Below are 112390 nucleotides of genomic sequence, written 5' to 3' on the forward strand. Positions count from 1 at the left end.
GCGGGCCCAGCAGCAGCGGCCCCAGCACGTTGCCGAGCGCGAACGGGAAGATGTAGAGCGCCACGCTGGCCTCGGGCACGGCGTAGAAGCGCGTCAGCACCAGCGCATAGGTGAAGAAGATCGCGTTGTAGAAGAAGGCCTGCGCGATCATCAAGGCGAGCGCGACCACGCTGCGCTGCCGGTAGTGCTGGAGCAGCACGCGCGCCACCTGCCGCATCGGCGGGCTCTCGCGGCGCGCGGCCGTGTAGTCGACGTAACTGCGCGGCGCGGGCAGCGGGCCGTGCTGCGCCGAGACCTCGGCCTCGATCTCGTCGACGATGCGTTTGGCCTCGTCGGCGCGGCCATGCGCGATCAGCCAGCGCGGGCTCTCGGGCACATGGCGCCGCACCAGCAGTATCGCCACCGCGAGCACCGCGCCCAGGCCGAAGCCGGCGCGCCAGCCCCACACCGGGCCGATCACGCGCGTGTCGAGCAGCACCAGGCTCAGCCCGGCACCGAGCGCGGCGCCGATCCAGAAGCTGCCGTTGATCGCGAGGTTGACGCGGCCGCGCACGCGCGCGGGGATCAGCTCGTCGATGGCCGAGTTGATCGCCGCGTACTCGCCGCCGATGCCCAGCCCGGTGACGAAGCGGCACAGCGCGAAGAAGGCGAAGTCGGGAGAGAAGGCCGTGGCCAGCGTGCCGAGCGTGTAGACCACCAGCGTGACCAGGAACAGCTTCTTGCGTCCGAGCCGGTCGGTGAGCCGGCCGAACAGCAGCGCGCCGAGCACGGCGCCGGCCACGTAGATCGAACCCGAGAGGCCGATCTCGCCGGCCGTGAGCCCGAGCGTGTCGGGCCGTTCGAGCACGGCGCCGATCGAGCCCACCAGGGTGACCTCGAGGCCGTCGAGCACCCAGGCCACGCCGAGGGCGATCACCACGCGCCAGTGCCAGCGGGACCAGGGCAGGCGGTCGAGGCGGGCGGGGATGTCGCTGCGCAGCACCGTCATGCGCACGATTATGGGAAGCGCGCCGTGCCTCGCTTTGTAGGACCGGCGCTGCAATGCGCCGGTGCCATGCGCTGCCCGGTCAGGCCGCGACGGCCGCCGATGCCTGCCGGATGCCCATGGCCCCGAGCGTCTCGGCGATGGCGGCGACCGCGCCCGGGATGCCCGCGTCGCCGAAGTGCCCCATGCAGCCCACGCGGAAGGTCTCCACCTGCGTCAGCTTGCCGGGGTAGAGGATGTAGCCCCGCTTCTTGACCTCGTTGTAGAAGGTCTTGAAGTCGTAGCGCGGATCGTCGGGCGCATGGAATGTGACGATGATCGGCGCCTGGATGGCGGGGTCGAGGAAGGCGCGCAGGCCCAGCGCGGCCAGCCCGCTCACCAGCGCCTTGCAGTTGCGCGCATAGCGGCCGCCGCGCGCGGCCAGGCCGCCTTCCTCCACGTACTGCGCGATCGCGGTGTCGAGCGCGGCCACCACGTGGGTGGGCGGCGTGAAGCGCCACTGCGTGGTCTTCTCCATGTAGACCCACTGGTCGTACAGGTCCAGGCTCAGCGAGGGGCTGTGGCCCTCGCATTGTTCGAGCCTGCTGCGCCTGACGATCACGAAGCCCATGCCCGGCACGCCCTCGAGGCACTTGCCCGAAGCCGCGACCACGGCATCGAACGGGGTCTTGCGCGCGTCGATCTCGAGCGCGCCGAAGGAGCTCATGGCATCGACGATCAGGCCGCGCCCGTGCCTGGCCACCACCAGCGCGATCTCGTGCAGCGGGTTGAGCACGCCGGCGCCGGTCTCGCAGTGCACCACCGCGACGTGGGTGATGCCGGGATCGGCCGCGAGCGCGCGGTCCACGTCGGCGGGAGAGATCTGCTTTTCTTCCGTGTAGTCGATGGTGGTCAGCTTGCGGCCCAGCACCTTGCAGATCTTCGCGAGGCGCTGGCAGTAGGCGCCGTTGCTCGGCACCAGCACGTGGCCGTCGCGCGGCACCACGGTGCCGATGGCGGCCTCGACCGAGAAGGTGCCGCTGCCCTGCAGCGGCACGCATTCGTGCGTGCCCGTGCCGTGCACGATCTCCAGCACCTGGCGGCGGATGCGCGCGGTGATCTGGTTGAAGTCGCCGTCCCATGATCCCCAGTCGCGCAGCATCGCCTGGCGCGTGCGCTCGGACGTGGTCAGGGGGCCGGGGGTGAGCAGGATCGGATGCGGGGCTTGACTCATGGTGTCTCCAGGCAGGGAAGGGGAATGAGGAAGGCGGAACAGGCTCTCAGCCGCGGCCCAGGTTGCGCCAGGCCTGCGTGCGCGCGAGCAGCACGCGCGTGAGCAGCGCATAGGCGATGCACACCAGCGTCGAGGTGACCACGATCAGGCTGGCCAGCGCCGCGGCCGGGCCGATGTCGCCGGCGTCGTCCATGTGCATGATCGCGACCGAGGCGAGGATGGTCTCGGGCGTGTAGAGGAAGATGGCGCACGACAGGCTCGCCATCGACACCACGAAGAAGTAGCGCCCGATGTCGAGGATGGCCGGCAGGCACACCGGCACCGTGACGCGCAGGAAGGTCTTGAAGAACGGCACCTTGAGCGAGGCCGAGACGGCCTCGAACTCGTTGTCGATCTGCTTGAGCGCGGTGACGGCCGTGAGGTGGCTCGAGGTGTAGTAGTGCACCACCATCGACACGATCAGGATCGCCATCGTCTGGTAGAGGAAGTTCAGCGGGTTGGCCGGATGGTTGAAGAACATCACGTAGCCCAGGCCCAGCACCAGGCCCGGCACCGCCATCGACAGCACGGCCATCAGGTGCATGCCCTTGCGCATCAGGCCCAGGCCGCGCGTCTTCTCGATCAGGTAGGCGCCCGTGAACACGATCAGCGAGCCGGCCACCGCGGTGGCCATGGCCACCAGCAGGCTGTTGCCGTAGGCCGCGGCCATGTCGCTCTCGACCAGTACGAAGTGGTAGTGCTTGAGCGTGAACGACTGGTCGTAGGGCCACAGCGCGATCAGCGAGGTGTAGACCGCCATGCCGATGGTGGCCAGCAGGAAGGCGCAGACCACGGTGCAGAACAGCGTGAGCAGCGTGTCGGCCACGCGTCGGCGCTTCGGGCTGTAGGGCACCGAGCGCGCCGTGAGCTGCGCCTTGAGCTTGCGCCGCACCACGTAGTCGATCACGAAGGAGACGATCGACGGCAGCAGCAGCAGCATGCCGACCACCGCGCCGATCGAGAAGTTGTGCTGCCCGACCACCTGCTTGAAGACGTCGACCGACAGCACGTTGAAGTTGCCGCCGATCACCTTGGGCGCCCCGAAGTCGCTGACCACGTAGGTGAAGACCACCGTGGCCGCGCTGATCAGGCCGTACTTGCACGAGGGCAGGGTGATGGTCATGAACTGGCGCAACGGCCGCGTGCGCAACGCGGTGGCGGCCTCGTAGAGCCGGCCATCGGCCAGCGACAGGGCAGTGACCAGGATCATCAGCGCATGCGGGAAGGTGTTGTAGACCTCGGCCAGGATGATCCCGGGCGCGCCGTAGATCGACGTGCCGCCCAGCAGGAACTTGAGCGCGCCCTGGTTGCCGAACCATTGCACGAACGAGATCGCCGACAGCAGCGAGGGCGCCAGCAGCGGGATCAGCGCGATGAGCCGGAACACGGCCTTGAGCGGCGCCGGCATGCGGCTGCGCGTGAGCGCGTAGGCGAACACGAAGGCCGTGGGCACCGAGATCGCGACCACCGCGGCCGCGACCCAGACCGAGTTCCAGGCGGCGCGCAGCAGGCTCGGCGTCTGGAAGTAGGTGATGAAGTGGGCCAGGCCGACGAAGCGGCCGTCCTTGTCCTGCACCGCGTGCGCGAGGATGGTGAGCAGCGGCGCGACCAGGAACACGAACAGCATCGCCATCACGACGCACAGCACGGCGCGCGCGATGGTCTCGTCGCGGCTCCAGCGCAGGGCGGGCCGCGTGCTGATGGCCGGCTTGGCGGCGAGCGGGTGGGCCAGCGTGTTCATGGTTGCGGCGCGCGCGCGGCGGAGAAGGCGCGGATGCGGTTGGCGCGCAGCGCGATGTCGACCGTGTGGCCCTCGCGGATGCCGAGGTCGTGCAGTTGGTTGAGCGAGAAGTGCAGCCCGAGCGTCTGGCCGTGCAGCGCGTCGGCCGTCACCTCGGCGATGCACAGGCCGCCGAGGAATTCGACCTTGGTGACCATGGCGCGCAGCCGGTTGGCCGTGTCCTCGCGCAGGTGCTCGACCGCGCGGTCCTCGGGCCGCAGGTAGAGGTTGACCGCCTCGCCGGGCTCGAAGGCGCCGTCGCAGGCATCGCACTGCAGCTCCATGTCGCCGACCTGGAAGCGGTGGTTGCCCAGCGCGACCGAGCGCAGCACGTTGACCTTGCCGACGAAGTCCGCCACGAAGGGCGTGGCCGGCTGCTCGTAGACCTCCATCGGCGTGCCGACCTGCTCGATCACGCCGTGGTTCATGACCACGATGCGGTCGGCCATCGACAGCGCCTCTTCCTGGTCGTGCGTGACCATGATGGTGGTGATGCCGACCTGCTTCTGCAGCCGGCGGATCTCGCCGCGCAGGCGGATGCGCTCGAGCGCGTCGAGCGCCGACAGCGGCTCGTCGAGCAGCAGCAGGCCGGGCCGGGTGGCGAGCGCGCGCGCCAGGGCCACGCGCTGCTGCTGGCCGCCCGAGAGCTGGCTCGGGTACTTGGCGCCCGAGGTCGGCAGGCCGACCAGCTTGAGCAGCTCGTCGACGCGCGCCTTGACCTCGGCGCGCCGGGCGCGGCCGTTGACCAGCCCGTAGCCGATGTTCTCGGCGATCGTGAGGTTGGGGAACAGGGCGTAGGACTGGAACACGATGCCGTAGTCGCGCCGGTCGGGCGGCAGCCACGAGACGTCCTTGCCGTTCTGCAGGATCTGGCCCGAGGTCTGGGTCTCCAGCCCCGCGATGATGCGCAGCAGCGTGGTCTTGCCGCAGCCCGAGGGGCCGAGGAAGCACAGCATCTCGCCGGGGTTGACGCGCAGGTGCACGTCGCGCAGCGCGCTGAAGGTCTCGAAGTCCTTGCGGACCCCGATGACCTCGAGCGCCGCGGCGCCGCTCGCGGGCCGCCGGCCGGCCATGAACGGGGTGTCGGTCATATCCATTGTTCGCACTCGTCGTTGGCGGACGCGCGGGACGCGCCTCCGCGGGTTGAAGAAGGACAGAAAGACAGCGGCCGATCGGACTTTTTCGCGGGACACCGCGGAACCGGCTCCGCCGGGCCGCCGGTGTCGCCCCCGGTAGGGGGTTGGCGAAGCGACACGAAGTGCGCGCAGCCTGGGGGCGAGCCTATTTAGCTTCGGCCTTGCCCTCGTAGCGCTTGCTCCACTCGGCCAGGATGCGTTCGCGGTTCTTGGCGGCCCAGTTCAGGTCGTTCTTCGCGAGCAGCTTCTCGTAGTTGTCGGGAATGCCCTCGAGCTTCGAGACCACGCCGGGGTAGGCCACCACGGCCCACCAGCGCGCGCTGATCTGGTTGGCCTCCTTGCTCGCCATCCAGTCGGCGAAGCGCCTGGCCTGCTCGAGCTTGGTGCTGGTCTTCATGAGGCTGGTGGCCTCGATGTCCCAGCCCAGGCCTTCCTTCGGGAAGATCAGGTCGACCGGCGCGCCCGACTTCTTGACCTGGTGGGCGCGGAACTCGAACGAGATGCCGATCGGGAACTCGCCCGCGCCGGCCTGCTTGCAGGGCTTGGAGCCCGAGTGCACGTACTGCGCGATGTTCTGGTGCAGCGCGTCCATGTACTTCCAGCCCTCGGCATCGCCCCACATCTGCAGCCACGAGGACACGTCGAGGTAGCCGGTGCCGCTGGAGGCCGGGTGCGGCATCGAGATGGCGCCCTTGTAGACCGGCTTGGCCAGGTCCTTCCAGCTCTCGGGCTTGGGCAGGCCGAGCTTCTGGGCCTCGACCCGGTTGAAGCAGATGGTGGCGGCCCAGACGTCCATGCCGACCCAGGCCGGCGGGCGCGCGGCATCGGAGTAGGCCGGGTTCAGTTCCTTGAAGCCCTTGGGCTCGTAGGGCAGCAGCATGCCTTCCTGCTGCAGCAGCGCGAGGCTGCTGGCGGCCAGGCCGGCCACCACGTCGGCCTGCGGATTGGCTTTCTCGGCCAGCAGCTTGGCGGTGACGATGCCGGTGGAGTCGCGCACCCACTTCACCTCGATGTCGGGATTGGCCTTCTCGAAGGCGTCCTTGTAGAGCTTCATGGCATCGGTCTCGAGCGCGGTGTAGACCAGGAGCGAGGTCTTCTGCGCCCAGGCGGCGCCGCTGGCCGCGAGGCCGAGCGCCGCGGCGCACAGGACGGCCGCGAGACGGCGCGAGCTTGGTTTCATCGTCATCTGTTTCTCCTGAGAGGGCTTGCTGTCACGGAAGGGTGAGTGGCGGGCGTCCGGGGCCTGACGGCCGGGATCCGGTGGAGGCAATGTAGATTGCAGACTTAAGACTGTCAATAAAAAATTGTTGACAGTTTTCAATCCGAGGCCGGAGAATGCGTTCCATGGTCACCAGCAATCCCTCCTCCGCCCTCGCGTTCCTCCAGTCCAGCTCGCTGCCGATGCTGATGCAGGAGGAGATCGAGCGATTGATCATGACGGGCGAGCTCCCGGTGGGCAGCCGCATCAACGAGAGCGAGCTCTCGCAGCGCTTCAACACCAGCCGCGGCCCGATCCGCGAAGCGCTGCGTGCGCTGGAGGAGGCGGGCCTGGTGCGCAACGAGAAGAACCGCGGCGTCTTCGTGCGCGAGATCGCGTTCGAGGAGGCCGACGAGATCTACGAACTGCGCGAGGCGCTGGAGGAAATCATCGGCCGCCGCGTGGCGTTGGCGATCAAGCCCGATGCCGTCGAGCGGCTGCGCGCCATGCTCGATGCCATGCGCTCGGCGGCCCAGGCGCAGGACGTGGAGCAGTACGCGCAGCTCAATCTGCAGTTCCACGAGATCCTGCTCGACACCGCGGGCAGCAAGAAGCTGACCGAGACCTACAAGCGCCTCGTGAAGGAGCTGCACCTGTTCCGCATGCGCGCCCTCGACAGCGGGGGCGGCCTGCGGGTCTCGGCCGACGAGCACCGCGACATCGTCGAGGCCATCGCCAGCGGCGACCCCGACATCGCGGGCCGCGCGCTGCGCCAGCACGTCGCGGGCAGCCGCGCCCGCATGCACAAGGCCTTCGGCCGCGCCGGTGCCGAAGCCGCCACCACGAACAACCCACCCCAAAAGGAAGTCTGAAATGACACCGGAGACCCTCGAAGTCAATGCCAGGAGCTACCGCTGGATGGCGCGCCCGATCGTGGTCGTGTGCGTGGACGGCTGCGAGCCGGACTACCTCGACGCGGCCATCGCCGCGGGCGTGGCGCCGTACATCGGGCGCATGCGAAAGGAGGGCGCCGACCTGCTGGCCGACTGCGTCGTGCCGTCCTTCACCAACCCGAACAACCTGTCGATCGTGACCGGCGCGCCGCCCGCGGTGCACGGCATCTGCGGCAACTACTTCTTCGACCGCGAGCTGGGCCAGGAAGTGATGATGAACGACCCCAAGTACCTGCGCGCCGGCACCGTGCTGGCCGCCTTCGCCGACGCGGGCGCCAAGCTGGCCGTGGTCACGGCCAAGGACAAGCTGCGCAAGCTGCTGGGCCACCGCATGAAGGGCATCTGCTTCTCGTCCGAGAAGTCGGACCAGGTGACGATGGAGGAGAACGGCATCGACGACGTGCTCGGCATGGTCGGCATGCCGGTGCCCTCGGTCTACAGCGCCGAGCTCTCCGAGTTCGTGTTCGCGGCCGGCGTGAAGCTGATGGAGTCGCGCCGCCCCGACCTGATGTACCTGTCGACCACCGACTACGTGCAGCACAAGGCCGCGCCCGGCAGCGAACAGGCCAATGCCTTCTACGCGATGATGGACCGCTACCTCGCGCAGCTCGATGCGCTCGGCGCCACCATCGTCCTGACCGCCGACCACGGCATGAACGACAAGCACGGCGCCGACGGCTCGCCCAACGTCATCTACCTGCAGGACGTGCTCGACGGTTGGTACGGCACCGGCACCGCGCGCGTGATCCTGCCGATCACCGATCCCTACGTGGTGCACCACGGCGCGCTCGGCTCCTTCGCCACCGTCTACGCGCCCGACGAGGCCAGCGTGCCGGGCTGGATCGAGCGCATCCGGCAGGTGCCGGGCATGGAATCGGTGCTGTCGCGCAAGGAAGCGGCGCAGCGCTTCGAGCTGCCGCCCGACCGCATCGGCGACATCGTGGTCGTGAGCGAGAAGAACACCGTGATCGGCACCGCGGCCAGCCGCCACGACCTGTCGGCGCTCGAGGTGCCGCTGCGCTCGCACGGCGGCGTGTCGGAGCAGCGCGTGCCGCTGATCTGCAACCGCCCGGTGGCGGGCATCGCCGCCGGCCGCCGGCTGCGCAACTTCGATGCGCTCGACATCGCGCTGAACCACGCCCAGTAACCGACCGCCGGAGCACCCATGAGCCAAGCCACGCTGAAGCCAGGCACCATCCACCGCGAAGCCCTGCGCATCGCCGGCGAGCGCGTCTACCGCGACCGCACGATCGAGGTCACCTATCCCTACACCGGCGAGGTGATCGCCACCGTGCCCAAGGCCACGCTCGACGACGTGCGCAACGCGCTGCGCATCGCGCGCGACTACAAGCCCACGCTCACGCGCTACGAGCGCTACAAGATCCTGATGCGCGCGGGCGAGATCATCGCCTCGCGCCTCGACGAGATCTCGCGCACCATCACGCTCGAATCGGGCCTGTCGCGCAAGGACTCGCTCTACGAGGTGGGCCGCGCCTCCGACGTGCTGCTGTTCGCGGCCAACCAGGCGCTGGTCGACGACAGCCAGGTGTTCTCCTGCGACCTCACGCACCACGGCAAGAGCCGCAAGGTCTACACGCTGCGCGAGCCGCTGCAGGGCGCGATCACGGCCATCACGCCGTTCAACCATCCGCTCAACCAAGTGATCCACAAGGTGGCGCCGGCCATCGCCACCAACAACCGCATCGTGCTCAAGCCCAGCGAGAAGACGCCGCTGGCGGCCTTCCTGCTGGCCGACATCCTCTACGAGGCAGGCCTGCCGCCGCCGATGCTGTCGGTGCTCACGGGCGACCCGCGCGAGATCGCCGACGAGCTGCTGACCAATGCCGACGTCGACCTCGTCACCTTCACCGGCGGCGTGCCGATCGGCAAGTACATCGCGGCCAAGGCGGTCTACAAGCGCCAGATCCTCGAGCTCGGCGGCAACGACCCGATCATCGTGATGGACGATGCCGACATCGAGGAGGCGGCCACGCTCGCGGCCAGCGGCTCGTACAAGAACTCGGGCCAGCGCTGCACCGCGATCAAGCGCATGCTGGTGCACGAATCGGTGGCCGACCAGTTCGTCGAGCTGCTGGTGGCCAAGACCCGCGCATTGAAGTACGGCGACCCGATGGATCCCGACACCGACATGGGCACGGTGATCGACGAGGCCGCCGCGAAGCAGTTCGAGGGCGTGGTCGACGAGGCCATCGCGGCCGGCGCGAAGCTGTTGTACGGCAACGAGCGCCGCGGCGCGCTGTATTCGCCGACGGTGCTCGACCGCGTCGACCCCGGGATGACGGTGGCCAAGCACGAGACCTTCGGACCCGTGTCGCCGGTGATCCGCTTCAAGACCATCGACGAGGCGATCCGCATCTCGAACGGCACGGCCTACGGCCTGTCGTCGTCGATCTGCACCAACCGGCTCGACCACATCACGCGCTTCATCCGCGAGCTCAACGTCGGCAGCGTCAACGTGCGCGAGGTGCCGGGCTACCGGCTCGAACTCACGCCCTTCGGCGGCATCAAGGACTCCGGCCTGGGCTACAAGGAAGGCGTGCTCGAGGCGATGAAGAGCTTCACCAACACCAAGACCTACTCGCTGCCCTGGTAACCATGAGCCTGAGCCTTCCCGACATCGTCGGCCTGTTCGAAACCAAGGGCCATGCCCAGTACGACGGCGAGCCCGTCACCCAGCTCGAGCATGCGCTGCAATCCGCGCACCTGGCCGAGCAGGAGGGGGCGGACAGCGCGCTGATCGCCGCCTCGCTGCTGCACGACCTGGGCCACCTGCTGCACGACTTCGGCGGCACGCCGACGCAGCAGGGGCTCGACGACCTGCACCAGTACCGCTGCCTGCCGTTCCTGCGCGCGCTGTTCGGCCCGGCCACGCTGGAGCCGATCCGGCTGCACGTCGATGCCAAGCGCTTCCTGTGCGCGCGCGAGCCCGGCTACCTCGAGGCGCTGTCGCCCGATTCGCAGCGCAGCCTGCAGCTGCAGGGCGGCGTGTTCGATTCGGCGCAGGCCAGTGCCTTCGAGGCGCTGCCTTACGCGAAGGACGCGGTGCGGCTGCGGCGCTGGGACGACACGGCCAAGTGCGCCGACGCGAAGACGCCGGACCTCGCGCATTACGTGCGGCACCTGGAGGCCGCGTTGAAGCCCACTGCCATCGCCGCATGAGCGCCGCGCCACTGGTCGTGCTGGCGCGCCGGCCGGCCACGCAGGAAGACGTGCCTTTCCTGCTCGCGCTGCGGCAGCGCACGATGAACGGCCACGTGGTGGCTTCGGGCGCCGAGGTCAGCGACGCGCACCACATGGCGCGGCTGATGCACCGCTTCGAATGCGCCGAGGTGCTGCTGCACGAGGGCGAGCCGGTCGGCCTGCTCAAGGTGTCGCGCGATCCGCACGAATGGGTGCTGATCCAGATCCAGCTCACGTCGCGCTATCAGGGCGGCGGCATCGGCACCGGGCTGCTGGCCGAGGTCGTCGCCGAGGCCGAGCGCGCGGGCGTGAACCTCACGCTCAGCGTGCTCAAGGCGAATCCGGCCCGCGCGCTCTATGCGCGCTTCGGCTTCCTCGTCGAGCGCGAGTCCGAGTTTTCCTACGAGATGCGGCGCAAGCCCTGACCCCTTCACGGAGCCGCCATGCGCCCCTTCTGGATCGAACAGGCCCTGTTCCACGACGGCGACCTCGCGCCCGCGCTGCAGGGCGAATGCGAGGCCGACCTCTGCATCGTCGGCGGCGGCTTCACCGGCCTGTGGACCGCGATCCAGGCCAAGCAGCAGGCGCCCGCGCTCGACATCGTCATCCTCGAGAGCGACCTCTGCGGTGCCGGTGCGAGCGGCCGCAACGGCGGCTGCCTGCTCACCTGGTCGGCCAAGTTCCTGACCCTGCGCCGGCTGTTCGGCGAGGACGAGGCGGTGCGCCTGGTCAAGGCCTCGGAAGCGGCGGTGCAGCACATCGCCGACTTCTGCGCCGCCCACGGCATCGACGCCGAACTGCGCCAGGACGGCACGCTCTACACCGCCACCTCGCCGGCCCAGGTCGGCACGCTCGATCCGATGATGCGGGCGCTCGAGGCGCGCGGCATCCATTCCTATCGCACCTTGCCGCCCGAGGAAGTGGCGCGGCGCTCGGGCTCGGCGCGCAACCTCGCGGGCGTGTACTCGCCGATCGCGGCCACCGTGCATCCGGGCAAGCTGGTGCGCGGGCTGCGGCGCGTGGCGCTGGCGATGGGCATCCGCATCCACGAACGCACGCCGATGCTCGATTTCTCCACCGGCCATCCGGTCGTGGTGCGCACGCCGGCCGGCAGCGTGCGCGCGAACAAGCTGGTGCTCGCGATGAATGCCTGGATGGCCAGCCGCTTCGCGCAGTTCGAGCGCACCATCGCGATCGTGTCGAGCGATATGGTGATCACCGAGCGCTGCCCCGAGTTGCTCGCGCGCAGCGGCCTGGTCGATGGTGTGTCGGTGCTCGATTCGCGCACCTTCGTCTATTACTACCGCAGCACCGCCGATGGCCGCCTCATGCTGGGCAAGGGCGGCAACACCTTCGCCTGGGGCGGGCGCATGGCCAAGGTGTTCGACGAGCGCTCGCCCTACGAGGCCGAGCTCACGCAGGCGCTGCGTTCCTTCTTCCCGGCCCTGAGCGAAACGCCGATCACCGCGAGCTGGAACGGCCCGTCCGACCGCTCGGTCACGGGCTTCCCGTTCTTCGGCCGGCTCGATGGCGCGCCGCACATCTACTACGGCTTCGGCTACTCGGGCAACGGCGTCGGGCCGACCTACATGGGCGGGCAGATCCTGTCGTCGCTGGTGCTCGACCAGGACAACGCCTGGACGCGCAGCCCGATCACGAAGGGGCCGCTGGGCTACTTCCCGCCCGAGCCGGTGCGCTACGTGGGATCGATCGTGGTGCGCAATGCGATCCGCCGCAAGGAGCGGGCCGAGGACGAGAACCGCCAGCCGTGGCTGGTGGATCGCATGCTCAGCAAGCTCGCCAACGCAGCGGGCAAGGCCGACAAGGCCTGACCCGCGTTCCGTCGTTCAGGCCGTCTCGGCCAGCGCGTCGCCCAGCGCATTGATCATGCGATCGATCTCCGCCTTCTCCGAAATGAACGGCGGCGCGAGCTGGATGGTGTCGCCGCCGTAGCGCACGTAGAAGCCCTTCTTCCAGCAGTTCATCGCGATCTCGTAGGGGCGGCGCGCCGGTTCGCCGGGCAGCGCGGCGATGGTGAGGCCGGCCGCGAGGCCGAAGTTGCGGATGTCGGTGACGTGCTTGCTGCCCTTGAGGCTGTGCACGGCGTTCTCGAAATGCGGGGCCAGCGCCTTCACGCGCGCGGGCATGTCTTCCTTCTGCAGCACGTCGAGCGCGGCGATGCCGGCGGCGCAGGCCACCGGGTGGGCCGAGTAGGTGTAGCCGTGCGGGAACTCGAGCATGTAGTCGGGGCCGCCCGCGGCCATGAAGGTGTCGTAGATCTCCTTGCTGGCGATCACGGCGCCCAGCGGCTGCGCGCCGTTGGTGATCTGCTTGGCGGCATTCATGATGTCGGGCACCACGCCGAAGGCATCGGCGCCGGTGAGCGTGCCGCAGCGGCCGAAGCCGGTGATGACCTCGTCGAAGATCAGCAGGATGTTGTGCGCGGTGCAGATGTCGCGCAGGCGCTTGAGGTAGCCCTGCGGCGGGATCACCACGCCGGCCGAACCGGCGAAGGGCTCGACGATGACGGCCGCGATGTTCGAGGCGTCGTGCAGCGCGATCAGGTCGAGCAGGCGGTCGGCCAGCTCGGCGCCGTTTTCGGGCATGCCGCGCGTGAAGGCATTGGCCGCGAGCTGGGTGTGGGGCAGGTGGTCGGCCTCGACGCCCTGGCCGAACAGCTTGCGGTTGGCGCCGATGCCGCCGACCGAGATGCCGCCGAAGTTGACGCCGTGGTAGCCCTTCTCGCGGCCGATCAGCCGGGTCTTGCTCGCCTGGCCCTTGGCGCGCCAGTAGGCGCGCGCCATCTTGAGCGAGGTGTCGGCGGCCTCGGAGCCCGAGCCGGTGAAGAAGACGTAGTCGAGACCGGCGGGCGTCAGTTCCTTGAGCCGGTTGGCGAGCTCGAAGGACAGCGGATGGCCGAACTGGAAGGCCGGCGAATAGTCGAGCTTGGCGATCTGGCGGCTCACCGCTTCGGTGATCTCGGGGCGGCCGTGGCCCAGGCCCGAGCACCACAGGCCCGAGAGGCCGTCGAAGATCTTGCGGCCTTCGTGGTCGGTGAAGTAGGCGCCCTTGGCCTCGACGATCAGGCGCGGGTCGGCCTTGAACTGGCGGTTGGCGGTGTAGGGCATCCAGTGCGCCTCGAGCCAGGCGGCATCGGTGCGCGGGGCCGGGTTGGCGAGATCGGGCGTGGCGAGGGTCATGGGTGCGTCCAGGTTGGGTGGGAAAGGTGACGCGCCGATTGTTGGCAAGCCATTCAGTGTGGAGAATGGCGCAATATCAATGTTCACTTGACGATCCATGCAAGTAAAAGAAGGCGCTTCCACGGCCCGCAGCCGTGCCGTGCTGGGCCAGCTCAGCGACATGGACCTGCGCCTGCTCAAGGTGTTCAAGAGCGTGGTCGACTGCGGCGGCATGGCGGCGGCCGAGCTCGAGCTCAACATCGGCACCTCGACCGTGAGCCGCCATGTGAAGGACCTCGAGACCCGGCTCGGCCTGGTGCTGTGCCGGCGCGGCCGGGCCGGCTTCGCCCTCACGGCCGAGGGCCAGCGCGTCTACGACGAGACGCTGCGGCTGCTGGCCTCGGTCGATGCCTTCCGCGGCAGCATCGACGACATCCACAACCGCATGGGAGGCCAGCTCGAGGTGGCGCTGTTCGACAAGACCGCGACCAATCCGCAGGCGCGCATCGGCGAGGCGATCGCGCGTTTTGCCGAAGTGGCGCCCGAGGTCAGCCTGGCGGTGCACGTGGGGTCGATCAACGCGATCGAGCAGGGCGTGCTCGAGGGTCATTTCCAGATCGGCATCATCCCGGCGCACCGCAGCTCGAAGAGCCTGGTCTATGAGGAGCTGTTCGGCGAGACCATGCTGCTGTATTGCGGCCGCGGCCATCCGCTGTTCGAGGCCAGCCATGCGAAGCTCACCTGGCCGAAGCTGCGCGAGCATCATTTCGCGGGCCTGGGCTACCACTCGCCGAACATGGAGCTGAGCCACCGCGCGCAGCTCTCGCGCAAGGCCACGGGCTTCGACCAGGAGGCGATCGCCACGCTCATCCTGTCGGGGCGCTTCCTGGGCTTCCTGCCCGACCACTATGCGCAGGTGTTCGAGCAGCGCGGGCTGATGCGCCCGGTGCTGCCCGAGCGCTTCCATTACGAATGCCGCTTCGTGAGCCTGCTGCGGCGTTCGCCGAAGCCTTCGCGCGCGGTGCTGGCGTTCCAGGCCTGCCTCACGGCGGCGCACCGCGGCAAGTAGGAGACGCGCTCAGCGCTGTGCGTTGGGCACCAGCAGATGCTTGGCGCCGATGTGCGCCTCCATCTCGTGCATGTGCTGCTCGGCGTCGACCATGTGCTCGCTCATCAGCCGGCGCACGGTCTCGGCGTCCTCCTTGCGGTAGGCCGCCAGCAGCTGCGTGTGGTAGTCGACGTTGGCCTCGCCGAAGTGGTGATGGTCGAGCGCCTTCTTGTAGACCACGAGGTCGCGCAGCAGGTCGTTGAGGAAGCGGCACATGAAGGACAGCACCGGGTTGGGGCAGGCCTCGGCCAGGATGGTGTGGAAGGCCAGCTCGGCTTCGCGCTGGATGCGCAGCTCGTCCTCGGAGGTGGGCTCCTTGGTGCACAGGCGCACGTTCTCCTCGAGCCGCTCGAGCAGTTCGGGCGTGAGCCGGCCCACCACGCTGACCGCGAGCTCGGGCTCGAGCGCCTTGCGCAGCTGGTAGATGTGGTGGCCGTCGAGGTGGTGGAAGTGCAGGAAGTTGCGCAGCGGCTCCGACGCATGCTCGACCGACACCTGCTGCAGGTAGGCGCCGCCGCCGGGCCCGGTGCGGATCGAGATCAGGCCGCTGACCTCGAGCGCCTTGAGCGCCTCGCGCACCGTGCTCTTCGAATAGCCGAACAGCTCGATCAGTTCCTTCTCGTTCGGCAGCCGGTCGCCCGGCTGCTTGCGCTCGGCCACGATCCAGCGCTTCACGTCCTCGACGATGACGTCCGAGAGCTTTTGTCGCTTCGGGCGGTGTTGCCCCACTGTCATGCCCACGCTCGATGTCCCTCGGGAGATGCGCGGAATGCGCAACAGCGGGCGATCTTACCCAGCGGTCCTGGGCGCATCGGCGTGGTGCACGCGGGCGGGGCGAGGGGCCCGCGAAGTGGGTGGTTTTTGGGCACGGGGATTGCTAACGGGTTTTTACCAGCATATTAATCCTATTTATCCGCTTAAATTCGCCGCGACCGCGGACGCCCATCTCTCCCCACCCTCACCACGACGGAGTTCCTCTTGCAACGCAGACACCTTCTTCAACTGGCCGCCCTGTCGGCCGCTCCCGCTTCCCTGCTGGCCGGCCGTTCGGCCTTCGCGCAATCGGCCGAGGCGATCCGCTTCGGCTGCCCGGTGCCGATGTCGGGCGCCTTCGCGGCCAACGGCAAGTTCGCCGACCTCGGCATGAAGCTGGCGATCGAGCAGTACGGCAGCGTGCTCAAGCGCCCGCTGGCCTACACGGTGCTCGACACCGAGGGCAAGCCCGCGACCGCGGTGCGCAAGGTGCAGGAAGCCTCGCAGCAGCAGGGCACGAAGTTCTTCGCGGGCGGCATCCTGTCGTCGGAAGCGCTGGCCATGGGCAAGGAGGCCGAGAAGGCCGGCGGCCTGTTCATCACCACCGCGGGCGCCGACGAGATCACCGGCAAGGACTGCAACCCCGCCACCTTCCGCTGGTCGGTGCCCACCTTCGGTGCCATCGAGCAGACGGTGCGCCCACTGGTCGCGCAGATGCCCAAGGCCAAGCGCTGGTACACGATCACGCCGCAGTACGTGTTCGGCGACGGCCTCTTGAGCGCGGCCAAGACCATCTTCCAGGAGAAGGGCATCGAGCACGTGGGCAACAGCTACCACTCGCTCAACGAGAAGGAGTTCAGCGGCTACCTCACCAACGCGATGGCGGCCAAGCCCGACGTGCTGCTGCTGCTGAACTTCGGCGCGCAGTCCTCGGCCGCGCTGCGCCAGGCGGTGAGCTTCGGCATGCACAAGAACATGACGATCCTGATGGCCTGGGCCTCGGGGCTCGAGCAGTTCGACGAGCTCGGCGCCGACCTCTGCGACGGCGTGTACTTCGGCGCGCAGTACTGGCACACGGTGGATGCGCCGCTCAACAAGGAGCTGGTCAAGCGCACCGCCGACAAGCTCAAGATCGTGCCCAACTACAGCCTCGCCGGCTCGTACGTCTGCACCAAGATCCTGATCGACGGCATCGTGAAGGCCGGCACGGTCGACCAGAAGGCCGTGATCGCCGCGCTCGAGGGCATGAAGTTCGACGGGCTCACCGGCGGCGAGGAGATCCGCAAGGCCGACCACCAGGTGGTGAAGGACTACTACCTGCTCAAGGGCAAGGCCAAGTCGAAGATGAAGGACGCGGCGGACTATGTCGACGTGGTGAGTTCGGGCAAGTCCTTCCTGCCCGTCGACAAGACGGGCTGCAAGCTGGCCTGACGCCGCTTCCGTTCGCACACCTTCTCCACCGTTCGCCCTGAGCTTGTCGAAGGGCTGTTCGCGCCTGCGCCAGGCTTCGACAGGCTCAGCCCGAACGGTGGTGGGGAATGCAACCTGCACGGTTGTCGTGCGGGATCGAACGGATCCTGAAAACCGGAACCCCCATGTCCGTCTACCTGCTCCAGACCATCAACGGCATCGGCATCGGCATGCTGTATTTCCTGCTGGCCGTCGGCCTGTCGATCGTGTTCGGCCTGCTGCGCTTCGTGAACTTCGCGCACGGCGCCTTCTACCTGCTGGGCGCCTACCTGTGCTTCCAGGCGCTGCAGTGGGGCCTGAACTTCTGGGCCGCGCTGGTGCTGGTGCCGCTGGCCGTCGGCGCGCTCGGCTGGCTGGCCGAGAAGCTGCTGCTGCGCCGCGTGTACGCGAAGGCGCATGAATTCCACATCCTCGTCACCGTGGGCCTGGCGCTCGCGGTGCAGGAGATCGTGATCGTGTTCTGGGGTCCGCTGGGCAACAGCGTGCCCACGCCCGACCTGCTGCAGGGCGTGGTGATGTGGGGCAGCTTCATCTATCCGAAGTACCGGCTGTTCGTGATCGGCTTCACCGCCGTGCTCGCGGTGCTGCTGTGGTGGGTGCTCGAGGGCACGCGCCTGGGCAGCGCGGTGCGCGCGGGCAGCGAGTCGACCGAGATGGTCTCGCTGCTCGGCATCAACGTGTTCCGCGTCTTCAGCCTGGTGTTCGCGCTCGGCGCGGCCACGGCGGCGCTGGCCGGCGTGCTGGCCGCGCCGATCCGCGGCGCCGAGCCCTTCATGGGCGTGGAGGCGCTCGGCGTGGCCTTCGTGGTGGTGGTGATCGGCGGGCTCGGCAGCTTCGGCGGCGCGCTGGTCGGCGGCCTGCTGATCGGCATCGTGCAGAGCCTGATGAGCACCCTGTGGCCGCCCGGTGCGAGCCTGATGATCTACATCGCGATGGCGGCCGTGCTGCTGCTGCGCCCGCATGGCCTGCTCGGCCGCAGAGGATGAACGCCATGCCCAGAAAAATCACTTTCCTGCTGGCACTGGCCGTCACGCTGGCGCTGCCGTTGTTCATGCGCTCGGGCTCGCTCGCGAGCGAGGTGCTGATCTACGCGCTCGCCGCGCTCGGCTGCAACCTGCTCTTGGGCTACACGGGCCTGCTGTCCTTCGGCCAGGGCATCTTCTTCGGCCTGGGCAGCTACACCATCGCGATCCTGCTCACGCGGCTTTCGCTGCCGATGCCGCTGGCGCTGCTCGCGGCCATCGGCATGGGCGCGCTCGGCGCGGCGCTGGTCGGCTGGGTCGCGATCCGCCAGCGCGGCACCTACTTCGTGATGCTCACGCTGGCCTTCGCGCAGATGTTCTATTTCGTGGCCTACACGGCCTCGGGCCTGACCGGCGGCGACAACGGCCTGCTCGACGTGCCGCGCCCGGCCTTCATGGACACGCCGTGGAAGTACTACGCCTTCGTGGCCGTGATGTTCCTGATCGCCTTCGGCCTGCTGCTGCGCGTGACCGACTCGGTGTTCGGCCGCACGCTGCTGGCGATCCGCGACAACGGCGACCGCGCCGCCGCGGTGGGCTACGACCTGCGGCGCTTCAAGCTGCTGGCCTTCGTGATCTCGGGCGCCGTCACCGGCCTCGCGGGCGGGCTGCACGCCATGATGACCGGCATCGCACCGCTGTCGAACGCCGAGTACCACACGAGCGAGATGATCCTGGTCATCACCGTGATCGGCGGCACCGGCAACCTGTTCGCCTCGGTGCTGGGTTCGGCCTTCTACGTGCTGCTGGCCGACTGGCTCTCCACGCTGTGGCCGCGCTGGCTGCTGCTGTTGGGGCTGCTGCTGATCGGCGTGAGCATCGGCATGCAGCGCGGCCTCTGGGGGCTGGGCGAGAGCGCCTGGCGACGCATCTTCAGGAAGGGCGCGCAAGGCGCAGACGCCACCGCCGCGCAGGGAGAGAAAGCATGAGCGACATCCTCATCGAAGCCGTCGGCGTCACCAAGCACTACGGCAAGTTCGCCGCGCTCGGCGGCGTCGACCTCCAGATCCGCCGCAACACCGTGCACTCGGTGATCGGCCCGAACGGCGCGGGCAAGACCACGCTGTTCCACATGCTCACGGGCACCGGAACCACCACCGGCGGGCGCATCCTGTTCGACGGCTACGACGTGACGCGCGAGCCCGACCACCGCCGCGTGCAGCGCGGCATGGCGCGCTCGTTCCAGGTCACGAGCCTGTTCGGCAGCCTCGCGGTGCGCGAGAACCTGCGCGTGGCGGCGCAGGGCATCGCGCCGCGCCAGGCCATGAACTGCTGGCGCGCGCCGGTCGGCGAGATGGCCTGCAAGGCGATCGTGGACGAGGTGCTGCAGCGCGTGGGCCTCGAGCGCTTCGCCAACGTGCCGGCGGCCGAGCTCTCGCACGGCCAGCAGCGGCGGCTCGAGGTCGGCATGGCGCTGGCCGCGCGGCCGAAGGCGATCTTCCTCGACGAACCGACCTCGGGCATGGGCATCGACGACCTCGACGACATGAAGCAGCTGATCCGCGGCCTGCGCGACCGGCACACCGTGGTGCTGATCGAACACAACATGAACATCGTGATGGACATCTCCGACACCGTGACCGTGATGCAGCTGGGCCGCGTGCTGGCCGAGGGGTTGCCGGGCGACATCCGCGCCGATGCGCGCGTGCGCAGCGCCTACCTCGGCAACATGATCACGGGAGGCAAGGCATGAGCACGGCCCCCATCCTCGAGGTCGAGGGCCTGCACGCGCACTACGGCAAGAGCCACGTGCTGCAGGGCGTGTCGCTGCGCGTGGGCGAGGCCGAACTGGTGACGCTGCTGGGCCGCAACGGCGCGGGCAAGTCGACCACGCTCAAGAGCATCGCGGGCGCGGTCACGCCCACGGCCGGGCGCGTGCGCTTCCAGGGGGCCGACATCGCGGGCCAGCCCGCGCACCGCATCGCCGCGCGCGGCGTCTGCCTGGTGCCCGAGCACCGCGGCATCTTCAAGCTGCTGACGGTCGAGGAGAACCTGCTGCTCGGCCAGCGGCGCGAGTCGCCGTGGCAGCTCGACGACATCTACCGCATCTTTCCGCGCCTGAAGGAGCGGCGCCGCAACGGCGGCGGCCAGCTCTCGGGCGGTGAGCAGCAGATGCTGGCGATCGGCCGTGCGCTGATGAATCACCCGCGCCTCTTGATCCTCGACGAGCCGGTCGAGGGCCTGGCGCCGGTGATCGTGGAGGAGATCGTCGCGCAGCTCCAGACCATCAAGGCCGCGGGCGTCGCGATCCTGCTGGTGGAACAGAACCTCGAGGTCTGCGTGCAGCTCGCCGACCGCCACTACATCGTCGAGCAGGGCCGGATCGTGCACGAGGCCGGCAATGCCGCCTTCATGGCCGACCACGACGTGAAAGACCGCTACCTGGGCGTGGGCCTCGCCTGAGGCGCACTCATCGATTCAAAGAAAACCATGACATCACACACCGAACTGCGTATCGACGGCCAGCGCCTCTGGCGCTCGCTGATGGAACTGGCGCGCCTGGGCGCCACCGAGAAGGGCGGCGTCTGCCGCATCGCGCTGACCGAACTCGACCGCCAGGGCCGCGACCTGTTCGTGCGCTGGGTGCGCGAGGCGGGCTGCGAGGTGCGCGTCGACGCCATCGGCAACATCTTCGCGCGCCGCGCCGGCCGCAACGCCACGCTGCCGCCGGTCACCACCGGCAGCCACATCGACACCCAGCCCACGGGCGGCAAGTTCGACGGCAACTACGGCGTGCTGGCCGGGCTGGAGGTGATCCGCTGCCTCAACGACGCCGGCGTGCAGACCGAGGCGCCGATCGAGGTGGCCGTGTGGACCAACGAGGAGGGCTCGCGCTTCGTGCCCGTGATGATGGGTTCGGGCGTGTTCGCCGATGCCTTCACGCTCGAGCATGCGCTCGCGCAGCGCGACACCGAGGGCGTGAGCGTGGCCGAGGCGCTCGCGGCCATCGGCTACGCGGGCAGCGTGCCGGCTTCGGCGGCTTCGTCGCCGGTTGGCGCCTACTTCGAGGCGCACATCGAGCAGGGGCCGGTGCTCGAGGCGCACGAGCGCGTCATCGGCGTGGTCGAGGGCGCGCTGGGCCAGCGCTGGTACGACGTGGTGCTGCAGGGCATGGAGGCGCATGCCGGTCCCACGCCGATGGAGCTGCGCAAGGACGCGCTGCTCGCGGCCGCCGAGCTGGTGACCGAGGTCAATCGCATCGCGCTGGCCCATGCGCCGCACGGGCGCGGCACGGTCGGCTGGATCGATGCCTATCCCAACTCGCGCAACGTGATCCCGGGCCGGGTGAAGCTCAGCGTGGACCTGCGCGCGGCCGACGACGTGGTGCTGTCGGCGATGGACGCGGCGCTCAAGGCGGCGGTGCAGCGCATCGCGGGCACGTCGAAGGTGGAGGCGACGCTCGAGCAGGTCGTATATTTCCCGCCGCAGCCCTTCACGCCGGCGCTGGTGTCCGCGGTGCGCGAAGCGGCCGAGGCGCAGGGCCTGGGCTGGATGAACGTGATCAGCGGCGCCGGCCACGACGCGGTGTACCTCGCGCGCGTGTGCCCCACGGCGATGATCTTCGTGCCCTGCCGCGACGGCATCAGCCACAACGAGATCGAGGATGCGCAGCCCGATCATCTCGAGGCTGGCTGCAATGTGTTGCTGCAGGCGATGCTTCGCAGCGCCGGGGTGGCCGCATGAAGGTGCTGATCGCGCGTCTCAACCACGAGACCAACACCTTCTCGCCCGTGCCCACGCCGCTCGCGGCCTTCGGGCCCGACGGCCCGACCTTCGGCGCGCAGGCGTACCGCGACAACAAGGGCATGCGCACCGCGATGTCGGCCTTCATCGACCTGGCCGAGGCGGCCGGCGCCGAGCTGGTCACGCCGGTGTCGGCCTCGGCCAATCCGAGCGGGCCGGTCGATGCGCGTGCCTACGACGAGCTCACGCAACGCATCGTCGATGCTGCGTCGGGTTGCGACGCGATCCTGCTCGACCTGCATGGCGCGATGGTGGCCCACAACAGCGCGGACGGCGAAGGCGACCTGCTGCTGCGGCTGCGTGCCGCCGCGCCCGGCGTGCCGATCGGCGTGGCGCTCGACCTGCATGCCAACGTCACGCCCGCGATGGTGGAGAACGCCGACGTGATCGTCGGCTTCAAGACCTATCCGCACGTCGACATGTACGAGACCGGCGAACACGCGGGCCGGCTGCTGCTCGACCTGCTGGCGGGGCGCGGGCGGCCCGCGATGCGCTGGCATTCGCTGCCGCTGATGGCCCACACGCTGCGCAGCGCCTCCTACACCGGCGCGATGCAGCGCGCCATCGACGCCGCGCGCGCGGCCGAGGCCTCGGGCGAATCGCTCGCGGTGTCGATCCTCGCGGGCTTCTCGCTGTCGGACATCGAGGCGCCGTGCATGAGCGTGATCGTGGTCGACGCGCAGTCGGGCGAGCGCGCGCAGGCCACGGCCGACCGCATCGCGGCGCAGATGTGGAACGAGCGCGAGGCCTTCGTCTACGACAGCGAGCCGCTGGCCGACTCGGTCGCGCGCGCGAAGCAGTTGGCCGAAGGCACCGAGCGTCCGGTGCTGCTGCTCGACCATGGCGACAACTGCATGTCGGGCGGCAGCTGCGACACCATGGACGTGCTGCAGGAGGCGCTGGCGCAGGGCCTCGAGGGCATCGGCGTCGGGCCGCTGTGCGATCCCGAGGCGGTGGCTCAGCTGATCGCGGCGGGCGAGGGCGCGAGTGCGACGGTCGCGCTGGGCAACAAGGTCTCGCTGGCCGGCATCGGCCGCGAGAGCGCGCCGGTGCGGCTCACGGGCACGGTGCGCGGCATCTGCGACGGCGAGTACGTCATCACCGGCCCGACCTACACCGGCCAGCGCGCCAGCATGGGCCGCACCGTGCTGTTCGACATCGGCGCCGCGCGCATCGTGGTCACCGAGCGCACGCAGGAGCCGTGGGACATCGGCGTGTTCGCATGCACGGGGCTCGATCCGCGCCGCGAGCGCTTCCTGCTGCTGAAGTCGCGCATGTACTGCCGGCCGGTGTTCGAGCCGCTCGCGGCCGCGCTGGTGGAGTGCGACAGCCGCGGCGTGACCAGTTCGGACTACGGCCTGTTCCCGTTCGGCAAGGTGCGGCGGCCGGTGTTTCCGCTCGACCCGATCTGAAGGCTTTCATGACCTCCCACGTCATGGACCCCAGGCGCCGCTGAAACGACCATTCCTTCACCCCGCAACGTCGCGGGCATCCACAGAAGGAATCGTCGCCATGAACACCGCCGCACACGACCCCGCCGCCATCGCCCAGGGCTACATCGCCGTCTGGAACGAGACCGATCCCGCGCGCCGCGCCGCGCTGCTCGAAGCCGGCTGGTCGGCCGACGCGCAGTACGTCGACCCGATCATGCAGGGCAGCGGCCATGCGCAGATCAGCGCGTTGGTCGGCGCCGTGCACCAGCGCTACCCGGGCTTCCGCTTCAACCTGCTGGGCAAGGCCGACGCGCACGGCGACCACGTGCGCTTCTCGTGGACGCTCGGGCCGAGCGGCGCCGAGGACCTGATCCAGGGCACCGACTTCGTGCGGCTGGACGCGGGCAAGCTGCGCTCGGTGACCGGCTTTCTCGACAAGGTGCCGGTCGGCGCCTGAGTCAGTCCGTGGTGCCGGTGCCGCGCCCGCGCCAGAGCTTGCGGTAGACGGTGGCGCGGCTGATGCCCAGCGCGCGCGCCGCCTCGGCCACGTTGCCGCGGGCATCGGCCACGGCCTTGCGGATCAGCGCGGTTTCCACGTCGCGCAGCCGCGGGCGGGCTTCGGGCGCGGCGGCACTGGCATGGCTGCCGTCGCCGCGCTGGGGCCGCACCTGTACCCGCAGGCCCGACCACAGCGGCACCTCGAGCACGGCGTCGCCGCGCCGCGCGGCATCGAACAGCATGTCGAGCGGCAGCGCGAACAGGTCGTTGCAATGCAGGCCGCCCTGGCTGCGCGCCAGCGGCTGGTGCAGCATTTGCCGCGCCGCAGCATTGGCGCCGGTGACGTTGCCGCCGCCGTCGATGCACAGCAGGCCCTCGGCCGCCTCGCTGGTGGCGCAGCCGGGCCAGGCCAGGCGCAGCAGCATCTCGCAGGGCGCGCGCAGCACCAGCGCGTTCTCGATGCTGCGCGCCGACAGGGTCGCGAGGTGGCGCAGCTCGGGCCGCTCGGCCACCTGTACGCCGGTCAGGTCGAGCATGCCGATGCAGTCGCCCTGGGGACCGAACAGCGGCGCGCCGGCGCAGCTGTAGACGCTGGTGTCGTCGAAGAAATGCTCGCCGCCGTGCAGCCAGACCGATTCCTGCTCGGCCAGCGCGGTGCCGATCGCGCTGGTGCCGATGGCGCGTTCCGACAGGTCGACGCCGATGCGCGCGATGTTGCGCGCGTAGCGGCTGGCGTCGTCGGTGCCGTCGGGCAGCAGGCCCACGTCGACCACGATGCCCTCGGCATCGGTCAGCACGGCGAAATAGCGGGTGTCGGCGATGGCGCGCGACAAGCGTTCGATCACCGGACGCGCGGCCGACACCAGGGCGCGGTTGCGTTCCGCCACCGCGCGCTGGGCGCTGCGGCCCACCGGCTCGAAGCTCACGCGCTGCTGCGGCTGCTGGCCGGCCTCGATGCAGCGCTGCCAGGAGCGGGCGATCCAGGGTTCGATGCGGCTGCCGGGCGGGGCGCGGAGATCGGCGGCATCGCCATGGATCAGGGCCTGTCGGGCCTGGGCGATGGCCAGCGAGCGCTCGGGTGTCGGCAGGGCGTTGGAAGCGAGCATCTGTTTGCGGGGGCGCGTGGGACGCCCGTTTTTAGGACCTGCCGAACGGCAAGTTGTTTCATTTTGAGAATTTCAGGCCCCCGGCGCAAGCGCCGAGGGTTTTGCCTAGGATAGTGCAGGGGGTCGGCATCCAAGATGCCCTCGGGGCCCGCCCATGCCGCCGTGCGGCAGCGAGGTTCGGGCCTGTCAGCCATCACCCTTCACGGAGACAGCCACATGCAGGTAGCCCTCAAGGTCAACGGCCGCTCGGTCACCGTCGACGCGCCACCCAACACCCTCCTCGTGCACGCGATCCGCGAGCACCTCCACCTCACCGGCACCCACGTCGGCTGCGACACCGCCCAGTGCGGCGCCTGCACCGTCCACGTCGACGGCCGGGCCGTCAAGTCGTGCAACATCCTGGCGGCCCAGGTGGCCGGCGCCGAAATCACCACCATCGAGGGCGTGGCCCAGCCCGACGGCACCATGCACCCGATGCAGGCCGCGTTCAAGGAGTGCCACGGCCTGCAATGCGGCTTCTGCACCCCGGGCATGGTCATGAGCGCCATCGACCTGTGCACCCACCACCCGAAGTCGAGCGAATCCGAGATCCGCGAGCTGCTCGACGGCAACCTGTGCCGCTGCACCGGCTACCAGAACATCGTCAAGGCCGTGGTGATGGGCGGCGAGGCCATGGCCTCGGGCAACCCGGTTCCGGTCAAGGCCACGGCCGCGGCCTGAGGAGCACGACATGGGTGCCTCCGACTTCGCGAATCTGCCGCACATCGGCGACGCGCTCCGGCGCAAGGAAGACTACCGGTTCCTGACCGGGGCGGGCAATTACACCGACGACATCACGCTGGCCAACCAGTCGCACGCGGTGTTCGTCCGTTCTCCGCACGCGCATGCGCGTGTCGTCTCGGTCGACATCGCCGACGCGCTCACCATGCCCGGCGTGGTCGGCATCTTCAGCGGCAAGGACATCGAGGGCAAGATGGGCGGGCTGCCCTGCGGCTGGCTGATCAACAACCCCGACGGCACGCCGATGAAGGAGCCGATGCACCCGATCCTCGCGATCAACAAGGTGCGCTACGTCGGCGACCACGTCGCGATGGTGGTGGCCGAGACGGTCGAGCAGGCGAAGAACGCCGCAGAGGCCGTGGTGGTCGAGTACGAGGTGCTGCCCGCGCTGGTCGGCGTGGCCGACGCCGCGAAGAAGGCCGGCGGCGTCACGATCCACGACGAGGCACCCGACAACCAGTGCTACAAGTGGGCGCTGGGCGACAAGGCGGCGGTCGATGCCGCCTTCGCGGGCGCCGCGCATGTCACCCAGCTCGACCTGGTCAACAACCGGCTGATCCCCAACCCGATCGAGCCGCGCGTGGCCATCGGCAGCTACAGCCGCGGCACCGACGACTACACACTCTACGTCTCGAACCAGAACCCGCACGTCGAGCGGCTGCTGATGACGGCCTTCGTGCTGGGCCTGCCCGAGCACAAGGTGCGCGTGATCGCGCCCGACGTGGGCGGCGGCTTCGGCTCGAAGATCTTCCTCTACGCCGAGGACGTGTGCCTGACCTGGGCCGCCAAGCAGCTCAACCGCAACATCAAGTGGACGGCCGAGCGCTCGGAATGCTTCCTGTCGGACGCGCACGGCCGCGACCACGTGAGCCATGCCGAGATGGCGATGGACAAGGACGGCAAGTTCCTCGCGATGCGGGTGCACACCGACGCCAACCTCGGCGCCTACCTGTCGACCTTCTCGACCGCGGTGCCGACCATCCTCTACGCCACCCTGCTCGCGGGCCAGTACACCACGCCGCAGATCTACGTCGAGGTCGATGCCTGGTTCACCAACACGGCACCGGTCGACGCCTACCGCGGCGCCGGCCGGCCCGAGGCCACCTACCTGCTCGAGCGGCTGGTCTCGCGCTGCGCCTGGGAGATGAACCTGGGCCAGGACGAGATCCGCCAGCGCAACTTCATCACCGCCTTCCCGTACCAGACGCCGGTGGCGCTGCAGTACGACACCGGCGATTTCCATGCCTGCATGGACAAGGCGCGCAAGCTGGCCGAGGTCGAGGGCTACGGCCAGCGCAAGTCGGCCAGCGAGGCGGCCGGCAAGCTGCGCGGCATCGGCTACTCGAGCTACATCGAGGCCTGCGGCATCGCGCCGTCGAACATCGCGGGCGCGCTCGGCGCGCGCGCGGGCCTGTTCGAGTGCGGCGAGATCCGCGTCCATCCGACCGGCAGCGTGACCGTGTTCACCGGCTCGCACAGCCATGGCCAGGGCCACGAGACCACCTTCGCGCAGGTGGTGGCGGCGCGCCTGGGCATCGCGGTCGAGGCGGTCGACGTGGTGCACGGCGACACCGGCCGCGTGCCCTTCGGCATGGGCACCTACGGCTCGCGCTCGATCTCGGTCGGCGGCGCGGCCATCATGAAGGCGCTCGACAAGATCGAGGCCAAGGCCAAGAAGATCGCGGCGCACCTGATGGAGGCGAGCGACGCCGACATCGAGTTCGCCAACGGCGAGTTCACGGTCAAGGGCACCGACAAGAAGATCCCGTTCGGCCAGGTGGCGCTGACGGCCTACGTGCCGCACAACTATCCGCTCGACAAGCTCGAGCCGGGCCTGAACGAAACCGCCTTCTACGACCCGACCAACTTCACCTTCCCGGGCGGCACCTACATCTGCGAGGTCGAGATCGACAAGCAGACCGGCGAGGTGCGCGTGGACCGTTTCACCGCGGTCGACGACTTCGGCACCATCATCAATCCGATGATCGTCGAGGGCCAGGTGCACGGCGGGCTGGTGCAGGGCATCGGCCAGGCGCTGCTCGAGAACTGCGTCTACGACAACGAGACCGGCCAGCTGCTCACCGGCAGCTTCATGGACTACGCCATGCCGCGCGCCGCCGAGTTCCCGCAGTTCAAGCTCGACACCGTCTGCACGCCCTGCACTCACAACCCGCTGGGCACCAAGGGCTGCGGCGAGGCGGGCGCGATCGGCTCGCCGCCGGCGGTCATCAACGCCGTGCTCGATGCGCTGGCGCCGCTGGGCGTGAAGGACTTCGACATGCCGGCCTCGTCGAGCCGCGTCTGGGAAGCGATGCAGAAGGGCAGCGGCAGCGCCGCCAGCGACCCGGTGGCGCAGCAGCCCGCGCTGGCCGCCAGCACGCAGGGCCGTCCGGCCGCCTGATCAACCCCTCCATACCAATAAAGAAGGAACCACCCCATGTACGCCTTCACGTTCGAACGGCCCGCGGCCCTGGCCGACGCCGTCAAGCTGGCAGAAGCCGGCGGCAAGCCCCTGGCGGGCGGCCAGACCCTGCTGGCCTCGATGAAGCTGCGCCTGTCGGCGCCCGAACAGCTCGTCGACCTCGGCGGCATCAAGGAACTCACCGGCATCAGGAAGGATGGCGATGCCATCGTCATCGGTGCCATGTCGCGCCACCTCGACGTGGCCAACAACGCCGAGGTGAAGGCCGCCTTCCCGGCGCTGGCCGACCTGGCCTCGCGCATCGGCGACCGGCAGGTGCGCGCGATGGGCACCATCGGCGGCTCGGTGGCCAACAACGATCCGGCCGCCTGCTATCCGAGCGCGGTGCTGGGATCGGGCGCGACCGTGATCACCACCAAGCGCGAGATCGCGGCCGACGATTTCTTCCTGGGCCTGTTCACCACCGCGCTCGAGGACGGCGAGCTGATCACCGCGATCCGCTTCCCGATCCCGAAGCGCGCGGTCTACGAGAAGCTGCGCCAGAAGGCCTCGCATTTCCCGCTGGTCGGCGTGTTCCTCGCGCAGTACGACAGCGGCGTGCGCGTGGCCATCACCGGCGCGGGCAACGGCGTGTTCCGGCACGCGGGGCTCGAGGATGCGCTCAACAAGAGCTTCACCGCGGCCGCGGCGGCCGGCGTGAAGATCGACGCGAGCGAGCTCAACACCGACCTGCACGCCACGGCCGCCTACCGCGCCAACCTGATCAACGTGCTGACGCAGCGCGCGGTGACGAAGGCGCTGGGCTGATCCAGCAGCCGTCGAACACGGGCTGACCGGACGCGAAGAACGCGAAGGTTTCGCGAAGGGCGCAAAAGAACATCCGAAGAAGTTTTTCGGTTTCCCTTTCGCGCCCTTCGCGAAACCTTCGCGTCCTCTGCGTCCGGATGTCCGCTTCCCGGCGTCCTCCCTGCGGCCGTGCATTACCCTAGGCCATGACCTTCGAGACCATCGACTCCCTCACCGACGGCCTGCTGCGCGCCGGCTACTACGCCGACCGCCGGCTCGCGACCGCCGTGTTCCTCGCGCTGAAGCTGCAGCGTCCGCTGCTGCTCGAGGGCGAGCCCGGCGTGGGCAAGACCGAACTCGCGAAGGCGCTGGCCAAGGCGCTGCAGCGCGAGCTGCTGCGGCTGCAGTGCTACGACGGCCTCGAGCAGCGCGAGGCGCTCTACGAGTGGAACTACGCGGCGCAGCTGCTGCACATGCGCGCGGTCGAGGCCTCGGGCGCGGTGCGCGACGTCGAGGCCGAGGTCTACCAGCCGCATTACCTGATCCGCCGCCCGCTGCTGCAGGCGCTGCAGGCGCCGGCCCCGGGCGCGGTGCTGCTGATCGACGAGGTCGACCGCGCCGACGAGCCCTTCGAGGCCTTCCTGCTCGAGTACCTCGGCGAGTACCAGGTCAGCATTCCCGAGCTCGGCACCATCCGCGCCGAGGTGGCGCCGGTCACCATCCTCACGAGCAACCGCACGCGCGAACTCAACGACGCCGTGAAGCGGCGCTGTCTCTACCACTGGCTCGACTATCCCGAGCGCGAACGCGAACTGGCCATCGTGCGTGCCCAGGTGCCGGGCGTGGGCGAGAAGCTGTCGGCGCAGGTGGCCGACTTCGCGGCCCGCCTGCGCAGCGCGCCCTTCGTCAACGCCTTCCAGCGCGCGCCCGGCATTGCCGAGAGCGTGGAGTGGGCGCGCGCGCTGATCGCGCTCGACACGGTCGAGCTCGATCCCGAGGTGGTGTCCGACACCGCCGGCATCCTGTTCAAGCAGCGCGACGACGTGGCGGCGCTGACGCGCGAGCTGGCGAGCGAGCTGCTGAAGCCGGAACCGGAGCAGGCCGGCGCGTGAGATGAGGCCGCGATGCAGCAACTAGGCGACGCCCGCACCGGCAAGCTGGCCGGCAACATCGCCGCCTTCGGCCGGGCGCTGCGTCGCGCGGGCGTGCGCACCGACGCCGCGCGCATCGCGCTGGCCGAGGAGGCCGCCACGCTGGTCGGCGTGGAGCGCAGGATCGACCTCAGCGCCGCGCTCGAGGCCGTGATGGTCAGCCGCGAGCAGGACCGGCTGGTGTTCCGCGAGCTGTTCGACGCCTGGTTCCGCGACCCCGAGCTCGCCAACAAGCTGCTCGCGCAGATGCTGCCGAGCGCGGAAGGCAAGGCCGAGCCCTCGAAGCGCCGGCCGCGCGTGCGCGAGGCGCTGGCCGCGCCGCGCGATCCGCACAAGCCGCCGTTGGCCGTGCTGCCCGACAAGGAGGTCGAGTTCGACGCCGCCATGACCGCGAGCGATCGCCAGCGGCTGCACCATGCCGATTTCAATGCGCTGGGCGCGGCCGAATACCGGCTGGTCGAGCGGCTCGCGCGCGACATCTCGCTGCCGGTGCCGCGGCTGCCGACGCGGCGCCTGCGCCCGGCCGGCGAGAGCGGCCGCCATGCGCGCATGCACTGGCCCGGCGTGCTGCACGAGGCGGCGCGCACCGGCGGCGAGATGCTGCGGCTGCCGCGGCTGGCGCGGTGCGAACAGCCGCTGCCGCTGCTGGTGCTGGTCGACGTCTCGGGCTCGATGGAGCGCTATGCGCGGCTGCTGCTGGCCTTCCTGCACGCGGCCACGCGGCGCGCGGGCCGGCGCGACGTGTTCGCCTTCGGCACCGGGCTGACCGACCTCACGCCGGCCTTCCGGCTGGCCGACACCGACGACATGCTGGCCGCGGCCAGCCTCGCGATCGACGATTTCGCGGGCGGCACGCGGCTCGGCAGCTCGCTGGCCGAGCTGCGCCAGCGCCACGCGCGCCGGCTGACCGGCCGCCGCACGCTGGTGCTGGTGATCAGCGACGGGCTCGACACCGGCGAGCCGGCCCAGCTCGCGCAGGAGTTGCAGTGGCTGAAACGCCATTCGCGCCGGCTGCTGTGGCTCAACCCGCTGCTGCGCTTCGAGGGCTACGCCCCTTTGGCGCGTGGGGCCGGCGTGCTGCACCGCCATGCGGACGCGATGCTCGCGGTTCACAATCTCAGCGCACTCGAACAGCTGGCCGCGAGTCTCGCGGCGCTGATGCGGTCGGGACGCTAGCGTTCTCCCGGCCGCGACGGGACAGGATCACAAGAAGGAAAGACCACCATGGAAATGCTTGGTAACCGCCGGCTCGCCATCACCCAGCAACAGGCCTGGGAGGCGCTCAACGACCCGGAAACGCTCAAGAAGTGCATTCCCGGCTGCGACAAGTTCGAGCTGACGGGCGAGAACACCTACAGCGTGGGCCTCGCGGTCAAGATCGGCCCGGTGTCGGCCAAGTTCAGCGGCAAGGTGATGCTCTCGGACATCGTCGCGCCCGACGGCTACAAGCTCACCTTCGAAGGGCAGGGCGGCGTGGCCGGCTTTGCCAAGGGCTCGTCGAGCGTGACCTTGCGGCCACTGGCCGATGCCGCACCGGCGGCGGCGCCCGTGGACGCCCCCGTGGCCGAGGGTGCGGAGAGCGCGCCCGCCGCCGCCCCGGTCGGCTGCGAGCTCGACTACACCGTGCAGGCCCAGGTCGGCGGCAAGATCGCCCAGCTCGGCCAGCGCCTGATCGACGGCGCGGCCAAGTCCACGGCCGACGATTTCTTCAAGCGCTTCGAAGCCGAAATGCAAAGCCGCTACGGCCCGCCGCCGGCCGCCGCGCCCGAGAATGCGGAAGCGCCGGCCGAGAAGACCGGCGCGGTGGCCGGCTTCATGAAGAAGATCGGCCTCGGCAAGAAATCGGACAAGGACGCCGAGCCCGGCACGGGCGGCGATTCCTCCAGCGGCGGCTGAGACGGCCGCCAGGCTCCGGCTCCCACGAAAGAAGACGCGATGGAAAACCTCGACGTGATGGTGCTGCGCACGCTGCGCGACTGGCGGCGTGCCGGCAAGCGCGCGCTGCTGACCACGGTGGTGCGCACCTGGGGCTCGTCGCCGCGGCCCGTGGGCTCGATCATGGCGCTGGCCGAAGACGGCGCGGTGGTCGGGTCGGTCTCGGGCGGCTGCATCGAGGACGACCTGATCGCGCGCTACAGCCATGCCCACGGCCAGGCCGAGGAGGTGCCGCTGGGCGCGCCGCCCGCGCTGGTGAAGTACGGCATCACGGCCGACGAGGCGCACCGCTTCGGCCTGCCCTGCGGCGGCACGCTCGAGCTGCTGCTCGAGTACGCGCCCGACGCGGGGGCGCTCGACACGCTGGTGTCGCAGCTCGAGCAGGGCCGGCTGATGCGGCGCACCGTCGAGTTGGCCACGGGCGTGGTGCGGCTCGAGGAAGCGAAGGCGCCCGACGAACTCACGGTCAACGACACCGAGCTCGCCAACACCTTCGGCCCCGAGTACCGCATGCTGCTGATCGGCGCCGGCCAGCTCGCCGAGTACCTCGCGACCATGGCCAAGTTCAGCGGCTTCGCGGTCACCTTGTGCGATCCGCGCGCCGAGTACCGCACCGCCTGGTCGCTGCCGGGCGTGCAGATCACCACCGAGATGCCCGACGACGCGGTGCTGGCCTTCCGGCCCGACCGCCGCAGCTGCGTGGTGGCGCTCACGCACGACCCCAAGCTCGACGACCTCGCGCTGCTCGAGGCGCTGCAGAGCGACGCCTTCTACGTCGGCGCCATCGGTTCGCGCCGCAATGCCGATGCGCGGCGCGACCGCATGATCGAGCACTTCGACCAGACCGCCGAATCGCTGGCGCGGCTGCGCGGTCCGATCGGCATCTACATCGGCAGCAAGACGCCGCCCGAGATCGCGGTCAGCGTGATGGCGGAGATCCTCGCGGTGAAGAACGCCGTGCCGCTGCCGCGCGAGATGGAAGTGGCGCGCGCCAAGGAACGGCTGCTGCCGGCCTGAGCCGCTGCGTTCTACTCGACCCCGAGCAGGTCGTAGATGCGCCGCACGTAGAGGCCGAACTCGGCGCTGGTCTTGATGTGCAGCGTGCGCGGCGCGGGCAGCTCGATCGGAAAGAAGTCGGCCATGCGCGCCGGCCCCGCGGTGAGCACCGCGCAGTGCGAGCCGAGGAACACCGCCTCCTGGATGCTGTGCGTGACCACCACGAAGGTGGTGCGGCTGCGTTCCCAGATCCGCAGCATCTCGAGGTTCATCTTCTCGCGCGTGAGCGCGTCGAGCGCGCCGAAGGGCTCGTCCATCAGCACCAGCTTCGGTTCGTGGATCAGCGCGCGCGCGATCGCGGCGCGCTGCTGCATGCCGCCCGAGAGCTCGTAGGGCCGCTTGTCGGCGAAGCCCGCGAGGCCGACCATCTCGAGCAGTTCGTGCGCGCGTTGCGTCGCGGCCTTGCGGTCGAGGCCGAGGATGTCGGCCGGCAGCAGCACGTTCTCGAGGATGGTGCGCCACTTCAGCAGCAGCGGCTGCTGGAACACCATGCCCACGTCGCGGCCCGGCTCGAAGGCCTGGCCGCCGCCGATCTCCAGCGTGCCGCCGTCGTGGCCGTGCAGGCCCGCGAGGATCTTCAGCAGCGTCGACTTGCCGCAGCCCGAGGGGCCGACCAGCGACACCATGTCGCCCGCATGGATGTCCATCGTGACGTCGGAGACCGCGAGGAACTCCTGGTCGCGGCGGCGATAGACCTTGCGCAGGCCGCGCATGCGGATCAGCGGCACTTCGACCTCCGCTCGGGCCTCCTTGCGAACGGCGGCCTCGGTCATGCGAGCCACCGTGCGAGGTTGTCGCGCACGAAGGCATCGTCGGCGAGGTCGCCGTGCGCGGCGTACACGCGGTCGATCTCCGCCGACTGGCCCGCGCCCAGCCCCTCGGCCGGGTCGAGGCACCAGATGCCCTCGAGCAGGCCCTGGCGCCGCAGCACCTCGTGGCAGCCCGCGATGCAGCCGTGGAAGTTGTTCGCCACGTCGAAGAAGGCGGCGTTGCAGTCGGTCACGCGCGCGTCGAGCGCGAGCAGCTCGGGGCCCAGCGTGCCCTGGCCGGCCGCCAGCTCGGCCTGGATGCGTGCGAGCAGCTGCACCGCGCCCGCGGTCCAGACCGACCAGTGGCCCAGCAGCCCGCCGCGAAAACGCACCTGCACCGGCGCGCCGTCGCGCATGGCCGCGAAGGGCAGGGCGAGGTCGAGCACGATGTGGTCGTCGTTGCCGGTGTAGAGGAACACGCGCTCCTCGGCGCGCGCCTCGACCACGCCGCGCACCACGTCGATGGTGCGGTAGCGGTTGAAGGGCGCGACCTTGATCGCGAGCACGTTCGGGATCGAGGCGAAGCGGCGCCAGAAGTCGCTCGACAGCACCGGGCCGCCGACCACGGTCTGCAGGTAGAAGCCGATCAGCGGGATCTCTTGCGCGACCGCCTCGCAGTGGGCGATCAGCGCGTCTTCCGAGGCGTCGGCCAGCGCGGCCAGGCTCAGCAGGCCCGCGTGGTAGCCGAGCGAGACGGCGGTGCGCGCCTCGGCGCTCGCCTGCGAGGTCGGGCCGCAGAGGCCGGCGATCATCGCCATCGGCTGGTCGCTCCAGGCCAGGCGGTCGGCCATGGCGGCCTCGAGCACCTCGGCATAGAGGCCGCGCTCGCGGATCGCGAACTGCGTGGTGTGCACGCCGACCGCGAGCCCGCCCGCGCCGGCATCGACGTAGTAGCGCGTCAGCGCGCGCTGGCGCCGGCGATCGAAGCGGCGCCCGGCATCGAGCGCGAGCGGATGGGCCGGGATCACGGTGCCCTTGGCGAGCAGCGCGAGCACGTCGGCGGGCAGGTCGGAGCGGTTCAATGGCATGTGCGAAGTCCTCAGCCGAACTCGGGGCCGGCAATGGCGTGGATGAACGAGGGATGACCGGCCGACGCCGCCGCACCCGCGGGCGGCAGCGCCATGCGCGCGAAGCCGCGCTGGGGTTCGAAGCCCGCGGCGCGCAGTGCCTGCGCGAGCTGCGCGCGGCCGTCGGGCACGTCGATCAGCACCGGGCCGGCGAGGCCCGCGAGCGCGCGCGGCAGCAGCACGCGGGCATGGGCTTCGTCGGCCGCGAGCAGCGGGCCGATGTGATGGGCGACGCGGCCTTCGCGCACGAGGGCGAAGGCCAGGCCGTCGCGCACGCAGCGGCTGCCGGCGCGCGCGAGCAGGTCGGCGAGCACCCGGGGGCGGGCGAGGCCCAGGGCCTCGGTGTCGAGCGCGGCAAGCGGTGCGGCATCGGGCCGGTCGACCGGCGCCGCATCTGCCGCCTGCGCGAGCGCCTCGCGGCGCCAGCGCGTGAGCCGCCACAGCGGTGCGAAACCGAAGCTCGCATAGAGCGGCTCGCCCTGCGGCGTGGCATCGAGCATCGCGACGCGGCCCTGCGCGCGCACGCGCTCGAGGCAGTGCGCGAACACCGCGCGGCCCAGGCCTTGCCCGCGCGCGGCGGGGGCCACGAGGATCATGCTGATCCAGGCGGCGCCGGGCTGGTTGCGCGGCGCATCGGCCGCGTGCTCCAGCGGCAGCACCGCGCCGCTCGCGACGATCGTTCCTTCACCATCGCGTATCGCATGCACGCTGCCGAGCCGCTCGAACAGCCGCCAGTCCGCCGCGAGCTGGTTCCAGCCGCTGGCCGCGACCAGCGCGTCCAGCTGCGGCAGGTCGCGCGGCGAGAGCGCGTCCAGCGTTTCGACGAGGGCGGTGGCGGGCACGGTGTCTTCCTTCAGTACTTGCCGTCGCGCGATTCGAACTTGGTCGGCTTGCCGTACTGGCGCTGCTCGCGCGCGATCCAGTCGGCGACCCAGCCCACGAGCTGCGACAGCGGCACGCGCGGATAGCCGAACAGGCGCTCGGCCTCGCCGGTGTTCATGAGCCAGGCGGTGGGCGCCTCGCTGCCCGCGATCTGCACCGGCTTGCCGAAGCGGCGGCCGAACTCCTCGGCCAGCCAGCGGATCGAGGTGGTCTCGGGGCCGCTCACGTTGAGCGGCGAGGTCGGCACCGTCGCGGCCGCGAGGCAGCGCAGCGCCTGCGCGTTGGCGTCGCCCTGCCAGATCACGTTGACGTGGCCCATGGTCACGTCCACCGGCTCGCCGCGCCAGACCTTGCCGGCCACGTCGGCCAGCACGCCGTAGCGCAGGTCGATGGCGTAGCTCAGGCGGAACAGCCGGCCCGGCGTGCCGTGGCGCTGCGAGAAGTACTCGAACATGCGCTCGCGGCCCACGCAGGAGTTGGCGTATTCGCCGGGCGGATTGGGCGCCTCGCTCTCGTGCGCGCCCTGGCCGATCACCGGCACGAAGGGATAGACGCAGGCGGTGGAGAAGGCCACGATGCGCGAGCCGCTGAAGTGCTGCGCCACCAGCGCGGGCACGTGCGCGTTCATGGCCCAGGTCAGCGGGTTGTCGGCATCGGCGCCGAACTTGCGCCCGGCCATGAAGACCACGTTGGGCGTGCGCGGCAGCTTCGCGATCGCCTCGGCGTCGAGCAGGTCGCAGGCCAGGGTCTCGATGCCGTGCGCCTCGAGCGCCTCGCGCACGCCGGCCTCGCTGAAGCGCGCCACCGCGATCACGCGCCGGCCCGGCATCGCGTTCTTCGCCAGCCGCGCGAGCGTCGGGCCCATCTTGCCGCCGACGCCGAGCACCATCAGGTCGCCGTCGATGCGCGCCATGTCGCGCAGCAGGTCGCGCGAGGGCGTGGCGAGGTAGTCCTCGAGCGTGGCCTCGGTGTCGAAGCGTTCGGGGAAGGGGAGGTCGTCGAGCACGGGCGTGGTGGTGTTCATTGGATTCGGGCGTCCTGGGTGATGAAGAGGCGCTCCAGCAGCAGCACCAGCAGGTAGAGCAGCACGCCCAGGCCGGTGATGAGGAGCACGGCCATGAAGACCGCGGGGGTGTCGAGCGAGGCCTGCACCTGGATCATCAGGTAGCCCAGGCCGCGCTCCGACGCGATGAACTCGCCCACCACCGCACCCGCGACCGCGAGGATGGTGGCGACCTTCATGCCCGAGAACACGTAGGGCAGCGAGCCCGGCAGCTGGATGTAGCGGAACAGCTGCCAGCGCGAACCCTTGAGCGCGCGCACCAGGTCGAGCAGCTCGGGCTCGGTCTCGTTGAGGCCGCGGATGGTGGTCAGCAGGATCGGGAAGAAGCACAGGCTGAAGGTGATCAGGATGTTCGGTCCGATGCCGTAGCTGAACCACACGATCACCAGCGGGCCCATCGCCACCTTCGGGATCATGTTGAGCGTGACCAGCAGCGGGAAGGCCACCAGCATCAGCCGCCGGCTGGTGACGAACAGCAGCGCGCAGAGGATGCCGAGCACCAGGCCCAGCACGTAGCCGCCGAACACCTCGAGCGCGGTGACGCCGGTGTTCATGAGCCAGGCGTGCTGCGGATTGGCCAGGGTGGCGAGCACCTTCGACGGCGCCGGCAGCACGAAGGGCTGGATCTGGAAGGCGCGCACCGCGAACTCCCACAGCAGCACGGCCGCGACGTGTACCGCGACCACCACGGCCCAACGCTGCCAGGCGGGGCGTTCGCCGGACAGCGGCGCGGAGCTTGCGGTGGGCGGGGAGGCGCCGTCGGATGCCGTCATCTCAATTCCTGTGGAAGGAAACAATGCGGCGGATCATAGGCAGGCTCGACGATCGAGTCAACCAACTAGTTGATAAAAAGCGGCGCGAGGGCCGCGGGCGCTCAGGGCCGCAGCGCGTTGAGCGCGAACTCGATCACGTGGCGCCGGCGCTTGAGCAGCGCGCCGCGCGCGTCGAGCGGCGTGCCGAAGATGGCCGACAGCGTGTGGTTGTTCGAGAAGAAGAAGTAGGAGATGCCGGCGATCGAGATGTAGAGATTGATCGCGTCGAAGTCGGCGCGGAACACGCCCGCGGCCACGCCGCGCTCGAGCGTGGCCTCGAGCATCTCGATGAAGGGCGAGTGCATCTTCTGCAGCCGCTCCGACTCGTGCAGATGCTCGCCGCGGTTGCGGTTCTCGTCGGCCAGCATGGCGATGAACTCGGGATGCTCGGCCAGGTAATCGAAGGAGAAGGCCACCAGCTGCGCCATCGCCTCGCGCGGCTCGAGCGCGCCGAGCTCGAGCTTCTGTTCCTTCTCGCGGATCTCGGCATAGACCGATTCGAGCGCCACCAGGTACAGCCCCTGCTTGCTCTCGAAGTAGTGGTAGACGAGCTGCTTGTTCACGCCCGCGGCGGAGGCGATCTCGTCGACGCGCGCGCCCGCGAAGCCCTTGGCCGCGAACTCGGCGACCGCGGCGGCGATCAGCGCCTGTTTGGCGGCGACGGGGTCGCGCTCGCGGCGCGTGGCGACGGGGGCTGCGGCCGCCGGTGTGGCGGCGGGCGCGGCGGCGGACTTGCGGGAGGTGGCGGAAGGCATGGTCGGATTCTGTCTCCAGGGCGGGAAGGCTTCGATTGCCTGTCAACCAAACAGTTGGTAATATGAATTTCAGGATCTGTTTGTACCTTCTTTTGGAGTGAGCTGCATGAAAAAGCTGTTGTCGGTGGCTGGCGCCGCCGCCGTTCTCGCGCTGCAGGGCCCCGCGGCATTCGCCGCCGATTCCATGAGCCTGATGCTCAACTGGACGCCCACGGCGGACCATGCGCCGCTCTACTACGCCAAGTCCAAGGGCTGGTATTCGGAGGCCGGCATCGACCTCAACATCGAGGCCGGCAAGGGCTCGGCCGTGTCGGCGCAGCGCGTGGGCACGGGCGGCAGCGAGCTCGGCATCTCCGACCTGCCGACCACCATCCAGGCGCGCGGCAAGGGCGCCGACGTGAAGGCGCTGATGGTGATCTACGCCAACAGCCCGCAGGGCTTCTACTGGCTCAAGTCCTCGGGCATCCAGGGGCCGAAGGACTTCGCGGGCCGCAAGATCGGCAACCCGCCGGGCGACGCCGCGCGCCTGATGTGGCCGGCCTTCGCCAAGAAGACCGGGCTCGATCCGGCCAGCGTGAGCTTCGTCAACGTGAGCCCGCAGGCCAAGGTGGCGGCGCTCAAGAGCAAGTCGGTCGACATCATCAGCGACTTCTACAACGAGCACGACCTCAAGGTGCGCGAGTTCGGCGACGACCTCGGCTTCCAGCCCTGGCGCGGCGCGGGCGTGAACGTCTACGGCAACTCGCTGATCGTCAACGGCGCCTACCTCGCGAAGAAGCCCGAGCAGGTGAAGAAGTTCGTCGCCGTCACGCAGCGCGCCTACGAGGCCTGCGTGAAGGACTTCGCGCCCTGCCTGCAGGCGCTGACCGCGAGCGTGAGCGGCCTGTCGCCCGACAACCAGCGCGACCAGTGGGAACGCATCAAGCAGCTGATGCGCGACGACACCACCACCAAGGTGGCGCTCGGCGCCTTCGATGGCGCGCGCGTGAAGGCCGACTACGAGCTGGTCTCGTCGCTGATCGGCATCGAGAAGCCCTACGACCCCGCGCTGCTGTTCAGCAACGACTTCCTCGACAAGAGCGTGCGCATGGCGCCCTGAGCGCCGCGGGCCTTCAGCCCTTGTAGGGCGGGATCGGCCCCTGATCCGAGGGCGCGGGCGGCGGCACGTCGCCGTGCTTCTGCCGTTCGCGGAACAGCGCGGCGCGCATCAGGAAGATGGTGGTGACGGGCGTGGTGAGCGCCACGAACAGCGCGATCAGGGTCGCGTGCAGGAACAGGCTGTGGCTCTGCACCGAGAAGTAGACGATGGTCGCGACCATCATCGACCACACGCCGCCGGTGGCGCCCAGGGTGGGCGCGTGGATGCGGCGGAAGAAGCTCGGCAGCCGCACCAGGCCGAAGGAGCCGATGGCCGCGAAGGCCGCGCCCAGCACCGCGAACACACCGGTGGCGATCTCGGCCCACAGCGGCAGGGGGCCCACGACGAAGTCGCTCATTCGATCACCTCCCCGCGCAGCAGGAATTTGGCCATCGCCGTCGAACTGACGAAGCCGAACAGCGCGATCAGCATCGCGGCGCCGAAGTAGACGTCGCTCGCGTAGACGATGCCCAGCACCAGCATCATCAGCATGCCGTTGATGTAAAGGCAGTCGAGCGCCATCACGCGGTCCTGCGCGGTGGGGCCGATCAGCAGGCGCGCGACGGCGCACAGCATCGCCACCGCGAGCAGGAACAGCGCGAACTTGAGCGACCAGAAGAGGATGGGCGTCATGATTCGAAGATCTCCATCAGCGGACGTTCGTAGCGGCTCTTGATCTGGGCGATGAAGGCCGCCTCGTCGTCGAGGTCGAAGACGTGGATCAGCAGGGTGCTGCGGTCGAAGGCCACCTCGCCCCAGGCGGTGCCGGGCGTGAGGCACATGATCATCGCGAGCACGGCGAGGCCGTTGGGGTCGCGCAAGTCCAGCGGTATGCGCAGGAAGTTCGAATGGATCTGGTCGCTGCGGCGCTTGAGCAGCGCGCGCGCCACCGCGAACACCGACAGCGACATGTCGTAGAGCACGACGCCGGCCAGCCGCAGCGCCACGCCGGGCCGGCGCATGCGCACGGTGGCGGGCCGCAGGCCCTTGGTCAGCAGCGGAACGGCGACGGCCAGCAGCAGGCCCGACACCAGGGTGCTGGCCTCGAGCGACTGGTTGAGCAGCAGCCAGACGACGAGCAGCGCGACCGACAGCGGCGGGGAGGGGATCAGGCGCTTCATGGCGTGCCGGCCTTCGTATCGCCCTTGGGCACCGGGTTCGGCACCTGCCGCGCGCCCATCACCGCCGCGCGGTAGGCGCTCGGCGTGCGCAGGCCCTCGGCGGTGGCCATCGCGTGGCGCAGCACCGGCTCGGACCAGACGGTGAGCGCGATGCAGGCCGCGATCAGCCCGGCCACCGGCAGCACCTCGAGCGCGGGCAGCGAGGGCAGATTGGCATGCGGCTGGGTCCAGAAATGGCGGATGCCGGTGCGCGTCAGCGCGATCAGCGCGAGGAAGCCCGAGGCGATCAGCAGCACGAGGAAGGTCCAGTCGGCGACGGTGAGCGCGGCGCTGCTGCCCATCAGCCCCGAGAGCATCGCGAACTTGCCGACGAAGCCCGACAGCGGCGGCAGGCCCGTGAGCAGCAGGGTGCAGATCATGAAGCTCAGGCCGAGGAAGGCCACGCCGGCCGGGATGGCGCGGCCGTAGAGCGCCTGCGCGTTGTCGTCGAGGTTCACGTCGTCGAGCGCGCGCAGGTCCTCGGCCAGGAAGGGCGCATTGCCCGCGGCCTCGTGCGGCGCCACGCTCATGCCGGCGTTGCGCCAGCGCTCGATCATGTCGATCAAGAGGAAGAAGGCGGCCACCGCGAGCGTGGAGCTCAGCAGGTAGAACAGCGCGCCGGCCCAGACATCGGGCTGGCCCAGCCCGACCGCGGTGAGCAGCGTGCCGGCCGAGATCAGCACGCTGAAGCCCGCGAGGTTCGACAGCCGCTGCGTGCCGACGATGCCGATGGCCGCGACGAACAGGGTGGCGAGGCCGGCGCCGATCAGCACCACCTGGCCGAACTCGGCCGAGGCGCCGGTGTCGGGCGCGAACAGCACGGTCCACAGCCGCAGCACGGTGTAGACGCCGAGCTTGGTGAGCAGCGCGAACACCGCGCCCACCGGCGACACCGCCGCGCTGTAGGCCGGCACCAGCCAGAAGTTGAGCGGCCAGGCCCCGGCCTTGGCGAAGAAGGCGGTGAACAGGATGGCAGCGGCCGCGTGCACCAGGCCGCGGTCGCCGGGCGCGAGCTGGGCGATGCGCAGCCCCAGGTCGGCCATGTTGAGCGTGCCGGTGGCGCCGTACAGCATGGCCGCGCCGATCAGGAACAGCGAGGAAGCGGCGAGGTTGATCGCGATGTAGTGCAGCCCGGCCTGCACCCGCAGCCGGCCCGAGCCGTGCAGCAGCAGGCCGTAGGAGGCGGCCAGCATGACCTCGAAGAACACGAACAGGTTGAACAGGTCGCCGGTGAGGAAGGCGCCGTTCAGGCCCATGAGCTGCAGCTGCAGCAACGGATGGAAGTGCACGCCCGCGCGGTCCCAGCGCGAGGTGGAGTAGATCGAGGCGGCGAAGGCGATCACGCCGGTCAGCGCCACCATCATGGTCGAGAGCCGGTCGGCCACCAGCACGATGCCGAAGGGCGCGCGCCAGTTGCCGGGCAGGTAGACGCCGATCGAGCCCGGGCCGCCGCCGGTGTCGGCCGCGTTGACCCAGCGCAGCAGCGCGAGCGCGGCCATCAGGCCCACCAGGCCCGAGACCACGCTGAGGAAGGACTTGGTGCGGCGGCGCTGCTCGCCCAGGAGCAGCATCAGCGCGGCCGTGAGCATCGGCACCAGGATCGGCACCGCCACCAGGTGCGGCATGCTGATCTCGAGCAACTGGTCGAGCAGGCGGAAGAGCTCGGTCATTCGCGCGCCTCTTCCTGTTCCTGGCGTTCCTCGCCGTCCACGTGGTCGGTGCCGGTCAGGCCGCGCGAGGCCAGCAGCACCACCAGGAACAGCGCGGTCATCGCGAAGCCGATCACGATCGCGGTGAGCACCAGCGCCTGCGGCATCGGGTCGGCCGTGTTGGCCAGCGTGGCCGCGAAGCCGGGGATCAGCACCGGCTCGCTGTCGACCTTGAGCCGGCCCATGCTGAAGATGAAGAGATTGACCGCGTACGAGATCAGGGTCAGGCCCATGATGACCTGGAAGGTGCGCGGACGCAGCAGCAGGTAGACACCCGAGCCGGTCAGCACGCCGATCGCGAGGGCGAGCACGATCTCCATCAGCGCGCTCCCTCCGGCGTGGCGCCGGCCGCCAGCGCATCTGCTTCGGCCTGCGCCTCCTTCTCTGCTTGTTCGTCGGCCCAGCGATGGCTGCGCACCGACTGGTGCGCGAGCGCGGTGAGGATCAGCATGGTGGCACCGAGCACCAGCGCGAACACGCCGATGTCGAAGAACAGGGCGCTGGGCACGTGGATGTCGCCGAGCACCGGCAGGTGCAGGTGGGCGGTGTGCGTGGTCAGGAAGGGGTAGCCGAAGAAGACCGCGCCGCTGCCGGTGCCGAGCGCGAACAGCAGGCCTATGGCGATCCAGCGGCGCGGATAGATGCGCAGGTGCTCTTCCACCCACTCGGTGCCCGAGACGATGAACTGCAGGACCAGCGCCACCGACATCACCAGCCCCGCGACGAAGCCGCCGCCGGGCGCGTTGTGGCCGCGCATGAAGAGATAGACCGCCACCAGCACCGACAGCGGCAGCAGCAGGCGCACCAGCACCGCGGGCACCATCAGGTAGCCCACGGCGGTGTCCTTGGCGCGGCGCGGGTTCAGCAGGTCGCTGCTGCCGTCGTCGGCCTGGGCGCGCTGTTGCGGCGGCAGCGCCATCGATTCGACCGCGGGCCGGAAGCGGCGCAGCAGCGCATAGACGGTGAGCGCCACCACGCCGAGCACGGTGATCTCGCCGAAGGTGTCGAAGCCGCGGAAGTCGACCAGCATCACGTTGACCACGTTGGTGCCGCCGCCCTCGCTGAGCGCGCGCTCGAGGAAGAAGGGCGAGATGCTCTGCGGGAAGGTGCGCGTCATCATGGCCCAGGCCAGCGCCGCCATGCCGCAGCCCGCGACGGTGGCCACCAGCAGGTCGCGGCCGCGCCGGCCCCAGGGGCGCAGCCGCGCGCTCGCGGTCTGCACCGCGTCCTTGCTGCGCATCGGCAGCCAGCGCAGGCCCAGCAGGATCAGCACCGTAGTCACGGCCTCGACCACCAGTTGCGTGAGCGCGAGGTCGGGCGCCGAGAACCAGATGTAGGTGACGCACGAGACCAGGCCCGCGCCCGCGGCCAGCATCAATGCGGCGAGCCGGTGGAACTTGGCCTGCCAGGCGGCGGCCAGTGCGCAGACGCCGCCGATCAGCCAGGTCATGGCGAACATCGGCGAGAAGGGCAGCAGCTCGCGCGTGCCGGCGGCCGCGGGCGTCTGCTTGAGCGCGGCGAAGGCCCCGGCCACGGCCACCACCACGAGCAGCAGCAGCTGGGTCTGCATGCGGCGCGTGCCGAACAGGCGGCGGCTGCGGCGGCCGGCCTCGCTCAGCAGCGCGATCAGGTGCTCGAAGATCACCTGGCCGTCGAAGCGGTGCAGCAGCGGCGTGTGCTCGAGGCCGCCGGCCGCGCGCTGGCGGCGCTGCAGCAGGTAGAGCCCCGCGCCGCCCGCCAGGGCGACGAAGCTCATCAGGAGCGGCAGGTTGAAGCCGTGCCACACGGCCAGGCTGTACTCGGGCAGGATGCCGCCGACCACGGGCGCCGCCGCGGCGGCCAGCATCGGGCCGACCGACCAGGCTGGCGCCACGCCCACCACCAGGCAGATCAGCACCAGCAGCTCGACCGGCACGCGCATCCAGTGCGGCGGCTCGTGCGGCGGCTTGGGCACCTCGTTGCCGCAGGGCGCGCCGAAGAACACGTCGAACACGAAGCGCGCCGAATAGGCCACGCTGAAGATGCCGGCCAGCGTGGCGATCAGCGGCAGGCTGAAGTCGACCCAGGGCGTGGCCTGGATGAACACCGTCTCGGCGAAGAACATCTCCTTCGAGAGGAAGCCGTTGAGCAGCGGCACGCCGGCCATCGAGGCGCTGGCGATGATGGCCAGCGTGCCCGTGATCGGCATCAGCTTCATCAGGCCGCTGAGCTTGCGGATGTCGCGCGTGCCGGTCTCGTGGTCGATGATGCCGGCGGCCATGAACAGCGAGGCCTTGAAGGTCGCGTGGTTCATGACGTGGAACACCGCCGCCACCGCCGCGAGCGGGCTGTTGAGGCCCAGCAGCAGGGTGATGAGGCCGAGGTGCGAGATGGTCGAGTAGGCCAGCAGCGCCTTCAGGTCGCGCTGGAACATCGCGATGAAGCCGCCGAGCAGCAGCGTGATCGCGCCCGCGCCGCCCACCAGCCAGAACCACTGCTCGGTGCCCGAGAGCACGGGCCACAGCCGCGCCATCAGGAACACGCCGAGCTTCACCATGGTGGCCGAGTGCAGGTAGGCCGACACCGGCGTGGGCGCGGCCATGGCGCGCGGCAGCCAGAAATGGAACGGGAACTGCGCGCTCTTGGTGAAGGCGCCCAGCAGGATCAGCACCAGCGCCACCGGGTAGAGCGCGTGGGCGCGGATCACGTCGCCCGAGGCCAGCACCACGTCGAGCTCGTAGCTGCCGACGATGCGGCCCAGCACCAGCACGCCGGCCAGCAGGCACAGCCCGCCCGCGCCGGTGACCGTGAGCGCCATGCGCGCGCCGCGCCGGGCATCGCGCCGGTGGTGCCAGTAGCCGATGAGGAGGAAAGAGAACAGGCTGGTGAGCTCCCAGAACAGCACCATCTGGATCAGGTTGCCCGAGAGCACCACGCCCATCATCGCGCCCATGAACGCGAGGAAGAACGAGAAGAAGCGCGGCACCGGATCGGAGGCCGACATGTAGTAGCGCGCGTAGAGCACCACCAGCGTGCCGATGCCCAGCACCAGCATGCAGAACAGCCAGGCGAAGCCGTCCATGCGGAACACGAGGTTCAGGCCCAGCGCGGGCAGCCATTCGATCTCGTGGCGCAGCACGTTGCCGTTGGCGAGCCGGGGGAACAGCCAGGCCGTCTGCACCGCGCAGCCCAGCGCGACCAGCCCCGCGAGCGTGGACTCCCGGTTGCGCGCGTTCGACGGCATCAAGGCCGCCAGCACGCTGGCAAGGAACGGGAGTGCGACGAGCAGGACGAGGGGCATTGCGGTCGATTCTATCGGCCGCCTCTATGGCGGCCCCTATCTATAACCGCAGGACATAAGGCAGTTTTTGGGCCGGCGATCAGGCCGAGAAGGCCTGCACGGTACGCAGTCCGAGCCAGGTCATGCACAGCGAGCCGCCCAGGTGCAGGGCGATGGTGCCCATGGCGAGCCCGACGCGGCCGGCGGTCAGCATGCCCACCACTTCGGCCGAGAAGCTCGAGAAGGTGGTGAGGGTGCCGAGGAAGCCGGTGATCACCATCAGGCGCCAGGCCGGGTTGATGTCCGGCAGGCCGCTGAACACGCCGATGGCCACGCCGATCAGGTAGCCGCCGATCAGGTTCACCGCCAGCGTGCCCCAGGGCAGGATGCCGCCGGGGTTGAGCCACAGGGCGAAGCCCCAGCGCATGAGGGCGCCGACGCAGGCGGCGAGGCAGATGACGACGACGTTCAGCAGCATGGCGGCGATTATCCGCAGGCCCTGCTACCGCTCCTTGCCCATGACCACGTCGGGCAGGATGGTGACGATGCTCGGGAACAAGGTGATCAGCGCGATGCACAGCACGAGGCAGAAGAAGAAGGGGATCGCCGCCTTGGCGATCACGTTGCTGTCCTTGCCCGTCATGTTTTGCAGCACGAAGAGGTTGAAGCCCACCGGCGGCGTGACCTCGGCGATCTCGACCAGCAGCACGATGAAGATGCCGAACCACACGAGGTCGAAGCCGGCCTTCTGGATCATCGGCAGCACCACCGCGCTGGTCAGCACGATCATCGAGATGCCGTCGAGCGCCGTGCCCAGCACCAGGTAGACCACGACGAGGGCCCCGATCAGCGCGTAGGGCGACAGGTGCATGCTGTCGACCCATTCGGCCAGTTCGCGCGGGATGCCCGTGAAGGCCATGGTCTTCGTGAGGAAGGCCGCACCCGCGAGGATGAACATGATCATGCAGCTGGTGCGCGTGGCACCCATGAGTCCGTCCTTGAAGTTCTTCCAGGTCAGGCTGCGGCCCCAGGCCGCGATCGCGAGCGAACCGAGCACGCCGAAGGCCGCGCATTCGGTGGCCGTGGCCCAGCCTGCCACCAGCACCCAGACGATGAACACGATCAGCAGCGCGCAGGGGATCAGGTTGCCCGAGAGGCGGATTTTCTCCATGAAGGTGGTCGGCGGATCGGCCGGCGGCACCTTGTCGGGATTGCGCAGGCTCCACCAACCGATGTAGCCCGAGAACAGCAGCATCAGCAGGAACCCGGGCAGGAAGCCGGCCAGGAAGATGCGGATGATGGAAGCATCGGCCGCCACGGCATAGACCACCATCGTGATCGAGGGCGGGATCAGGATGCCCAGGGTGCCCGCGGTGGCGAGCGAGCCGATCGCGAGCTTCTCGTTGTAGCCGCGGCGCTTGAGTTCGGGCAGCGCGACCTTGGCGATGGTGGCGCAGGTCGCGGCCGAGGAGCCCGAGACCGAGCCGAACACGCCGCAGCCGAGGATGGTGGTGTGCATCAGCCGGCCCGGCACGCGATTGAGCCAGGGGCGCAGGCCCTCGAACATCTCCTCGCTGAGCTTGGTTCGAAACAGGATCTCGCCCATCCAGATGAACAGCGGCAGCGCCGCGAGCTCCCAGCTCGCATTGCTTTCCCAGAATGCCGAGAACAGGTTCTTGCCCGGCAGCGTGTTGGTGAAGAAGGCCTGGCCGACCCAACCGACGATGGCCAGCGTCATCGCGATCCAGACGCCGCCCGCGAGCAGCAGCAGCATGATCCCGAGCAGCAGGGCGCCCATCCAGAGGTTTTCGAACATCGGGTGTCTTGGGTGTTGTTGTGGGTGTTCGAAGACTCAGACGTCGGAGGAGAAATCGCCCGCGGCGTGGCGTTCTTCTATGGCGCGCTGGTAGCTGGGCTTCTCGCCGCGCAGCACGCCCACGAGCTCGTCGATCATCGCGATCAGCAGCAGCCAGCAGCCGATCACGAAGGTCGATTGCGGAATCCAGATCGGGATCACGACCAGGCCCGTGGCCATCTCGGCGAACTCGTAGCTCTCCCAGGTGAAGCTGGTGGCCCAGTAGGTGAGGTAGGACACCGAGACCGCCGCGATCAGCAGGCAGGTGACGTCGAGCACGCGCCGCGTCTTCGGCGGCACGGCCTCGAGCAGCAGCGTGACGCGCACGAAGTCGCCATGGCGGAACGCATGGGCCATCGCGAAGAAGGCCGCGGCCGCGCACAGCCACGCCACCACGTCGTTGAGCCCGCTCACGTGCCAGTTCATCTGCCGGCCCACGCCGGCCAGGATCATCAGCACGAAGATCAGGAACACGCAGAACGCGCCGAGCGCGCCGGCGCCGTCGTAGAGGCGGTCGAGGAATTTGCGCACGGGCTACTTTTTCTTGTACGCGTCGACGATGGCCTGGCCATCGGGGCCCGCAGCCTTGAGCCAGTCGGCCTGCATGATCCCGCCGACCTGGCGCATGTCGGCATCGAGCTTGGCCGAGGGCTTGTGGATCTTCATGCCGCGTTCGGCGAGCAGGCGCTTGTATTCCTCGTTCTTCTCCTGCGCGACTTTCCAGCCGCGCGTTTCGGCATCGGCCGCGGCCTTGGTGACGGCGGCCTTGGTGGTGGCGTCGAGCGCGTCGAAGGCCTTGGCGTTGACGAGGATCGCGTTCTTCGGGATCCAGGCCTGCGTGTCGTAGAAGTTCTTGATGTGCTCGAAGGTCTTGGTGTCGTAGCCGGTCGAGCCCGAGCTCATGTAGCTTTCGATCACGCCGGTGGCCATGGCCGCGCTGAGCTCGGCCTGCTGGATCTGCACCGGCTGGGCGCCGATCAGCTCGGCGATCTTGGCGGTGGCGGGGCTGTAGGCGCGCCACTTGATGCCGCGCAGGTCGGCCACCGAGCTCACTTCCTTCTTCGAGTAGATGCCCTGCGGCGCCCATGGCACCACGAACAGCACCTTGATGCCCTGTGCGGCCAGCAGCTTCTCCATCGCGGGCTTGGAGGCTTCGTAGAGCTTCTTCGCTTCGGGGTAGGTGGTGGCGAGGAAGGGCACGCCGTCGAGCGCATAGATCGGGTTCTCGTTGGCGAAGTTGGCCAGGAGGATCTCGCCGGCCTGGGCCTGGCCGCTTTGCACCGCGCGCTTGATCTCGGGCGCCTTGAACAGCGAGGCGTTCGCATGCACCGTGACCTTGAGCTTGCCGCCGGTGGCCGCGTCCACGTCCTTCGCGAACTGCGTGATGTTCTCGGTGTGGTAGTTCGTGGCCGGGTAGGCGGTGGGCAGGTCCCACTTGGTTTGCGCGAAGGCCGCGGCGCCGAGAGTGAGGCCTGCGAGGGCCAGGCCGAACTTGTGATTCATGTGCGCGCTCCGGATGTAGTGAAAGCAAAACGAAAGAAAAAGCATACGTGCAAATTCCGGGCCACTTGCTGAGGCCTTTCCCTGCTTGTTGCGCGCTGGCGGCACCGTGCCGGCATGGGTTGACGCGCATGAAAAAGCCGCCCCGAAGGGCGGCTCGTTCGCGGGGCTAGGGCCCCGTCATTCCTTGGCCGCGACCTTCGCGGGCTTGCCGGCCTTTGGCGCGGCGGCCGGTGCGTCGCCAGCCGCGTAGGCCTTGCCGTTGACCGTGAGGCCTTCGGCCGAGAGCTTGGCCGCGGCCTTCTCCTTCACGCCCTTCACGCGCTGCATGAGATCGGCCCAGTCCTTGAACTCGCCCTGCTTGCGCGCGTCGAGGATGCGCTTGGAGAGCGCGGGCCCCACGCCCTTGAGGCCATCGAGATCGGCTTCGCTGCCCTTGTTGACATCGACCGCCGCGAACGATGCGGCAGCGAACAGCAGGGCGGCCGTGGCCACGATTTTCTTGAACATGTTTGAACTCCCTCGTTGATGCTTTTGATGCGCCGACAAGACGTCGGCTTCGGCTCAACGAGGGCTCGGAACAGGGCGTTGACGGCCGCGCGCCAGCGGCCACCATTGTTCAGCAAGGTGATCGAAGGTCTCGCCTCCGAGGCCGATCAGAGCTCTTCGACGCGGCGCGGCGGATAGCTGTCCCAGGCCTGGCAGCCGGGGCAGTGCCAGAAGTACTGGTGCGCCTCGAAGCCGCAGGCCGCGCAGCGGTAGCGCATCAGCGGCCGCGTGGCCTGGTCGAGCGCGCGCTGCACCTGCGGATGGAACTGCTCGTGCTCGAAGCGTTCGCCTGCGAGCCAGCGCGAGGCCGCGACCAGCGAGGGCTGGTGCGCGAGGTGCGCGATGTAGCCGTCGCGCGGCACGGGTGCTTCGCCCTCGGCCTCGGGCGTGGTGCCGGCGGGCGCGCCGCCGAGCGCGATCAGTGCCTCGAGCACGTCGATCGACGGCGATTCGGCATAGCGCCGTTGCAGCAGCGCGAGCGCTTCGGGCTCGCGGTGCGCGGCCACGGCCGCCTGCTGCAGCGCGGCGGCGTACAGCGGCAGCGCGAGCGGCGCGGTGTCGCTCAGCGCCACCAGGGTGTCGAAGGCCGCGCCGGCTTCGCCGCTGCGCAGCTGCAGGGTCGCGGTGTCGATGGCGGGGCGCGGCGCCTGCGGTGCCTGGGCCACGGCCTGCTCGAGCAGCCGGCGCGCGGCCGTGAGGTCGCCCATGCCGACCTGTTCGGCGGCCTGCTCGCACAGGTGGTGCGCGCGGCGCGTGCCGTAGCTGGCCTGGTCGGACTCGTCGAGCTTGCGCGCCACGTCGGCGGCCTGGCTCCATTCGCGCGAGCGTTCGTAGATGGCCAGCAGCGCGAGCCGCGCCTCGTTCTCGTAGCGCGTGCCCTCGAGCTTCTGCAGCGCGGCTTCGGCGCGGTCGAGCAGGCCGGCGCGCAGGAAGTCCTGCGCCAGCGCATGCTGGGCGCGCTCGCGGTCGCTGCGGCTCAGGTCGCCGCGGCCGAGCAGGTGCTCGTGCACGCGCACCGCGCGCTGGTATTCGCCGCGGCGGCGGAACAGGTTGCCGAGCGCGAAGTGCAGCTCCTGCGTGTCGGGGTCGTTCTGCACCGCCTCGATGAAGGCGTCGATGGCCTGGTCCTGCTGCTCGTTGAGCAGGAAGTTGAGGCCGCGGAAGTAGGCCTTGGGGGCCTGGCGGTTCTCGAGCTTGAGCTGGCGGATGTCGAAGCGGGAGGCCAGCCAGCCCAGGACGAAGGCGACGGGCAGGCTGATCAGCAACCAGCTGGGATCAAAGTCCATGTTGGCGTACGGCGGGAAGGTCGGTGGCGGCGATGGTCGGTGCCGGGGCTGCCGCCGGCGCGGCGGCCGGGGCGGAGGAGGCGGCGGCGCTGCCCGCGGTCGTGGCCGGCAGTTGCGCGGCGGCGCTGCGGTGCTTCCACCAGCCCGGCAGCATGCCGAGCGCGCCCACCACGAGGCCGCCCGCGAAGGCGGCCAGCACGACCAGCACCAGCGGCGCGCGCCAGTAGGTGCCGAAGAAGAAATAGACGGTCGCGTCGTGCTGGTTGTTCAGCGCGAAGGCGAAGAGCGTAAAAAAAATGGCTGCCTTGAGCAGCCACAGGAGGTATTTCATGCGCGGTCCCGTTGGCGGGACGATTCTACGGTTGCACCTGCGCCGGACGGTCCGCGCCGATGGAGGGGCCGTTGGCGGCTGGACTCAGGCCTTCGGCGTCGTCTTGATGCCGAGTTCGGCGCTGCGGGCGTCGACCGCCTCGCGCAAGGCCTTGCCGGGCTTGAAGTGCGGCACGCGCTTCTCGGGAATCTGCACGCTCTCGCCCGAGCGCGGGTTGCGGCCGATGCGCGGCGGACGCCGGTTGACCGAGAAGCTGCCGAAGCCGCGGATCTCGATCCGGTGCCCGCGCACCAGGGCATCGCTCATCGCGTCGAGGATGGTCTTGACGGCGTATTCGGCATCCCGGTGGGTGAGTTGCGCAAAGCGCGCTGCGAGTTCTTCGACGAGGTCAGAGCGGGTCATAGGTCAAAGCAAAAAGCAGGGGCGAAAAAAAAGACAGAGAGGCCACCAGGGCCTGCTCTGTCTTCCGGCGACGGCTTACTTGTTGTCGCTGTTGTCGAGCTTGGCGCGCAGCAGGGCGCCCAGGCTCGTCGTGCCCGCGTTTTCGCGTGCCGACTGCTGGCTCAGGTTGGCCATGGCGCCTTGCTCGTCGACCATGTCCTTCTGCTTGATCGACAGCTGGATGTTGCGGGTCTTGCGATCCACGTTCACGACGATGGCGGTGACTTCGTCGCCTTCCTTCAGCACGTTGCGGGCATCTTCGACGCGGTCGCGCGAGATTTCCGAAGCACGGAGGTAGCCGATGATGTCCTCACCCAGGTCGATTTCAGCGCCGCGGGCGTCGACCGTCTTGACCTTGCCGGTCACGATCTGGCCCTTGTCGTTGACCGTGGTGAAGGTGGTGAACGGGTCGCTGTCGAGCTGCTTGATGCCCAGCGAGATGCGCTCGCGGTCGACGTCGACGGCCAGCACGATCGCTTCGACTTCCTGGCCCTTCTTGTAGTTGCGAACGGCGGTTTCGCCGGCTTCGTTCCACGAGAGGTCCGAGAGGTGAACCAGGCCGTCGATGCCGGCAGCCAGACCCACGAACACGCCGAAGTCGGTGATCGACTTGATCGGGCCCTTGACGCGGTCGCCACGCTTCGTGTTCTGAGCGAACTCTTGCCACGGGTTGGCCTTGCACTGCTTCATGCCCAGGCTGATGCGGCGCTTGTCTTCGTCGATTTCCAGGACCATGACTTCGACTTCGTCGCCCAGCGAGACGATCTTGTTCGGAGCGATGTTCTTGTTGGTCCAGTCCATTTCGGAGACGTGCACCAGGCCTTCGATGCCGGGTTCGAGCTCGACGAACGCGCCGTAGTCGGCAATGTTCGTGACCTTGCCGAACAGGCGGGTCGATTGCGGGTAGCGGCGCGAAACGCCCATCCACGGGTCGTCGCCCATTTGCTTGAGACCCAGCGAGACACGGTTCTTCTCGGTGTCGAACTTGAGGATCTTGGCGGTGATTTCCTGGCCGGCCTGAACGACTTCGCTCGGGTGGCGGACGCGGCGCCATGCCATGTCGGTGATGTGCAGCAGGCCGTCGATGCCGCCGAGGTCCACGAACGCACCGTATTCGGTGATGTTCTTGACCACGCCGCGGACAACAGCGCCTTCCTTCAGGGTTTCCATCAGCTTGGCGCGCTCTTCGCCCATGCTGGCTTCGACCACGGCACGGCGCGACAGCACGACGTTGTTGCGCTTGCGGTCGAGCTTGATGACCTTGAATTCGAGGGTCTTGTTCTCGTACGGGGTCAGGTCCTTGATCGGACGCGTGTCGATCAGCGAGCCCGGCAGGAACGCGCGGATGCCGTTGACGAGCACCGTGAGGCCGCCCTTGACCTTGCCGCTGGTGGTGCCGGTGACGAAGTCGCCCGATTCCAGCGCCTTCTCGAGGGCCAGCCACGAAGCGAGACGCTTGGCGGTGTCGCGCGAGAGGATGGTGTCGCCGTAGCCGTTTTCAACGCTGCCGATGGCAACGGAAACGAAATCGCCGGCCTGGACTTCGAGCTCGCCCTTGTCGTTCTTGAACTCTTCGATCGGCACATACGCTTCGGACTTCAGACCGGCGTTGACGACGACGTGGTTGTGTTCGACACGCACGACTTCGGCCGTGATGACCTCGCCGGTGCGCATTTCGGAACGCTTCAGGGACTCTTCGAATAGGTCGGCAAAAGATTCAGACATTTATGGTTCCTTCCGTCAGGCAGGGTTGGCAGGCGCTCTTGCGACATTGCATGCGACTGCGCTGGATCTGGAGACGGCGGTTGGTTGTGGGCGGAAGCCCGGTTGGTTGAACAACCAGAAGGCCGGTGCGCTGTCGCGCGAAGGGAGCCTTCTGGAGCGGTAGGCGCCCCCCGGAACACCCGGTGGGCGCGAGCCTTTCAAGCGGACTCGAAAGGCTGCACTTGTCGCCACCAGTCCAACACCGTGTCGATCGATTGCTCGATCGAGAGCTGGGAGTTGTCGAGGTGGCGCGCGTCCTGCGCCGGCTTCAAAGGGGCGACGCTGCGGGACGAGTCCCGGGCGTCACGCGCCTCCAGATCGGAGCGAAGACTGTCGAGTGTAGTCGAAATACCCTTTGAAATCAACTGCTTATGGCGCCGCTCGGCACGCTGGGCGGCGCTCGCGGTCAGGAACACCTTGAGCGCGGCGTCGGGGAAGATCACCGTGCCCATGTCGCGGCCGTCGGCCACCAGGCCCGGCAGCTGGCGGAAGCGCTGCTGCAGGCCCAGCAGCGCCTCGCGCACGGCCGGCAGCGTGGAGACGCGCGAGGCGTCCATGCCGGCGGCCTCGGAGCGGATCAGCTCGCTGACGTCCTCGCCGTCCAGCAGCACCTTGCCCTCGGTGAACTGCAGCGGCAGGGCGGCGGCCAGCGCGGCGATCTGCGCCTCGTGCGCGGCGTCGGCGCTCAGGCCGGCGCGGCGCATGGCCAGCCCGGTCACGCGGTAGAGCGAGCCCGAATCGAGGTAGTGGTAGCCCAGCAGGCGCGCGACTTCGGAGGCCAGCGTGCCCTTGCCCGAGGCGGTCGGGCCGTCGATGCTGATCACCGGAATGCCGGCGGCTGTGGAGACCGAGAACAGGGTCTCGAAATAGTCGGGGAAGGTCTTGGCGACGCAGTGCGGCTCGAGGATGCGCACCGGCACCCGCGCCGGGTTGAAGGCGGCGAGCGAGAAGCACATGGCGACCCGGTGGTCGTCGTAGGTGCGGATGCTCGCGGGCCGCCAGCCGGCCGGCGCCAGCGGATGCACGCGGATGAAGTCGGGCCCGGCCTCGACCGTGGCGCCGAGCTTGCGCAGCTCGTTGGCCATGGCGTCGATGCGGTCGGTTTCCTTGACGCGCCAGCTCGCGATGTTGCGCAGGGTGCTGGGGCCGTCGGCGTAGAGCGCCATCACGGCCAGCGTCATCGCCGCGTCGGGAATGTGGTTGGCGTCGAGGTCGATGGCCTTGAGCGGCCAGGCGCCGCGGCGCACCGCGAGCCAGTTCGGGCCGCTGTCGATCTCGGCGCCCATCTGGCGCGCGGCGTCGACGAAACGGATGTCGCCCTGGATCGAATCGGCGCCCACGCCCTCGATCCGGATGCCGTCGGCCCCGGAAGCGGCCGCCGCGATGGCGCCCAGCGCGATGAAATAGCTGGCGGACGAGGCGTCTGCCTCGACATGGATGTCGCCCGGCGAGCGGTAGCTGCTGCCGGCGGGAATCGTGAAGCGCTCCCAGCCGTCGCGCCGCACCGCGATGCCGAAGCGCGCCAGCAGGTTCAGCGTGATCTCGATGTAGGGCTTGGAGATCAGCTCGCCGACCACTTCGATCGTGATGTCGCTGGCCGCTGCGAGGGGCAGGGCGAGCAGCAGGGCGGTCAGGAACTGGCTCGAGACGTCGCCGCGCACGCGGATCGGGGCGTCGAGCACCAGCTCGCCATGCGGTACCGGATGGATGCGCAGCGGCGGATAGCCGGGATTGCCGAGGTAGTCGATGCGGCAACCCAGTTGGGTGAGGGCATCGACCAGGTCGCCGATCGGGCGCTCGTGCATGCGCGGCACGCCGCGCAGTTCGAATTCGCCGCCCAGCAGCGACAGCGCCGCGGTCAGCGGCCGCATCGCCGTGCCGGCATTGCCGAGGAACAGCGACAGCAGCTCGGTGTTGCCGATTTCCCGGCCGCCGATGCCGGTGATGCGCACCCGCGTGCCGGCGGGTTCGACGCCGCAGCCCAGCGCGCGCAGCGCATCGAGCATGACGCGGGTGTCGTCCGAGTCGAGCACGTCGTGCAGGGTGGTGGTGCCGCTCGCGAGCGCGGCCAGCAGCAGCACGCGGTTCGAGATGCTCTTGGAGCCGGGCAGCTGCACCGTGCCCGAGGCGCCGGTCAGCGCGGGGAGATCGAGGAAGGCCGAGGCGTACATCTCAGGCGTCCTGCTGCGAATCGTGCGACGACGAGGCGCCGGGCTGCCAGGCGGCTCGCACGCGGCGGGCGCGTTCGATCGACTGCTCCAAGGCCTGCGATTCGCCCTCGGCCATGGCGTTCTCCATCTCGAGCAGCGCGGCGCGGAAGGCGCGCGATTGCGCCAGCACCTGCTCGCGGTTGGCCAGCAGCACGTCGCGCCACATCACGGGGTCGCTCGCGGCGATGCGCGAGAAGTCGCGAAAGCCCGGGCCCGCCAGGCTCAGGAAACGCTCGCCCTGCGGCTGGCCGGCGAGGCCGTTGACATAGGCGAAGGCCAGCAGGTGCGGCAGGTGGCTCACGGCGGCGAAGGTGCTGTCGTGCTCCTCGTGGGTCATGGTGAGCACGTTGGCGCCGATGCCGCTCCAGACCTGCGAGGCACGCTGCACGTTGGAGCGCAGCGTGGACTTGATCGGCGTGAGCACCACGTGGCGGCCGGTGAACAGCGAGGCCTCGGCATGCTCGATGCCCGAGACTTCCTTGCCCGCGATCGGGTGTGCCGGCACGAAGTTGCCGAGCTGGCCCTGCAGGCCGCGGCGCGCGGCCTCGATGACGTCGCCCTTGGTGGAGCCGACGTCCATCACCAGCGCATCGCTGCCGATGCCGTGGCGGATCGCCTTGAAGGTGGCTTCCGAGGCCGCCACCGGCACGGCCAGCAGCACGATGTCGGCGCCCGACACCGCCAGCAGCGCCGAGGGCGCGGCGACGTCGATCACGCCGAGCTGCCGGGCCCGTTCCGTGGTGGAGGGCGACTTGCTGTAACCCACCACCCGTTTCACCAGCTTGGCGCGCTTCAGCGCCAGCGCGAAGGAGCCGCCTATCAGGCCGCAGCCGATCAATCCCAGTTGCTCGAACATGTGCTTGCTTGCGACGGACTCAGGCCTTGACGGGGTAGGCGCCGAGCACCTTGTAGAACGCGCAGAGACCGCGCAGTTCGGCCAGCGCCGCGGCCACGTTGGGCTGCGAGGGATGGCCGTCGAGGTCGATGTAGAAGTAGTACTCCCACTGCCCGGTGCGCGCGGGGCGCGACTCGAAGCGGGTCATCGACACGTTGTTGACCTTCAGCGGCACCAGCAGGTCGTGCACCGCGCCCGGCCGGTTGGGCACCGACACGATCAGGCTGGTGCAGTCGCGGCCCGAGGCGGGCGGCATCGCGAGCGTCTGCGGCAGGCAGATCACCGAGAAGCGGGTGCGGTTGTAGGAGTCGTCCTGGATGGCGTGGGCCACGATGTGCAGCCCGAAGCGCGTGGCGGCGCGTTCGCCGGCCAGCCCCGCGAACGCCGGGTTGGCGGCCGCGAGGCGCGCACCCTCGGCATTGCTCGACACGGCGCGGCGCTCGGCATGCGGCAGGTGCTTGGTCAGCCAGCCCTGGCACTGGGCCAGCGCCTGCGGATGGGCCAGCACGGCCTCGATGCCCTCGAGCGAATTGCTGCTGCGCAGCAGGTGGTGGCGCACCAGCAGGCTGACCTCGCCGACCACGTGGGTGGGCGAGTGCAGGAACAGGTCGAGCGAGCGCGTGACCACGCCCTCGGTCGAGTTCTCGACGCCGACCACGCCGTACTGGGCGCTGCCGGCGGCGGTGGCGTGGAAGACCTCGTCGAAGCTGGCGCAGTAGATCAGGTCGGCGGCGCCGCCGAAGTACTCGATGGCCGCCTGCTCGCAGAAGGTGCCTTCGGGGCCGAGCACCGCCACGCGCTGCGGCGACTCGAGCGCCAGGCAGGCCGACATGATCTCGCGCCAGATGGCGGCCACGTGCAGGTCCTTGAGCGGACCGCCGTTGCCCTTCTGCATCTTGTCGATGACCTGGGCCACCCGGTCGGGGCGGAAGAACGGCGTGCCTTCGCGCTTCTTCACTTCGCCGACCAGCTCCGCCACATGGGCCCGCTCGTTGAGCAGGCGCAGCAGTTGCTGGTCGAGCGAATCGATCTGCACGCGCAGATCGGCGAGGCTTTCGGAATGGTCGGGGGAGGAGGGCTGGGTAGGAGCTGGGGCGGTCATCGGTGAGGTTCGCGCGCGTCTAGGCGTGCGACCGCTCGAATTCTCGCATGTAGCTCACCAGGGCCTGCACGCCTTCCAGGGGCATGGCGTTGTAGAGGCTGGCACGCATGCCGCCCACCGACTTGTGGCCCTTGAGCTGCAGCAGCTCGGCCGCGCGGGCGCCCGACAGGAAGGCCTCGTTGCGGGCCTCGTCGCGCAGGAAGAACGGGATGTTCATGCGCGAGCGGCAGCCCGGGTCGATCTTGTTCAGGTAGAAGGACGACGCATCGATGAAGTCGTACAGCAGCTTCGCCTTGGCGATGTTGCGCTGCTCCATCGCGGCCACGCCGGTTGCGGCGCCTTCGGTCTGCTCGCGCAGCCATTGGAACGTGAGCCCCGCCATGTAGATGCCCCAGGTCGGCGGGGTGTTGTACATGGACTGGTTGTCGGCCACGGTCTTGTAGTTGAACGCGCTGGGGCAGATCTCGAGGGCATGGCCCAGCAGGTCCTCGCGCACGACGACGATCGTGAGCCCGGCCGGGCCGAGGTTCTTCTGCGCACCGCCGAAGGCCAGGCCGACGCGGCTCCAGTCGACGCCGCGCGAGGCGACGTGCGAGGAGAAGTCGATCACCAGCGGCGCCTTGCTGCCGAGGGCGGCGAGGTCGGGCAGCTCGTGGAATTCGATGCCGTTGATGGTCTCGTTGCTGCACAGGTGCACGTACGAGGCATCGCCGGACAGCTGCCAGCTCGCGGGATCGGGCAGGCGCGTGTGCTGGTCGTCGGCGTTGCTCGCGGCCACGCGCGCGCTGCAGTAGCGCTGCGCTTCCTTGTGCGACTTGATGCTCCAGCTGCCGGTGACCACGAAGTCGACCGTGCCGCCGCGCGACAGGTTCAGCGGCACGATCGCGTTCTCGCCGAGGCCGCCGCCCTGCATGAACAGGATCCGGAAGTTGGCGGGCACCGCCAGCAGCGCGCGCAGGTCGGCTTCGGCCTGCGCGTAGATCTCGCCGAACTCCTTGCCGCGATGGCTCATCTCCATCACGCTCATGCCGCTGCCGTGCCAGTCGAGCATTTCGGCGGCGGCGCGTTGCAGCACCGCCTCGGGCATGGCGGCGGGGCCCGCGGAGAAGTTGTAGGGGCGCGGGCCGGCCGGCTTCTGCGGGGCGTTCACGTCACTTCTTGGCGGGAGCCTTGGCCGGTGCCTTGGCGGGTGCGGACGGCGCTTCGGTCGGGGCACCCAGCGCCTTGGCGACGTTGGTGTCGAGCGCCTGCATCTTCGGCTCGATGGAGCTGCGGGTTTCGGCCACCAGCTTTTCCGTCAGCGCGGTCTGCATCTTGGGGTTCAGGTCCTGGTACTTCTTGCTCAGCGGCGAGTTGATCCAGGCCAGCAGCTGCTTGAGTTCGTCTTCGGTGAAGGACTGCTCGAGCAGCGGCGTCAGCGTGGTCGGGGCCAGTTGCACGGCCTTGTCGCGCACGATCGGGTAGGCCTCGTCGTAGTACTTCTTGAGCTCGGCATCGGCGGCCTTGGCGGCGGCTTCGCGCTTGGCTTCGGGCACCTGGGTCTGCAGGTACTGCGAACCGGCCTGCGCGATCGGAGCGCTCGACTGCTCGACCAGACCGCGGGCCAGGGCTTCGATGCCGGGGCGCTGCAGGTCGAGGAACTGCTTGATGAGCGTGGCCTTGTCCTGCGCCAGGGCGCCCATCGAACTGCCAGCCAGGGCGATGGTCAGGAGTGCGAGCTTGATTTGTTTTTTCACTGAGGATTCTCCGTTGAAGATGTGGAAGTGTCGTCTGCGCCGGGCTCGGGTTCGCCATTGGCATCGTTTTCGACGATACGTTGAAGCCCGCTGAGTTTGGCACCTTCGTCGAGCCCGATCAGCGTAACGCCTTGCGTCGCGCGACCCAGTTCACGAATTTCGGCGACTCGGGTGCGCACCAGCACGCCCTTGTCGGTGATGAGCATGATCTCATCGTCCGAATGCACGAGTGTGGCGGCAACGACCTTGCCGTTTCGCTCACTCTGTTGAATCGCGATCATGCCTTTGGTTCCACGGCCGTGGCGCGTGTATTCCGTAATGCTTGTTCGCTTTCCGTAACCATTTTCCGTGGCCGTGAGCACGCTCTGCTGCTCGTCCTCGGCCACCAGCATGGCGATCACGCCCTGGCCTTCCTCGAGCATCATGCCGCGCACGCCGCGCGCGTTGCGGCCCATCGGGCGCACGTCGTTCTCGTCGAAGCGCACCGCCTTGCCGCCGTCGCTGAACAGCATCACGTCGTGCTTGCCGTCGGTGAGGGCGGCGCCGATCAGGTAGTCGCCCGCGTCGAGGTCGACCGCGATGATGCCGGCCTTGCGCGGGTTGTTGAACTCGTCGAGCGTGGTCTTCTTGACCGTGCCCATCGAGGTCGACATGAACACGTACTGGTCGGCCGGGAAGTTGCGCTTCTCGCCCGTGAGCGGCAGCGCGACGTTGATCTTCTCGCCCTCGGCCAGCGGGAACATGTTGACGATCGGGCGGCCGCGCGAGCCGCGCGAGCCCGCCGGCACTTCCCACACCTTGAGCCAGTAGAGCCGGCCGCGGTTCGAGAAGCACAGGATGTAGTCGTGCGTGTTGGCGATGAAGAGCTGGTCGATCCAGTCGTCTTCCTTGGTGGTGGTGGCCTGCTTGCCGCGGCCGCCGCGCTTCTGCGCCCGGTATTCGCCGAGCGGCTGGCTCTTGATGTAGCCGCTGTGCGAGAGCGTCACCACCATGTCGGTGGGGGTGATCAGGTCTTCGGTCGAGAGATCGAAGGCGCTGTGCTCGACGAGGCTGCGGCGCGCGCCCACCTTCGACTGGCCGAACTCCTGCTTGAGGGCGCCGAGTTCGTCGCCGATGATGGTCGAGACGCGTTCGGGCTTGGCCAGGATGTCGAGCAGGTCGTCGATCTCGGCCATGACTTCCTTGTACTCGGCGACGATCTTGTCCTGCTCCAGGCCGGTCAGGCGCTGCAGGCGCATCTGCAGGATTTCCTGGGCCTGCGTCTCGGAGAGGCGGTAGAGGCCGTCGTTGCCCATGCCGAACTCGCGCTCGAGGCCTTCGGGGCGGTAGTCGTCGGCGCTGATCACGCCGCCGTCGGCGCGCGTGCGGGTGAGCATCTCGCGCACCAGCTTGCTGTCCCAGCTGCGCGCCATCAGCTCGGCCTTGGCGACCGGCGGGGTCGGGGCGTTGCGGATGATGGCGATGAAGTCGTCGATGTTCGCCAGCGCCACCGCCAGGCCTTCGAGCACGTGGCCGCGGTCGCGGGCCTTGCGCAGGTTGAAGACCGTGCGGCGCGTCACCACTTCGCGGCGGTGCTGCAGGAAGACCTCGATCAGGTCCTTGAGGTTGCACAGCTTCGGCTGGCCATCGACCAGCGCCACCATGTTGATGCCGAAGGTGTCCTGCAGCTGGGTCTGCTTGTAGAGGTTGTTGAGCACCACCTCGGGCACTTCGCCGCGCTTGAGCTCGATGACGAGGCGCATGCCCGACTTGTCGGACTCGTCCTGGATGTGGCTGATGCCCTCGATCTTCTTCTCGTGGACCAGTTCGGCCATGCGCTCCTGCAGCGTCTTCTTGTTGACCTGGTAGGGGAGCTCGTCGACGATGATCGCCTGGCGCTGGCCGCGGTCGATGTCCTCGAAGTGGCACTTGGCGCGCATCACGACCTTGCCGCGGCCGGTGCGGTAGCCGTCCTTCACGCCGTTGATGCCGTAGATGATGCCGGCCGTGGGGAAATCGGGCGCCGGCACGATCTCCATCAGCTCGTCGATGCTGGCCTGCGGGTTGCGCAGCAGGTGCAGGCAGGCGTCCACCACTTCATTGAGGTTGTGCGGCGGAATATTGGTGGCCATGCCGACCGCAATACCGCCGGAGCCATTGACCAGCAAATTCGGCAGCCGGCTCGGCAGCACGGCCGGTTCCTTTTCGGAGCCGTCGTAATTGTCCTGGAAATCGATCGTTTCCTTGTCGATATCGGCCAGCATTTCATGCGCGATTTTGGCCAGCCGGATTTCCGTATACCGCATTGCGGCCGCGTTGTCGCCATCCACGGACCCGAAGTTGCCCTGGCCGTCGACCAGCATGTGCCGCATCGAGAAGTCCTGGGCCAGCCGCACGATGGTGTCGTAGACCGACTGGTCGCCGTGCGGGTGGTACTTGCCGATCACGTCGCCGACGATACGGGCCGACTTCTTGTACGGCCGGTTCCAGTCGTTGTTGAGCTCGTGCATCGCGTAGAGCACGCGGCGATGCACCGGCTTGAGGCCGTCCCTCGCGTCGGGAAGGGCGCGGCCCACGATCACGCTCATGGCGTAATCGAGATAACTGCGGCGCATTTCCTCTTCGAGACTGATGGGCAGGGTTTCTTTGGCGAAGGACGTCATTGAGCGAGAGGCTGGCGGCAGGAAGGCGAAATTTTACGCTGTGAGGGGTGTCGCACCGCCGCAACACAAGGGCTCTATTCCGCCTCCGTCCTACGCTTCGTGGCCGCCGTGCGGCCTGTTTGCCAAAGACCCTATGGCACAATCGCCTCAACGTTTTGGGTGGTGGTCACTTAAAGCGTCCTTGATTCGCAGCGCGGCTGCGGCTTTTTCCCCAAGAGGAGAACCATGAAGAAACTGAATAAAGTGGCGATGATGTTTGCAGTCGCTGCGCTCGCCACTGCCGCCGGCGCGCAGACCCGTGTCACCGCTGCGAATGGCGGTCCTACGATCGACAACTGGCAAAACGGCACCGGCGAACTGGTTTGGAAGAACGGCACGAACGAACTGTGCTGGCGCGATGCCAACTGGACGCCCGCCACGGCTGCTGCCGGTTGCGACGGTGCTCTGGTTCCCCCGGCTGCTGCAGTTCCCGCAGCTCCTGGCGTTGTTCCCCCGCCCGTCGCTCCGGCTCAACCCCCGGCCGTTGCTGCTTCGAAGGTGACCTTCGCTGCCGACGCATTCTTCGACTTCGACAAGTCGGTGCTGAAGCCTGAAGGCCGCGCGAAGCTGACCGACCTGGTCGAGAAGATCCGTGGCGTGAACCTCGAAGTGATCATCGCCGTCGGCCACACCGACTCGATCGGTTCGGACGCCTACAACCAGCGTCTGTCGGTGCGTCGCGCCGAAGCCGTCAAGGCCTTCCTGGTCTCGAAGGGCATCGAACGCAACCGCGTCTACACCGAAGGCAAGGGCGAGAAGCAGCCTGTGGCTGACAACCGCACCAAGGAAGGCCGCGCCAAGAACCGTCGCGTGGAAATCGAAGTGGTCGGCACCCGCGCCAACTGATAGCTCGATTCCATCGACCATGAAACCCCGCCTCGGCGGGGTTTTTTTATGCCTGAATCAATGCAGGCTGAAAGTTTTCAATGAGGCCCATTCGTCATGGGCCGGTCATCGTCCGTTTCATAATCCGTCATATGACAGAAAACGTGAATGCCGATCCCGCCGAACTCGCCAAATTTTCGGAGCTGGCCCACAAGTGGTGGGATATGGAAGGTGAATTTCGCCCTTTGCACGAAATCAATCCTTTGCGCCTGGAATGGATTGAAGGTATTGCGCCGATTTCCCAGCGGCGTGTCGTGGATATAGGCTGCGGCGGCGGAATTCTTTCGGATTCGATGGCCCGCAAGGGCGCGGACGTGCTCGGTGCCGATCTCGCGGGCAAGGCCCTGAAGGTGGCGCAGTTGCACGCGCTCGAGGCCGGCACGCGCGGCGTGAAGTACCGCGAGGTCAGCGCCGAGGCGCTCGCGGCCGAGCAGCCCGGCAGCTTCGACGTCGTCACCTGCATGGAGATGCTCGAGCACGTGCCGGACCCGGCCTCGGCCATCCAGGCCTGCGCCACGCTGGTCAAGCCCGGCGGCTGGGTCTTCTTCTCGACGATCAACCGCAACCTCAAGTCCTTCATGCTCGCGATCGTCGGCGCCGAGTACGTGATGGGCATGCTGCCGCGCGGCACCCACGAGTACGCGAAGCTGATCCGGCCCAGCGAGCTGGCGGCCTACTGCCGCGCGGCCGGCCTCGACGTGCGGCACACGCGCGGCCTCGAGCACAACCCGATCACGCGGCGCTACTGGCTCAGTGCCGATACCAGCGTCAACTACATGTTCGCCACGCAGAAGCCGGTGGAGGCCCGGGCGTGAAGGGCGTGCCGACCCGCGCCGTGCTGTTCGACCTCGATGGCACGCTGATCGACAGCGCCCCCGACCTGGGCGCCGCGGCGGACCAGATGCGCACCGCCCGGGGACTGGCCTCCTACCCGCTCGAGCGCTACCGCCCCATGGCCGGCGCGGGCGCGCGCGGCATGCTCGGCGTGGCCTTCGGCATCACGCCCGATGCGCCGGAGTTCGATGCGCTGCGCGAGGAGTTCTTCGTGACCTACGAGCGCTGCATGTTCAACACCCAGGCCTTCGATGGCGTTCCGCCGCTGATCGAGGCGCTGATCGCGCGCGGGCTGCGCTGGGGCGTGGTCACGAACAAGTCGAAGCGCTTCACCGAGCCGCTCACGCAGGCGATGCCGCTGTTCGCGAGCGCGGGCGCGGTGGTGAGCGGCGACACCACGCCGCATGCCAAGCCGCATCCCGAGCCGCTGCACGAGGCGGCCCGGCGGCTGGGCATCCCTTCCGAGCATTGCATCTATGTCGGCGACGACGAGCGCGACATCATCGCGGGCCGCGCGGCGGGCATGCGGACCGTAGCCGCAGCCTACGGCTACATGGGCGCGCAGGCCGATGCGACCCGTTGGGAAGCCGATGCCTTGATAACTTCTCCGGGCGAGCTCTTGAAACTGCTGGATAGCGCCTAAAATACGCCCCCTTGGGGCTGCACTGGTTTCGACGCGGGTTCGGAGTCGCAGCGGGGCATGTCGAGCTGAATGCGCTCGTAAAACAGATTCAAACAAACTAACTGCAAACGACGAACGTTTCGCACTCGCTGCTTAATTGCCAGTGAGCCTTGCAACAGCAGGCCGATGGGCTGGGCAAGGGGGTTCTGAGCAATCAGTGCCTCCCGGCTGCAAGGATAATTACATCGGCTGGCTTCGATCCGGGTACCTTGGGTCGGGGCAAGAAAATAGGGTGCTGGCGTCCGGTGTAGCGTGCGACTGCGCGACTCCGGAAGCGAGACTTAAATCAGATCGCTAAACATGTAGAACTGCGCGATGAAGGCTGGCGGACGGGGGTTCAAATCCCCCCAGCTCCACCACATTGTCTAAGGCTGACTCGGACCGATCCGAGCTTGGCGACCCGGGAGGCATTCCCGGGTCGGCCACGGCCAAAACCCACCCTCCATGGATCCGGCACGCGTTTCACCTGCGTGAAGCGCGCGTTCACGCGTCAGAAGAGCTAGAGGGAGAGCGGCAAGGCCGCATGCCTGGCCTCGACGATTTCGAGCCCAGGTGGCCGTCGGCCAGGGGGTTATCGCGCCAGTCGGTCGCCGTCGCTGCCCGGCTTGGGCATCGGGCCGTTCGGCCCGCGTTCGGCGCGGATGGCCGACATGACGGCAACCAGCATCGCCCCGACGGCGACACCGGCCAGGAAGACCGACAGAACGAAGGATGGATCGGAGAGCTGCATGGTGTCAGAACGCCGATTTGTACACCCAAAGGCCGCACCGAGCGCCACTGGCGCGGAAGGTCGCGGCATTGTCTTACATGCGGCCGCCCGGTGGCACGGAGGCCCTCCTGGACAACCCGACCCCGGCTCTTTTTCGCTGTCACGCAGGGCTATATTCGGCGGGCGCCGGCGCGCTCCGATCGCGCGCGTTCCCTCCCTCGCATCTTCCTAAAAAGGGCTGCCCGTGTCCGATTCCCTGACTTCGGTTCTGACGAGCTACTACGACGCGGTGCCCTACGACTCGCACCCGTTCCCGCAGACGGCGGTGGAGCACCTGGAAGCCACGGCATTTCTCTTCGGCCTCGAAACCCCCCCGCCCGCCGGCGCGCGCGTGCTCGAACTGGGCTGCGCAGCGGGCAACAACATCATCCCCTTCGCCGAGCGCCACCCCGGCGCGCGCGCGCTCGGCCTCGACCTGTCGTCGGTGCAGATCGCGCAGGGCGTGAAGGCGATCGAGCGGCTGGGGCTGTCGAACGTCGAGGTGAAGACCTTCAACATCGCCGAGGTCGACGCCTCGCTCGGCCAGTTCGACTACATCGTCTGCCACGGCGTCTACAGCTGGGTGCCGGGGCCGGTGCAGGACGCGATCCTGCGCGTGTGCTCCGAGAACCTCGCGCCGAACGGCGTGGCCTACGTGAGCTACAACGTCTACCCGGGCTGGAAGGCGCGCGAGATCGTGCGCGACGCCATGATCCTGCGCGGCGGCCCGCGCGACACGCCCGAGGAGAAGCTCTCCTATGCCCGCGGCATGATCGAGTTCCTCGCGCAGTCGGCGCGTCCCGACAGCGTGCTCAAGAAGACGCTCGACGAAACCGCGCCGATCGTGCGCGACGGCGCCACCTCGTACCTGCTGCACGAGTTCCTCGAGCCCTGCAACGCGCCTTGCTATTTCAAGGAGTTCGTCGCGCGCGCAGAGGGCCACGGCCTGGCCTACCTGGCCGAGGCCGAGCCCTCGACGATGTTCGTGCAGAACTACGGCACCCAGGTGCGCGACCCGCTGCTGCGCGAATGCGGCGGCAGCCAGGTGCTGATGGAGCAGTACCTCGACTTCCTGGTCAACCGCACCTTCCGCCAGACGCTGCTGGTGAAGCAGGAGCAGGCGCGCAACATCCGCTACCGGCTCGACGCCACGCGCATTCGCGGCCTGCTGTTCGCGGGCGTGTTCCATGGCGAGAACGGCGCGCCGCTCACGCTCGACACGCGCGAGCAGAACTGCACCGCGATCCGCAACGTGACGGTCACCCTGCGCCAGCCGGTGCACAAGGCGGTGGCGCATGTGCTCGACAGCCACTATCCGCTGGCGCTGAGCGCCGACGCGCTGATCGCCTGCGTGCTGCCGCTGCTCGGCCAGCCGCGCGAGGCGGTCGAGCCCGCGGTGATGGCGATGCTCGAGGAGATGCTGATCCTCGGCGCGCTGCGCATCCGCCGCACGCCGGTGCCCTCGGTCGCGCAGGTGCCCGCACGGCCGCAGGCCGCGGCCTCGGTGCGCAACGCGCCGGGCCTGGCACCGGGCCAGGCCCCGTCGGTCACGGTCTGCAACGGCTGGCACGAGACCGTGGCCCTGTCGCTGCTCGAGCGCGCGCTGCTGCCGCTGCTCGACGGCACCCGTTCGCACGAAGCGCTGGTCGAGCACCTCGAGACCGAAGTGCGCGCCGACCGCCTGCGCTTCGTGCGCAACGACGAGCAGATGACCGATCCCGAGGTGCTGAGCGCCTTCGCCCGCGAACAGGTGGCGCTGGCGCTGCGCGACCTGCGGCGCAAGGCACTGCTCGCCGGCTGAACCCTCGCCAGACACACCCAAACTCCGCAACCAACGACATCTCAAAAGGAGACATCCAGATGCATCGACTTCCATCGACCCCGAAACTGCGCGCGGCGATCGCCGCCGCGCTCGCACTGGCCGCCGGCGCTTCGCAGGCCGCGTCGCAGGCGCCGGTCGCGGCCGAACACGGCATGGTGGTGAGCGCCCAGCACCTCGCGTCCAAGGTCGGCGTCGACGTGCTCCAGCGCGGCGGCAATGCCGTCGACGCGGCCGTGGCCGTGGGCTACGCGCTCGCGGTGGTCTATCCGGCCGCGGGCAACCTCGGCGGCGGCGGCTTCATGACGGTGCAGCTGGCCGATGGCCGCAAGACCTTCCTCGACTTCCGCGAGAAGGCGCCGCTGGCCGCCACGGCCAACATGTACCTCGACAAGGACGGCAACGTCATCAAGGGCCTGAGCACCAACGGCCACCTGGCCGTGGGCGTGCCCGGCACGGTGTCGGGCATGGAGTACGCACGCGAGAAGTACGGCACGAAGAAGCGCGCCGAGCTGATCGCGCCGTCGATCCAGCTCGCCGAGAAGGGCTTCGCGCTCGAGCAGGGCGACATCGACATGCTCTGGACCTCGACCGCCGACTTCCAGAAGGACCCGGTGTCCGGCGCGATCTTCCTGAACAAGGGCGAGCCGTTCCAGGTCGGCCAGAAGCTGGTGCAGAAGGACCTGGGCAAGACGCTGCGCGCGATCAGCCAGAACGGCACCGACGGCTTCTACAAGGGCTGGGTGGGCCAGGCCATCGTGGCCTCGAGCCAGGCCGGCAAGGGCATCATCACGCAGGCCGACCTCGACCAGTACAAGACGCGCGAACTGGCGCCGGTCGAGTGCGACTACCGCGGCTACCGCGTGGTGTCGGCACCGCCGCCGAGCTCGGGCGGCGTGATCATCTGCGAGATGCTCAACATCCTCGAGGGCTATCCGCTCAAGGACCTGGGCTTCCGCTCGGCGCAGTCGGTGCACTACCAGATCGAGGCCATGCGCCATGCCTACGTCGACCGCAACAGCTACCTGGGCGACCCCGACTTCGTGAAGAACCCGCTCGATCGCCTGCTCGACAAGGGCTATGCCGAGAAGATCCGCGCCGCCATCGATCCGAAGAAGGCCGGCGTCTCCAAGGACATCAAGCCCGGCGTCGCACCGCACGAGGGCAGCAACACCACCCACTACTCGATCACCGACCAGTGGGGCAACGCGGTCTCGGTCACCTACACGCTCAACGACTGGTTCGGCGCCAAGGTCACGGCCGCCAAGACAGGCGTGCTGCTCAACAACGAGATGGACGACTTCACCTCGAAGGTCGGCGTGCCCAACATGTACGGCCTGGTGCAGGGCGAGGCCAACGCCATCGCCCCGGGCAAGCGCCCGCTGAGCTCGATGAGCCCGACCATCGTGTCCAAGGACGGCAAGCCGGTGTTCGTGGTCGGCACGCCGGGCGGCAGCCGCATCATCACGGCCGTGCTGCACACCATCCTCAACGTGGTCGACTACGGCATGAACGTGCAGGAGGCGGTCGATGCGCCGCGCTTCCACCAGCAATGGCTGCCCGACGTCACCAACGTCGAAACCTTCGCGCTGAGCCCCGACACCCGCAAGATCCTGACCGACATGGGCCACAACCTCGGCGTGCCGCAGCCGGCCAACCACCTGGCGGCGATCATCGTGGGCGCGCCCACGCTGGGCGGCAAGCCGGTGGGCAACAACCGCTTCTACGGCGCCAACGATCCGCGCCGCAACACCGGGCTGGCCGCGGGCTACTGACCGCCACCGGGAAGGCGCCGGACCGGTCCGCGCCTTCTGAGACACTCCAGGGCGGCCGCGTGCGAAGCGCGGCCGCCTTTTCTTTTCGCCATGCAACTGCAAGACATCCTCTATTCCCAGGGCTTCGGCACGCGGCGCGTGTGCGCCGGCCTGGTTCAACAGGGCCTCGTGACCATCGCCGGCGCGGTGGTCGACGATCCCGCCACCGATCTGGACGCGGAGGGCCTGCAGTTCACCGTGCAGGGCACCGCCTGGGCCTACCACGAGAAGGCCTATCTGATGCTGCACAAGCCCGCCGGCACCGAGTGCTCGCAGAAGCCCTCGACCTATCCGAGCATCTACACGCTGCTGCCGTCGCCGCTGCGGCTGCGGCCCAACAAGGGCGCGGTGCAGGGCGTGCAGGCCATCGGCCGGCTCGACCAGGACACCACCGGCCTGCTGCTTTTGACCGACGACGGCCAGTTCATCCACAAGATGGGCTCGCCCAAGCACCACGTGCCCAAGGTCTACGAAGTGACGGCCAAGCACCCGATCGACGACAAGCAGATCGCCCGCCTGCTGGCGGGCGTGGTGCTCGACGACGATCCGAAGCCGGTGCGCGCGGCCGCCTGCAAGTCCGACAGCCCGCTGCACCTGCGGCTCACGCTGACCGAGGGCAAGTATCACCAGGTCAAGCGCATGCTGGCCGCGGTGGGCAACCGCGTCGAGGCGCTGCACCGCTCGCGCATCGGCACCGTGGCGCTGCCCGCGGACCTGGCGCCCGGCCAATGGCGCTGGCTGGCGGCCGACGAGGTCGCCGCTCTGCGCGCGCCTGCGAAATAACTGTCAACTGTCCGCCTTTTCGGCAGCTGGCGGTCAGCCAGCCGTCGGTTCGGATCGTTAACATTCGAAGCCCTTTTCCGGAACTTCCCTTGCGCTTTCTTTCCCGTTCGACCGGCCGCGCCGCGGCCCTGCTGTCCGCCTGCCTGTTCGGCGCGATCGCCTTCATGGCGCCGCTCGCCGCCACCGCGGCCCCCCCGGAACCCCCGCCGATCTTCGTGCTCAACTCGCTCGACGCCAGCGTCAGCGTGATCAACCCGGTCGACTGGACCGAGAAGCAGCGCATTCCGACCGGCAAGGAGCCGCACCACATCTACATGACGCCCGACGAGAAGTCGGTCATCGTGGCGAATTCGGCCGGCGATTCGCTGACCTTCGTGAACCCGCGCACCGCCGAGGTCCAGCGCGTGGTCTACGGGATCATCGACCCCTACCAGCTGCAGTTCTCGCGCGACATGAAGTGGTTCGTGACCGCGGCCAACCGGCTCAACCACGTCGACGTGTACCGCTGGGACGGCAAGGACCTGAAGCTCGCCAAGCGCATCGCCACCGGCAAGACGCCCAGCCATATCTGGATCGACAACACCAGCACCATCGCCTACGTGACGATGCAGGACAGCGACGAGATGATCGCCGTCGACCTGCCGACGCAGACCATCCGCTGGCGCGTGGCCACCGGCCCGATGCCGGCCGACATCTACGGCGTGCACAACGACAAGACGCTGCTCGTGGGCCTGACCGGCAGCGACGGCGTGCAGGTGTTCGACGTGGCGGGCGCGCAGCCGAAGCTGGTGGGCAAGATCCCGACCGGCAAGGGCGCCCACGCCTTCCGCTCGGCCGGCGACGGCAAGAGCGTGTTCGTGAGCAACCGCGTGGCCAACTCCATCAGCCGCATCGACCTCGCCACGCTCAAGGTCACCGACACCTACCCGGTGCCCGGCGGTCCCGACTGCATGGACGTGTCGGCCGACGGCAAGACCCTCTACGTCACCTCGCGCTGGGCCAAGAAGCTCAGCGTGGTCGACCTGGCCAGCGGCAAGGTGGTGCGGCAGGTGAACGTCGGCCGTTCGCCGCACGGCGTCTGGACGCTCGACCATGCGAAACGCATCTAGCCCGCGCCGGCGTGCGGCCGCGGGGCTCGCCGCGCTGCTGGCCGTCGCGGTGGCGATTCCCGCCGGGGCCCAGAGTGCCGCGGCGAGCTGCGAGAAACCCGTCTACCTGACCTTCGACACCGGCCACATGGGCATCGCGCCGCTGGTGGCCGAGGTGCTCAAGCGCCAGCAGGTGCACGTCACCTTCTTTGCCGCCGCCGAGCGCACCCAGACCGACGGCGACAGCCTCGACAACCACTGGGCCGCCTGGTGGAAGGCGAGGGCGGCCGAGGGCCACGAGTTCGGCTCGCACACCTACGACCACGTCTACTGGCGCGCCGACCTCAAGGGCGTGACGCCGAGCTTCCGCGTCAAGCCCTCGGCGGGCGCGCTGGCCGGGCGCGAGTTCACCTGGAGCGCGGCCGAGTACTGCGCCGACATCCGCAAGTCCTCCGAGCGGCTCGAGCTGATCACCGGCAAGAAGCCGCTGCCGCTGTATCGCGCGCCCGGCGGCAAGACCTCGCCCAAGCTGCTGGCCGCCGCGCGCGACTGCGGCTATGCGCACGTGGGCTGGGCGCCCGCGGGCTTCCTCGGCGACGAGCTGCCGAGCGAGAAGTTCAGCAACGAGAAGCTGCTCACGCAGGCGCTCGACACCATCCGCCCCGGCGACATCCTGCTCGCCCACCTGGGCATCTGGTCGCGCAAGGATCCGTGGGCGCCGGCCAACCTCGAGCCGCTGATCGTCGGGCTCAAGGCCAAGGGCTTCTGCTTCCAGACGCTGCGCCAGCATCCCGACTACCGCGCCTGGATCGCATCGCACCCCTGAGGCGGCTTCCGTGATCGACTGGCTGACGGATCTCTTCTCCTCGCTGCAGGGCTGGTTCTTCGAAACCGTCGTGCAGCCCTTCGTCTACGCGATCGGCCTCGGCGGCTGGACCGAGGACGCCTTCGACGCCACCGGCTGGCTGCTGGTCGGCCTGATCCAGATCGTGGTGTTGGTCGCGCTGATCGGCCCGCTGCAACGCTGGCGCGCCGTGGAACCGGTGACCGACCGGCGCGCGATCCGCATCGACGTGCTCTACACGCTGATCCACCGGCTCGGCCTGTTCCGGCTCGCGATGTTCTTCACGCTGCAGCCGGTGTTCGACGACCTCATGGGCAGCCTGCGCGCGGCCGGCTGGGGCACCTTGCACCTCGACGAACTCTGGCCCGGCGTGACCGACGTGCCGGTGATCGCGTTCGCGATCTACCTCGTGGTGCTCGACTTCGTCGGCTACTGGATCCACCGCGGCCAGCACCAGTTCAACTGGTGGTGGGGGCTGCATTCGCTGCACCACTCGCAGCGCCAGATGACCATGTGGAGCGACGACCGCAACCACCTGCTCGACGACATCCTGCACGACACCCTGATCGTGATCGTGGCGCAGCTGATCGGCGTGGCGCCCGGCCAGTTCATCGCCTTCGTCGCCTTCACCCAGCTCAGCGAGAGCCTGCAGCACGCCAACCTGCGCCTGAGCTTCGGCGCCCTCGGCGAGCGGCTGTGGATCAGCCCGCGCTTCCACCGGCTGCACCACAGCATCGGGCTGGGCCACGAGTCGAACGGCAAGAGCACGCTCGGCGGCCACAACTTCGGCGTGCTGCTGCCCTGGTGGGACATGCTGTTCGGGACCGCCAACTTCGAGAACCGCTACGACCCGACCGGCGTGCGCGACCAGGTCGAGCCCGATGCCGCAGGCAAGGTGCGCGACTACGGCCAGGGTTTCTGGGCCCAGCAGTGGCTGGGGCTCAAGCGCATGGTCGGCCGCGGTTGAGCGCGGCGGCTCCGCTCCAGCTGCCTCACCTGCGCGCGGCGTGCGCGCGAACCGGCGAATCGCCCGGCCGCCGGCTCTGGCTTCACGGCCGCGCGGGGCGCGCCGGGTTATCCTCCGGCCCGATGCGCCTGCTCCTCGACTCCTTCTGGCGCGCGGTGGCCTATTGCATGCTGCCGCGCGTGATCGTGCTGTCGCTGGTGCCACTGGGCCTGATGGTGCTGCTGGCCGCCGTCTTCGGCTACTTCTACTGGGACGCCGCGGTCGCCTGGACGCGCGGCGCGCTCGAATCCTGGCCGCTGCTGGCCAGCTTCTGGAGCTGGATCGGGCGGCTGTTCTCGGGCGACGTCACTTCGGTGCTGGCGCCGCTCGCCGTGGTGTTCGCGGCCACGCCGCTGATCGTGGTGCTGTCGCTCCTGATCGTGGCGGGCTTCATGGCGCCGGCGCTCACGCGGCTGGTGGCCGAGCGCCGCTTTCCCTCGCTCGAGCGCAAGAAGGGCGCCTCCTTCTTCGGCAGCGTGGCGCGCTCCATCGGCCTGACCGTGCTGGCGCTGCTCGCGCTGGTGGTGTCGATGCCGCTGTGGCTGATTCCCCCGCTGGTGCTGATCCTGCCGCCATTGATCTGGGGCTGGCTCACCTACCGCGTGATGAGCTTCGACGCGCTGGCCGAGCATGCCAGCGCCGAGGAGCGCGCCACCTTGCTGCGCGCGCACCGGCTGCCGCTGTTGTGCATCGGCGTGCTCTGCGGCTACCTGGGTGCGGCGCCGAGCATCGTCTGGGCCTCGGGCCTGCTGTTCGCGGCCGCCTTCTTCGTGCTGGTGCCGCTCGCGATCTGGATCTACACCCTGGTCTTCGCCTTCTCGGCCCTGTGGTTCGGCCACTACTGCCTCGATGCGCTGGCGCAGCTGCGTGGCCAGCGCGCGGCCGCCGCGGCGGCCGCCATCCCGGGCGACGCCGCCGCCATCGAGGCCGACCAGGCCGTTCTCTCCCAATGGAAATCCCCATGACCCGTGAATTCGGCCTGATCGTCGTCGGCGACGAGATCCTTTCGGGCAAGCGCCTCGACAAGCACATGCCCAAGGTGATCGAGCTGCTCGCGGCGCGCGGCCTGCAGCTCGGCTGGGCCGAATACGTGGGCGACGTGCCCGAGCGCATCACGGCCGCGCTGGCGCGCGCCTTCGCCTCGGGCGACGTCGTCTTCTCGACCGGCGGCATCGGCGCCACGCCCGACGACCACACCCGCCAGTGCGCCGCCAAGGCGCTGGGCGTGCCGCTGGCGCTGCATCCCGAAGCCGAGCTGCTGATCCGCGAGCGCATGCAGGACACGGCGCGCGAGCAGGGCGTGGCCTACGAGCCCGACCGGCCCGACAACATCCACCGGCTCAACATGGGCGTGTTTCCCGAGGGCGCCCGGATCATCGCCAACCCCTACAACAAGATCCCGGGCTTCAGCGTGGGCGACGTCCATTTCGTGCCCGGTTTCCCGGTCATGGCCTGGCCGATGATCGAGTCGGTGCTCGACGCCCGGTATGCCGATCTTTTCGTCCGGACCCGGGTCCTGGAGAAGTCCGTGATCGTTTTCGGTGCCATGGAAGCCACCCTCACGCCCCTGATGCAGGCGATCGAGGAGCGCCATGCGCGCATCAAGGTTTTCAGCCTGCCGAGCGTCGATCACCCCCAGTACGGCCGTCATATCGAGCTCGGCGTCAAGGGCGACCCGGAACTGCTCGACGCGGCCTACGGCCAGCTCATCGAAGGCCTGCACACTTTTAATGCACAACTTGGCCCAGAATTGGTGCGTTGATTTTGATCGCACCAATTTGGTGAATTCGACCGTGTTTCAGGCCGCCAAAGTGCGCGTCGCCGGCCCTTCATCGCAGGCGACAATGGCACAGAAACTGCATCCCGCATCCCTGTATTCCCAACCACCCATCCAACTCAGGAGAAATTGATGGCAAAGACCGTCGCCGACGTCATGAAGCTCGTGAAGGAAAACGAGGTCAAGTTCGTCGACTTCCGTTTCACCGACACCCGCGGTAAAGAACAACACGTGACCGTGCCCGTGTCGCACTTCGATGAAGACAAGTTCAGCTCGGGCCACGCGTTCGACGGCTCGTCCATCGCCGGCTGGAAGGGGATCGAGGCGTCGGACATGCAGCTGATGCCCGACCCGAACACCGCCAACATCGATCCCTTCTTCGAAGAGACCACGATGATCCTGACCTGCGACGTGATCGACCCGACCGACGGCAAGCCGTACGAGCGCGATCCCCGTTCGCTGGCCAAGCGCGCCGAAGCCTACATGAAGGCCTCGGGCCTGGGCGACACGGCCTACTTCGGTCCGGAACCCGAATTCTTCGTGTTCGACGGCGTGCGCTGGAAGAACGACATGTCGGGCTGCTTCGTGAAGATCGATTCCGAAGAAGCCTCGTGGAACACCGACAAGGAATACGAGCACGGCAACAGCGGCCACCGTCCCGCGGTCAAGGGCGGCTACTTCCCGGTTCCCCCGGTCGACAGCTTCCAGGACATGCGTTCGGAAATGTGCCTGGTGCTCGAATCGCTGGGCATCCCGGTCGAAGTGCATCACCATGAAGTGGCCAACGCCGGCCAGATGGAACTCGGCACCAAGTTCAGCACGCTGATCCAGCGCGCTGACTGGGTCCAGCTGCAGAAGTACGTGATCCACAACGTGGCCCACGCCTACGGCAAGACCGCCACCTTCATGCCCAAGCCCATCGTCGGCGACAACGGCTCGGGCATGCACGTGCACCAGTCGGTCTGGAAGGACGGCAAGAACCTGTTCGCCGGCGACGGCTATGCAGGCCTGTCGGACTTCGCGCTGCACTACATCGGCGGCATCATCAAGCACGCCCGTGCCCTGAACGCCATCACGAACCCCGGCACCAACAGCTACAAGCGCCTGGTGCCCGGCTTCGAAGCCCCGGTGAAGCTGGCCTACTCGGCCAAGAACCGCTCGGCCTCGATCCGCATCCCGTTCGTGGCGAACCCGAAGGGCCGCCGCGTCGAAGCGCGCTTCCCCGATCCGCTGATGAACCCGTACCTCGGTTTCGCAGCGCTGCTGATGGCCGGCCTCGACGGCGTGGAAAACAAGATCCACCCGGGCGAAGCCGCGAGCAAGGACCTCTACCATCTGCCGCCGGAAGAAGACGCGCTGATCCCGACCGTCTGCCACAGCCTCGACCAGGCCCTCGAGTACCTCGACAAGGACCGTGCCTTCCTGACCAAGGGCGGCGTGTTCACCGATGCGTACATCGATGCCTACATCGACCTGAAGATGCAGGAAGTCACGCGCTTCCGCATGGCCACGCACCCGGTCGAATTCGACATGTACTACTCGCTCTGATCGCGGTTTCCCGCTCGGAGTAACACGAAAGGACGGCCTCGGCCGTCCTTTTCATTGGGGCCGGAACATCCTGTCATCGGGGGCGTCGAATTGCATGAAAATGCGCCTTTTCGCGCTCTCCCGGGCCCTCGAGGTCCCCAAGATCCCATGAAGACTGCCGCACCACTTCTCCTCCTGGCCGCTTCCCTGTTCGCCCTGCCGGCGCTTGCCCAGGAGCGCGTCTGGCGTTGCGGGAACGAATACACCAACAACGCCACCGTCGCGCAGCAGCGCGGCTGCAAGGTGATGGAGGGCGGCAACGTCACCGTCGTGCAGGGCGCCTCGCGTGCCGCGCTCGGCGGTGCCGCCGCTTCGACCTCCGCGGCCCGCTCGCCGGCCGGCAGCCCGCGCGTCGAGGGTTCCGACCAGCGCGCGCGCGACGGCGAGGCGCGCTCGGTGCTCGAGTCCGAGCTGCGCAAGGCCGAGTCCCGCCAGGCCGAGCTGCAGAAGGAATACAACAACGGTGAGCCCGAGAAGCAGGGCAGCGAAGGCCGCAACTACCAGAAGTACCTCGACCGCGTGGCCGAGATGAAGGCCGAGCTGGCCCGCAACGAAAGCGACATCGCCGGCATCCGCCGCGAGATCAGCCGCCTGCCGGCACCCAAGAACTAACCCGTTCCTGCATCGGCAGGACGAACACCACAGGATTTCCATGGCTTTCGGAAAGAAGGCGGCAAGCGCCAGTCCGCGCTTTCAGGCCTTCGACCTGCTGTCGACCCTGATCGCGGTCGTCAACAGCAAGGGCTCGGTGCTGTTCGCCAATGCCGGCCTCGAAGATGCGCTCGGCACCTCGCGCCGCACGCTCGAGGGCTCGCAGTTCGGCGCCTGCTTCCACGAACCCCAGGTGCTGCGCACCGCCATCGACGGCGCGAGCGCCAACGACTTCGCCACTCTGCGCTACGAGGCCTTCCTGCGCCGCGTCAACCACGAGCTGATGCCGGTGCAGGTCACGCTGGCCAAGGGCGAGAAGGCCGGCGAACTGATCGTCGAGATGCTGCCGCTCGAGCACCAGGTGCGGCAGGACCGCGAGGAGCGGTTGCTCGACCAGGCGCAGGCCAACAAGGAACTGATCCGCAACCTCGCGCACGAGATCAAGAACCCGCTCGGCGGCATCCGCGGCGCCGCGCAGCTGCTGCAGATGGAGGTCGAGTCGCGCGACCTCATCGAATACACCCAGGTCATCATTCACGAGGCCGACCGGCTGCAGACGCTGGTCGACCGGCTGCTGGCGCCGCACCGCCGGCCCCACGTGGTGGGCGACGTCAACATCCACGAGGTCTGCGAGCGCGTGCGCTCGGTGATCCTCGCGGAGTTCCCGCGCGACCTGCACATCGAGCGCGACTTCGACGTCTCGATCCCCGAGTTCCGCGGCGACCGCGAGCAGCTGATCCAGGCCACGCTCAACATCGTCCACAACGCCGCGCAGGCCCTGGCCGAGCGCCGCGCGGCCGGCGATGCGTGCATCACTTTCAAGACCCGGGTCGCGCGTCAGGTGATCTTCAACAAGCAGTGGTATCGATTGGCACTGGAATTGCATGTCATCGACAATGGACCGGGCGTGCCGGACGCGATCAAGGACCGAATCTTCTATCCGCTGGTGTCGGGTAGAGAGGGTGGTACAGGGCTGGGTTTGACGCTCGCACAGACTTTTGTGCAACAGCATCACGGCGTGATCGAGTGCGACAGTGTCCCGGGCCGAACCGATTTCAAGATATTGATTCCGCTGCCCTAGCAGCCACCGGCAACAAGGAGATGCATGAAGCCGATCTGGATAGTTGATGACGACCAATCGATCCGCTTCGTGCTGGAGAAGGCCTTGCTGCGGGAGGACCTTCCTACCCGCAGTTTCACCAACACGCGCGAAGTGCTGGCGGCCCTCGAACAGGCCGCCGAGGACGAGCAGCAGGGCCCGCAGGTCCTGGTGAGCGACATCCGCATGCCCGGCGGTTCCGGGCTCGAGCTGCTCGACAAGATCAAGGCCAAGCACCCGGGCCTGCCGGTCATCATCATGACGGCCTTCTCCGACCTGGACAGCGCCGTCTCGGCGTTCCAGGGCGGCGCCTTCGAATACCTGCCCAAGCCCTTCGACCTGCCGCGCGCGGTCGAGCTGATCCGCCGCGCCGTCGACGAGAGCCAGCGCGAGGAAGTGGCCGAGGAGCGCATGGTCGCCGCGCCCGAGATGCTCGGCCAGGCGCCCGCGATGCAGGACGTGTTCCGCGCCATCGGCCGGCTCTCGCAGAGCAACGTCACCGTGCTGATCACCGGCGAATCGGGCTCGGGCAAGGAGCTCGTGGCGCGCGCGCTGCACAAGCACTCGCCGCGCGCCAACGGCCCCTTCGTCGCCATCAACACCGCCGCCATCCCCAAGGACCTGCTCGAGAGCGAACTCTTCGGCCACGAGCGCGGCGCCTTCACGGGCGCGCAGACCATGCGGCGCGGGCGCTTCGAGCAGGCCGAGGGCGGCACGCTGTTCCTCGACGAAATCGGCGACATGCCCTTCGACCTGCAGACGCGCCTCTTGCGCGTGCTCAGCGACGGCCACTTCTACCGCGTGGGCGGCCACAACTCGGTCAAGGCCAACGTGCGCGTCATTGCGGCCACCCACCAGGACCTCGAGCAGCGCGTGAAGCTCGGCGGCTTCCGCGAAGACCTGTTCCACCGCCTCAACGTCATCCGCCTGCGGCTGCCCGCGCTGCGCGAGCGCGGCGAGGACGTGCCTGCGCTCACGCGCCACTTCCTGCAGCAGAGCGCGCGGCAGCTCGGCGTCGAGCCCAAGCGCATCTCCGATGCGGCGCTCGCCAAGCTCGCGGGCTTCAACTTCCCCGGCAACGTCCGCCAGCTCGAGAACATCTGCCACTGGCTGACCGTGATGGCACCGGCGCAGCTGATCGAGGCCAAGGACCTGCCGCCCGAGGTGCTGGCCTCGGGTGCCGCGCCGCTGCTGGCGCCCGACAGCCATGCGGGCGAGCCCGTGGCGTATGCAACGGCTGCCGTGCCCGTGACGCCGCATGCGTCCACGCCTTTCGCGGGCGCGGTGGCCGACAGTGCCGTGTCGGCACCCGCCGTCGCGGCGCCCGCACCCGCGGACTCCGCCGGCAACTGGGAAAGCGGTCTCGAAGCCGAAGCCCAGGCGCTGCTCGCGGCCGGTCGCACCGATGTGTGGGACGTGTTGTCGCGCCGCTTCGAATCGCGCCTGATCCTCACGGCGCTGTCGAGCACGCGCGGCCGCCGCATCGAGGCCGCGCAGAAGCTCGGCATCGGCCGCAACACCATCACGCGCAAGATCCAGGAACTCGGCATCGAGTGATGCCCGGCGAGCCCGCGGCCTCGGCGCCGCGCGGCTCGTCGTCCTTCCTGTCGAAGACTCAGCGGCTGCGCTGTCCCTGCGTCAGCGAATCGAGCTGGAACTTCCCGCTCTTGTCCCAGAGCCAGGTGTCGATGTAGGTGTGGCCGCCCAGCTTGCCCGGGTTGGGCAGCGGCGAGGCCGCCTTGATCAGCTCCTCGATCATCGGCGGTACCTCGGGCGCATGGCTCGGTATGCGGCTGAAGGTCACGCCCGTGACCTTGCCGTTCGCGTCGATGTCCGTCTCGACCACCACCACCGCATACACCAGCGGCGGGATCTTGCCCTTGTAGATGCGTTGCGCGTACTTCGTGTAGATGTGGCGCGCGCCGATCTTGCGGTAGGCCCGCACCACGGGCGTCTGCGTCGTGATGAGGCGCACCGTGGGCACGTCGGACTTCGCGGGTGGGCCGTCGTCGGGCGCGGTGGTAGTGGTGCCGGGGCTCGCGGGGCCCTCGCCGCCACCGCTCGCGGGCTTCTTGTCGAACACGCCGCAGGCCGCGAGCGACAGTGCCAGCGCGGCCGTGGCCACGGCCTTGGCGATCGCCGCGGCGCGGCGCTTTCCGGCCTCAGCCACCGAGGTCCACGTCGAGCACCACCGGCGCATGGTCGCTGGGCTTTTCCCATTTGCGCGGCACGCGGTCGATCACGCAGCCCTTGACCTGCGGCTTGAGCGCGTCGCTCACCAGCACGTGGTCGATGCGCAGCCCGCGGTTCTTCTGGTAGCCGAGCATGCGGTAGTCCCACCACGAGTAGCTCTTCTCGGGCTGCTCGAACATCCGGAAGCTGTCGGTCAGGCCCAGGCCGAGCAACTGCTTGAAGTGGTCGCGCTCCTCGGTCGTGTGGTGGATGGTTTCCTTCAGGCCCACCGGGTCGAAGCTGTCGCGGTCCTCGGGCGTGATGTTGAAGTCGCCCAGCAGCACCAGGTTCGGATTCGCGGCGAGTTCGGCGCGCAGCCACTCGCGCAGCGCGTCGAGCCACTTCATCTTGTAGGCGAACTTGTCGGAGCCCGGCGCCTGGCCATTCACGAAGTAGCCATTGACCACGCGCACCGGCCCGCGCGGCGTATCGATGGTGGCGGCGATCACGCGCGACTGGTCGTCGGTGAAGCCGCCGATGTTCTTCACCACGTCTCGCACCGGCGCGAGGCTCAGGATCGCGACCCCGTTGTAGGTCTTCTGGCCGAACACCGCCGCGTCATAGCCGGCCGACTTGAGGATCTCGAGCGGGAACTTGTCGTCGCTCATCTTGAGTTCCTGCAGGCACAGCACGTCGACCGGGTTGGCGATCAGCCAGTCGAGCACGTGCTGCAGGCGGGCGGTGAGGGAGTTGACGTTCCAGGTGGCGATCTTCATGGGGTGGGTGAGCTGTCGTTGATCGACAACTGCTGGAGTGTGGGGTGGGCCTCGCGGCCGGCGTGTCCGTGGTTATACCGAAACGCGCGGGCGCCACCGCCCGATCGACTAAGATGAGAACCATTCGTATTCATGAGGCCGCGATCCCCGCACGCCGTTCGGAAGAATGAACGCCGATTCCGCCCTTCACCCGCACCCCCATGCACATGTTCAAGCCCTCTACCGCGGCCACCACGGCTGGCTGCTGGGCTGGCTGCGCGGCAGGCTGGGCAATTCCTTCGATGCCGCGGACCTGGCGCAGGACACCTTCCTTCGCATCCTCACGGCGCCCGACCACACGCCCGAGAAGCAGGGCGACTGGCAGCTGCGCGAGCCGCGTGCCTACCTGACGGTCGTCGCCAAGCGCCTGCTCGCGAACCTGTACCGGCGGCGCTCGCTCGAGCAGGCCTACCTCGATGCGCTGGGCGCGATGCCCGAGCCGCTGGCGCCGTCGCCCGAGCAGCAGGCGATCATTCTCGAAACGCTGCAGGAGATCGACGCGATGCTCGACGGCCTCGCGCCGCCGGTGCGGCAGGCCTTCCTGATGGCGCAGCTCGAAGGGCTGGGCTATGCCGAGATCGCGATGCGGCTGGGCGCGAGCGAGCGCACGGTGAAGCGCTACATGGCCGAGGCGATGGCGCACTGCATCCTGCTGGCGGCATGAGCGCTGCGAGCGCGCAGCGCGTGGTGGTCGACAAGGCCGTCGCCACGCAGGCCGCCCAGGGCTTCCTGCTGCTGCAGTCGGGCGAGGCCACGGCCGCCGACCGCATGCGCTGGACGCAATGGCGCGCGGCCGATCCGGCCCATGAGGACGCCTGGCAACGCGCCGAGCAGGTGAGCCGCAAGTTCGGCCTGCTACCCGGCGCGCTGGCGATGCCCGCGCTGGGGCGCACGGTGCGGGCCGACCGGCGCGCCGCGGTCAAGGCGCTCGCGCTGCTGCTGGCCGCGGTGCCCGCCGGCTGGGTCGCATGGCGCGCCTCGCCGGCACGCGAATGGCTGGCCGACCACCGCACCGCCACCGGCGAGCGGCGCGAAGTGCGGCTGCCCGACGGCACGCGCATCCAGCTCAACACCGCGACGGCCATCGACGTGGCCTACGACGCCACGCTGCGGCGGGTGCGCCTGCGCGCGGGCGAGATCCTGGTCGACACCGCGCCCGACCGCGTGCCCGCCGGCGACCCCGCCTACCGCCCCTTCGTGGTCGAGACCGCGCAGGGCCGGCTGCGCGCGCTGGGCACGCGCTTCGTGGTGCGGCAGCGCGAGGACCGCCGCAGCCACGTGGGCGTGCTCGAGGGCGCGGTCGAGGTCCGGCCCGACGATGCGCAGGGTCTCGCGGTGGTGGTGCGCGCCGGCGAGCAGGCCGGCTTCTCCGCGTCGGCGGTCGATGCGCCGGGCGCGCTGGACCCGGGGGCCGACGACTGGTCGCGCGGCGTGCTGCGCGTGAGGAACATGCGCCTGCACGACTTCCTCGCCGAGCTCGGCCGCTACCGGCCCGGGGTGCTGCATTGCGATCCCGCGGTGGCCGAGCTGCGCGTCTCGGGCGTCTTCCAGTTGCGCGACACCACGCCCGTGCTCGACAGCCTGCCGCAGGCCCTGCCGGTGCGGGTGCTGTCGCGCACGCGCTATTGGGTGACGGTGGCACCGGCCGGCGGCTGAGGGCGCGCGAGCGCGCCGGGCCGGCCGGCGAAAAAAATCCGCCGCGCCGTGTCCCTTTTCTTCTTCTCGCGTGTGAAGCCTTGAGGAACAGCCACTTCACACCTTCTTGCGAGAGATCTCCCCATGGCCCGTCGCCCTCCGTTCTTCTTCGATTCCCGCATCGCGCGCGCGGTGCATGGCGCCTTGCTCGCCATGGCCTGTGCCGCCGGCGGCACCGTAGCCCAGGCCCAAGGCGCCGACGCCGCGGCCCAGGCCGAACAGCCCAGGGCCTACAGCATCGCCGCCGGCCCGCTCGACGACGCGCTCGCCAGCTTCGCCGCCGCCGCGGGCCTGAGCCTCACGATGCCGCCGGCCCTGGTGCAGAACAAGCGATCGCCGGGGCTGCAGGGCAGCCATGGCGTGCGCGAAGCCTTCGCGCGCCTGCTCGCGGGCTCGGGGCTCGAGGCTGCCGGCGGCGCGGGCGGCGCCTATGTGCTGCGCCCGGCCGCGGCCGGCACCGAGAGCGATGCCGCGGGCGCCACGCTCGCGCCGATCACCGTCACGGCGGCCCCGGTGCGCAGCGCCACCAGCGAGGGCACGCGCTCCTACGCCGCGCCGCTGCTGACGATCGGCAAGGGCGAGCAGGCGGCGAAGGACATCCCGCAGTCGGTCAGCGTGCTCACGCGCCAGCGGCTCGACGACCAGGGCCTCGTCGACCTGCGCGATGCGGCCAATGCCGTCACCGGCGTGGTCGGCGTGAAGGGCGTGGGACCGGGCATGGTGCTGTCGTCGCGCGGCTTCCAGATCGACGCCTGGCAGTACGACGGCGTGCCGGTGCCGCGCAACTGGTATTCGCTGGGCAACTGGGCCACCGAGGCGCTGGTGTTCCACGACCGCCTCGAGGTGCTGCGCGGCGCCGCGGGCCTGCTGCAGGGCACGGGCAGCCCGGGCGGCGCCGTCAACCTGGTGCGCAAGCGCGGCCAGTCCGAGAAGACGCTGGTGCTGACCGGCAAGGCGGGCAGCTGGAACCACTACGGCGCGCAGCTCGACGCGGGCGGGCCGCTCAATGCCGAGGGCACGCTGCGCGGGCGCGTGGTGATCGACGAGGACCGCAGCCATTCGTTCACCGATTTCGTCTGGAGCCGCACGCGCTCGCTCTATGGCGCGATCGACTACGACCTGTCGCCGGACACCACCCTCGGCCTGGGCATCAGCCAGATGAAGGGCAGCGGCCGCCCCATGCTGCGCGGCTTCCCGCGCTATCCCGACGGCAGCGACATCGGGCTGCCGCGCTCGGTGTACACGGGCGCCTGGTGGAACCGCCACGACAGCGAGCAGACCACCCTCTATGCCGACCTGGAGCATCGCTTCAACGCGAACTGGAAGCTCAAGGCCTCGGCGCTGCGCATGAACGAGCGCAATGCCTCGCAGCACCAGCGCATGCACGGCAACGTGCAGCCCGACGGCAGCGGGCTGAGCTTCGCCGACTGGGACAACCTGTTCGATTCGAGGAAGGCCGGGCTCGACGTCTATGTGCGCGGCCGCTTCGAGGCACTGTCGCTGGAGCATGACCTGACGGTCGGCGCGAACTATGCCAAGTACACCTCGAAGGACCGCTTCGGCCGCCGCTTCACGAGCGGCGGCAACATCTTCGCGCCCGACCACTACCGGCCGGCGCAGAACTACGAGACCATCCTCGCGGCGGGCGGCATCAGGAGCCACACCGAGTACGACATCAGCCAGTCGGGCCTGTACGGCAGCTGGCGCGTGAAGCTCGCGGAGCCGCTGACGGCGATCCTCGGCGCGCGCGCGAGCTGGTACGACTACCTCTATGCCGACCGCACCCGCGACACCCGCAGCACCGTCAGCACCAACACCAGGATCACGCCCTATGTCGGCCTGGTGTTCGCACTCGACCGGCAGTGGTCGGCCTACGGCAGCGTCACCGAGGTGTTCGAGCCGCAGTCCGAGCGCGCGCTGAACAACGAGCCGCTCAAGCCGATCACCGGCCGCAACTACGAGCTGGGCCTGAAGGGCGAGCTGATGGACGGCCGGCTCAATGCCTCGCTGGCCGTGTTCCGCTACGACCACCGCAACCGCGCCGTGACCGACTACGACAACGGCTATGCCTGCGACGACTGGTACTGCTACAAGTCCTCGGGCAAGGTGCGCAGCGAAGGCTTCGAGGCCGAGCTCAGCGGCGAGATCGCGCCGCGGCTGCAGCTCACGGCCGGCTACACCTACAACACGACCAAGTTCCTCGAGGACCCCGACAACCAGGGCCAGGTCTTCAGCCAGTGGACGCCGCGGCACATGCTGCGCGTGTGGAGCGACTACCGGCTGCCGGGCGCATGGAGCCGGCTCAGCGTGGGCGGCGGCTTCACGGTGCAGAGCAGCACGCTGGGCTACGACCGCTCGTTCAAGGTGCCGGGCTTCATGGTGTGGAGCGCGCGCGTGGCCTACCAGGCGACGCCCGAGTTGAGCCTGGCGCTCAACGTCTACAACGTGTTCGACAAGCGCTACTACATCCCGGCCTTCAACGAGACCAACGGCAACAACAACTACGGCGATCCGCGCAACCTGATGTTCACGGTGAAGTACACGCCCAGGCTCTGAACCGGCGGCGGAGGGCGAGGGCGCAGGCATCCGTCTAAAATGAGAACAATTCTTATTTGTGCGCGGCAGCCCGGCCGCCAACGCCGTTCGCCGTGTCCGCCATTCCCGCCGCCGAAGCCGACTTCCAGCAAGTCCACTCCCTCTACAGCGACCACCACGGCTGGCTCCAGTCGTGGCTGCGCAGGAAGCTCGGCAACTCCTTCGACGCGGCCGACCTGGCGCAGGACACCTTCGCGCGGCTGCTGACCGCGCGCAACCCGGAGGTGATCGCGCAGCCGCGCGCCTACCTCACGAGCGTGGCCAAGAACATCCTGGTGAACTGGTACCAGCGCCAGGCGCTAGAGCGCGCCTACCTCGAGGCGCTGGCCGTGATGCCCGAGCCCGAGGCGCCATCGCCCGAGCAGCGGCTGATCATCCTGCAGACCCTGCACGAGATCGACGCCATGCTCGACAGCCTCAAGCCGGCCGCGCGGCGCGCCTTCCTGCTGTCGCAGATCGAGGGCCTGAAGTACGAGGACATCGCGCGCGAGCTCGGCGTGTCGCTGGTCACGGTCAAGCGCTACATGCAGCAGGGCTTCCGCGGCTGCCTGGCGCTGATGGCGTGAGCGCGCTGCCGTCTTCCACCGCCGACGCGCCATCGGCGGCACTCCCGCCGCGCGTGCTCGACGAGGCCGCCGAGTGGCTGATGCGCCTGCACGACAGCGCCGCGACCGATGCCGACCGCCGCGCCTGCGAGCGCTGGCGCCAGAGCCATCCCGACCATGCCCGCGCCTGGGCGCGCGCCGAGCTGCTGATGAACAAGCTCGGCGGCCTGCCGTCGGCGCTGGCCATGCCGTCGCTCGCGCGCTCCTCGCGCCATGGTGGCCGCCGCGCCGCCATCGGCCGGCTGGCCGCGCTGCTGGCGGTCGTGCCCGCGGGCTGGCTGGTCTGGCGCTTCGCGGGCGAACGCGGCTGGACCGCCGAGCACCGCACCGCCACCGGCGAACGCCGCGAGCTCCAGCTCGCCGACGGCAGCCGCCTCACGCTCGACACCGCGAGCACGGTCGACGTGCGCTTCGACGCCGCGCAGCGCCTGCTCGTGCTGCATGCGGGCGCGATCCTGGTCGCGACCGCACCCGACACCGCCGCGGCGCACCGGCCGTTCCGCGTGCAGGCCGGCGGCGGCACGCTGGAGGCGCTGGGCACGCGCTTCAGCGTGCGCAGGGAGGAAGAGGGCGCGACCGCGGTCGCGGTGTTCGAGGGCGCGGTGCGCGTCACGCCCGAGCGCGGCGCGTCGCGCGTGCTGCCGGCCGGGCAGCAGACCCGCTTCGGCGCCGACGGCATCGAGGCCTTCGCGCCCGCGGACGAGAGCCGCGTGGCGTGGACCCGGGGCATGCTGCTGGCCGACGCGATGCGGCTGGCCGATTTCGCGGCCGAGCTGTCGCGCTACCGGCCCGGCGCGCTGTATTGCGAGGCGGCCGTGGCCGGGCTGCGCATCTCGGGCGCCTTCCCGCTGGACGACACCGACCGCGTGCTGCGCATGCTGGTGTCGACCTATCCGGTGGATGCGCTCACGCGGCTGCGCGGCTACTGGGTCACGCTGGTGGCCAGAAATATTTCCGCCCAGGGGTGAGACTTTTTTTCGTTTCGGCTGGCAAGGAGGGGAAGAACCCACCGCTGCCAACCGAAAGGCCCGTTTCCATGTCCGCATCCCGTCCGTCCGTTCCGCGCGCCAGCGCGGAGCGCCGCTTCCACGCCGCCCTGCGCCACGCGCTGATGGCCTTCGCCCTCGCCGGGCTGGCCGCGCCGCCGGCCCTGGCGGCCGAACCCTCGCCGCTCGATGCCGCGGTGCCCCGGGCCTACGACATTCCCGCCGGCCCGCTGGGCCGCACGCTCGCCAGCTTCGCGGTCGGCAATGGCATCGCGCTGTCCTTCGATCCCGCGCTGACGCAGGGCCGCAGCAGCCCCGCGGTCTCGGGCCGCTACACCGCGCGCGAGGCCATCGAGCGCCTGCTCGCGGGCAGCGGCCTGCAGGTGGTGGCGCGCAGCGACGGCAGCTACACGCTGGGCCGGCGCGAAGCGGGTGCCGATGCCGCCACCGGCGCGCAGACCGGCATCGGCACGCTGGCACCGGTCACCGTCACGGCCGAAGCCGACCGCAGCGGCACCACCGAAGGCACCGGCTCGTACACCACGCGCGCCACCGCCGCGGCCACCGGCCTGGCGCTGTCGCCGCGCGAAACGCCGCAGTCGGTCACCGTGCTCACGCGCCAGCAGATCGAGGACCAGAACCTGCTCTCGCTCGGACAGGCCATGAAGAGCGTCACCGGCGTGTTCGCGGTCAGCTCCGACAGCGACCGCACCGACCTCTACGCGCGCGGCTTCTACATCGACAACTACCAGTACGACGGCGTGCCGACCACGGTCACCACCGACTTCTTCGGCGCCTCCAACAACGACCCGGTGCTGTACGACCGCATCGAGATCGTGCGCGGCGCGACCGGCCTGCTGACCGGCGCCGGCAATCCCTCGGCCTCGGTCAACCTGGTGCGAAAGCATGCCGACAGCAAGGTGTTCACCGGCAGCGCCTCGCTGGCGCTGGGCTCGTGGAACCTGCGCCGCGCCACCGTCGACCTCTCGACCCCGCTGACCGAGGACGGCCGCGTGCGCGCCCGCGTCATCGGCATGACCGAGGACCGCGACTCCTTCCTCGAGCGCTACCACGGCCGCAAGCACGTGCTGTACGGCGTGGTCGATGCCGACCTCACGCCCGCCACCTCGCTGAGCGTGGGCATCGACTCCCAGGCCAGTCGCCCGAACGGGTCGACCTGGGGCGGACTGCCGCTGACCTTCGGCGACGGCGGCCCCGCGAACTGGGCCGCTTCGAAGAGCATCGGCACGCCCTGGACCCACTGGGACGCGACCAACACCACGCTGTTCGCGAACCTCACGCACGCCTTCGGCAACGGCTGGAAGCTCAAGGCCAATGCCTCGCACCGCCAGAGCAAGCAGAACGCCAAGCTGCTCTACCTGTTCGGCGACCTCGACCGCCTCACCGGCACCGGGCTGGGCTCGCTGCCCGGCTACTTCGAGCACGAATTCCGCCAGAACAGCCTCGACCTGCAGGCCACCGGCCCGTTCGAGCTGCTGGGGCGCCGGCACGAGCTGGTGCTGGGCCTGAGCAACACCCAGTCGCGCTACGTGCAGGCCAACCACGTGCGCCTGAGCGCGCTGCCCGAGGTCGGCAATTTCTACCTCTGGAACGGCGGCTATCCCGAGCCGAGCTGGGGCCAGCTCGAGGTGTCGGGCATCGACAAGCTGCGCCAGACCGGCTACTACGGCGCCGCGCGCTTCTCGGTCACCGATTCGCTCAAGTTCATCCTCGGCGCGCGCCAGAACGACTGGCGTGCCACCCGCCTCACGGCCGACGACCGGACCACGCGCCGCCACGAAGTGCTGACGCCCTATGCGGGCCTGGTCTACGACCTGGGCGAGCACTACTCGGTCTACGCGAGCTACACCGACATCTTCCAGCCGCAGAACTACCGCGACACCAGCGGCCGCTACCTCGACCCCGTGACCGGCAAGAGCTACGAGATCGGCCTCAAGGGCGAGCACCTGAACGGCAGGCTGAACAGCTCGTTCGCGCTGTTCCGCTCCGAGCAGGAGAACGTGGCGCAGCGCGACGGCACCCGCCTCGTGCCCGGCTCGACCGATGGCGCCTACTACGGCGCGCGCGGCGTCGTCACCAAGGGCATCGAGCTGCAACTGTCGGGCGAGCTGCCGAGGGCTGGCAGGTCAACGCGGGCATCGCGCGCACGCTCGGGCGCGAGGGCAGCGGCGACCGCATCAACCCCTCGATGCCGACCACGCTGGCCACGCTGTTCACCACCTACCGGCTGCCGGGCCGCTGGCACCAGCTCACGGTCGGCGGCGGCGTCAACTGGCAGAACCGCGTGTACTACCCGTTCAGCGTGGGCGACGTCGACATGCGCTACACGCAGGGCTCGCGCGCCGTCTTCAGCCTGATGGCGCGCTACGCGGTCTCGCCGCAGCTGTCGCTGCAGCTCAACATCGAGAACCTGTTCGACAAGCGCTACAACGTCAACATCGACGGGCAGGCCTTCGCGGGCACGCCGCGCAATGCGGTGGCGACGCTGAACTACAAGTTCTGAGGGCGCGGCGAGGGAGGCGGGGGGCGATCGGACATTCGTCCAATGGCGCGAAAAGGCGCCGCGGCCGACAGTAGCGGCTCCCGTCACTCCCTTGCCAAGACCCTCTCATGAAGCACTTCCAACGCCTCCAACTCGCCGCCGCTGCTCTCGCCGTCGGCCTCTCGTTCTCCGTCACGGCCGCCAGCGCGGCGGGCCCGGCCGCGGCCGCCGCCGCCAACGCATCGCCCAGCGTGGTGCTGGTGCACGGCGCCTTCGCCGATGGCTCCGACTGGGCCAAGGTGATCCCGCTGCTGCAGGCCAAGGGCGTCAACGTCGTCTCGGTGCAGAACCCGCTGACCTCGCTCGAGGACGACGTGGCCGCCGCCAAGCGCGCCATCGATGCCCAGCCCGGCAAGGTGGTGCTGGTCGGCCACTCGTGGGGCGGCACCGTGATCACCGAGGCCGGCGGCAACGACAAGGTCGCCTCGCTGGTCTATGTGGCGGCCTTCGCGCCCGACGCGGGCCAGAACTCGGGCGAGCTCGGCAAGGACTACCCGGCGCCGCCCGGCTTCGCGCACATCGCGGCCGATGCCTCGGGCTTCCTGCGCCTCACGCCCGAGGGCATGAGCAAGCATTTCGCGCAGGACCTGCCGGCCGCCACCACGCGCGTGATGGCCGTGACGCAGGGCCCGATCCAGGCCAAGGCCTTCGAGCAGAAGGTGTCGGCCGCCGCCTGGAAGACCAAGCCCTCGTGGTACATCGTCAGCAGCGCCGACCACATGATCCAGCCCGCGCTGCAGCGCGACATGGCCAAGCGCATCGGCGCGCACGTGACCACGCTGAACACCAGCCACGTGCCGCAGCAGGCGCAGCCCGCGAAGGTGGCCGAGGTGATCCTGGACGCCGTGCGCCAGTCGAAGTAAGGTGCCGGCCGCGTGCCGCGCCGCGTTCGTTCGCGGCCGGCACGCCGTGCCGTCGTCTTCCACCGGATCCTTCGCCTTGCAGCCCACCGCCCACGTTCCGCTCTTCGATGCCATCAAGGCGCTCGCCTTCGTCGGCGACCTCAGCATGGGCCAGCCCATCGACCATTCGGCGCGCGTGGCGTGGATCGCCGCGCGGCTGGCGCAGGCGATGGGCCGGGACGATGCGGCGCAGGGCCACGCGGCCTGCGTCGCGCTGCTGCGCTGGTCGGGCTGCACCGCCAACGCGCCCGAGTTCTCCGACCTGCTCGGCGACGACGTCGGCGGACGCCGCGCGATGCTCGCGACCGCCTCGGCGCGCGAGGCCGCGGCCTTCGCGGGCACGGTCGGCTCGCTGGCCGAGATCCATTGCGAGGTGTCGGGCGAGATCGCGCGCTTCCTCGGCCTGCCCGAGGCGGTCGAGCGGCCGCTGCGCCACATGTTCGAGAACTACGACGGCAGCGGCAAACCGGCGGGCCTGGCCGCGCCGCATATTCCGGAGGCGGTGTACCTGGCCACGCTCGCGGGCGATCTCGAGATCTTCTCGCGCACGCATGGCCTGCAGAGCGCGCTGCGCCAGATCGCCGAGCGCGCCGATGGGCGCTATCCCGCGGCGCTGGTGCAGGTGGCGCGGCAGCACGCCGTCGACTGGCTGCATGCGCTCGACCAGGGCGCCGCGGCCGACCTGCAGGCGCCCGAGGGCGCGCTGCGCGACGCGCTCGCACCGCTCGAGCTGATCGCCGACGTGATCGATCTCAAGATGCCGTGGATGACCGGCTTCTCGCGCCGCGTGGCCGAGGCGGCCGCCGCCTGCGCCGCGGGCCTGGGGCTCGATGCCGCGGCCTGCGAGCAGGTGCGGCGCGCGGCGCTGATCCATGGCATCGGCCGTGCCTCGGTGCCGAACGCGGTCTGGGATTCGCCGAAGCTGCGCAGCGAGGCCGACAAGGAGCGGCTGCGCCTCGTGCCCTACTGGACCGAGCGTGCCGCACGCCGCATCGAGACTTTGCGGGCCGAGGCCGAGATCGCTTCCTTCGTCGACGAGCGGCTCGACGGCTCGGGCTTCTTCCGCGGCGTGAAGGGCGCGGCGATCGGCACGGCCGAGCGCGTGCTGGCCGCGGCGGTGCACTGGGTGCTGTTGCACACGGGCGCGCCGGGCCGGCCCGCGCTGGCGGCCGGGGAGGCGGAAGCGCAACTGCGTCGCGAGGCGGAACAGGGCCGGCTCGACGCGGCCGCCGTCGCTGCATTGACGGGGCGCGAATCGGTGGCTGCGAAGACGCCCGCCGCGCAGGGCGAAGCCAATGCCTTGCTCTCGTCGCGCGAGGTCGAGGTGCTGGGCCGCATCAGCCTCGGCGAGAGCAACAAGGAGGCGGCGCGCACGCTCGGCATCAGCCCGAGCACGGTGCGCGCGCACCTCGAGAACATCTTCCGCAAGCTCGGCTGCACCACGCGCGCGGCCGCGACCCTGAAGGCGATGACGCTCGGTCTGCTCTGAGGCGTCAGCCCGGCTCGGGGCCGGTCTCGGGCGCGTTGCCCGTCATCATCTGGCTCAGCAGCCCGGCGAGCGCCTCGCGCTGGCCGGTGTCGAACATGCGCAGCAGATGCAGCTCGGCGGCGGCGTGCTTGGGCATCGTCTCGTCGGCCAGCCGCATGCCCTTGGCCGTGAGCTTCACCAGCACGCCGCGGCCGTCGTCGGGATGGATCGAGCGCTTGACCAGCCCTTCCTGCTCGAGCCGCTTGAGCAGGTTCGACAACCCGCCCGAGGTGAACAGCAGCGTGCTCTGCAGCCGCGAGGGCGACAGCCGGTAGGGCGCGCCGGCCACGCGCAGGGTCGCGAGCACCGCGTACTCCTGGTACTTGATGCCGAAGGGCTGCAGCACCGCGTTGATGGTGCGCAGCACCACTTCCTCGAGCCGCAGCAGCCGGCCGACCACCGCCTTGCCGCTGCTGTCGATGTCGGGCCGCTCGGTGCGCCACTGCCGGATGCCGCGCTCGACGAGGTCGCCGCCGGTCGCGGGTTGCAAGGCCTCGGGCGCGGGAACCTCGAGCGCTTCGCGCGCCTTGGCACCGCGGGGTCGCGGCGGGCTCTTCGATGCATCGTCCTTGTGCTGCATGGCGTCCTTTCGATGGCGATTTGCGTGCGTGCGCGATGCGTCTTGGTGCATCGCGCGGCAGCGGGTTGGTACCTATCTTAAATGCCTTGCGTTTATCTTTTGCAAAAGATAAAGTGAATCGCATCGCGCTTCGATCCCCTCCAGCCTTCGCTCTCACAGGAGTCGCTTCCATGAAAACCGCGCTCGCACGTTGCCTGTCCCTGGGCTTTGCCTCCTTGCTGATGTCGGGTGCGCTGCACGCCGAGGAGCTGGTGGTCGGCATCTTCGGCGGCTCCTTCGCCGACGACTCGAAGACCTGCCACATCGCCTCGTTCGAGAAGAAGACCGGCGCCAAGGTGGCGCTCAAGCTCGGCAGCTCCTCGCAGTTCGCCGCGGCCATCCGCGCGACCGGCGGCAAATCCGACTTCGACGTGGTCTACATCGACAACTCGCTCGCCGCGCAGCTCAAGAACGAGAAGCTGCTCGAGACCATCGACAAGTCCAGGCTCGCGAATGCCGCCGACATCTCGCCGCGCGCGCTCGACAAGGACGGCCAGTACATCGTGTTCATGACGGGCGCCACCGTCATCGTCTACGACACGAAGCAGATCAAGACCCCGCCCACCTCCTGGGCCGATCTCGCCAAGCCCGAGTACGACGGCCGCCTCGCCATCGGCGACATCAGCGGCACCTCGGGCTCGCAGTTCCTGATGGCGCTCAACCGCATGAAGGGCGGCGAGCTGAGCAACATGGATGCCGGCTTCGCGGCCGTGAAGCCGATCGCCAAGGCCTCGGTCACGCTCTACACGCAGGCCGACCAGATCGTCTCGCTGTTCGAGCGCCAGGAGATCGCCGCCGCAGTCTGGTACCCCGACCGTGCGGGCTCGGCCATCGACAAGGGCCTGCCGCTCGCGATCGTCTATCCGAAGGAGGGCGCGGTCGGCATCCTGCCCGCGCTGGTGATTCCCAAGGGCGCGAAGTCGCCGGCGCTGGCGCTCAAGTACATCGACGAGGTGCTGTCGAAGGAAGGCCAGGCCTGCTTCGCCGAGCGCAAGTACGCGGGCCCGGTCAACACGCAGGTCAAGCTCAGCGACAAGGCCGCGAAGATCGTTCCGTACAAGGAGACCTTCGACAAGCTCTGGCTGCCCGATCCCGAGCAGGTCGCGAAGTCCATGCCCGAGTGGACCCGCCGCTGGCAGCGCGAAGTCGCGCGCTGAGCGCCGCCGTTCCCACGATTCCGTAAGCAGAATGCCCGCACTCACGCTGGAGCGCCTCGAAAAGCGCTACCCCGGACACGTTGCCGCCTCCTCGGTCTCGCTGTCGGTCAACGACGGCGAATTCATCTCGCTGCTCGGCCCCTCGGGCTGCGGCAAGACCACGGTGCTGCGCATGGTGGCGGGCCTGATCGAGCCCACGGGCGGCCGCATCCTGATCGACGGCCGCGACGTCACCGCGCTGCCCACCAACAAGCGCAATATCGGCCTGGTGTTCCAGTCCTATGCGCTGTTCCCGCACATGAGCGTGTTCGAGAACGTCGCCTTCGGCCTGCGCCGCCAGGGCGTGCAGGGCGCGGAGCTCACGCGCCGCGTCGAGCAGGCGCTGGCCAGCGTGCGCCTCTCGGCGCTGGGCGAACGGCTGCCGCGCCAGCTCTCGGGCGGCCAGCAGCAGCGCGTGGCGGTGGCGCGCTCGATCGCGCCGCGCCCGAGCATCCTGCTGTTCGACGAGCCGCTGTCCAACCTCGATGCCGCGCTGCGCGACGAGATGCAGATCGAGCTCAAGCGGCTGCAGCGCGAGGTCGGCATCACCACGCTGTTCGTCACGCACGACCAGAGCGAGGCGATGTCGATGTCCGACCGGGTCTGCGTGCTGGCCCATGGCGTGGTGCAGCAGTTCGACACGCCCGAGGCCATCTACCACCGTCCGGCCACGGGCTTCGTCGCGAGCTTCATGGGCCGGCCCAACCGGCTCGGCGGCAAGTTCGCGCGCGTCGGAGCGGGGGGCGCTACGGTGCAGCTGTGCGACGGCCCGGTGCTCGCCGTGGCCCAGGTCGAGGGCATCGCCGATGGCGCCGCGGTCGACGTGGTCGTGCGCCAGGAGGACATCCGCTTCCTCGGCACGCAGGATTCCTCCGACGCCGCGAGCCTGCCGCGCTACGAAGCCCGCGTCGCGATGCGCTCCTTCGTCGGCTCGCGCGTGCAGTACCTGCTGGCCCTCGGCGGCATCGAGTTGATCGCCGAGGCCGCCACCAACGGCCCGCATGCCGGCCTCGAGGTCGGCGCGCCGGTCGGCGTGGCGATCGATCCGCGCCATGTCTACGTGAACACCGCGGCATGAGATCGCGCCACACCGCCGGCGCCTTGCTGGCCTCGCCCCTGCTGCTGGTGCTGCTGCTGGCCTTCGTCGCGCCGGTGCTGCTGATGGTGCCGCTGAGCCTGCATCCCTACGTGCCCGGCAGCGGCATCGCCAGCGGCTGGACGCTGGCCAACTACACCAGCATCCTCACCGACGAGTACTACCGCGAGGTGGTGCTGCGCACGCTGGTGCTGGGCTTCGGCGTCACCGCGATCTGCCTCGTGCTCGGCTATCCGCTGGCCTACTACATCGCCAACGCCGGCCCGCGCATGCGGCTCGCGCTGACCATGCTCGTGATCTTCCCGATGCTGCTCAACCTGGTGGTGCGCTCCTTCGGCTGGATCGCGCTGCTGGCCAACCGCGGCCTCATCAACAACCTGCTGATCGACGTCGGCCTGATCGAGCGCCCGATCCGCATGATGTTCAACCTGTTCGGCCTGCTGGTCGGCATGTCGCACATCTTCCTGCCGTTCATGGTGCTGATGCTGGTGCCCGCGATCCAGGCGATCCCGAAGGACGTGCAGTCGGCCGCCTACACCCTGGCCGCGAGCCGGCTGCGCGTGTTCTGGTCGATCACGCTGCCGATGAGCGCGCCCGGCATCCTCTCGGGCTCGATCCTAGTGTTCGTGCTGACCATCAGCGCGCTGGTCACGCCGCGCATGCTCGGCGGCGCCACCTACAAGGTGATGGCCACGCTGATCTACGACGACTTCCTGCAGACGCTCGACTGGCCGGCCGGCGCCGCCATGTCCTTCGTGCTGACCGCGCTCACGCTGGCCGTGATCGCGCTGTCGAGCCGCCTGCTCAAGCGCTGGGGAGGCCAGGCATGAGCACCTCGACCGAAACGCAGCGCCAGGGCCTGGGCCTCGCCGCCACCGCCATCGCGGTGGTCGTGTTCCTGCAGATCCCGGTGCTGGTGGTGGTGCTCGCGGCCTTCAGCAAGACCGCCTACCTCACGATCCCGCCCAAGGGCCTGACCCTGCACTGGTTCGAGGTGGTGCTGCGCGATCCCGAATACCTCTCGGCCGCCTGGACCAGCCTCTGGCTCGCCGCCGCCTCGACCGCCGCCGCGCTGGTGCTCGGCCTGATCGCCGCCTATGCGATCCACCGCCGCATGGTGCCGGGCGCGGCCGCGCTGACCTCGCTGTTCATGGCGCCGCTGGTGCTGCCCTCGGTGGTGCTCGGCGTGGCGCTGCTGCAGTACTACACGATGACCGGCCTGCGCGGCAACTCGCTGGGCCTGTGGCTCGCGCACGTGGTCATCACCGTGCCCTACGTGGTGCGCGCCAGCCTCGGCAGCCTGGCGGCGGTCGACGAGTCGCTGGAAGACGCGGCGCGCGTGCTCGGCGCCGACGGCTTCACGAGCTTCCGGCTGGTCACCCTGCCGCTGGTCAAGCCCGGCCTCGTGGCCGGCGGCCTGTTCGCCTTCATCACCTCGCTCGACAACGTGCCGGTGTCGGTGTTCCTGCTCTCCGCGAGCCAGACCACCCTGCCGGTCAAGATCTTCACCTCGGTGGAGCAGGGCGTCGACCCGAGCGTCGCCGCGGTCTCCACCCTGCTGATCGTGGCCACCGGCATCGTGCTGCTGCTGGCCGAACGCTGGACCGGCTTCCACAAGCACGTCTAGACCCTTCTTCCTCTTCTTCCCCAGGACTTCGCGATGCCCACCACGAGCAAAGGCTTCCCGCTCATGCTGACCTTCGACCTCGACGCCGAGACCATGTGGACCGGCCGCGATCCCGCGAACGCGCAGCGGCCGATCCTGATGTCGCAGGGCGCCTACGGCTGGAAGGTCGGCATGCCGCGCATCCTCAAGCTGCTGGAGCGCTACGGCATCCACTCGACCTTCTTCGTGCCGGGCGAGGTGGCCGAGAAGCATCCCGAGCTGATGCGCGAGGTGATCGACCGCGGCCACGAGGTGGCGCACCACAGCTACAGCCACCGCTGGATCGTCGGCCTCACGCCCGAGGAGGAGCGCGAGGAGATGGAGAAGGGCCTCGAGGTGCTGACCCGCCTGACCGGCAGCCGCCCGCGCGGCTGGCGTTCGCCCGCGGCCGAGTTCAGCGCCATCACGCTCGACCTGATCAAGGAGTACGGCTTCGACTACTCCTCGAACTTCTTCGACGACGACTCGCCCTACCTGCTCGAGATCGGCGGCCAGCGCACCGACATCGTCGAGCTGCCGTTCCGCTGGGTGCTCGACGACGCACCCTTCTTCCAGTACTCGATCACGCTGCCGGGCCGCACCTTGCAGGCGCCCTCGGCCGCGCTCGAGGCCTGGAAGAGCGAGTTCGACGTGCTGCATGCCGAGGACCGCATGATGATGGTCGGCATGCATCCGCAGATCATCGGCCAGCCCTCGCGGCTCAAGGTGCTCGAGGGCCTGATCGAGCATGCGCTCGCGCATTCCGACGTGTGGATCGACCGCTGCGACCGCATCTCCGACGACATGCGCCCGCGCCTGCGGGCCGCGGTGGCCGCATGAATGCCGTCGCTGCCAATCCGGCGGCACCGCGCCGGCTGATCGTGAGCGGCGGTGCCAGCGGCATCGGCCTCGCGGTCGCGCGCATGGCGGTGGCGCGCGGCGCGCGCGTGGCGCTGCTCGACCGCGACACGGCCGCGCTCGCCGAAGCCGTGCGCCTGCTCGGCGAGGCGGCGCTGGCGCTCGAATGCGACGTGAGCGACGCGCCGGCCGTGCGCACCGCGGTGGACCGCGCCGCGCAATGGCTGGGCGGCGTCGACGCGCTGGTCAACTCGGCCGGCATCGATGCGCTGAAATCGCTAGCGGCCACCAGCGACGAGGAATGGGCGCGCGTGCTGGCCGTCAACCTCACGGGGCCGATGCTGGTGTGCCGCGCCGCGCTGCCGCACCTGCGCGCGGCCGGTGGCGGCAGCATCGTCAACATCGCCTCGGGTGCCGGCCTGCGGCCGCTGCCCAACCGCACCGCCTACTGCGCGAGCAAGGCCGCGGTCATCATGTTCGGCAAGTCGCTCGCCATCGAGACCGCGGCCGACGGCATCCGCGTCAACGCGGTCTGCCCGGGCGCGATCGATACACCGCTGTTCCGCACCAGCTACGAGAACGCCGACGATCCCGAGCGCGCGCTCGCCGAGATCCGCGAGCGTTACGCACTGGGCCGCATCGCCGCGCCCGAGGAGGTGGCCGAGGCCGTGCTCTACCTCAGCGGCCCGGGCGCCAGCTACATCACCGGCACCGCGCTCGCCGTCGACGGCGGCCGCACCTTCCACTGAAAGGCCCCGCGATGACATTCGATCGGCGCGTGGCGGTGGTCACCGGGGGCGGGCAGGGCATCGGTGCCGCCGCGGTGATGGAGTTCCTGGGGCGGGGCGCGCGCGTCGCGGTGCTCGACCTCGACTGCGCGCCGCTCGACGCGCAACTGGCCGGCGACGGCGTCGCGCCCGGCCTGGCCTCGCGCTGCCTGCGCGTGAGCGGCGACTGCACCGACGCGGCGGTGGTCTCGGCCTTCTTCGATCGCGTGGAATCGGCCTTCGGCCCGGTCGACATCCTCTTCAACAACGTCGGCCAGAGCGCGCGCGAACGCGGCGCGCCCTTCGTCGAGTCGCAGGAGGAGGTCTGGCGCTTCGTGCTCGAGGTCTCGCTGCTCACGGCCATGCGCGCCTCGCGCCGCGTGGCGCCCGGCATGAAGGCGCGCGGCTTCGGCCGCATCGTCAACATGAGCACCGACGCGGCCTTCGTCGGCGACGTGGGCCTGGCCGACTACGCGGCCGCCAAGATGGGCGTGGTGGGCTTCACGCGCTCGCTGGCACGCGAACTCGCGCCGCATGGCGTCACGGTCAATGCCGTGTGCCCCGGTGCGATCCGCACCCGCGCGCACGACCAGCTCAACCCCGAGGTGCTCGCGCGCATCGTGGCCGACACGCCCGCGGGCTTCATCGGAACGCCACGCGACGTGGCCACGGCCGTGACCTTCCTGGCGGGCGACGACGCCCGCTTCATCACCGGCCAGACGCTGCTGATCGACGGCGGCCGCTGGATGCTCTGAGAACTTCGAGGAACGACCATGGATCTGATGGACCACGGCGCCGTGGCGCTGGCCGCGCTGGTGCGGCGCAAGGAGGCCTCGCCGGTGGAGATCGTGCAGGCGGCGCTCGCGCGCATCGAGGCGCGCCGCGAGCTCAACGCCTTCATCACCGTGACCGCCGACCAGGCGCTGGCCGCCGCGCGCCGCGCGGAAGCGGCCGTGATGGCCGGCGAGCCGCTGGGCCCGCTGCATGGCATTCCCTATTCGGTCAAGGACCTGACACTGACGGCGGGCGTGCGCACCACCATGGGCTCGGCGATCCACGAGGACTTCGTGCCCAAGGACGACGCGGTGGCCGTGGCGCGCGCCAAGGCCGCGGGCGCGATCCTGATCGGCAAGACCCTCACGCCCGAGTTCGGCCACAAGCAGGTGCCGACGGCGCCGCTGTTCGGCCGCACGCTGAACCCCATCAACCCGGCCTACACGCCCGGCGCCTCGAGCAGCGGCGCCGCTGCCGCTGTGGCAGCCGGCATGGGACCGCTGGCGCTGGGCACCGACGGCGGCGGCTCGATCCGCATTCCCGCGGCCTGCTGCGGCATCGTCGGCCTCAAGGCCACGCTCGGCGTGGTGCCGCACCTGCAGGCGCCCGACCTCTATTCGGCCAACTCCTTCACCGGGCCGATGGCGCGCGACGTGGCCGACACCCGGCTGCTGTTCGAGGCCATCGCGGGCTTCGACGCGCGCGATCCCTGGGGCGCGGGCAGCGCGCCGACGCGCCGTGCCGCGCCCGTTTCGCTGCGTGGCCTGCGCGTGGCCTGGCTGCCGAGCGCGGGCAACCGCGTCGATCCCGAGGTGGAGGCCATCGCCGGCGCGGCCGTGCGGGCCATGGCGCGCGAGGGCGCTGTCGTCGAGACCGTGCAGCTCGACTTCGTCTCGCTCGAGAAGCATTTCCTGGTCGTGCTGCAGTCGCTGCTGGCCGCGCGCGTGGGCGCCAATCTCGAGCGCTTCGGCAACCGGCTCGATGCCTCGCTGATCGACGCGGTGCAAAAGGGCCGCCTCCACACGGCCGTCGACCTGCACGAGGCCACCTTCGCCAAGACCCGCTGCTTCAATGAGCTGCAGGCGCTGTTCGAACGCTTCGACGTGCTGGTGTCGCCCACGCTGTCGGCGCCGCCGCTGCCCATCGACATGGACGTGAGCGGCGAGATCGAGATCGCCGGCCGGCCCGCGGGCACGGTGCGCGGCGCCTGGTATCCCTACACCTATCCGATGAACCTCTCGGGCCATCCCGCGCTGTCGATGCCCTGCGGCCGCAGCGCCATCGGCTTACCGATCGGGCTGCAGCTCGTGGGCCGCTGGTACGACGACCACTATCTGCTCGATGTCGCCGGGTTGGTCGAGCAGGCGCTCGGTTGAGCGATCCCCTTTCTTTCACCGCGAGGTCTTCCATGCCGTCCTTCATCCGCCGATCCCTTGCCGTCGCGGCCTTCGCGGCCTGCCTCCTTCCGGCCGCTCATGCGCAATTGCCGCCGGGCCTCGCGGGCGGCAACCTGCGCATCGTCGTCGGCTATGCAGCCGGCGGCGCGGCCGACACGGTCGCGCGCCTGTATGCCGAGCAGCTCAAGGACGCGGGCTTCGGCAGCATCGTGGTCGACAACAAGCCCGGCGCCTCCGCGCGCCTGGCCTGGGACACGGTCAAGAAGGCCAAGCCCGACGGCCTCACGCTCTACCTCGCGCCGTCGCCGCTGCTCACCATCCTGCCGCTGACCTACAAGACGCCGGGCTACGACGCCGACAAGGACCTGGTGCCGGTCGCGCTGCTGGTCGAGATTCCCACCGCGGTCGTCACCGGCGCCGGGCAGCCCTACAGCTCGATGAAGCAGTACGTCGAATGGGCGAAGAAGAACCCGAGCAAGGCGACGCTGGGCCTTGCCACCATCGGCAGCTCGGGCCACCTCGGCGCCTTCGCGCTTGCCAAGGCGCAGGGCTTCGAGCTCACGCCCGTGGCCTACCGCGGCGCCTCGCCGATGCTGATCGACGTGGTCGGCGGCGAGCTGTCGATGGGCTGGGATGCGGCGGCCAGCATGATGCCGCTCTACAAGGGCGGCAAGATCAAGTTCCTCGGCCTCAGTGGCGACAGGCGGCTGCCGGCCCTGCCCGACGTGCCTACGGCCAAGGAGCAGGGCTTCGGCGAGTTCGTCGCGGCCACGAGCTGGTATGCGGTGTATGCGCCCGCGGGCACGCCGGCCGCCGCGCTGTCGGCGCTGGAGCGCGGCTTTCTCGCCGCCGCGGCCAAGCCCGAGCTCGCGCGCAGCCTCGAGGCGGCCGGACTGGTCGCCCATGCCGAGGGCCGCGCCGAACTCGCGCAGCGGGCGCAGCGCGAGCGCAGGAACTGGGAGCCGATCGTCAAGGCGGCCGGCATCGTCATCGACGAATAGCACGCACGAAGGTTCGATGTCCATGTCCACGATGTCCGACGATTCGCTCTTCTTCACGCCCGCGACCGAGCTGGCCGGCCTGATCCGCGCGCGCCAGCTCTCGCCGGTCGAGCTGGTGACGGCGGTGCTCGCGCGCGCCGAGCGCCTGCAGCCCACGCTCAACTGCTTCATCACCCTGACGCCCGAGCGCGCACTGGCCGAGGCCCGCCGCGCCGAGGACGCCATCGCGGCCGGCCGGCCACTGGGCGCGCTGCACGGCATTCCGTTCACCGTGAAGGACCTGGTCAACACCGAGGGCGTGGCCACCACCTTCGGCGCCGTGATCCATCGCGACAACGTGCCCGCCGAAGACGCGGTGAGCGTGGCGCGCCTGCGGGCCCAGGGCGCGATCCTGATCGGCAAGACCACCACGCCCGAGTTCGGCTCGGGCCCGCTGACCAACTCGCCGCTGTTCGGCAGCACGCGCAACCCGTGGAACCTCGCGCGCACCTGCGGCGGCTCGAGCGGCGGCGCCGCGGCCGCGGTCGCCGCGGGCATCGCGCCGCTCGCGGTCGCCACCGACGGCGGCGGCTCCACGCGCATCCCGGCCGCCTGCAACGGCGTGGTCGGCATCAAGCAGTCGGTCGGCGTGATCCCGCACAGCCAGGCGCAGGACCTCTACGGCAACCAGACCTATGTGACGCCGATGACCCGCACCGTGGGCGACACCGCGCTGATGCTGCAGGCGATGGCCGGGCCGTCGCCGGTCGATCCCTGGTCGATCGGCCTGCGTTCGCACGACTACGTGGCGGCCGCCGCCAACCCCGGCGACCTGCGCGGCCGGCGCGTGCTGTGCTGCGCCGCGCCGCCGGGCCGGCCGGTGTCGGCCGACGTGGCGCGCAACTTCGAGGCCGCGCTGCGCACGCTGAAGGATCTCGGTGCGAGCATCGAATACTTCGACGGCGAAGGCTTCGAGGTCGAGCCGATCTGGCGCGCGATCAACCACACGGTGTGGCGCGCGCGCTTCGGCCCGCTGGTCGAGCGGCATCCCGACAGCTTCAGCGAGACCTTCCGGCGTCAGGTCGAATCGGCGGCCGGCGTGAGCGGCGTCGAATACCAGGAGGCGATGTTCGCGCGCTCGCAGCTGTTCAAGCGCGTGCAGGCGCTGTTCGAGCGCGCCGACCTGCTCGCCATGCCCACGCTCACGCGCTCCGCGGTGGCGCTCGAGCAGGACCTGTTCGCGCCGCTCGACATCGATGGCCGGCCCTACGAGAACGTGCGCGCGCACTGGTATCCGTGGACCATGCCCTTCAACATGACCGGGCATCCGGCCATCAGCCTGCCGAGCGGTTTCGGCGGCGACGGCATGCCGCTGGGCCTGCAGCTCGTGGGCCGCTTCCAGGACGACGCGGCGCTGCTGGGCGCGTCGGCCGCGTTCGAGGCCGCCACGGGATTCATGGCGCGGCGGCCCGCGCTCGCTTGAGGAGTACCGCCGATATCATCGGCGCATGAAGCAACACACCCGCTGCAGCTGGGCCGAGGGCGATGCCCTGATGAGCGCCTACCACGACGCCGAATGGGGCGTGCCCGAGCGCGATCCGCGCATGCTCTGGGAGACGCTGATGCTCGAGGGCTTCCAGGCCGGCCTGGCCTGGATCACCGTGCTGCGCAAGCGCGACACCTTCCGCGAGGCCTTCGCGGGCTTCGATCCCCGAAAGGTCGCGCGCTTCGACGAGAAGGACATCGAGCGGCTGATGGGCAACCCCGGCATCATCCGCGCGCGCGCCAAGATCGAGGCCACCATCCGCGGCGCCCAGATCTACAACGAGATGGCAGCGCGCGGCGAGAGCTTCACCGACTTCTGCTGGTCCTTCACCGGCGGCAAGGTGATCGAGAACGACGGCAAGACGCGCACCGTGTCCTCCGAGCTGTCCGAGCGCGTGTCGAAGGAACTCAAGAAGCGCGGCTTCAAGTTCGTCGGCCCGACCATCGTCTATGCCTGGCTGCAGGCGGTGGGCATCGTCAACGACCACGACGCGGCCTGCTTCCGGCGCGCGCAGGTCGCGAAGGTCGCGCAGGTGGCCAAGGCGGGCTGAGCGCCGCGCGCCGGGCCGGCGCGCCTTTCTCGTCGCTTCTTTCGTCTCTTCCGACGATGCGGCACCCACCGGGCCGCGACAAGATCGTCCTCCACACAGACAAGGCCGCCCGCGGCCAAGGAGACGGACGATGCCGGGCCCATTGCAAGGATTGCGCGTGATCGAGATGGCGGGCCTCGGCCCCGGTCCCTTCTGCGCGATGCTGTTCGCCGACATGGGCGCCGAGGTGCTGCGCATCGAGCGGCCCGGCACGCCGCGCAACCCCAACGACATCCTCGCGCGCGGCCGCAGCCTGCTGCAGATCGACCTGCGCGCCGAGGGCGCGGCCGCCACCGTGCGCGATGCCATCGCGCGCGCCGACGTGCTGATCGAGGGCTTCCGCCCCGGCGTGATGGAGCGCCTGGGCCTGGGTCCGGCCGACTGCCTCGCGCTCAATCCGCGCCTGGTCTACGGCCGCATGACCGGCTGGGGCCAGCACGGCCCGCTGGCGCAGGCGGCCGGCCACGACATCAACTACATCGCGCTGAGCGGCGCGCTGCACGCGGTCGGCCGCGCGGGCGAGCCGCCGGTGCCGCCGCTCAACTACGTCGGCGACTTCGGCGGCGGCGCCATGTTCCTGGCCTTCGGCATCCTCGCGGCACTGCACGAGGCCAAGGCCTCGGGCCAGGGCCAGGTGGTCGATGCCGCCATGACCGACGGCGCCGCGCTGATGTCGGCCATGATGTACGGCCTCAAGGCGGGCGGCCGGTGGAGCAACCAGCGCGGTGAGAACCTGATCGACGGCGGCGCCCACTTCTACGACACCTATGCCTGCGCCGACGGCCGCTACGTGGCCATCGGCGCCATCGAGCCGCAGTTCTATGCGCTGCTGCGCGAGCGCTGCGGCATCGCCGACGACCCGGCCTTCGATGCCCAGATGGATGCCGCACGCTGGCCGCTGCTCAAGCTGCGCCTGGCCGACGTTTTCCGCACCCGCACGCGCGATGAATGGTGCGCGCTGCTCGAGGGCAGCGACGCCTGCTTCGCGCCGGTGCTCGACTGGGACGAGGCGCCCGCGCATCCGCACAACGTGGCGCGCGGCACCTTCGTCGAGGTCGACGGCGTGGTGCAGCCCGCGCCCGCGCCGCGCTTCAGCCGCAGCGCGCCGCCCGCGCTTTCGGGCGAGCCACGCGAGGAAGGCGCGGCGCTGCTGCGGCGCTGGGGCGTGGGCGAGGACACCGCGCCGTCGCTGCGCGCGGCCTGAGCGCCGCCCCGCGGCCGCGCATCGGCATCGGCATCGGCAAGACAGAGGAGGCTCCCATGTACCTGACCCAGTCCCTGCACAAGGGCCGCCGCGAGAAGGGCGAGGCCACCGCCATCGTCAGCGGCGCGCACCGCCTCGGCTTCGGCGAATTCACCGACCGTGTCGCGCGGCTCGGTGCCGCGCTGCAGCAGCTCGGCATGGCGCGCGGCGACCGCGTGGGCATGATGAGCCTCAACTCGCACCGCTTCGTCGAATACTTCTTCGGCACCTGGTGGGGCGGCGGCGTCGTCAACCCCGTCAACATCCGCTGGAACCCGAAGGAGGTCGCCTACTCGCTCGACGACTGCGACACCCGCATCCTGCTGGTGGACGACCTGTTCGCGCCGCTGGTCGGCGAGCTGCGCCGGCTCTCCACGTCGCTGCGCACCGTGGTCTATTGCGGCGAGCGCGAGGTGCCCGAGGGCATGGTCGGCTACGAGGCGCTGCTGGCCGGCACCGCGGCCATCGACGACGCGCCGCACACCGGCGACGAGCTCGCGGCCGTGATGTACACCGGCGGCACCACCGGCCGGCCCAAGGGCGTGATGCTGAGCCATGGCAGCCTCTGCATCAATGCGCTGGCCACCGTCGCGGCCCTGCCGCGCGATGGGCACGAGGCGGTCTCGATCGTCGCCGCGCCGATGTTCCATGTCGCCGGCTGCGGCATCGCGATCCAGAACATGCTGCGGCTGGTGCCCATGCACGTGGTGCCGATGTTCGACGAGCTCGCGGTGCTCGACACGCTGCAGCAGGCGCGCGTCACCGAGATGTTCCTGGTGCCGACCATGATCAAGCGCGTGATCGAGCATCCGCGCTTCGGCGAGTTCGACCTGTCGCGGCTGAAGCTGCTGTTCTACGGCGCCGCGCCCATCGATGCCGCGCTGCTCGACCAGGCCATGCGCGCGCTGCCGGCCACCGCCTTCGCGCAGGTCTACGGCATGACCGAGCTGTCGCCCGTGGTCACGGCGCTGCCGCCGCGCTGCCATCTGCCGGGCCCCGACCGCGACCGCCTGCTGCGTTCGGCCGGCACGCCGATCGCCATGGCCGAGGTGCGCATCGTCGACGGCGAGGACCGCGAGCTGCCCGCGGGCCAGGTCGGCGAGATCGTCGCGCGCGGGCCGATGGTGATGCAGGGCTACTGGAACAAGCCGGCCGAGACCGAGGCCGCGCTGCGCGGCGGCTGGATGCACACCGGCGACGGCGGCTACATGGACGCGCAGGGCTTCGTCTTCGTGGTCGATCGCATGAAGGACATGATCGTGAGCGGCGGCGAGAACGTCTACTCGGCCGAGGTCGAGAATGCCATCGCGCAGCTGCCGCAGGTGCTGATGTCGGCCGTGATCGGCGTGCCCGACGACCAATGGGGCGAACGCGTGCATGCCGTGATCGTGCGGCGCGAGGGCATGGCGCTCGAGGCCGAGGCCGTGATCGCGCACTGCCGCGCGCAGATCGCGAGCTACAAGTGCCCGCGCAGCGTGGAGTTCCGCGATGCGCTGCCGCTGTCGGCCGCGGGCAAGCTGCAGAAGTTCCAGCTGCGCGATCCCTACTGGGCCGGCAAGCAGCGCCGCGTGGGTTGAAGCCGCGCACAACACATCAACGAAGAGACGAACGAGGACGCCACACACATGACGATCGACTTTCGCCGCTCCTGGAGCGATGAGGATCTGGAGCGCTACCGCGACACCGTGGTGCGCTTCATCGAGGCCGAGATGGTTCCGCACGACGAGGAGGCGCGCAAGCGCGGCCACGTCGGCCACGAGATCTGGCGCAAGGCCGGCGCCCTCGGCCTGCTGTGCGCCGACATCCCCGAAGAATACGGCGGCGCCGGCGGCGACTTCCGCCACGAGGCCGTGTTCTACGAGGAGGCCGCGCGCCGCGGCCTCAGCGGCATGGCGACCTCGGTGCACAGCATCGTCGCGCACTACTTCCTCAACCACGGCACCGAGGCGCAGAAGCAGCACTACCTGCCGCGCATGGCGCGCGGCGAGCTGGTCGGCGCGGTGGCCATGACCGAGCCCGGCGCCGGCTCCGACCTGCAGGGCGTGCGCACGCGCGCCGAGCAGAAGGACGGCGGCTACGTCATCAACGGCTCCAAGACCTTCATCACCAACGGCTTCCTCGCCGGCGTGGTGCTGGTGGTGGCCAAGACCGATCCCGCGCAGGCCGCCAAGGGCACCTCGATCCTGATCGTCGAGACCGAGGGCTGCGCGGGCTTCCGTGTCGGCCGCGTGCTCGACAAGATCGGCATGAAGGCACAGGACACCTCCGAGCTCTTCTTCGACGACGTGCGCGTGGCGGCCGATGCCGTGCTCGGCGGCGTCGAAGGGCAGGGCTTCTTCCAGCTCATGGGCGACCTGCCCTACGAGCGCACCATCATCGGCGTCAGCGCGCTCGCCACCATGGAGGGCGCCTACCAGGCCACGCTCGACTACGTGCGCGACCGCAAGGCCTTCGGCAAGCCGATCGCCGAGTTCCAGAACACCAAGTTCAAGCTCGCCGAGATCGCGACCCAGATCAAGGTCGGCCGCGCCTTCATCGACCGCTGCGTCGAGGACCTCGTCGCCGGCAGGCTCGACACCGCCACCGCCTCCATGGCCAAGCTCTGGGGCTCGGAGGCGCAGGGCCGGGTGGTCGACGAATGCCTGCAGCTGTTCGGCGGCTATGGCTTCATGAACGAGTACATGGTGGCGCGCATGTATGCCGATGCGCGGGTGCAGCGGATCTATGGCGGGACCAACGAGATCATGAAGGAGGTGATCTCGCGGGCGTTGTGAAGGTTGCGATGTGCCATCTTCCGGGAAGAGCCATTGGCCCTTCGTTGCCTTTCAGGAGCGGGCTCACAATGCGCTTCCCGATTTTTCAAGCGCATCATGAGCTACGACATTGAAGAGCACCGACATCGATTCGCAGTCTGGACTGCTGGCAGAGCCTATGCTCGTGGTGGAACCGGAGGCGGCTATTCGATGGCCAATGCGAAATGGCTGATCGAGACATCGCAGCTTCGAATGTTCGGCACCTTGTCGAAGCTGCCAGAACCTGAGGCCATAGATGCTTTCGTGCACGAGCGAATCGCCGCCCTGATTGACGTCAGCAGGTCGATGACGTATTCGAAAGCGGCTCAGAAGGACGAGTCTCTGCCGTTCGTCTGCACCTATGGCCGCGCGCAGAAGCTGGTAAATATCTATCTCAAGACGACCATCGTCTGTTCGCAGGCGCATGATGATCCCGCGGTCAGCGCCCTTCATCCACCATTGGACCGAGTCTTGCTCGAGGCTCTTACCGCCTTGCCCGGTAAAGAGCCCAGTTCGGTCTCAACGGAGTTCGCGAAAGCGATTCGTGCGGCAAAGAGGCAGCATGGGGTCAGGTGGACCTCCTTCGATAAGAGCGCCTATGTGACCTATATCGATGCGATCAAGCTGCTGCAGAAAGGACAACCTCTTTGGGCGGTCGAAGAGCACTGGCGCCCCGAGCGAATCCAAGATCCGAGCGCCTAGCCGGCAAAGAGGGCGTGCTTACCTGATCACCCCGAGCCGCCGCGCGATCGCCACCGCCTGCGTCCTGCTCTTCGCATCGAGCTTCATGTTGATGTTGCGCAGGTGCGTGCGCACCGTGCTGTCCGACACGAACAGCTTCTCGGCCATCGCGCCGTTCGAATAGCCCTCGGCCAGCAACTGCAGCACGCGGATCTCCTTGCGCGTCAGCGGCTCGCTGGCCGCGAGGCCGTCGGGGCCCGCGGCGTCGGCGTTCTCTGCCTCGCCGCCATCGGGCAGGGCCATCGGCCCGGCCGCCTGCAGCAGCCGCTGCACGTACTCGCCGAGGATCGGGTCGCTGCTGCCGCGCGCGGTGGCGCTGTCGTGCAGCGCGTGCGCGAAGCGCTGCACCAGCAGCGCGGCGGCCGGGCCCTCGTCGAGGATCAGCCGCATGTAGCCCTCGTGGCTCGCGGTCTTGAGCACCTCGGCGGCTTCGGCGATGGCCTCGGCCAGGCTGCCCGCGCGCTGCAGCGCCAGCGCGCGCAGCAGCCGCAGCTTGAGCACGCGCCGCAGCCGCGCGACGGCGAGGGCGGCATGCAGCTCGGCGTCGATGCTGTCGAGGGCCGTGCGCGTGTCGCCGAAGGCGATCTCCCAGCGTGCGCGCGCCAGGGTCAGGTAGTCGAGCTCGTGCGCGGGCAGGCGCTGGAGCTTCTCGCGCGCCCACAGGGCCGGGTCGTCGGCGCGCGCGAGTTCGTCGCGCGCGGCGGGGCCGTTGCCCTGCAGCAGCAGCATGCGCGAGCGCTCGAGCTTGGCGCCGGCCACCACGCGCGGCAGCTGGCGCTGGTGGCCCAGGTACTCGAGCTCGGTCAGGGCCTGGAACGCGGCATCGATGTCGCCCGCATGGAAGGCGATGCGCGAGCGCATCGCGTGGCTCAGGATCATGTGGTCGGGCAGGCCCACGTCGCGCGCCAGCGGCAGGTAGACGTTGAGCAGGTGCTCGGCCTGCAGCAGCTGGTTCGACTCGTAGACCGAACCCGCGTAGAGCACCCCGGCCCAGGCGTTGCCGTGGCTGTGGTTGTACGAGACCGCATGGGTCGCATCGACCGCCATGCGAAAGCGCGCTGTGGCCTGGCGCAGCCGGCCTTCCTGCAGGTCGAACAGGCCGGCCAGCGACTCGGTGTACATGCGGTTGAAGGTGCTGCTGCCCTGCTGGCGCCGCGCGGCGTCGAGCAGGCGCTGCGCCTCGTGCTGGTCGCCGCGCACCGCGAGGATGTGCGCCATCGCGTTGAGCAGCACGCTGTCGGCGAAGGGCAGGCCGGTGGGCAGCCGCGCCAGGCTCAGGCGGCCGGCCTCGTAGGCCTCGTCGTGCCGGTCCTGCATCGCCAGCAGCAGCGGGATCAGCGTCTGCGCGCTCGCGCGCACCGCGGGCGTGGGGCTGTCGAGGCAGCCCGAGCTCTCGAGCTGCTGCATCGCCTGCCAGGGGCCGTGCGTGAAGCAGGTGGCCCACAGCGCGATCGGCTGCAGCGCGGGATGCTCGCGCAGCTGGTGCTCGGGGATGGCCGAGAACCAGCGCGCGAGCATGCGCATGCGGCCCTGCTCGAGGAAGCGGCCGGCATAGCTGTCGAGCAGGGTCAGCGCATGCGGATGGTCGCCGCCCTCGATCGCATGGTCGATCGCGGGCACCGGCCGCTGCTGGGATTCGTACCAGCCCGAGGCCGCGAGATGCAGCCGCGCGATCTCGCCGGGCATCTCGCGCGCGAGCTGGGCGCGCAGGAAGTCGGCGAACAGGCTGTGGTAGCGCCAGGCGCCGTCGCCGTCCGCGCCGCCGCTCACCGGCGTCAGGAACAGGTTGGCCGCGGCCAGCCGCTCGAGGATGGCCGCGCTGTCGGCGCGCGGGTTGAGCGCCTGGCACACCGAGGCATCGAGCTGGCGCAGGATGCTGGTGCGCAGCAGGAACTCGCGCACCTCGGCGGGCTGGTGCGCGAGCACGTCCTCGGCCAGGTAGTCGGCCACCGCGCGGTCGGAGCCCGAGAAGCGTTCGACGAAGCCGGTCGCGCTGCCATGGCGCTCGAGCGCCATCGAGGCCAGCCAGATCGCCGCGATCCAGCCCTCGGTCTTGCGGTGCAGCTGCGCGAGCAGTTCGTGCGGCAGGGTCTGCGCGGCGGCGTCGCCGGCGTGCGGCCGCAGGCCGAAGAAGGCACCGGTCTCCTCGAGGCTGAAGCGCAGCCGGTCGGTATCGATCTCCTCGAGCTGGCCGCGCGCGCGCAGCCGGCCCACGCCGAGGTCGGGCAGGCCGCGCGAGCCGATCACCAGCTTGCCGCCGCGCGGCAGGTGCTCGACGATCTCGCGCACCAGCCCGATCACCGCGGGCTCCTGTACCCCCTCGAAGTCGTCGAGGAACAGCACGAAGGGCGCGTCGTGCGCGGCCAGCGCGGCCACCGCGTCGAAGGGCGTGCGCGCGCGCGGCTCCTCCACGCCGAGACGCAGCACGGCCTCGCCGAGGCCGGCCAGGAAGCGCGAGACGTCGTTGTCGGCGCGGTCCAGCGTGATCCAGGCGGTGGCGATGCCGCGTGCCTCGATGCGCTCGCGGCTCTGCGCCATGGTGGTGGTCTTGCCGAAGCCCGCGGGCGCGCGCACCAGCACCAGCTTGACCGCGCTGGCCGCGATGCGTTCGCAGATCGCGTCGCGCAGCACCTGCGTGGCGGCGAAGGCCGGCGGGCTGAGCTTGGTCTCGAGGATGCGGGCGGAAGGAGCGGACGACATCGCGAACGGCGGAGTGGGGCGCGGGCCGTGCGGTCGCCGCGGGGGAAAGCGGATACCGTCGGTTCCGACGATGCCCGCGTCGATTCTGCTTCCTAAACTGGCCGGCGCCAAACATCCAGCAAGGACCTCCGAAGATGCAACTCGATTCCCGCATTGCCGCCGTCGTCACCGGCGGCGCCTCCGGCCTCGGCGCGGCCACCGCGCGGCGCCTGGCCGGCCATGGCGTGAAGGTCGCGCTGTTCGACCTCAACGCGGCGCAGGGCGAGGCGCTCGCGGCCGAGATCGGCGGCGTGTTCTGCCAGGTCGATGTCACCTCCGAGACGCAGGTCGACGCGGCTTTCGAGCGCGCGCGCGCCGCGCACGGCCAGGAGCGCGTGCTGGTCAACTGCGCGGGCACCGGCAATGCGGTGAAGACCGCGAGCCGCGACAAGGCCACGGGCGAGATCAAGCACTTTCCGCTCGCCAACTTCGACCGCATCATCCAGATCAACCTGGTGGGCACCTTCCGCTGCATCGCCAAGTCGGCCGCCGGTATGCTCACGCTCGACATGCTCGAGGACGGCGAGCGCGGCGCCATCGTCAACACCGCCTCGGTGGCCGCGCAGGACGGCCAGATGGGGCAGGCCGCCTACACCGCCTCGAAGGCCGGCATCGTCGGCATGACCCTGCCGATCGCGCGCGACCTCATGAGCGAGGGCATCCGCGTCAACACCATCCTGCCGGGCATCTTCGACACGCCGCTGTTGCAGGGCGCGCCCGACAACGTGAAGGCCGCGCTGGCGGCCTCGGTGCCGTTCCCGAAGCGGCTGGGCAACCCGGCCGAGTACGCGGCGCTGGCCGAGCTGATGATCACCAACGGCTACTTCAACGGCGAGAGCGTGCGGCTCGACGGGGCGATCCGCATGGCGCCGCGCTGAGGCCGCGCGGCTTCACGCTTCCTCGGCCGGCTCCTCGGCCCCGCCCTGCCGGTCATCCACCTTCTGCATGTTGTCGAGGATCTTCAGCAGGTAGTGCAGGGTGTGGGTCACGTCGTTGACCGAGAAGCCCTCGAGCACCTGCTCGTAGTAGGCGTAGATCTTCGGCTGCGCCTCGACCACCCACACATGCTGTCCCGACTCGCTCATCGTCACCAGGCGTGAGCGCCGGTCGCGCCCGTCGGGCGCGGTCTTCACATGGCCGTCGCGCTCCATGCGGCTCAGCAGGCCCGAGAGGTTCTGCCGGCTCACCTTCAGGTAGCGCGCCAGGTCGCCCACGCTCATTCCCCCCTTCGCCTCGTCGCGCGACAACGCGCCGAGCACCGCCCATTGCTGCGTGGTCAGGCCCTCGTTCTCGACCGCGCGGGTGCCCGTTTTATGCAACATGTTGGCACATTGGTAGAGACGAAAGAAAACCCTGTTGGCCAGCGCCATGCGGGCGGAAGCGTCATTTTCATTAGGGGAAACCATAGATATCTTCGTGAACTGGGTTGCACGGCGAAGCTATGCCAACGCATAATACGTCAACATCTTTACCTAAATGCCGATTCGAAGCCGGCGCGACCGGCCAACGATAGCAAGCCCGCGGATCCAAGGAGAACCTGATGCAACGATTCGAAGACAAGACAGTGGTCGTCACCGGCGGCGGTGGCGGCATCGGCGGCGCGACCTGCCGTCGTTTCGCGCGCGAAGGCGCGAGGGTGGCGGTGCTCGACCTGAACCCCGGCGCCGCCGAAGCGGTCGCCGCGCGCATCGAGGCCGAGGGCGGCCGCGCGCTCGCGCTGCGCTGCGACATCACCGAGCGCGCGAGCGTCGATGCCGCGGTGGCCGCGGTGCTCGAGCGCTTCGGCGCGATCGACGTGCTGGTCAACAACGCGGGCTGGGACGTGTTCCGGCCCTTCACGAAGACCGAGCCCGCGCAGTGGGAGAAGCTGATCGCCATCAACCTCACGGGAGCGCTGCACATGCACCATGCCGTGCTGCCGGGCATGGCGGCGCGCAAGGCGGGGCGCATCGTCAACATCGCCTCGGACGCGGCGCGC

Annotated in this window: 104 protein-coding genes, 1 other RNA gene and 1 pseudogene (2 of these 106 cut by a window edge); 65 read left to right on the top strand and 41 right to left on the bottom strand. The window is 69.3% G+C overall.

Going from position 1 to position 112390, the window contains the following annotated elements:
• The 5 genes from R0232_RS10525 to R0232_RS10545 form a co-directional block, all read right to left on the bottom strand.
• Positions 1-988 carry the 5' portion of an MFS transporter gene (locus R0232_RS10525; RefSeq protein ID WP_431512066.1) on the bottom strand. Its footprint begins 452 nt before the window's first position, so the window shows 988 of its 1440 coding nt (coding positions 1-988); it begins with the start codon at positions 986-988; the stop codon falls past the left edge of the window.
• Positions 989-1067: 79 nt separating this feature from the next.
• Positions 1068-2198, bottom strand: a complete 1131-nt coding sequence (locus tag R0232_RS10530) for a 2-aminoethylphosphonate--pyruvate transaminase (RefSeq protein WP_431512067.1) — start codon at positions 2196-2198, stop codon at positions 1068-1070.
• Between the two features lie 46 nt (positions 2199-2244).
• Entirely contained in the window at positions 2245-3978 is a 1734-nt protein-coding gene (locus R0232_RS10535; protein WP_203205031.1) for a putative 2-aminoethylphosphonate ABC transporter permease subunit, read from the bottom strand.
• The gene (locus tag R0232_RS10540) at positions 3975-5114 is read right to left on the bottom strand and encodes a putative 2-aminoethylphosphonate ABC transporter ATP-binding protein (RefSeq protein WP_431512068.1); all 1140 of its coding nucleotides are present in this window, start codon (positions 5112-5114) and stop codon (positions 3975-3977) included. Before R0232_RS10540 ends, R0232_RS10535 begins: the two co-directional genes overlap by 4 nt.
• Before the next feature lie 184 nt (positions 5115-5298).
• The gene (locus R0232_RS10545) at positions 5299-6333 is read right to left on the bottom strand and encodes a putative 2-aminoethylphosphonate ABC transporter substrate-binding protein (RefSeq protein ID WP_371268839.1); all 1035 of its coding nucleotides are present in this window, start codon (positions 6331-6333) and stop codon (positions 5299-5301) included.
• Between the two features lie 164 nt (positions 6334-6497).
• Here R0232_RS10545 and R0232_RS10550 point away from each other — a divergent pair, with 164 nt between their 5' ends.
• Genes R0232_RS10550 through R0232_RS10575 form a run of 6 tightly spaced genes read left to right on the top strand, consistent with a single transcriptional unit; the run spans position 6498 to position 12337 of the window.
• Complete coding sequence (locus R0232_RS10550; protein WP_208512020.1) at positions 6498-7223, top strand: phosphonate utilization associated transcriptional regulator; 726 nt, start codon at positions 6498-6500, stop codon at positions 7221-7223.
• 1 nt (position 7224) lies between these two features.
• On the top strand, positions 7225-8451 hold the full coding sequence (phnA, locus tag R0232_RS10555) for a phosphonoacetate hydrolase (RefSeq protein ID WP_431512069.1): 1227 nt from the start codon (positions 7225-7227) through the stop codon (positions 8449-8451).
• 18 nt (positions 8452-8469) lie between these two features.
• Positions 8470-9918 (top strand): phosphonoacetaldehyde dehydrogenase, encoded by a 1449-nt coding sequence (gene phnY / locus R0232_RS10560; RefSeq protein WP_431512070.1) that lies wholly within the window; start codon positions 8470-8472, stop codon positions 9916-9918.
• Positions 9919-9920: 2 nt separating this feature from the next.
• The gene (locus R0232_RS10565; RefSeq protein ID WP_093349162.1) at positions 9921-10484 is read left to right on the top strand and encodes a phosphonate degradation HD-domain oxygenase; all 564 of its coding nucleotides are present in this window, start codon (positions 9921-9923) and stop codon (positions 10482-10484) included.
• Positions 10481-10930, top strand: a complete 450-nt coding sequence (locus R0232_RS10570) for an N-acetyltransferase family protein (RefSeq protein ID WP_431512071.1) — start codon at positions 10481-10483, stop codon at positions 10928-10930. The genes R0232_RS10565 and R0232_RS10570 overlap by 4 nt, the downstream gene beginning before the upstream one ends.
• 18 nt (positions 10931-10948) lie before the next feature.
• On the top strand, positions 10949-12337 hold the full coding sequence (locus R0232_RS10575; protein ID WP_431512072.1) for an FAD-dependent oxidoreductase: 1389 nt from the start codon (positions 10949-10951) through the stop codon (positions 12335-12337).
• A 15-nt stretch (positions 12338-12352) separates the two neighbouring features.
• Here R0232_RS10575 and R0232_RS10580 read toward each other — a convergent pair whose 3' ends face one another.
• On the bottom strand, positions 12353-13705 hold the full coding sequence (locus R0232_RS10580) for an aspartate aminotransferase family protein (protein ID WP_431512073.1): 1353 nt from the start codon (positions 13703-13705) through the stop codon (positions 12353-12355).
• Positions 13706-13802: 97 nt separating this feature from the next.
• On the opposite strand from R0232_RS10580, the gene R0232_RS10585 reads away from it, so the two are divergent.
• Entirely contained in the window at positions 13803-14753 is a 951-nt protein-coding gene (locus tag R0232_RS10585; RefSeq protein WP_208512027.1) for a LysR family transcriptional regulator, read from the top strand.
• Between the two features lie 9 nt (positions 14754-14762).
• Here the strand turns inward: R0232_RS10585 and R0232_RS10590 are convergent, their stop codons facing one another.
• Positions 14763-15527 (bottom strand): FadR/GntR family transcriptional regulator, encoded by a 765-nt coding sequence (locus R0232_RS10590; protein WP_431512074.1) that lies wholly within the window; start codon positions 15525-15527, stop codon positions 14763-14765.
• Between the two features lie 243 nt (positions 15528-15770).
• On the opposite strand from R0232_RS10590, the gene R0232_RS10595 reads away from it, so the two are divergent.
• The 8 genes from R0232_RS10595 to R0232_RS10630 all read left to right on the top strand — a co-directional run bounded on the left by R0232_RS10595 (position 15771) and on the right by R0232_RS10630 (position 23671).
• Positions 15771-16976, top strand: coding sequence for an ABC transporter substrate-binding protein (locus tag R0232_RS10595; protein ID WP_431512075.1), 1206 nt, complete (start codon positions 15771-15773; stop codon positions 16974-16976).
• Positions 16977-17140: 164 nt separating this feature from the next.
• Positions 17141-18001 (top strand): branched-chain amino acid ABC transporter permease, encoded by an 861-nt coding sequence (locus R0232_RS10600; protein WP_057589571.1) that lies wholly within the window; start codon positions 17141-17143, stop codon positions 17999-18001.
• A gap of 5 nt (positions 18002-18006) precedes the next feature.
• A complete protein-coding gene (locus tag R0232_RS10605) occupies positions 18007-18966 on the top strand; it encodes a branched-chain amino acid ABC transporter permease (protein ID WP_431512076.1) in 960 nt (319 codons plus the stop codon).
• The gene (locus R0232_RS10610; protein ID WP_431512077.1) at positions 18963-19730 is read left to right on the top strand and encodes an ABC transporter ATP-binding protein; all 768 of its coding nucleotides are present in this window, start codon (positions 18963-18965) and stop codon (positions 19728-19730) included. Before R0232_RS10605 ends, R0232_RS10610 begins: the two co-directional genes overlap by 4 nt.
• Positions 19727-20440: an ABC transporter ATP-binding protein gene (locus R0232_RS10615; RefSeq protein WP_431512078.1), complete on the top strand. Its 714-nt coding sequence runs from the start codon at positions 19727-19729 to the stop codon at positions 20438-20440. Before R0232_RS10610 ends, R0232_RS10615 begins: the two co-directional genes overlap by 4 nt.
• 27 nt (positions 20441-20467) lie before the next feature.
• Complete coding sequence (locus tag R0232_RS10620) at positions 20468-21721, top strand: Zn-dependent hydrolase (protein ID WP_431512079.1); 1254 nt, start codon at positions 20468-20470, stop codon at positions 21719-21721.
• A complete protein-coding gene (locus tag R0232_RS10625; RefSeq protein WP_431512080.1) occupies positions 21718-23193 on the top strand; it encodes a M81 family metallopeptidase in 1476 nt (491 codons plus the stop codon). Before R0232_RS10620 ends, R0232_RS10625 begins: the two co-directional genes overlap by 4 nt.
• A 100-nt stretch (positions 23194-23293) precedes the next feature.
• Complete coding sequence (locus R0232_RS10630; RefSeq protein WP_203205049.1) at positions 23294-23671, top strand: nuclear transport factor 2 family protein; 378 nt, start codon at positions 23294-23296, stop codon at positions 23669-23671.
• A 1-nt stretch (position 23672) separates the two neighbouring features.
• On the opposite strand, the gene R0232_RS10635 is transcribed toward R0232_RS10630, so the two are convergent.
• On the bottom strand, positions 23673-24818 hold the full coding sequence (locus tag R0232_RS10635) for a helix-turn-helix domain-containing protein (protein WP_431512081.1): 1146 nt from the start codon (positions 24816-24818) through the stop codon (positions 23673-23675).
• A gap of 216 nt (positions 24819-25034) precedes the next feature.
• Here R0232_RS10635 and R0232_RS10640 point away from each other — a divergent pair, with 216 nt between their 5' ends.
• The 7 genes from R0232_RS10640 to R0232_RS10670 all read left to right on the top strand — a co-directional run bounded on the left by R0232_RS10640 (position 25035) and on the right by R0232_RS10670 (position 32909).
• The gene (locus R0232_RS10640; protein ID WP_208512036.1) at positions 25035-25538 is read left to right on the top strand and encodes a (2Fe-2S)-binding protein; all 504 of its coding nucleotides are present in this window, start codon (positions 25035-25037) and stop codon (positions 25536-25538) included.
• Between the two features lie 10 nt (positions 25539-25548).
• Positions 25549-27999 carry a xanthine dehydrogenase family protein molybdopterin-binding subunit gene (locus R0232_RS10645; protein WP_431512082.1) on the top strand — a complete coding sequence of 817 codons (2451 nt, stop codon included), beginning with the start codon at positions 25549-25551 and terminating at the stop codon, positions 27997-27999.
• Between the two features lie 36 nt (positions 28000-28035).
• Positions 28036-28827 carry an FAD binding domain-containing protein gene (locus tag R0232_RS10650; RefSeq protein WP_093349206.1) on the top strand — a complete coding sequence of 264 codons (792 nt, stop codon included), beginning with the start codon at positions 28036-28038 and terminating at the stop codon, positions 28825-28827.
• Between the two features lie 185 nt (positions 28828-29012).
• Positions 29013-29918: an AAA family ATPase gene (locus R0232_RS10655; protein WP_203205054.1), complete on the top strand. Its 906-nt coding sequence runs from the start codon at positions 29013-29015 to the stop codon at positions 29916-29918.
• 12 nt (positions 29919-29930) lie between these two features.
• Positions 29931-31133, top strand: a complete 1203-nt coding sequence (locus tag R0232_RS10660; protein WP_431512083.1) for a vWA domain-containing protein — start codon at positions 29931-29933, stop codon at positions 31131-31133.
• A 48-nt stretch (positions 31134-31181) separates the two neighbouring features.
• Positions 31182-31853, top strand: coding sequence for a CoxG family protein (locus R0232_RS10665; RefSeq protein WP_431512084.1), 672 nt, complete (start codon positions 31182-31184; stop codon positions 31851-31853).
• A gap of 39 nt (positions 31854-31892) precedes the next feature.
• Positions 31893-32909: an XdhC family protein gene (locus tag R0232_RS10670; RefSeq protein WP_203205057.1), complete on the top strand. Its 1017-nt coding sequence runs from the start codon at positions 31893-31895 to the stop codon at positions 32907-32909.
• A gap of 11 nt (positions 32910-32920) precedes the next feature.
• Here the strand turns inward: R0232_RS10670 and R0232_RS10675 are convergent, their stop codons facing one another.
• The 6 genes from R0232_RS10675 to R0232_RS10700 form a co-directional block, all read right to left on the bottom strand.
• Complete coding sequence (locus R0232_RS10675) at positions 32921-33721, bottom strand: ABC transporter ATP-binding protein (RefSeq protein ID WP_431512085.1); 801 nt, start codon at positions 33719-33721, stop codon at positions 32921-32923.
• Positions 33718-34785: a dihydrodipicolinate synthase family protein gene (locus R0232_RS10680; RefSeq protein WP_431512086.1), complete on the bottom strand. Its 1068-nt coding sequence runs from the start codon at positions 34783-34785 to the stop codon at positions 33718-33720. Before R0232_RS10680 ends, R0232_RS10675 begins: the two co-directional genes overlap by 4 nt.
• Before the next feature lie 11 nt (positions 34786-34796).
• Positions 34797-35666, bottom strand: coding sequence for a GNAT family N-acetyltransferase (locus R0232_RS10685; RefSeq protein WP_431512087.1), 870 nt, complete (start codon positions 35664-35666; stop codon positions 34797-34799).
• An 11-nt stretch (positions 35667-35677) separates the two neighbouring features.
• Positions 35678-36730 (bottom strand): NAD-dependent epimerase/dehydratase family protein, encoded by a 1053-nt coding sequence (locus R0232_RS10690; protein WP_431512088.1) that lies wholly within the window; start codon positions 36728-36730, stop codon positions 35678-35680.
• Positions 36727-37542, bottom strand: a complete 816-nt coding sequence (locus R0232_RS10695; RefSeq protein WP_093349229.1) for an ABC transporter permease — start codon at positions 37540-37542, stop codon at positions 36727-36729. The genes R0232_RS10690 and R0232_RS10695 overlap by 4 nt, the downstream gene beginning before the upstream one ends.
• 101 nt (positions 37543-37643) lie before the next feature.
• Complete coding sequence (locus R0232_RS10700; RefSeq protein ID WP_431512089.1) at positions 37644-38336, bottom strand: TetR family transcriptional regulator; 693 nt, start codon at positions 38334-38336, stop codon at positions 37644-37646.
• Between the two features lie 106 nt (positions 38337-38442).
• Between R0232_RS10700 and R0232_RS10705 the strand changes: the two genes are divergently transcribed.
• On the top strand, positions 38443-39435 hold the full coding sequence (locus tag R0232_RS10705) for an ABC transporter substrate-binding protein (protein ID WP_256222777.1): 993 nt from the start codon (positions 38443-38445) through the stop codon (positions 39433-39435).
• A 13-nt stretch (positions 39436-39448) separates the two neighbouring features.
• On the opposite strand, the gene mnhG is transcribed toward R0232_RS10705, so the two are convergent.
• From mnhG to gyrA, 21 genes are all read right to left on the bottom strand, one after another.
• Complete coding sequence (gene mnhG, locus R0232_RS10710) at positions 39449-39832, bottom strand: monovalent cation/H(+) antiporter subunit G (RefSeq protein WP_431512090.1); 384 nt, start codon at positions 39830-39832, stop codon at positions 39449-39451.
• Positions 39829-40107 (bottom strand): K+/H+ antiporter subunit F, encoded by a 279-nt coding sequence (locus tag R0232_RS10715; protein ID WP_057589592.1) that lies wholly within the window; start codon positions 40105-40107, stop codon positions 39829-39831. Before R0232_RS10715 ends, mnhG begins: the two co-directional genes overlap by 4 nt.
• Positions 40104-40595 carry a Na+/H+ antiporter subunit E gene (locus R0232_RS10720; RefSeq protein ID WP_431512091.1) on the bottom strand — a complete coding sequence of 164 codons (492 nt, stop codon included), beginning with the start codon at positions 40593-40595 and terminating at the stop codon, positions 40104-40106. Before R0232_RS10720 ends, R0232_RS10715 begins: the two co-directional genes overlap by 4 nt.
• A complete protein-coding gene (locus tag R0232_RS10725; RefSeq protein WP_431512092.1) occupies positions 40592-42304 on the bottom strand; it encodes a monovalent cation/H+ antiporter subunit D in 1713 nt (570 codons plus the stop codon). Before R0232_RS10725 ends, R0232_RS10720 begins: the two co-directional genes overlap by 4 nt.
• Positions 42301-42663 (bottom strand): Na+/H+ antiporter subunit C, encoded by a 363-nt coding sequence (locus R0232_RS10730; protein ID WP_057589595.1) that lies wholly within the window; start codon positions 42661-42663, stop codon positions 42301-42303. The genes R0232_RS10725 and R0232_RS10730 overlap by 4 nt, the downstream gene beginning before the upstream one ends.
• Positions 42663-45623 (bottom strand): monovalent cation/H+ antiporter subunit A, encoded by a 2961-nt coding sequence (locus R0232_RS10735; protein WP_398498778.1) that lies wholly within the window; start codon positions 45621-45623, stop codon positions 42663-42665. Before R0232_RS10735 ends, R0232_RS10730 begins: the two co-directional genes overlap by 1 nt.
• Positions 45624-45702: 79 nt before the next feature.
• Entirely contained in the window at positions 45703-46080 is a 378-nt protein-coding gene (crcB, locus tag R0232_RS10740) for a fluoride efflux transporter CrcB (protein ID WP_431512093.1), read from the bottom strand.
• A gap of 24 nt (positions 46081-46104) precedes the next feature.
• On the bottom strand, positions 46105-47418 hold the full coding sequence (locus R0232_RS10745; protein ID WP_203205068.1) for a TRAP transporter large permease: 1314 nt from the start codon (positions 47416-47418) through the stop codon (positions 46105-46107).
• 36 nt (positions 47419-47454) lie between these two features.
• On the bottom strand, positions 47455-47988 hold the full coding sequence (locus tag R0232_RS10750; protein ID WP_203205069.1) for a TRAP transporter small permease: 534 nt from the start codon (positions 47986-47988) through the stop codon (positions 47455-47457).
• 3 nt (positions 47989-47991) lie between these two features.
• Positions 47992-48960 (bottom strand): TRAP transporter substrate-binding protein, encoded by a 969-nt coding sequence (locus tag R0232_RS10755; RefSeq protein ID WP_208510328.1) that lies wholly within the window; start codon positions 48958-48960, stop codon positions 47992-47994.
• A gap of 177 nt (positions 48961-49137) precedes the next feature.
• Positions 49138-49467 carry a ComEA family DNA-binding protein gene (locus R0232_RS10760; RefSeq protein WP_431512094.1) on the bottom strand — a complete coding sequence of 110 codons (330 nt, stop codon included), beginning with the start codon at positions 49465-49467 and terminating at the stop codon, positions 49138-49140.
• Positions 49468-49613: 146 nt separating this feature from the next.
• On the bottom strand, positions 49614-50792 hold the full coding sequence (gene lapB / locus R0232_RS10765; protein WP_431512095.1) for a lipopolysaccharide assembly protein LapB: 1179 nt from the start codon (positions 50790-50792) through the stop codon (positions 49614-49616).
• Entirely contained in the window at positions 50782-51123 is a 342-nt protein-coding gene (locus tag R0232_RS10770) for a LapA family protein (RefSeq protein WP_093343411.1), read from the bottom strand. Before R0232_RS10770 ends, lapB begins: the two co-directional genes overlap by 11 nt.
• Positions 51124-51207: 84 nt before the next feature.
• Positions 51208-51525: an integration host factor subunit beta gene (locus R0232_RS10775; protein ID WP_057589604.1), complete on the bottom strand. Its 318-nt coding sequence runs from the start codon at positions 51523-51525 to the stop codon at positions 51208-51210.
• A gap of 75 nt (positions 51526-51600) precedes the next feature.
• Complete coding sequence (gene rpsA / locus R0232_RS10780) at positions 51601-53289, bottom strand: 30S ribosomal protein S1 (RefSeq protein WP_093343410.1); 1689 nt, start codon at positions 53287-53289, stop codon at positions 51601-51603.
• Positions 53290-53486: 197 nt separating this feature from the next.
• The gene (locus R0232_RS10785) at positions 53487-55499 is read right to left on the bottom strand and encodes a bifunctional 3-phosphoshikimate 1-carboxyvinyltransferase/cytidylate kinase (RefSeq protein ID WP_431512096.1); all 2013 of its coding nucleotides are present in this window, start codon (positions 55497-55499) and stop codon (positions 53487-53489) included.
• A 1-nt stretch (position 55500) separates the two neighbouring features.
• Positions 55501-56394, bottom strand: coding sequence for a prephenate dehydrogenase (locus R0232_RS10790; RefSeq protein ID WP_093343407.1), 894 nt, complete (start codon positions 56392-56394; stop codon positions 55501-55503).
• Between the two features lie 19 nt (positions 56395-56413).
• Positions 56414-57535: a prephenate dehydratase gene (pheA, locus tag R0232_RS10795; RefSeq protein ID WP_093343406.1), complete on the bottom strand. Its 1122-nt coding sequence runs from the start codon at positions 57533-57535 to the stop codon at positions 56414-56416.
• A 19-nt stretch (positions 57536-57554) separates the two neighbouring features.
• The gene (serC, locus tag R0232_RS10800) at positions 57555-58622 is read right to left on the bottom strand and encodes a 3-phosphoserine/phosphohydroxythreonine transaminase (protein WP_208510374.1); all 1068 of its coding nucleotides are present in this window, start codon (positions 58620-58622) and stop codon (positions 57555-57557) included.
• A 64-nt stretch (positions 58623-58686) separates the two neighbouring features.
• Positions 58687-59271, bottom strand: a complete 585-nt coding sequence (locus R0232_RS10805; RefSeq protein ID WP_256222547.1) for a DUF2059 domain-containing protein — start codon at positions 59269-59271, stop codon at positions 58687-58689.
• Positions 59268-61913, bottom strand: coding sequence for a DNA gyrase subunit A (gyrA, locus tag R0232_RS10810; protein WP_093343403.1), 2646 nt, complete (start codon positions 61911-61913; stop codon positions 59268-59270). The genes R0232_RS10805 and gyrA overlap by 4 nt, the downstream gene beginning before the upstream one ends.
• 225 nt (positions 61914-62138) lie before the next feature.
• Here gyrA and ompA point away from each other — a divergent pair, with 225 nt between their 5' ends.
• The 4 genes from ompA (at position 62139) to ssrA (ending at position 64712) form a co-directional block, all read left to right on the top strand.
• Positions 62139-62798: an outer membrane protein OmpA gene (gene ompA, locus R0232_RS10815; RefSeq protein ID WP_431512097.1), complete on the top strand. Its 660-nt coding sequence runs from the start codon at positions 62139-62141 to the stop codon at positions 62796-62798.
• A gap of 131 nt (positions 62799-62929) precedes the next feature.
• Positions 62930-63652, top strand: a complete 723-nt coding sequence (ubiG, locus tag R0232_RS10820) for a bifunctional 2-polyprenyl-6-hydroxyphenol methylase/3-demethylubiquinol 3-O-methyltransferase UbiG (protein ID WP_431512098.1) — start codon at positions 62930-62932, stop codon at positions 63650-63652.
• Complete coding sequence (locus R0232_RS10825) at positions 63649-64314, top strand: HAD-IA family hydrolase (protein WP_398500979.1); 666 nt, start codon at positions 63649-63651, stop codon at positions 64312-64314. Before ubiG ends, R0232_RS10825 begins: the two co-directional genes overlap by 4 nt.
• A gap of 13 nt (positions 64315-64327) precedes the next feature.
• Positions 64328-64712, top strand: a transfer-messenger RNA (tmRNA) gene (ssrA, locus tag R0232_RS10830).
• A gap of 212 nt (positions 64713-64924) precedes the next feature.
• On the opposite strand, the gene R0232_RS10835 is transcribed toward ssrA, so the two are convergent.
• Positions 64925-65083, bottom strand: a complete 159-nt coding sequence (locus tag R0232_RS10835; protein WP_203205080.1) for a hypothetical protein — start codon at positions 65081-65083, stop codon at positions 64925-64927.
• Positions 65084-65306: 223 nt separating this feature from the next.
• Here R0232_RS10835 and R0232_RS10840 point away from each other — a divergent pair, with 223 nt between their 5' ends.
• The 12 genes from R0232_RS10840 to ntrC all read left to right on the top strand — a co-directional run bounded on the left by R0232_RS10840 (position 65307) and on the right by ntrC (position 79126).
• Complete coding sequence (locus tag R0232_RS10840; protein ID WP_431512099.1) at positions 65307-66902, top strand: methyltransferase regulatory domain-containing protein; 1596 nt, start codon at positions 65307-65309, stop codon at positions 66900-66902.
• 59 nt (positions 66903-66961) lie between these two features.
• A complete protein-coding gene (gene ggt, locus R0232_RS10845) occupies positions 66962-68695 on the top strand; it encodes a gamma-glutamyltransferase (RefSeq protein ID WP_431512100.1) in 1734 nt (577 codons plus the stop codon).
• Positions 68696-68785: 90 nt separating this feature from the next.
• Positions 68786-69517: a pseudouridine synthase gene (locus R0232_RS10850; protein WP_431512101.1), complete on the top strand. Its 732-nt coding sequence runs from the start codon at positions 68786-68788 to the stop codon at positions 69515-69517.
• An 89-nt stretch (positions 69518-69606) separates the two neighbouring features.
• Positions 69607-70626 (top strand): YncE family protein, encoded by a 1020-nt coding sequence (locus R0232_RS10855; RefSeq protein WP_431512102.1) that lies wholly within the window; start codon positions 69607-69609, stop codon positions 70624-70626.
• The gene (locus tag R0232_RS10860) at positions 70610-71431 is read left to right on the top strand and encodes a polysaccharide deacetylase family protein (RefSeq protein ID WP_431512103.1); all 822 of its coding nucleotides are present in this window, start codon (positions 70610-70612) and stop codon (positions 71429-71431) included. Before R0232_RS10855 ends, R0232_RS10860 begins: the two co-directional genes overlap by 17 nt.
• A gap of 10 nt (positions 71432-71441) precedes the next feature.
• Positions 71442-72416 carry a sterol desaturase family protein gene (locus tag R0232_RS10865; RefSeq protein ID WP_431512104.1) on the top strand — a complete coding sequence of 325 codons (975 nt, stop codon included), beginning with the start codon at positions 71442-71444 and terminating at the stop codon, positions 72414-72416.
• A gap of 122 nt (positions 72417-72538) precedes the next feature.
• Entirely contained in the window at positions 72539-73420 is an 882-nt protein-coding gene (locus R0232_RS10870) for an EI24 domain-containing protein (RefSeq protein WP_431512105.1), read from the top strand.
• Positions 73417-74217 (top strand): competence/damage-inducible protein A, encoded by an 801-nt coding sequence (locus tag R0232_RS10875; RefSeq protein ID WP_093343386.1) that lies wholly within the window; start codon positions 73417-73419, stop codon positions 74215-74217. Before R0232_RS10870 ends, R0232_RS10875 begins: the two co-directional genes overlap by 4 nt.
• 147 nt (positions 74218-74364) lie before the next feature.
• Complete coding sequence (glnA, locus tag R0232_RS10880) at positions 74365-75780, top strand: type I glutamate--ammonia ligase (RefSeq protein ID WP_093343384.1); 1416 nt, start codon at positions 74365-74367, stop codon at positions 75778-75780.
• A gap of 147 nt (positions 75781-75927) precedes the next feature.
• Positions 75928-76431 carry a hypothetical protein gene (locus tag R0232_RS10885; RefSeq protein ID WP_093343383.1) on the top strand — a complete coding sequence of 168 codons (504 nt, stop codon included), beginning with the start codon at positions 75928-75930 and terminating at the stop codon, positions 76429-76431.
• Positions 76432-76471: 40 nt separating this feature from the next.
• Positions 76472-77551, top strand: a complete 1080-nt coding sequence (gene glnL, locus R0232_RS10890) for a nitrogen regulation protein NR(II) (RefSeq protein WP_093343381.1) — start codon at positions 76472-76474, stop codon at positions 77549-77551.
• A gap of 24 nt (positions 77552-77575) precedes the next feature.
• A complete protein-coding gene (ntrC, locus tag R0232_RS10895; protein WP_431512106.1) occupies positions 77576-79126 on the top strand; it encodes a nitrogen regulation protein NR(I) in 1551 nt (516 codons plus the stop codon).
• 58 nt (positions 79127-79184) lie between these two features.
• On the opposite strand, the gene R0232_RS10900 is transcribed toward ntrC, so the two are convergent.
• Together R0232_RS10900 and xth are read right to left on the bottom strand one after the other, a co-directional pair.
• Positions 79185-79739, bottom strand: coding sequence for a hypothetical protein (locus tag R0232_RS10900; protein WP_431512107.1), 555 nt, complete (start codon positions 79737-79739; stop codon positions 79185-79187).
• On the bottom strand, positions 79732-80517 hold the full coding sequence (xth, locus tag R0232_RS10905; RefSeq protein ID WP_093343378.1) for an exodeoxyribonuclease III: 786 nt from the start codon (positions 80515-80517) through the stop codon (positions 79732-79734). Before xth ends, R0232_RS10900 begins: the two co-directional genes overlap by 8 nt.
• 166 nt (positions 80518-80683) lie before the next feature.
• Between xth and R0232_RS10910 the strand changes: the two genes are divergently transcribed.
• The 9 genes and pseudogenes from R0232_RS10910 (at position 80684) to R0232_RS10950 (ending at position 91391) form a co-directional block, all read left to right on the top strand.
• A complete protein-coding gene (locus R0232_RS10910) occupies positions 80684-81220 on the top strand; it encodes a sigma-70 family RNA polymerase sigma factor (protein WP_431512108.1) in 537 nt (178 codons plus the stop codon).
• Positions 81217-82212 carry a FecR domain-containing protein gene (locus R0232_RS10915; protein ID WP_431512109.1) on the top strand — a complete coding sequence of 332 codons (996 nt, stop codon included), beginning with the start codon at positions 81217-81219 and terminating at the stop codon, positions 82210-82212. The genes R0232_RS10910 and R0232_RS10915 overlap by 4 nt, the downstream gene beginning before the upstream one ends.
• A 123-nt stretch (positions 82213-82335) precedes the next feature.
• Positions 82336-84807: a TonB-dependent siderophore receptor gene (locus R0232_RS10920; protein ID WP_431512110.1), complete on the top strand. Its 2472-nt coding sequence runs from the start codon at positions 82336-82338 to the stop codon at positions 84805-84807.
• A 101-nt stretch (positions 84808-84908) separates the two neighbouring features.
• Positions 84909-85412: a sigma-70 family RNA polymerase sigma factor gene (locus R0232_RS10925; protein WP_093343495.1), complete on the top strand. Its 504-nt coding sequence runs from the start codon at positions 84909-84911 to the stop codon at positions 85410-85412.
• Positions 85391-86419, top strand: coding sequence for a FecR domain-containing protein (locus R0232_RS10930; RefSeq protein WP_431512884.1), 1029 nt, complete (start codon positions 85391-85393; stop codon positions 86417-86419). The genes R0232_RS10925 and R0232_RS10930 overlap by 22 nt, the downstream gene beginning before the upstream one ends.
• A gap of 143 nt (positions 86420-86562) precedes the next feature.
• Positions 86563-88512, top strand: a pseudogene (locus tag R0232_RS10935) (TonB-dependent receptor); the annotation flags it as partial.
• A 134-nt stretch (positions 88513-88646) separates the two neighbouring features.
• On the top strand, positions 88647-88961 hold the full coding sequence (locus tag R0232_RS10940; RefSeq protein WP_431512111.1) for a TonB-dependent receptor domain-containing protein: 315 nt from the start codon (positions 88647-88649) through the stop codon (positions 88959-88961).
• A gap of 107 nt (positions 88962-89068) precedes the next feature.
• Positions 89069-89863: an alpha/beta fold hydrolase gene (locus R0232_RS10945; RefSeq protein WP_296778620.1), complete on the top strand. Its 795-nt coding sequence runs from the start codon at positions 89069-89071 to the stop codon at positions 89861-89863.
• A 76-nt stretch (positions 89864-89939) separates the two neighbouring features.
• Positions 89940-91391, top strand: coding sequence for an HD domain-containing phosphohydrolase (locus R0232_RS10950; protein WP_431512112.1), 1452 nt, complete (start codon positions 89940-89942; stop codon positions 91389-91391).
• A 4-nt stretch (positions 91392-91395) separates the two neighbouring features.
• Here R0232_RS10950 and R0232_RS10955 read toward each other — a convergent pair whose 3' ends face one another.
• Complete coding sequence (locus R0232_RS10955; RefSeq protein WP_093343321.1) at positions 91396-92010, bottom strand: MarR family winged helix-turn-helix transcriptional regulator; 615 nt, start codon at positions 92008-92010, stop codon at positions 91396-91398.
• A 170-nt stretch (positions 92011-92180) separates the two neighbouring features.
• Between R0232_RS10955 and R0232_RS10960 the strand changes: the two genes are divergently transcribed.
• The 15 genes from R0232_RS10960 to R0232_RS11030 all read left to right on the top strand — a co-directional run bounded on the left by R0232_RS10960 (position 92181) and on the right by R0232_RS11030 (position 107634).
• A complete protein-coding gene (locus tag R0232_RS10960) occupies positions 92181-93206 on the top strand; it encodes an ABC transporter substrate-binding protein (protein ID WP_093343319.1) in 1026 nt (341 codons plus the stop codon).
• Between the two features lie 31 nt (positions 93207-93237).
• A complete protein-coding gene (locus R0232_RS10965; protein WP_431512113.1) occupies positions 93238-94323 on the top strand; it encodes an ABC transporter ATP-binding protein in 1086 nt (361 codons plus the stop codon).
• Positions 94320-95171 (top strand): ABC transporter permease, encoded by an 852-nt coding sequence (locus tag R0232_RS10970; RefSeq protein WP_208509146.1) that lies wholly within the window; start codon positions 94320-94322, stop codon positions 95169-95171. Before R0232_RS10965 ends, R0232_RS10970 begins: the two co-directional genes overlap by 4 nt.
• Positions 95168-95968 (top strand): ABC transporter permease, encoded by an 801-nt coding sequence (locus tag R0232_RS10975; protein ID WP_296778607.1) that lies wholly within the window; start codon positions 95168-95170, stop codon positions 95966-95968. The genes R0232_RS10970 and R0232_RS10975 overlap by 4 nt, the downstream gene beginning before the upstream one ends.
• Before the next feature lie 33 nt (positions 95969-96001).
• Positions 96002-96826: a polysaccharide deacetylase family protein gene (locus R0232_RS10980; RefSeq protein ID WP_208509148.1), complete on the top strand. Its 825-nt coding sequence runs from the start codon at positions 96002-96004 to the stop codon at positions 96824-96826.
• Entirely contained in the window at positions 96823-97593 is a 771-nt protein-coding gene (locus R0232_RS10985) for an SDR family NAD(P)-dependent oxidoreductase (protein WP_431512114.1), read from the top strand. Before R0232_RS10980 ends, R0232_RS10985 begins: the two co-directional genes overlap by 4 nt.
• A gap of 11 nt (positions 97594-97604) precedes the next feature.
• Positions 97605-98366 carry an SDR family NAD(P)-dependent oxidoreductase gene (locus R0232_RS10990; protein ID WP_431512115.1) on the top strand — a complete coding sequence of 254 codons (762 nt, stop codon included), beginning with the start codon at positions 97605-97607 and terminating at the stop codon, positions 98364-98366.
• Between the two features lie 18 nt (positions 98367-98384).
• On the top strand, positions 98385-99761 hold the full coding sequence (locus R0232_RS10995) for an amidase (protein WP_431512116.1): 1377 nt from the start codon (positions 98385-98387) through the stop codon (positions 99759-99761).
• A 32-nt stretch (positions 99762-99793) separates the two neighbouring features.
• A complete protein-coding gene (locus tag R0232_RS11000) occupies positions 99794-100783 on the top strand; it encodes a Bug family tripartite tricarboxylate transporter substrate binding protein (protein WP_431512117.1) in 990 nt (329 codons plus the stop codon).
• 22 nt (positions 100784-100805) lie between these two features.
• Positions 100806-102245, top strand: a complete 1440-nt coding sequence (locus tag R0232_RS11005; RefSeq protein ID WP_431512118.1) for an amidase — start codon at positions 100806-100808, stop codon at positions 102243-102245.
• A gap of 25 nt (positions 102246-102270) precedes the next feature.
• Positions 102271-102858 carry a DNA-3-methyladenine glycosylase I gene (locus R0232_RS11010; protein WP_431512119.1) on the top strand — a complete coding sequence of 196 codons (588 nt, stop codon included), beginning with the start codon at positions 102271-102273 and terminating at the stop codon, positions 102856-102858.
• A gap of 130 nt (positions 102859-102988) precedes the next feature.
• The gene (locus R0232_RS11015) at positions 102989-104101 is read left to right on the top strand and encodes a CaiB/BaiF CoA transferase family protein (RefSeq protein ID WP_431512120.1); all 1113 of its coding nucleotides are present in this window, start codon (positions 102989-102991) and stop codon (positions 104099-104101) included.
• A gap of 56 nt (positions 104102-104157) precedes the next feature.
• Complete coding sequence (locus tag R0232_RS11020; RefSeq protein WP_431512121.1) at positions 104158-105717, top strand: long-chain-fatty-acid--CoA ligase; 1560 nt, start codon at positions 104158-104160, stop codon at positions 105715-105717.
• Between the two features lie 48 nt (positions 105718-105765).
• Positions 105766-106914 carry an acyl-CoA dehydrogenase family protein gene (locus R0232_RS11025; RefSeq protein WP_431512122.1) on the top strand — a complete coding sequence of 383 codons (1149 nt, stop codon included), beginning with the start codon at positions 105766-105768 and terminating at the stop codon, positions 106912-106914.
• A 96-nt stretch (positions 106915-107010) separates the two neighbouring features.
• On the top strand, positions 107011-107634 hold the full coding sequence (locus R0232_RS11030; RefSeq protein ID WP_431512123.1) for a hypothetical protein: 624 nt from the start codon (positions 107011-107013) through the stop codon (positions 107632-107634).
• Between the two features lie 18 nt (positions 107635-107652).
• Here R0232_RS11030 and R0232_RS11035 read toward each other — a convergent pair whose 3' ends face one another.
• Positions 107653-110373: a LuxR C-terminal-related transcriptional regulator gene (locus R0232_RS11035; RefSeq protein WP_431512124.1), complete on the bottom strand. Its 2721-nt coding sequence runs from the start codon at positions 110371-110373 to the stop codon at positions 107653-107655.
• A 134-nt stretch (positions 110374-110507) separates the two neighbouring features.
• Between R0232_RS11035 and R0232_RS11040 the strand changes: the two genes are divergently transcribed.
• Positions 110508-111290, top strand: coding sequence for an SDR family NAD(P)-dependent oxidoreductase (locus R0232_RS11040; protein ID WP_057589659.1), 783 nt, complete (start codon positions 110508-110510; stop codon positions 111288-111290).
• Positions 111291-111302: 12 nt separating this feature from the next.
• On the opposite strand, the gene R0232_RS11045 is transcribed toward R0232_RS11040, so the two are convergent.
• On the bottom strand, positions 111303-111818 hold the full coding sequence (locus R0232_RS11045; RefSeq protein ID WP_057589660.1) for a MarR family winged helix-turn-helix transcriptional regulator: 516 nt from the start codon (positions 111816-111818) through the stop codon (positions 111303-111305).
• Between the two features lie 134 nt (positions 111819-111952).
• On the opposite strand from R0232_RS11045, the gene badH reads away from it, so the two are divergent.
• Positions 111953-112390, top strand: the 5' portion of a protein-coding gene (gene badH, locus R0232_RS11050) for a 2-hydroxycyclohexanecarboxyl-CoA dehydrogenase (RefSeq protein ID WP_296735818.1). Its footprint extends 330 nt past the window's final position; only the first 438 of its 768 coding nucleotides appear in the window; it begins with the start codon at positions 111953-111955; its stop codon lies off the right edge, out of view.

Origin of the sequence: Variovorax sp. DAIF25 (assembly GCF_050711835.1) — a bacterium.
Lineage (GTDB): Bacteria > Pseudomonadota > Gammaproteobacteria > Burkholderiales > Burkholderiaceae_C > Variovorax.

What these genes read in the sequence shown, in the direction of transcription:
- R0232_RS10530 (WP_431512067.1), bottom strand. Translation starts at nt 2,198, where the DNA reads ATGAGTCAAGCCCCGCATCCGATCCTGCTCACCCCCGGCCCCCTGACC.
- R0232_RS10535 (WP_203205031.1), bottom strand. Translation starts at nt 3,978, where the DNA reads ATGAACACGCTGGCCCACCCGCTCGCCGCCAAGCCGGCCATCAGCACG.
- R0232_RS10540 (WP_431512068.1), bottom strand. Translation starts at nt 5,114, where the DNA reads ATGGATATGACCGACACCCCGTTCATGGCCGGCCGGCGGCCCGCGAGC.
- R0232_RS10545 (WP_371268839.1), bottom strand. Translation starts at nt 6,333, where the DNA reads ATGAAACCAAGCTCGCGCCGTCTCGCGGCCGTCCTGTGCGCCGCGGCG.
- R0232_RS10550 (WP_208512020.1), top strand. Translation starts at nt 6,498, where the DNA reads ATGGTCACCAGCAATCCCTCCTCCGCCCTCGCGTTCCTCCAGTCCAGC.
- phnA (WP_431512069.1), top strand. Translation starts at nt 7,225, where the DNA reads ATGACACCGGAGACCCTCGAAGTCAATGCCAGGAGCTACCGCTGGATG.
- phnY (WP_431512070.1), top strand. Translation starts at nt 8,470, where the DNA reads ATGAGCCAAGCCACGCTGAAGCCAGGCACCATCCACCGCGAAGCCCTG.
- R0232_RS10565 (WP_093349162.1), top strand. Translation starts at nt 9,921, where the DNA reads ATGAGCCTGAGCCTTCCCGACATCGTCGGCCTGTTCGAAACCAAGGGC.
- R0232_RS10570 (WP_431512071.1), top strand. Translation starts at nt 10,481, where the DNA reads ATGAGCGCCGCGCCACTGGTCGTGCTGGCGCGCCGGCCGGCCACGCAG.
- R0232_RS10575 (WP_431512072.1), top strand. Translation starts at nt 10,949, where the DNA reads ATGCGCCCCTTCTGGATCGAACAGGCCCTGTTCCACGACGGCGACCTC.
- R0232_RS10580 (WP_431512073.1), bottom strand. Translation starts at nt 13,705, where the DNA reads ATGACCCTCGCCACGCCCGATCTCGCCAACCCGGCCCCGCGCACCGAT.
- R0232_RS10585 (WP_208512027.1), top strand. Translation starts at nt 13,803, where the DNA reads ATGCAAGTAAAAGAAGGCGCTTCCACGGCCCGCAGCCGTGCCGTGCTG.
- R0232_RS10590 (WP_431512074.1), bottom strand. Translation starts at nt 15,527, where the DNA reads ATGACAGTGGGGCAACACCGCCCGAAGCGACAAAAGCTCTCGGACGTC.
- R0232_RS10600 (WP_057589571.1), top strand. Translation starts at nt 17,141, where the DNA reads ATGTCCGTCTACCTGCTCCAGACCATCAACGGCATCGGCATCGGCATG.
- R0232_RS10605 (WP_431512076.1), top strand. Translation starts at nt 18,007, where the DNA reads ATGCCCAGAAAAATCACTTTCCTGCTGGCACTGGCCGTCACGCTGGCG.
- R0232_RS10610 (WP_431512077.1), top strand. Translation starts at nt 18,963, where the DNA reads ATGAGCGACATCCTCATCGAAGCCGTCGGCGTCACCAAGCACTACGGC.
- R0232_RS10615 (WP_431512078.1), top strand. Translation starts at nt 19,727, where the DNA reads ATGAGCACGGCCCCCATCCTCGAGGTCGAGGGCCTGCACGCGCACTAC.
- R0232_RS10620 (WP_431512079.1), top strand. Translation starts at nt 20,468, where the DNA reads ATGACATCACACACCGAACTGCGTATCGACGGCCAGCGCCTCTGGCGC.
- R0232_RS10625 (WP_431512080.1), top strand. Translation starts at nt 21,718, where the DNA reads ATGAAGGTGCTGATCGCGCGTCTCAACCACGAGACCAACACCTTCTCG.
- R0232_RS10630 (WP_203205049.1), top strand. Translation starts at nt 23,294, where the DNA reads ATGAACACCGCCGCACACGACCCCGCCGCCATCGCCCAGGGCTACATC.
- R0232_RS10635 (WP_431512081.1), bottom strand. Translation starts at nt 24,818, where the DNA reads ATGCTCGCTTCCAACGCCCTGCCGACACCCGAGCGCTCGCTGGCCATC.
- R0232_RS10640 (WP_208512036.1), top strand. Translation starts at nt 25,035, where the DNA reads ATGCAGGTAGCCCTCAAGGTCAACGGCCGCTCGGTCACCGTCGACGCG.
- R0232_RS10645 (WP_431512082.1), top strand. Translation starts at nt 25,549, where the DNA reads ATGGGTGCCTCCGACTTCGCGAATCTGCCGCACATCGGCGACGCGCTC.
- R0232_RS10650 (WP_093349206.1), top strand. Translation starts at nt 28,036, where the DNA reads ATGTACGCCTTCACGTTCGAACGGCCCGCGGCCCTGGCCGACGCCGTC.
- R0232_RS10655 (WP_203205054.1), top strand. Translation starts at nt 29,013, where the DNA reads ATGACCTTCGAGACCATCGACTCCCTCACCGACGGCCTGCTGCGCGCC.
- R0232_RS10660 (WP_431512083.1), top strand. Translation starts at nt 29,931, where the DNA reads ATGCAGCAACTAGGCGACGCCCGCACCGGCAAGCTGGCCGGCAACATC.
- R0232_RS10665 (WP_431512084.1), top strand. Translation starts at nt 31,182, where the DNA reads ATGGAAATGCTTGGTAACCGCCGGCTCGCCATCACCCAGCAACAGGCC.
- R0232_RS10670 (WP_203205057.1), top strand. Translation starts at nt 31,893, where the DNA reads ATGGAAAACCTCGACGTGATGGTGCTGCGCACGCTGCGCGACTGGCGG.
- R0232_RS10675 (WP_431512085.1), bottom strand. Translation starts at nt 33,721, where the DNA reads ATGACCGAGGCCGCCGTTCGCAAGGAGGCCCGAGCGGAGGTCGAAGTG.
- R0232_RS10680 (WP_431512086.1), bottom strand. Translation starts at nt 34,785, where the DNA reads ATGCCATTGAACCGCTCCGACCTGCCCGCCGACGTGCTCGCGCTGCTC.
- R0232_RS10690 (WP_431512088.1), bottom strand. Translation starts at nt 36,730, where the DNA reads ATGAACACCACCACGCCCGTGCTCGACGACCTCCCCTTCCCCGAACGC.
- R0232_RS10695 (WP_093349229.1), bottom strand. Translation starts at nt 37,542, where the DNA reads ATGACGGCATCCGACGGCGCCTCCCCGCCCACCGCAAGCTCCGCGCCG.
- R0232_RS10700 (WP_431512089.1), bottom strand. Translation starts at nt 38,336, where the DNA reads ATGCCTTCCGCCACCTCCCGCAAGTCCGCCGCCGCGCCCGCCGCCACA.
- R0232_RS10705 (WP_256222777.1), top strand. Translation starts at nt 38,443, where the DNA reads ATGAAAAAGCTGTTGTCGGTGGCTGGCGCCGCCGCCGTTCTCGCGCTG.
- mnhG (WP_431512090.1), bottom strand. Translation starts at nt 39,832, where the DNA reads ATGAGCGACTTCGTCGTGGGCCCCCTGCCGCTGTGGGCCGAGATCGCC.
- R0232_RS10715 (WP_057589592.1), bottom strand. Translation starts at nt 40,107, where the DNA reads ATGACGCCCATCCTCTTCTGGTCGCTCAAGTTCGCGCTGTTCCTGCTC.
- R0232_RS10720 (WP_431512091.1), bottom strand. Translation starts at nt 40,595, where the DNA reads ATGAAGCGCCTGATCCCCTCCCCGCCGCTGTCGGTCGCGCTGCTCGTC.
- R0232_RS10725 (WP_431512092.1), bottom strand. Translation starts at nt 42,304, where the DNA reads ATGACCGAGCTCTTCCGCCTGCTCGACCAGTTGCTCGAGATCAGCATG.
- R0232_RS10730 (WP_057589595.1), bottom strand. Translation starts at nt 42,663, where the DNA reads ATGGAGATCGTGCTCGCCCTCGCGATCGGCGTGCTGACCGGCTCGGGT.
- R0232_RS10735 (WP_398498778.1), bottom strand. Translation starts at nt 45,623, where the DNA reads ATGCCCCTCGTCCTGCTCGTCGCACTCCCGTTCCTTGCCAGCGTGCTG.
- crcB (WP_431512093.1), bottom strand. Translation starts at nt 46,080, where the DNA reads ATGCTGCTGAACGTCGTCGTCATCTGCCTCGCCGCCTGCGTCGGCGCC.
- R0232_RS10745 (WP_203205068.1), bottom strand. Translation starts at nt 47,418, where the DNA reads ATGTTCGAAAACCTCTGGATGGGCGCCCTGCTGCTCGGGATCATGCTG.
- R0232_RS10755 (WP_208510328.1), bottom strand. Translation starts at nt 48,960, where the DNA reads ATGAATCACAAGTTCGGCCTGGCCCTCGCAGGCCTCACTCTCGGCGCC.
- R0232_RS10760 (WP_431512094.1), bottom strand. Translation starts at nt 49,467, where the DNA reads ATGTTCAAGAAAATCGTGGCCACGGCCGCCCTGCTGTTCGCTGCCGCA.
- lapB (WP_431512095.1), bottom strand. Translation starts at nt 50,792, where the DNA reads ATGGACTTTGATCCCAGCTGGTTGCTGATCAGCCTGCCCGTCGCCTTC.
- R0232_RS10770 (WP_093343411.1), bottom strand. Translation starts at nt 51,123, where the DNA reads ATGAAATACCTCCTGTGGCTGCTCAAGGCAGCCATTTTTTTTACGCTC.
- R0232_RS10775 (WP_057589604.1), bottom strand. Translation starts at nt 51,525, where the DNA reads ATGACCCGCTCTGACCTCGTCGAAGAACTCGCAGCGCGCTTTGCGCAA.
- rpsA (WP_093343410.1), bottom strand. Translation starts at nt 53,289, where the DNA reads ATGTCTGAATCTTTTGCCGACCTATTCGAAGAGTCCCTGAAGCGTTCC.
- R0232_RS10785 (WP_431512096.1), bottom strand. Translation starts at nt 55,499, where the DNA reads ATGTACGCCTCGGCCTTCCTCGATCTCCCCGCGCTGACCGGCGCCTCG.
- R0232_RS10790 (WP_093343407.1), bottom strand. Translation starts at nt 56,394, where the DNA reads ATGTTCGAGCAACTGGGATTGATCGGCTGCGGCCTGATAGGCGGCTCC.
- pheA (WP_093343406.1), bottom strand. Translation starts at nt 57,535, where the DNA reads ATGACCGCCCCAGCTCCTACCCAGCCCTCCTCCCCCGACCATTCCGAA.
- serC (WP_208510374.1), bottom strand. Translation starts at nt 58,622, where the DNA reads ATGCCCGAGGCGGTGCTGCAACGCGCCGCCGCCGAAATGCTCGACTGG.
- gyrA (WP_093343403.1), bottom strand. Translation starts at nt 61,913, where the DNA reads ATGACGTCCTTCGCCAAAGAAACCCTGCCCATCAGTCTCGAAGAGGAA.
- ompA (WP_431512097.1), top strand. Translation starts at nt 62,139, where the DNA reads ATGAAGAAACTGAATAAAGTGGCGATGATGTTTGCAGTCGCTGCGCTC.
- ubiG (WP_431512098.1), top strand. Translation starts at nt 62,930, where the DNA reads ATGACAGAAAACGTGAATGCCGATCCCGCCGAACTCGCCAAATTTTCG.
- R0232_RS10835 (WP_203205080.1), bottom strand. Translation starts at nt 65,083, where the DNA reads ATGCAGCTCTCCGATCCATCCTTCGTTCTGTCGGTCTTCCTGGCCGGT.
- ggt (WP_431512100.1), top strand. Translation starts at nt 66,962, where the DNA reads ATGCATCGACTTCCATCGACCCCGAAACTGCGCGCGGCGATCGCCGCC.
- R0232_RS10850 (WP_431512101.1), top strand. Translation starts at nt 68,786, where the DNA reads ATGCAACTGCAAGACATCCTCTATTCCCAGGGCTTCGGCACGCGGCGC.
- R0232_RS10860 (WP_431512103.1), top strand. Translation starts at nt 70,610, where the DNA reads ATGCGAAACGCATCTAGCCCGCGCCGGCGTGCGGCCGCGGGGCTCGCC.
- R0232_RS10870 (WP_431512105.1), top strand. Translation starts at nt 72,539, where the DNA reads ATGCGCCTGCTCCTCGACTCCTTCTGGCGCGCGGTGGCCTATTGCATG.
- R0232_RS10875 (WP_093343386.1), top strand. Translation starts at nt 73,417, where the DNA reads ATGACCCGTGAATTCGGCCTGATCGTCGTCGGCGACGAGATCCTTTCG.
- glnA (WP_093343384.1), top strand. Translation starts at nt 74,365, where the DNA reads ATGGCAAAGACCGTCGCCGACGTCATGAAGCTCGTGAAGGAAAACGAG.
- R0232_RS10885 (WP_093343383.1), top strand. Translation starts at nt 75,928, where the DNA reads ATGAAGACTGCCGCACCACTTCTCCTCCTGGCCGCTTCCCTGTTCGCC.
- glnL (WP_093343381.1), top strand. Translation starts at nt 76,472, where the DNA reads ATGGCTTTCGGAAAGAAGGCGGCAAGCGCCAGTCCGCGCTTTCAGGCC.
- ntrC (WP_431512106.1), top strand. Translation starts at nt 77,576, where the DNA reads ATGAAGCCGATCTGGATAGTTGATGACGACCAATCGATCCGCTTCGTG.
- xth (WP_093343378.1), bottom strand. Translation starts at nt 80,517, where the DNA reads ATGAAGATCGCCACCTGGAACGTCAACTCCCTCACCGCCCGCCTGCAG.
- R0232_RS10910 (WP_431512108.1), top strand. Translation starts at nt 80,684, where the DNA reads ATGAACGCCGATTCCGCCCTTCACCCGCACCCCCATGCACATGTTCAA.
- R0232_RS10915 (WP_431512109.1), top strand. Translation starts at nt 81,217, where the DNA reads ATGAGCGCTGCGAGCGCGCAGCGCGTGGTGGTCGACAAGGCCGTCGCC.
- R0232_RS10920 (WP_431512110.1), top strand. Translation starts at nt 82,336, where the DNA reads ATGGCCCGTCGCCCTCCGTTCTTCTTCGATTCCCGCATCGCGCGCGCG.
- R0232_RS10940 (WP_431512111.1), top strand. Translation starts at nt 88,647, where the DNA reads ATGCCGACCACGCTGGCCACGCTGTTCACCACCTACCGGCTGCCGGGC.
- R0232_RS10945 (WP_296778620.1), top strand. Translation starts at nt 89,069, where the DNA reads ATGAAGCACTTCCAACGCCTCCAACTCGCCGCCGCTGCTCTCGCCGTC.
- R0232_RS10955 (WP_093343321.1), bottom strand. Translation starts at nt 92,010, where the DNA reads ATGCAGCACAAGGACGATGCATCGAAGAGCCCGCCGCGACCCCGCGGT.
- R0232_RS10960 (WP_093343319.1), top strand. Translation starts at nt 92,181, where the DNA reads ATGAAAACCGCGCTCGCACGTTGCCTGTCCCTGGGCTTTGCCTCCTTG.
- R0232_RS10965 (WP_431512113.1), top strand. Translation starts at nt 93,238, where the DNA reads ATGCCCGCACTCACGCTGGAGCGCCTCGAAAAGCGCTACCCCGGACAC.
- R0232_RS10970 (WP_208509146.1), top strand. Translation starts at nt 94,320, where the DNA reads ATGAGATCGCGCCACACCGCCGGCGCCTTGCTGGCCTCGCCCCTGCTG.
- R0232_RS10975 (WP_296778607.1), top strand. Translation starts at nt 95,168, where the DNA reads ATGAGCACCTCGACCGAAACGCAGCGCCAGGGCCTGGGCCTCGCCGCC.
- R0232_RS10980 (WP_208509148.1), top strand. Translation starts at nt 96,002, where the DNA reads ATGCCCACCACGAGCAAAGGCTTCCCGCTCATGCTGACCTTCGACCTC.
- R0232_RS10985 (WP_431512114.1), top strand. Translation starts at nt 96,823, where the DNA reads ATGAATGCCGTCGCTGCCAATCCGGCGGCACCGCGCCGGCTGATCGTG.
- R0232_RS10990 (WP_431512115.1), top strand. Translation starts at nt 97,605, where the DNA reads ATGACATTCGATCGGCGCGTGGCGGTGGTCACCGGGGGCGGGCAGGGC.
- R0232_RS10995 (WP_431512116.1), top strand. Translation starts at nt 98,385, where the DNA reads ATGGATCTGATGGACCACGGCGCCGTGGCGCTGGCCGCGCTGGTGCGG.
- R0232_RS11000 (WP_431512117.1), top strand. Translation starts at nt 99,794, where the DNA reads ATGCCGTCCTTCATCCGCCGATCCCTTGCCGTCGCGGCCTTCGCGGCC.
- R0232_RS11005 (WP_431512118.1), top strand. Translation starts at nt 100,806, where the DNA reads ATGTCCACGATGTCCGACGATTCGCTCTTCTTCACGCCCGCGACCGAG.
- R0232_RS11010 (WP_431512119.1), top strand. Translation starts at nt 102,271, where the DNA reads ATGAAGCAACACACCCGCTGCAGCTGGGCCGAGGGCGATGCCCTGATG.
- R0232_RS11015 (WP_431512120.1), top strand. Translation starts at nt 102,989, where the DNA reads ATGCCGGGCCCATTGCAAGGATTGCGCGTGATCGAGATGGCGGGCCTC.
- R0232_RS11020 (WP_431512121.1), top strand. Translation starts at nt 104,158, where the DNA reads ATGTACCTGACCCAGTCCCTGCACAAGGGCCGCCGCGAGAAGGGCGAG.
- R0232_RS11025 (WP_431512122.1), top strand. Translation starts at nt 105,766, where the DNA reads ATGACGATCGACTTTCGCCGCTCCTGGAGCGATGAGGATCTGGAGCGC.
- R0232_RS11030 (WP_431512123.1), top strand. Translation starts at nt 107,011, where the DNA reads ATGAGCTACGACATTGAAGAGCACCGACATCGATTCGCAGTCTGGACT.
- R0232_RS11035 (WP_431512124.1), bottom strand. Translation starts at nt 110,373, where the DNA reads ATGTCGTCCGCTCCTTCCGCCCGCATCCTCGAGACCAAGCTCAGCCCG.
- R0232_RS11040 (WP_057589659.1), top strand. Translation starts at nt 110,508, where the DNA reads ATGCAACTCGATTCCCGCATTGCCGCCGTCGTCACCGGCGGCGCCTCC.
- R0232_RS11045 (WP_057589660.1), bottom strand. Translation starts at nt 111,818, where the DNA reads ATGGTTTCCCCTAATGAAAATGACGCTTCCGCCCGCATGGCGCTGGCC.